Here is a 111,148-nt window from a genome sequence, read left to right on the forward strand (position 1 = left end):
TGAGGTGGATCACTGTGCGTTTCTCCCGGAGCGGGCCGTGGGTGGAGTACCCTCGGCGACCCCGGACTCACTAGTCAAATTTGAGGAATCCGACATCGCTGTGCACAGGCTCCCTGCGGCAACACCCGACGAGATCTCTGAACTGTCCCGCTGCTCCGCAGTCTTCCTCCCCGCGGATCCGGCCCGTACCGGCCTGATCGCGTTCTGGAATGCGGACGGTAGCACCCCTCCCGGCGATTCAGGCAGTCCGACGGACCTGACGGTCGTCGGAAGCGACGCCCGCCCTTACGTGGTTCCCGCCTCGCTGATGCCCGTGCGGGACGCGCTGCCGGTCCTGACACGGGCACGGGCGAACGCTCACGCCTCCCCCTCCGCGGCGTTCTGGGGCGCCGCCGGGGTCCTCGCGCTGCAACTCGTCGCGCGTGGACTGCTGCTGCCCGGACTGAGTCCCACGGACCACGATGCCTGGCGTGCCGGGCCACTGACCGCGGAGGACCTCGAGCGGATCCGGACACTGGCGGCTTCCATGCCCCCTGAGGCTCACGCCGTGCCGCTCGACGCGGCCGTTTCTCCTGTGATGCTGGCCGAGCCCGAGACGCTGCTGCGGGCGTTCCTCGACGCGGTGGCGGACGGATTGCCGCGTACGCCGGCGGCCGGATTCGTCACGGGCACACCTGCGTTCGCCGCCTCCGCGGCACAGCATCTGCCCGGTCTGCGGCCGTGGGCCGCCGACGTGGCGGCCGGTCACGACGCGGGTGTGCGGCTGTCCCTTCGCATCGAGGTCCCGGGGCTCCGCGATGCGCAGGGCCCGGAGGACGGCAGTCCCGGCCGCGCCCCCTCCTTCCGTGCGGTCCTGCAGATCCACAGCGTCCAGGATCCGGCCCTGGTCGCCGACGCGGCGGACGTATGGGCCGACCGCTCCCCCGCCGCATCGCTGTTCGGTCCACGCGCCCGTATGGACGCCCTCCTCGCCCTGCGGCGCGCCGCCCGCGCCTGGCCTCCGCTGACGCCCCTTCTGTCGGCCGCCGTTCCGGATGCGGTCGAGCCTGCCGACGAAGAGATCACGGAGCTGCTGGGCCCGGCGGCCACCGCGCTCGCCGCGACCGGTGTCCAGGTGCACTGGCCCAGGGAACTGGCGAGAAAGCTCACCGCACGGGCCGTGATCGGCCCGGGGGGCGGCGACGACACGCATACCCGGCTGCCTCCGTCGGACACTTCGTCCTTCCTGTCGGCCGACGCGCTGCTCGCATTCGACTGGTCCTTCGCCCTGGGCGGCACGGATCTGAGCCGGGCGGAGCTCGACCGACTGGCCGAGGCGGGCAGACCGCTGGTCAGGCTGCGTGATCAGTGGGTGCTCATCGATCCGGAGGACGCCCGGCGGGCCCGCAGCACCCGAGACCGCAAGGTCGCCCCCATCGACGCGCTGGGGGCTGTACTGACCGGAACCACCGAAGTCGACGGACGCCGGGTGGAAGTGGCCGCGGCGGGCTGGCTCGAGCGGCTCCGTGAAAGGATCGCCGACCCGGAACCGGACGGCCGTGGGGCGGTCGGGCAGCCGGACGCGCTCGACGCGAGTCTGCGCGACTACCAGCTGCGCGGTCTGGACTGGCTGCACACCATGACCTCGCTCGGTCTCGGCTGCTGTCTCGCCGACGACATGGGTCTCGGCAAGACGATCACGCTGATCGCTCTCCACCTGCACCGTCAGGAAATCGGGCCGGAAGCAGCGGGCCCCACGCTCGTCGTGTGCCCCACGTCGCTGATGGGCAACTGGCAGCGGGAGATCGAGAAGTTCGCCCCTGGCGCACCGGTACGCCGTTTCCACGGTGGGTCACGTTCGCTGGAGGGCCTGGCGGACGGGGAGTTCGTACTCACCACCTACGGCACGATGCGTCTCGACGCGACGCGGCTGGCGCAGGTGCCCTGGGGCATGGTCGTCGCCGACGAGGCGCAGCACGTCAAGAACCCGCACTCGGCGACCGCGAAACAGCTGCGCGCCATCGGCGGGCGGACCCGCGTCGCCCTCACCGGTACCCCGGTGGAGAACAACCTCTCCGAGCTGTGGGCGATCCTCGACTGGACGACTCCCGGGCTGCTCGGGCGGCTCGGTACGTTTCGTGCCCGCTACGCGAGCGCGGTGGAAGGAGGCAACGACCCGGCCGCTGCCGAACGGCTCGCCTCGCTGGTCCGCCCGTTCCTCCTGCGGCGCCGCAAGTCCGATCCCGGCATCGCACCGGAGCTTCCGCCGAAGACGGAGACCGACCGCGCCGTGTCGCTCACGACGGAACAGGCCGGCCTGTACGAGGCAGTGGTGCGCGAGACGCTCGACGAGATCTCCGGCGCGGACGGTTTCGCGCGGCGCGGGCTGGTGATGAAACTGCTGACCGCCCTCAAGCAGATCTGCAACCACCCGGCGCAGTACCTCAAGGAGGAGCGGCCGCGGATCGCGGGCCGTTCGGGGAAGGTGGAGCTGCTGGACGAGCTCCTCGACACGATCACCGCCGAGGGCGCGAGCGTGCTGGTGTTCACCCAGTACGTGCAGATGGCGCGGCTGCTCGAACAGCATCTGGCGGCGCGCGGCGTCCGCACCCAGTTCCTGCACGGTGGCACTCCGGTCGCCGAGCGGGAGGCCATGGTGAGTCGCTTCCAGGCGGGCGAGGCACCGGTTTTCCTGCTGTCGCTCAAGGCCGCGGGCACGGGCCTCAACCTCACCCGGGCCGGCCATGTCGTGCACTTCGACCGCTGGTGGAATCCGGCGGTGGAGGCGCAGGCCACCGACCGCGCGTACCGGATCGGGCAGACCCAGCCCGTACAGGTGCACCGGCTGATCGCCGAGGGCACCGTCGAGGACCGGATCGCTGCCATGCTGGCCCGGAAGCAAGGGCTCGCGGACGCGGTGCTGGGCAGCGGCGAGGCCGCCCTGACGGAACTGAGCGATGCGGAGCTGGCCGAGCTGGTCGAACTGCGAGGAGAAGCACGATGAACGGGAGTGACGAGCCGGAGCGTACGTTCGCAGCGCTTCCGCCCGCACAGGGCCGCGGATTCGCCTCCTCCTGGTGGGGACGGGCGTGGCTGAAGGCACTGGAGGACACGGCACTCGACGGTCAGCAGCTGAAGAAAGGGAGGGGGCTGGCCCGCGAGGGCAGGGTCGGCGCGGTGTCCGTCCGGCCCGGCCGGCTCACCGCGGTGGTACAGGACCGCGACTCGACGGCGTACCGCAGTGATGTGCTGCTCCAGGAGCTCAGCGAGGAGGAGTGGGACCGCTTCCTGGACATGGCATCCGAACGGTCCGGGCACATCGCCGCTCTGCTCGACCGTGAGATGCCACCGCATCTGGTGGCGGACGCCGCCGCCACCGGACTCGACCTGCTGCCGGGAATCGGTGACCTGGAGCCGGAGTGCAGCTGCGGGAACTGGGACCACTGCCCGCATTCGGGCGCGCTGTGCTACCAGGTGGCGCGGCTGCTCGACCAGGATCCGTTCGTCCTGCTGCTGTTGCGGGGGCGCGACGAGCGGCGGCTGCTCGACGAGCTGCAGGTGCGCAGCACCGCTCGTGCCGTCCGCCGGAGGCTTGGCGAGGCGCCGGCGGAGGATCCGGCCGGACCACCGTCGCGGGGGGTACGGGCCGACGAGGCGTACACGGCTCGGGACATTCTGCCGTCGCTGCCTGATGTACCGCCCCTGCCCGCGGAGCCGGGCGTGCCCCCGTCGCTGGACACCGTGACGGATCCGGCTGCGGGTATCGATCCTTCCGCCCTGGAGTTCCTGGTGGCGGACACGGCCGTACGGGCGTTCGCGATGCTGACGGAGGCGCTTGCCACGGATCATGACCAGCAGCCCCTGGCAGCGGGTTTGACGGCGGAACAGGACGCCGTCCGGATGGCCGCCGACGGCTGCCCCGGCGACCGGATCGCGGCCCGCTTGGGCGTGGCGTCCGGGCGCGGGCGGGCCGGGCTCGACATCGCGGTGCGGGCCTGGGAATACGGCGGGGCGGCCGGGCTCACGGTGTACGACGAAGAGTGGCTGCCGGACCGGGACGAGCTCGCCCGGGCCCGGGCACAGCTCGCCACGGCGTGGGAGGAGGGCGAGAGGCCGCAGCTGCGTGCCGTCGGCAACCGCTGGACCACGGCCGGTTCCGGCGCGCAGCTGCGGTACGGGCGCGACGGGCGATGGTGGCCGTATGCCAAGGAGCGGGGCCGGTGGGTACCGGCCGGACCGGGAGAGGACGATCCGGCGTCCGCCCTGGCCGGAGTTCTGTCCGGCTGCTGAAGCTCCGGGGCCCTCCTCACCTACGGTTTCCACTCACGCGGAACCGTACGGTGGGGCGGCGCGTGTTGAGCCGTGGACCGGTTCCACGTCCCACACACAGGAGTGCTGATGCAGCGCAGACGGATTCTTCAGGGCGCCGCGGTCACGGCCACCGCGGCGCTCCTTCCGTCGTCCGTCCGGGCCGTGGCCGTCCCCACGGGGGACACCGACCACCCCGAAGCTCAGTGGCATCCGGCGTCCACGTCCAACTACACGCCGTCGAGCCGCCCTTCGGCTCATCCGGTCGACTTCGTCATCGTCCACGTCGCCCAGCAGACGTTCACCCAGACGATCGGCATCTTCCAGAATCCGGCGAAGCAGGTGTCCGCCCACTACGTGGTGCGTTCGGGCGACGGTTTCGTGGCCCAGTGCGTGCGGGAGCGGGACATCGCCTGGCACGCGGGCAACTGGGACCACAACACCAGGAGCATCGGCATCGAGCACGAGGGCTGGGTGGACCAGCCTGCATACTTCACCCACGCGATGTACGAGCGGTCGGCGAGGCTCACGGCGGACATCTGCGACCGCTACAGCCTTCCCAAGGACCGCGCGCACATCATCGGCCATCACGAGGTGCCGGGCAGCGACCACACCGACCCCGGGTTCCACTGGGACTGGGTGCGCTACATCCGCCTCGTCAATCTGGCCTGACTCCGGCCGGGGGAAGGCCGTCGGTGGCACCCCGCCGATGATCCCGGTGCCGCCGGTGAGCGAGGCCGCCCCGGCCGCGCGGACGATTCCGCGAGGCCCGGCACATGTGCGGTCGCCGGCCGGGACCGCGGGCGAAAGATGCCCTATCCGGGTGGGGCGGAACCCTCACCTCCCTCTCGTTTCCGTGCCGGAACTCCGGTGTCCCGCGCACGGCCCGTGCGGACCGCCTTCGAGGTGCTTTCGGCTGTGTCCTCCTCCGTGGAGCCGTCCTCCGTAGCCGCCGACGGCCCCACGGCCCCTCCGCCCCGCAACCGTTCCAGGTCGGAGGACCGGACCTGGATGACGAGCAGCGCGATCAGCGCCGCGGCGACGGAGAAGATCGCGGCGACGACGAACGCGCTGGAGACGCCCGAGGCCAGCACCTGGTCACCCCACGGTGCGGGAAGTTCGCCCGTCCTGCGGAACTCCAGTTGCTGAGCGGGGGTCGCCTCGGCCAGGAAGCGGGGAACCTGATCCGTCGCCTCGTTGCGACTGGCGGTGCCGAACACCGTGACCAGAATGGACAGTCCGAGGGAACCGCCCACTTGCTGGGTGGCGTTGAGGACCCCGGAGGCCGCGCCCGCCTCTCTGGGTGCGACGTCCGACACAGCCATCAGCGTCAGCGACACGAATTGCATGCCCATGCCGAAACCGAAGACCAGGATGGGTCCGAGAATGCTGCCCGAGTAGGTGCTGTGGGCGTCTGTCAGCGTGAGCCACCCGAGCCCCGCCGCCGCGAAGAGCGCACCCATCACCATGAAGGGTTTGGGCCCCCACCTGGGCAACAGCTGCGAGGCAAGTCCCGCACCGATCGCGATGATCGCGCTCACCGGCAGGAATGCCAGTCCGGCCCGCAGCGGGCTGAAGTCCAGGATGTTCTGCACGAAGAGAGTCAGGAAGAAGAACATGCCGAACATCGCCGCGGCCAGACTCAGCATCATCCCGTAGGCGCCGGCACGGTTTCGGTCCCGGAACATGGGCAGTGGCGTGATGGGCTGCCTCGACCGGCGCTCGACGGCCAGGAAGACCACCAGGAAGACCACGGCACCCACGAAGGCCCCTATGGTCAGTGAGTCGGTCCAGCCGTCCTCCGAAGCCCGGATGAAACCGTAGACGAGCAACACCATTCCGAGCGTGGAGGTGAGCGCTCCGAAAAGGTCGAAGTGGCCGGGGTGGCGTTCGGATTCCTTGATGTACCGAGGCGTCGCGAGGGCGATCAGCAGGCCGATGGGCACGTTGACGAAGAGCACCCAGCGCCAGTCGAGCCACTCCACCAGCAGACCACCGGCGAGAAGTCCGATCGCGCTGCCGCCCGCGGACACCGCGGCGAACACGCCGAACGCCCGGTTTCGCTCGGGACCTTCACGGAAGGTCGTGGTGATGAGGGAGAGCGCGGTCGGCGAGGCGATCGCGCCACCGACACCCTGCAGCGCGCGCGCTGCGAGCAGTTGCCAGGATTCCTGCGAAAGGCCGCCCAGCAGAGAGGCCAGCACGAAGAGCAGCACCCCGAAGACGAAGACTCTGCGACGCCCGAGAATGTCACCCAGCCGTCCGCCCAGCAGAAGCAGTCCGCCGAAGGTCAAGGTGTAGGCGTTGATCACCCACGACAGGCCCTCCGTCGAGAAGCCGAGGGAGGACTGGATATGCGGCAGGGCGATGTTCACGATGGTGATGTCGAGAACCACCATGAGCTGGCACGAGGCGATGATGAGCAGGGCGATCCCCTTGCCGCGGCTCCGCTCCGGGGAGTCGGCAATCGGCGAGGACTTCGTTCGGGATCCAGTCATAGCGCTGCGTGCCACAGGAGTCGACAGTGAACAGAAACGCTCACTCATCGACGTTAGGACGAGCCTGACGGAGTCGCCAATCGATCACGCGACGCATGCACGAACGTTTATATGAATAAATGTTCGAAGGTCCCGCCGGACAGGGAAGACCGGCGGGGCCCAGGTCGGAGCAGACGGCAGACTCAGGCGAAGTTCACATCGCTGCACAGGAAGTACGTCTGGTCCATGTGTGACGCCTGCCAGATCGTGTAGACGACGTGGCGGCCACTGAAGCCCGAGGTGCTCACCGGGATCTCGTAGTTCTGGCTAGGGGCGTAGCTGCCGGTCTCGGCGACCAACTGGAGGTCACCCCAGCCCAGCGCCTTCGCGGCGGGGTCGACGCCCTGCCGGGAGACGTAGACCTTAAAGTAGTCGGCTCCATGACTGGCCTGGTCGTGCAGCTTCACCTTGAAGTCATCGGTGATGTCCGTGGTCTTCCAGGCCCCCACCGCGTCGAGGGAGTCGTACCGCCCGCCCTCCGCCCGGCCACCGCTGCACAGCTGACCGTCGGGCACGGCGGCGGGGAAGTTACCGCCCGAACCATTGCGGTACAGCCCGTTCCAGTTCCACATGGCATTCGGGTCGGCCTGCCAGGCCTGCCAGCACATGGGATCTTCCTGCGCCATGGCCGGGTTCTGGAAGTCGTCACCCCAGCGCAACCAGCAGCCGTAGTTACGGGAAGCCGGGTCGACGACGGAGCCATGGGCACTCGCGGTTCCTGTCCACGGAAGGAGGCACAGAACGGCGGCGACCAGTGCGCCGCCGAGGCGTAGGGCCCAGCCGCTTAAATTGACACGATCATGACAATTCATGGTGCGATCTCCATTTCGGAGGTGGGGGATCCACCGGCGTGGGAGCGCTCCCGCGCCACTTGGGCTTTGCCCCGCCACTCACCCCTCAAACATCCGCGCGACATCACCAGTAGTGACGCCGGCCTCCGACCGCATGCCCCACAGTCCCCAGGAGCCACAGGGCGAGCCCGATCACGAGCAGGATGATCCCGATGGTCCACAGGACGCCGACCCCTGTCACCAGGCCGAGTATCAGAAGGATGGCTCCGATGATGATCATGACTACCTCCGGTCGCAACGCACCCGCACGAAGAACGTACACATATATGAGAATATGCCTCAAAAGCCGTCATGCCCAGAGCAGTGACTGTGCTGCTGTGCACTCCGGCCGGGCGCAGGTCAATCGCGAGGCAGAAGACTCCCCAGTGGGCCGAGGTCCAGATTGAGGTCCTCAGGACGCACCCCATGTTGTTCGCAGAGCTCCGTCATCCGCTGGTCGAGCAGCATGAGCGTCGTCCCGATCTCCTCCACCTGGTGGTCGGTGAGATCCCCCTGATCGATGCGGCGAATGGCTTGCCGCTCCATCAACTGCCGCAGCAGTTCCACCACGGTCAGCACCAGAGCCACGAGGTCCCGCCCCAACCGGTCCGAGTCGACGTCGAGCCGTGAGGTGGTCACAGCGGACCTCCGTCCGCCCAGGGTGCCGGAACACGTTCGTTGACGGAGGAGAGCAGCGCATGGAGGGACAGCCGCACGAGCGGAACGTCCGCAATCGCGATCACCAGGTCACCGCTGATCACCACGCCCGTCGCCAGAACCCGGTCCAGCAGGTCGACCAGAGGCACCCCGATGGGGCCGCTCAACGGCTCGGGACCGTCCCAGGGCACCACCTCGCGTTCCATCACTGCACCTCTCCGACGAAGGAGTACGGCACCCAGGGTCCCGAGATGTCGATCCGGGCTCCGGTCGTGTCCCGCAGCGCCCTGGTGAGTGCCCTGAATTCTGCCGCGCGATGCTCCGCCACCAGGTAAGTCGCGTTGAGTACGTGGACGTGGCCCTTCCCCGCGGGTTCCGGAGAGTGCAACCGCAGCCTGCGGGCCGCGGCGGCGACGTTCCGGAATGCGGCGTCCACCGTTTCGGCGAGCCGTAGGACGTCTTCGTGCCGCCGTTCGCGTCGCTCCTGCGCTCCTCGCCTACGTTCCAGATAGGCGAGGCCTGCTCCGGGAGCCGGGCGTGAGCGTGCGGCCGGGGGCGGGACCGGGGCGGGGCCGGGTTCCGGCGCCGAGGGCTCGGCCGCGTACACCTTGACACCCCATTCGGAATGGTCCGCCGTGCGCTCCAGGGCTGCGCGGAAACGCTCGGCCTCGCCGAGGAGCGCCTGTCGGGCCCGTTTCTCGCCGTGATAGAGAGTGGCCAGCGGGAGAGGGACGGTAGGGCACGAGGCGGCAGCCGCCGACACCACCTCGTGATGGGCGCGTGCGTATCGTTCGAGCTCGTCCCGGTCGGACATACGGGCCTGCCATACCTCGTCCGTGAAGTCGGCCGCTCTGACGGTCTGAACGATCGCGGTCAGCTCGTCGAACCGCAGCCGGCGCAACCGTTCGTCCACCGCGACACCCGACAAGCCCGCGAGCACCGCCGGGTCAGGCGCCTTGCACACCGCGAACACGTAGAGGGCGTTTGCGTCCGAAATCTGTTCGGGTCCCCGCTCCGTCATGTGGCCTGGTCCTCCTCGCTCATCGCTGGTCCGGCTTCTTGTCCGTCTTCGACTCGAGCGCTTCCAGGCGCTCGCGCAGCTCTCGGTTCTCGTCCTGGAGGGAGTGACGGGCGGCGCGCGAACTCAGTGCGGGGTCCGTCTCCCACCAGTCGATGCCGGCCTTCTTCGCGGTATCCACCGAGGCCACGAACAGGCGGAGCCGGATGGTGAGCAGCTCGATGTCGAGGAGATCGATCTTGATGTCACCCGCGATGACGATGCCCTTGTCGAGGACACGTTCGAGGATGTCGGCGAGGTTGGTGTTCGGCGGCCCCGGGATGGGATACGCGTCCCGCCCGAGGTCGAGATCAGTCACCTTGACGCCCTCCGTCCACGTCGCTTTCGGGGGGCGGGCTCCTCGCCCTCAGGCTCTTCCTCCTCTTCGTCGTCTTCCGGTTCTTCGTCGTCCTCGTACTCCTCCTCGGGCTCCTCGTCCTCCTCTTCGTCCTCGTCCTCGCCCTCCTCCTCAGGCTCTTCTTCCTCCTCGTCCTCCGGCTCCTCTTCGCCCTCGTAGTCGGAGTCGTCCTCCTCGGAGTCCTCGCCTTCGGCTTCCTCTTTTTCCATAGCGTCTTCGTGGCTCACGACCACTTCCCCGTCGCGGATCTCACCGCGCCAGCCCTCGGGCTCCTCGTCGGTCAGCGTGACGAACCGCTGGAAGAGTTTGAAGTCGAGTCGCATGCGACGGCCCTGCACCCGCCACAGATTTCCCGTCTTCTCGAAGAACCCCGAGGGGAAGTATTCGATCACCAAGACGATCCGGGTGAGGCTCGGCGCCAGTTCGTGGAAGCTGACACAACCACGTGTGGAGCCCTTGGCACCCTCGGAGGTCCACACGATGCGATCGTCGGGCACCTGTTCCTGGACCGTCGCTTTGAAACCGCGCGAGGAGGGGCCGATCTTGACCTTCCAGTCGCTCGACATCTCCTCGTCCATCGAGACGCTCTGCACACCTTTGGCGAAACTGCCGAACTTGTCGTACCGCGTCCAGTGGTCGTACGCGTCACGCAGGGGCACGCCTACATCGAGGACCTCGATGATATTCATGGACTTGCCCCCACTGGACTTACTCTTCCCCTTCCCACCCCCGAACGCCTCCTTGGCCTTGTCCACAACTTTGTCCTTGACGTTCCCGGCCTTCTCCGAGACGAATGCTTTCACCGGGGAATCGCCCTGCATGACACGAGAAGCGATCGACGGCAGCGAACCACCGTTTTCGGAGATGTCGGCGAGCTGCCCCGTAAGGCCGGTCAGCTTTTCACCGGCCTTCTGCGCGAGCTTCTCGGTCTGCGCGCCGACGAAGTTCGAGAGCTCCTCGCGGATGCGGTCCATGCCTGAGGCCTCTGCCTCGGGTTCGTCCTTGTCCGTCCTGGCCATGAATGCCTACCTCTGCCGTTCGCCGCGCTTGGACGCGGTTCGCTTCGATGACGTCGCCTTCCTGGCTGAAGCGGTCTTCCGGGCCGTGGCTTTCTTGGCCGGGGCCGACTTCTTGGCAGGCGCCTTGCGGGCTGCGGACTTCTTCGTCGGGGCCGTCTTCTTGGCCGGGGGCGCTTTCTTTGCCGGGGCCGTTTCCTTGGCAGCCGCCTTCTTCTTGGCCGCGGCCTTCTTCTGCGGCGCCTTCCTGGCAGGAGCCTTCTTTGCAGCAGGCTGCTTCTTCGCCGCCGTCTTCTTGCCGGTTCTGCTCCTGCTCTCTTCACCGGAGGGTTCACCCCGGCGCGCACTCGGCTGCGCCTCTTCCGGCTCCTCTTCCTCTTCCTCGTCCCCCTCCGGCTCCTCTTCCTCTTCCTCGTCCCCCTCCGGCTCCTCCTCTTCCTCGTCCGGTTCCTCTTCCTCTTCCTCTTCCTCTTCCTCTTCCTCGTCCGGTTCCTCTTCCCCGTTCCCCTCCGGCTCTTCTTCCTCGCCCTCCTCCCCCTCTTCCTCGCCCTCGTACTCTTCGTCCTCTTCGCCTTCTTCGTCTTCCTCGTCAGACTTCCTCAGCCGTGCCGTCCGGTCGCTGATGGCGTCGGCCAGCGAATTCATGCTGCGGTCCGTGACAGCCGTCAGTGCCTTCTTGCCGGATTCGAGGACTTCGCCCTTGAGTTGGTCCTGCAGTTTTTCGAATTGCGGCATCTCGCTCAGTCTGCGCACGCCTTCAGCGGCGAGCTGGCGCGGTTCCAGGCCGAAGCGCCTGCCCGCCAGATAAGTGGCGACAGAGAGGGCCAGACGGCCCTTCTTCGTGCGACCGAGTACGTATCCGCCCACCAGCGCAGCTGCGAGCGTAGCCTTTGTCTGATCTTCCATGGGTCAGTCACCTTCGATGGTTCGGCGCGGGGCGGACTCGCACGGCGTAGAGGCGGTCTAGCAGCTTCTCCTCTTCCCGCTCGAATTCCTTGAGGCTGACGTTGCCGTCCTCGAGTTCCTGGTTCAGCGCGGCGAGCTGGGCCCTGATCACACCCGGGTCGTGCAGCTCACGATCAGCGGTCTCATTCACCTTCTCGGCGACCCAGATCACGCCGCGGACCGGCGCGAGGGGCAGCAGAAGCAGGCCGGTGAAAAGTCCCATGTCAGACCCCTGCGGCCGTTCGCCGCGGACCGCCGGAGGAGACGAAGCTGTAGCAGGGCAGCGGCCCCGCGACGCGGAGCTCGACACGTTCCCGGTGTGCGTCTGCGAACCGCCGCACCGCCGCCCGGAAGGCGTCGCTCTCGCTCCGGCCGACGAGGAACGAGACGTTGAGTGCGCACCCTGGCACCTCCGGCCCAGCAGCCACCGCACGAGCCGTAGGAGTGAGTTCGTGCAGGAGCTTCTTCCCTGCCTCGGAAGCCCTGCGCGACAAAGCTGTGGCCACGGCCTCACCGAGTCGGACATTGGCCTCGTAGTCGGGGCGTCTGCGGACCGCCTCGCGCAGACGTCGCACGCCCTTCTCCTCGGCGACGACGGCCGCGAGCGCGCCCTGGGCGGGAAGCGCCTTGACGTTGATCTCCACGCTTCGATCGAGGTGGCGGAGAGTCGCGAGGTGCTCGGCCTGCGATCCGGCCAGCTGAGCGCAGATCGACGCCTCGTCCGGCGCAACCACACCGAACCGCATGGGCAGCACGGGGCCACCGTCCGAAAGCCGCAGCAACAGTTCCTGATGCGCCATCAGATCGCGTCTCCTAGCCCGTAGTTGTGGTGGAGCATCACTCACAACGGCGGTGACTCTGCCGTCACCGACCAGCCGCAGGGCAGCCGGAGGACTGCCGACACCGACCGCGTCGGCCGGAAGCGCCTCTCCCGCCGGGATGAAGGCGTAGACGTACACACCGTTCTCGGTCATGGCTCACGCCTCCGCGTACCGGCGCCGGCTCGCCCCGTCGCGCGCGGATGCCCGGCGCTTCTTCGGCCGCTCGTCCTGGTCGTCGTCGTCCTCCTCGCCGCTGCCCACCGCCTTGCGCACCGAGTCGCCGACGGACTCCGCCGCCTTACGCACCTTGCGCTTGCCGACCGACTTGGCGGCGCGTCCGCCGAGCAACTCGGGAATGGTGGTGCTGCCCGAGTCACGCTCCAGGTCGAGCCGGTTGCACGCCTCGGCGAAGCGCAAGTAGGTGTCCACGCTCGCGATGACGATGCGCGCGTCTATCTTGAGGATCTCGATGCCGACGAGCGACACCCGGACGAACACGTCGATGACCATGCCCCGGTCGAGGATGAGTTCCAGAACGTCGTAGAGCGTGCCTGCCCTGGGCGGACACGGGGCGACTTCGTCGGCGTACATCGTCGTGGTCATGGAGCGTCCTTCCGGGTGAGGGGCGAAACGGGTCATTCGTCGGCGGAGCCGCGGCGGTAGCGGCGGACTCTGCTGTACTCCTTGAGTTCGCCCCGCTCATCGATCTGCACCTCGTAGGAGGCCAGCAGGCTCGTGGTGTCCGGGATGCGGGGCACTTCGAGTACGTCGACGACGACACACCATCCGTCGTCGATGCGTCGCACGGCCGACACCCCCTCCGCGGGGTGACGGATCAGGCTTTCCAGGCTCTCGCAGGCAGCGCGGGCAGCGTCCTCGGGGCCGCGTCGGGACGAGGAGCGGGGGGCTGCCGTTTTCGCTGCGGTGTGCCCGGTCCGGGCGCGACGATTCTCTGCCATGGAACCCAGTCTGATCAGGATCGGTTCCGGCGCATCTCGACGGACGACCGGGCGGGGAAAAGCACTCACCCTTTCGGCGTTCCGGCGGGACGCCGCGCCCCGGGCATGTGCACAGTCGTACGCATGAGTGAGAGCGATGGCCCTCGTAGGCCTGATGAAGAGCACGTACGGCCGTCCGGGGCCGGCGACACGACCATTGAGGCGCTCGGAGCGTTGACCGAGGCGCTGGAGAAAGTGGAACGTGCCCGAGGGCAGCTCTACGGGTTCCACCAGCTCACGGGCGGCGCGGATCTGACACTGGACCGGGCGGTCGAGCTGCTCCGGATGGGTGGCCATGCGGAGCAGGCCGATCTGGTCGAACGGGAGATCCTGGGCCGCAACGTGATCCCTGGTCACTGGACCTTCCAGCTCGTCGAGGCGTATGACGACACGTACTACCGGCCGTTCACCGCAGTGGAGGAGCGGGTGCGCCAGGAGCTCGTGGGAGGGCGGCGCCACCTCTACGAGGCGGAGATGAAGGAAACCCGCCGTACCCACGGTCATCCCCACCACACCGCACGGCCTTGACCGTGGATCCGGCAGAGGCCCTGCGTCGAAGCGGGACCGCTGTGGAGCTCGACTGCCGTCCGGAGCGGCCCGATCCGTCGCGCGGACTGCTCCGGCAGGCGGTCACGTCGAGCTCTTCTCCGGATCGACACCGGCACACACGGACCGGGGCGGCTGGACCGGCGGTCCTACGGGTGCGCGCGGGCCGAGGAGCGCGGTGTTCCCGTGGAGCGTGTCGTCACCACGTGGAGGGTCGAACGTGGACGGCCGAACAGCCCCTGAAGTGGACGGCCAGAAGGCTCGCAGGTGGGCGGCGCCTGGGGCCGCCGTCGAGGAGGGGCCGGTTGCGAGCGTCCGGCGTACAGTCGATCACGGTTGTCCATGTGACTCCGGGGCATGCCGGGGCAGGAGGAAACCCATGTCACGTCACCTCACAGACCCCTCTCTTCCGCGCGCACGCGGAATGCTCTCCGCAGGGGTGATCGATCACCTGCGAAACGGCGGCACCCTGCCGGACCCGGATGCCGCCCGGACTGCCGAGCCCTACGGCGACGATCTGCAGCTCGCCCTGTACATCTGTTACGAGCTGCACTACCGGGGGTTCGCCGGGGTACGCCCCGAACTGGAGTGGGATCCGCCCCTGCTCGCCGTCCGCGCCGCGCTGGAGGACCGCTTCCTGGCAGCTCTGCGGCGTGACGCCACGGGGACGGCGGGCCTGGACGAGATCCTGGACGGTCTGCTCCTGGAGCCGGTCCGCGGTACTGGCCTCTCCTGGTTCCTGCAGGATCAGGGCGAGCTCCGTCACCTGCGCGACTACGCCGTGCAGCGTTCGCTCTACCACCTCAAGGAGGCCGATCCTCACGCCTGGGTGCTGCCCCGGCTCAGGGGGCGCGCCAAGGCCGGCATGGCGGCGATCGAGTACGACGAATTCGGTGCGGGCCACCCGGACCGCGTCCACGCCCAGTTGTTCGCCGACCTCATGACCGATCTGGGCCTCGACACCACGTACGGCCGCTATCTGGACGAGGGCTGCGCGCAGATGCTGGCCCTGGTGAACCAGATGTCCCTGTTCGGCCTGCACCGTCGGCTGCGCGGAGCGCTGGTGGGCCACTTCGCCGCTGTCGAGATCACTTCCTCCCCCGCTTCGCGACGTCTCGCCCAGGCCATGAAGCGCACGGGAGCGGGCCCCGCGGCGGAGTTCTTCTACACCGAGCACGTCGAGGCGGACGCGGTGCACGAGCAGGTGGTGCGCCGCGACGTGATCGGCGGTCTGCTCGAGGACGAACCGGAGCTGGCGGCCGACATCGCGTTCGGTATCACAGCCACCTCGTTTCTCGAGGACCGGCTCGAAGACCGGTTGCTCGCGGGCTGGCGGGCTTGAGGCACCGTCCTGATCCACACCCCTCGGCGAAGCAACGAATGGAGTCGAAGATGTCCGCAGACATGGCCGAGAACACCCAGAACACCGAGAAGACCCCTGGTGCCCGTTTCCTGACCCTCCCCGGGGTGTACGCACCCCAGCACGACACCCGCCTGCTCATGTCCGCGCTGAACCGGGAAACCATCGGCCCGGGCACCGAGGTCCTCGATGTCGGCACGGGCAGCGGCGCCCTCGCTCTGCACGCGGCGCAACTGGGTGCACGGGTGACGGCCGTGGACGTCGCGTGGCGGGCCCTGATGACCGCCCGGCTCAACGCGCTGCTGCATCGCCGGCGCATCACCGTACAGCGAAGCGATCTCCTCACCGCCCTGCCCGGCCGGTCCTACGACCTGGTGATCTGCAACCCGCCCTACGTGCCGTCGCCCAAGGCCGGCCTCCCCGTGCGTGGTGCTGCGCGGGCCTGGGAGGCCGGGCGGGACGGCAGGGCGGTGCTCGACCGGATCTGTGAGACCGCTCCGGCCGCGCTGCGGCCCGGGGGCCGTCTCCTCCTGGTGCATTCCGGTCTCTGCGACAGCGAGGTGACCGTGCGGCGTCTGACGGACGCCGGCCTGCAGGCCCGTGTGGCCGACCGCGCCTTCGTGCCTCTCGGGCCCGTGCTGCGCTCCAGACTGTCCTGGCTGCGTGAGACGGGGCTGGTGAGCGAGGGGGACATGACGGAGGAGCTGGTGGTCATCCGTGCCGAACAAGCCTGAGCACCCTTGCCGGATCACCCTCGGCGACGAGGGGCCCCTTCTGGTCGAAGGCCCCGTGGAGGTCACCTGCGCGGACGGCAGCGTGGCCGTCTCCGACCGGTTCGTCGTGGCCGTCTGCATGTGCCGTCGCAGCCGGATGTACCCGTGGTGCGACACCAGTCACCGACGGCGTACGCGGCCCCGCGAGGAGCCCCGCGACCCGGCGGACTGACGTAGCTCAATCGCCGTCCCGCGGCCGCGCCGGCGTCACCCCGCGCAACCGGCGGGCCATCGCGCGCAGCCGCGGGCGGCGTTCGTGCGCCTCGGCCGAACTGCGGTCCAGTTCCTCGGCCAGGCGCTCCGTACGCTTGTCGATGTCGAGTTCGTCGAGGATGCGGTCGACCTCCGCGAGCAGTGCGCCGTGCAGCTGCCACTGCCTCGGGTGTTCCTGGACGTCCTCGAGCAGCAGATTCGCCACCCGGTCGCGTGTCGTACGACTCCGGGCGAGCGCGTCGGCCAGGCGCTCCTCGGCCTCCTCGCCGCTCTCGGCCATCGGCGTGGTGATCATCAACGCGAACCCCTCGACGGCGTCGGACATGTGCCCGAACAGTTCCCGGAGGCCCCTGGCCACGTCGTCGGGGAAGAGCGCTTCGCCGGTGCGCGCCTTGGCCAGGTCGGTCAGGGTCCGGGTCAGGACGCGCAGCACCACGGCGCAGATCTCCAGGGTGTCGAGCCCGGTCCGCAGGACGACGCGGTGGAGCAGTCCCTGCCTGACGCGCGGGTTGAGCATCAGACTCTCCTCGGCCTGCCGCAGGGACGCGTCGACCTCCACGATGTCGTGGTCCAGGCGCCGGGCTTCATGGAGGCGCGCGGCGGCCTCCCGTACGGAGTGGCTGCCGCCGATCTCCTCCCCCAGCGCCCGGAACATCTTGCCCATCCGGTCCCCCAGGCCACCGATGGAGACGCCCGCCGACTCCACCCAGACGGGAGGCGCCAGCAACAGGTTGAAGAGCAGGCCGACCCCTGCGCCGATCAGGGTTTCCAGCACGCGCTCCCAGGCGGTGTCGGCCACCTGCGAGACGCCGAGGACCAGCATCGCGCTGATGGCCACCTCGGGCACGAACTCGTTGACCCGCACCAGCCGCCCGATCAGCAGGGACGTGAAGATCGTCAGTCCTAGACTCCACCAGCTCAAGCCCACCAGCGAACTGAATCCGCTGGCGATCAGGACTCCGACGACGACGGCGTTCACACGCCGGATCCCGGTGGTGAGCGTGGCGTAGAGAGTGACCTGCACCACCAGGAGGGCGGTCAGGGGTGCGGTGAGCGGGGCGGGATGCGGGGCGGGCAGGACCGACTGGGCCACCGCGAAGGCGATGACGGCCGCTGCCGTCGACCGAAGGACCTGGGCCGCGGTCGGCTCGGTGGTGCGCTGGACGAGTTTGACGACGGGTTCGGGCGCGGAAACTGCAGGCATTCCTTGACGGTGCCCCGAACATCGGTCCCTCAGTGCTTCCGGGACCGGTCGGACTCCGTACGGACGTACACCTGCCCCTCCGGCATCGGCCTCGCGGTCCTGGCGTCTTGGAGGGAAGGTGGAGGTATGGCTATCTCACTCACGCCCCCGGGGGAGACGCCCCCCGCCGAGGGCTGCATAAGCGAAGCACACGTCGAGCGCCCCGACGGAGGGATCTGGGAGCACCCCGTCTTCTGGGCGGCCCTGGTGCTGCTGGGCTCACTGATCGTCGCGGGGTACTTCATCGCACGCATCTTCGGGTTCACGTGAGGGCGCGCGAGATTCTCGCCGAGTTGCTGGAGCGCCATGGGAGGACCTATGCGGCCGAGGCCGGCATCCGGTTGCGTGATACCCCTCAGCCCTTGTACCAGCTTCTCGTCCTGAGCCATCTGCTGAGTGCGCGCATCCGCGCCCAGGTCGCGGTGGCCGCGGCACGGGCCCTCTTCTCGCACCGGTTGCGCACGCCGCGCCGTATGGCCGGCGCATCGTGGCAGGAACGCGTCGACGCACTGGGCGAGGGAGGCTACCGCCGCTACGACGAACGGACGGCGACCCAGCTCGAGGACGGCGCCCTGCTCCTGCTCGACGCGTACGGCGGGGACCTGCGACGTCTGCGCGGGGAAGCCGGCGGTGACAGGGAGGTCCTGAGCACAGGGCTTCGCCGCTTTCCCGGCATCGGGCCGGCGGGTGCCGACATCTTCCTCCGCGAGGTGCAGACGGTGTGGCCGGAGACGGCGCCCTATCTCGACGCGAAGGCGCTCCAGGGCGCCGAACAGCTCGGCCTGCCCACCGCGCCGGACGAACTCCTCCGGCTGGCGGAGGGCAGGGACCCGGCTGTCCTCGCAGCGGCTCTGGTACGAGGCGCGCTGGACAAGGGCTGAGTCCTGCTCAGCCCGACGGCCGCCGCTTGCCCGGCTTGGTGGAGCGGCCTTCCACCAGCGCACGCCGGATCTGTGCCGCGGCCGCGCGGGCGTGGTCCGAGGTCGCCGTCCGGTCGGCCACCGACGTGACGAAGCGGTGGGTGGGCCGCAGACACCGGCCGCACGGCGTGTCGGTCGTGACGAGGTAACCGTCCTCGCACTGGGGGTTCGCACAGCGGCCGGGACTCACGAGCGCTTCGGCGATCTCCTGCGGCGCCCAGCGGCGCCGGCCGTCCTCGTCCTTCTCATGGAGGGCGTGGGACCAGCGGACGTTCCACCGGCGCTCGAGCCGCTCCAGGAGCTGGTCGGGGGTGCGCCGGGCGAGCTCCCGGTGGATCAGGTCGTGCACGGTGCGGGGATGTCGGTGGCCGAGGGCCTGGACCAGCGGTTGCGGAAGGGCCTGAAGGATGTAGGCGACCGGGTCGCCGCCCGCTCGCTCGCGCCACTTGCGGCAGGTGCAGGGGCCCTCGGCGGGCAGCACTTGCTGACATCGCCCGCACCGGCCCCGGCATTCCGCGCAGAGCCCGTCGTCGAGTCCGTCCAGATGGGGCGCGGGGGCCCGGCCGCAGTCACGGCAGCATGCGGCACACGGGCCGCAGAGGCGTTCGTCCCCGAGCTTCGTCGTCCACTGCCGCTGCTGGCAGCGGCAGCACAGGGCGTTGTTGCAGTACTCGTGGTGAGCTGCGCCCGAGTGTCGTCCGGGGGGCGGGAATGACATTGCTGCGGTCTCCAGGTGCGTGGCCAGGAACTGTCAGGTCCAAGCCAGGTCGACGAAGCGCGCGCAGGGGCCCTCGGGCGACGGTACCGCCCCGTGCGGGCTCCTAAGGCACTCTGCCACGATCTGGTCGCCATTCTCCCCCACCCGGACGGTTCGCGGGAGTCAGGGCCGCAGACCGCTGACGACGTTCGCGGTGGCCGTGATCCCCTCGTGGATGGTGGGAGCCATGCTCGTACCCGCGAGAAGGAATCCCAGCAGGCCGCAGACGATCGCATGTGAGACCTTGAGCCCGCCGTTCCGCAGGAAGACCACTGCGAGAAACAGCAGGAGCAGGATCACCGAGATCGAAATGGCCATGGCCAACCTCCTCCGCCGCGCCGGATTTGCGGCATTCGGCCGCCAGTGTGGCGCAACGGAGAGGCTGTTCGGCGCACTGGCGTGCCCGCCGAACGGGTGTTGACGCACGGTGACCGGACGCGGGGGCCGGTGCCGTTCAGCCGCTGCGGCGGCTGTCGGGCCCGCGTCGGCGGAGGAAGGTTTCGAGCCCGGCCAGATCATCGGTGTTGAGATGGTCGACGCCCGCGGCCACGAGTTCGGTCCACACGGCCTCGCGCTCCGGACCCGCAACGTCGGGGGTGCCCCAGAAGCGGACCCGTTGTCCTCGCGCGTGGGCGGCCAGGACGAGGGTGCGCAGCCTGTCCCGTTCGGCGGCGGGAAAGGGCCCGGCCCCCTTCCAGCTGAAGTTCGTCGCCCAGTTGCCGCTGATGAGCGGGATGAAGGAGGCGGGAGCCGCGGTGCCGAGGTCCTCCGGCCGGCCGTCGTAGAAGGCGTACCGGGTGGCCTGCGCCTCCATCGGCACACGGGCGGCCCGGTCCCCCGAGATGACCGGAGTGACCGCGCCGGTACGGACGCGGCCGTGGACCGAGCCGGTGAGGATGTGACGGTAGCGGCGGAGTGTCCGGTCGAGTACGAGGTAGGTGGCGGCGCCGTCGGTCTTGATGTCGATCAGCAGTTGCAGCGGAGCGTGGTGTCCGGCGTGGACACGACCGTGGTTGGCGCGGACCCTGGCCAGCAAGGGGTCGAGGTAGAGGGAGACGAGGGTGCGCGCGGGGTCAAGACTCCCGGCCTCGTGGGCGACGAGCAGTTCGCCCCCGACGAGAAAGATGTCCGCCTCGACGCTGGTGAAGCCGTGCGCGAGCGCGTCGTGGAGAGGTCGCGGGTGCAGGTAGTCGTTGTGCGCGTGGGCCCGGGGCAGCGGGCGGGGGCCACGGGGGCGCCCGGTCGCGGTGGGTGTCGCCTCGGCTGCCTGGGCGGGGATGAGGGCGCCTGCGGTGGCGGCGGCGAGGGCGGTGGTGACAACTCTGCGACGGGCCAGGTGTGCCATGGGGGTCTCCCTGAAACGGGGGCGGGCAGAGCGGGCGGAGGGACGCCACGAGTATGGAGGCCCGGATCCACCCGAAGGCAGGCACCTGCCAAGAGTTGGAATTTCCGTCGTCCGCGCGTCGGCTGCGCTGTGCCTGCTGTTCCCCCGCCCGCAGCCGTGGAGGCCCCCGGGCGTGACGGCGGGGCACGTGTGACCACGTGCCCCGCCGTCACCGCCTCACGGAGCGGGCAGCTCCACCAGGCCGGCCACGGTCCCGCGGTGCCGTCCCGCGGTGCCGTACGCGATCGAGTCCGCCTTGGCCCGCTTCAGATACAGGTGTGCGGGGTGCTCCCAGGTCATTCCGATCCCGCCGTGCAGCTGCACGCATTCCTCCGCCGCGTGCACCGCGACCTCGGAGCAGTACGCCTGCGCCACGGCCACCGCGAGCGGGGCCTCCGGGCTGCCGGTCGCCAGGGCGTCCGCGGCGTTGCGGGCGGCGGCACGCGCCGAGACGACCTCCAGCCAGAGCTGGGCCATCCGGTGTTTGAGTGACTGGAACGAGCCCACCGGCCGGTTGAACTGATGGCGTTCACGGGTGTGCCGGACGGTCTCGGTCAGGCACCATTCGGCCAGTCCGAGTTGCTCGGACGCCAGCAGTCCCGCACCGGCCAGCAGGCCTCTGCTCACGGCCGCGGCCGCGGGTGCGGCCTCGGCGAGCCGGGTGCCGGTGACCCCGGTCAGGGTGACCGTGGCGAGCGGACGGGTCAGGTCGAGCGGTACGAGCGGTTGGACGGCGACCCCGCCCCCGCCGGTCTCCACCGCGTGCAGGCCCTCCGCCGTGGGCACCAGCAGCACGTCCGCCGCCGCCGCCTCGGCGACGCCGGTCACGGTCCGCTCCAGGGTGCCGGTCATCGCTGCGGCTCCGTCTGCGGAGTGCTTCGCGAACGGCAGGGCGAGCACGGCGACCTTGCGGCCCGCCGCCAGCTCACCGAGGAGAGCGGCGGCCGGTCCGTCGTCGTCGCCCAGCGCGAGAAGGACCTCTGTCGCGACGACGGAACTCGTCAGGTAAGGCGCCGGAGCGACGCTGCGGCCGAGTTCCTCGAGGACCACGGCGGCCTCGCGGTGCGTGGCGCCCTGACCGCCGAACTTCTCCGGGACCAGCAGCCCGGCTGCCCCGATCCCGACAGCCAACGACTCCCACAGCCGCAGGTCGTACGATGTGCCGGACTCGGTTGCGGCAATCACCGCCGGTGCGTCCGCCCGGTCGGCCAGCAGCGAACGCACGGCGGACCGCAGGTCCTCCTCGGCCTCCGAATAGAGCAGGTCGGGTGCCTGTACGGCTTCGGTCTGTGCGGTCATCGGGCGAGATCCTTCCAGGCGACGTCCTTGTCGTTACGCGGCTCGACGGGCAGACCGAGGACACGCTCCGCGACGATGTTGAGCAGGACCTCGCTCGTACCGCCCTCGATGGAATTGCCCTTGGACCGCAGATAGCGATAGCCGGCGTCGCGTCCGGTGAAGTCGACGAGCTCCGGGCGGCGCATGGTCCAGTCGCTGTACAACAGCCCTTCATCGCCCAGGAGTTCGACCTCGAGCCCGCTGATCTCCTGATTGAGGCGGGCGAAGGCCAGCTTCATGCCGGAGCCTTCGGGGCCGGGCTGCCCGGCGACGAGCTGCTGACGCAGCCGTTCACCGGTGAGCCTGGCGACCTCGGCCTCGACCCACAGCGTGAGCAGCCGCTGGTGGAGGTCATGGGTGCGCAGGGCCGGCTGTTCGCGCCAGGTCTTCGCGACGGTGCCGATCATGCCGCCCTCGCGGGGGATCCGGGATCCGCCGATGGAGACGCGCTCGTTCATCAGGGTGGTCTGGGCGACCTTCCAGCCGTCACCGACCGGACCGAGGCGCCTGCTGTCCGGGATGCGTACGCCGGTGAGGAAGACCTCGTTGAACTCGGCCTCGCCGGTGATCTGGCGCAGCGGCCGCACCTCGACACCCGGGTCGGTCATGTCGCAGATGAAGTAGCTGATGCCGCGGTGCTTGGGGACGTCCGGGTCGGTACGGGCGATCAGGATCGCCCAGCGGGCCACATGGGCGCTGGACGTCCAGACTTTCTGCCCGTCGACCACCCAGTGCTCGCCGTCCCTGACCGCGCGTGTCCCCAGCGCGGCGAGGTCGGATCCGGCGCCGGGCTCGCTGAAGAGCTGGCACCACACCTCCTCGCCCACCCACAGCGGACGCAGGAAGCGCCGCTTCTGCTCCTCGGTGCCGTAACCGAGGATCGTGGGAGCTGCCATGCCGAGGCCGATGCCGATACGGCGCGGATCGTTGTCGGGCGCTCCGGCGGCGGCGAGTTCGGTGTCCACGACGGGCTGCAGGGAACGCGGCGCGTCCAGTCCGCCGAGTCCGACGGGGTAGTGCACCCACGCCAGGCCCGCGTCGAAGCGCGCCTCGAGGAAGTCGGTGCGGCCGGTGGTGGCCGGCGGGTGGGCTGCCAGCAGTTCCTGGGTGAGGCGGCGGATCCGTGCCGCGTCGATGACGGTGCTCATCGGGTGCCTCCAGACGGCAGGACGACGACGCGGCCGGTGCTGGTGCCGTCGGCGACCCGCTGGACGGCTCGGGCCGCTTCGGCCATGGGGACACGCTCACTGATCAACGGCTTGACGACGCCCCGGGCCGCGAGCTCGGTGAGCTCGTCATGGCAGGCCCGGACAGCAGCGGGGTCCTTGGTGTTGTACAGACCCCAGTGGAGTCCGACGATCGAGTAGTTCTTCACCAGGGCGTGGTTGAGGCCGGGTGCGGGGATCGAGCCGCTCGCGAAACCGACGACGACGACCCTGCCCTCGAAGGCGATGCACTTGACGGACTTGGCGTAGGCGTCTCCGCCGACCGGGTCGTAGACGACGTCCGCGCCACGCCCACCGGTGGCCTCCTTCACCACCGCGACGATGTCCTCGCTCCTGCGGTCGATGACCAGGTCGCAGCCCAGCTCGCGGGCGATCGAGGCCTTCTCGGGGCCACCGGCGACCCCGATGACGGTGGCACCGGCGGCTTTGCCGAGCTGCACGGCCGCGCTGCCGACACCGCCTGCTGCCGCGTGTACCAGCAGGGTCTCACCGGCCCGCAGACGCGCGCGCCGGTGCAGACCGAACCAGCCGGTCTGGTACCCGATGTGCAGAGCGGCGGCCTCCGCGTCGTCCAGGGCCTCGGGGGCCGGCAGCAGGGCCGCCTCGTCCACGGCCACGTACTCGGCGAACCCGCCCTCCGGCAGGGCGGGAGTGGCGAGCACCCTGCGCCCGTCCTCCGTCTCGCCACAGATCTCCACGCCGGGAGTGAAAGGCAGCGGGGGCCTCACCTGGTACTGGCCACGGCAGAGCAGGGCGTCGGGGAAGTTGATGTTCGCCGCGCGCACCTTGAGCAGCACCTGCCCGCTCCCGGGGGCCGGCCGTTCCGTCTCCTCGAGCTCCATCACCTCGCTCGGCTCGCCGTTACGGTGCACTCGCCATGCCTGCATGAAGGGCCTCCACAACACTGTCGGCATTACCACTGCTCCGGCGCATACTAAGCGGTCGCTTGCCCGTCTGGGAAGCCTCGCACCGGACGTCCCCGGCTCGCTCAGGAACGCTTCGGCCTGGCCCTGACGTGCATCCGTTCCCCCTGAGGCCCGAACAGACTGAGGAACTCGACCGGCTCGTCGCCTGCGGGGCCGAACCAGTGCGGGAGCCTGGTGTCGAATTCGGCGGCCTCTCCGGGGGCCAGGATCAGATCGTGCTCGGCGAGCTTGAGCCGCAGCCGGCCGTTGAGCACGTACAACCACTCGTATCCCTCGTGAGTGCGTTGCTCGGGCGCCTCGGTGCAGGACGCCTCCTGTATGACCTTGTAGGCCTGGAGTCCTCCCGGCCGGGCGGTGAGCGGCAGGGAGGTCTTCGCCCCGTGCACGATCGGCTTGGCCTTGACCCGCGGATCGCCGACCGGCGGTGCCCCGACGAGATCGTCGAGCGGCACCTCATGGGCCCGGGCGATGAGGAGCAGCAGCTCCAGGCTGGGGCGCCGCCCGCCGGATTCGAGGCGGGAGAGGGTGGAGACGGAGATCCCGGTGGCTCCGGAGAGCCCTGCGAGCGTCACACCCCGGTCCTTGCGCAGCCGCCGCAGACGTGGGCCGACACCGGTGAGCACAGCGTCGAGTCCGGCGTCGTCCTGGTTCTGTTCCTTCATGCCGACCATTGCAGAATCAGCAATCCGGTTTGTCAATCAGGCACCGAGCGGTACGTGACGGAACCGGTGCGGCGGCCGGCCTGGCAGCTGCTTCCGCTCTCAGCGGGTGAAGACCTCGAAGGTGACGGCGGGACGGCCACCGAAACGCTCGGCGGCCGCCTCGGTGGTGCCGGTGAGGAACGTACGGCAGTACACCTCCGGGTCCTCGTCCGTCAGCACTTCGATGTAGGTGCGGTGGGCCAGCAGCGACTGGACGGAACGCTCGAACCCCGGTGCGGCGTCGACCGCGTGGGTGGGCCGGTCGGTGCCCGCCACGGCGACCCAGCGCACCCCGTCCCACGGCTCGAGACCCTGTTCCCCGAGCTCGGGGAAGATCCAGCGGTTTCCCGCGTCGCCCGCGGCGTCCAGGGTGGCCCGGCCGACCGCGCGGTGGTCCGGGGTGTTCCACGCGACGCCGCCCCAGGTGTCGCGGTGGTTGAGGGTGATGAGCAGTTCGGGCCGGTGGCGGCGGATCGCCGCGGCGATGTCGCGGCGCAGAGCCGTACCGTACTCGATGACACCGTCCTGGTGCCCGAGGAACTCCACGGCCGCCACACCTACGGCCGCGGCGCTCGCCCGCTGTTCCCGCTCCCGCAGCGGAGCGCATTCGTCGGGGGCGAGCGTGTCGATCCCGGCCTCGCCGCGGCTCACCAGGAGGTAGGTGATCTCGCGCCCCTCGTCGGTCCAGCCGGCCACGGCGGCGGCGCAGCCGTACTCCAGGTCGTCGGGGTGGGCGACCACCGCCAGCGCACGGTGCCAGTCCGCAGGCATGGGTTCCAGCTGCTGTGTCATGCCCGGCAGGCTATCCGGCGGATCGAGGCGGATGTGCGCATTCCGGAAGCGGGCGGGGCGAGGAGCTGCGTCGTACGGCCGGCCGGGCTCCTGGAACCGCACAGAGGTGTCACCGGCCCGGGGCGCCGGGCCGAGCAGGGCCCCGTCCGCCGCGGCGCCCGGCGTCCGGGCCGGACGCCGCACCGGACGCCCGGCTCGGACACGCTGGACCAGGATCCGCCTGCCGTGCACAGCCAGGCGGGCACCACGGTGAGACACGAAGACCTCCGATGCGGTGCGGTCCTGGGCAGCTCCACCGCATCGGAGGTCTTCGTTCTGGTCAGACCCGGCAACGGTCGACAGCGCTCGTGATCAACACGGCTAGCGGTCGCTCTCGTCCCGCACGAGGGCGAGCAGCCGGTCCAGCACGCGGGGGCCGCCCGCGCGCACGCCGTCGTGCTCGTACTCACTGGTCACCCAGGTCCGCAGGCCACGGATCGAGGACGCGGTACGCAGCGCGTGGCCGGTGTCCACGTACATGTCGTCGTGATAGACGGCGGCAGCCACCGGAACCTCGTTGGCCGCGAGCCGCCCGGCGTCGTAGAGGACGGGCCAGTCGGTGCGGGCGGCGAGCAGCTCCGCCGTCTCGCGCAGGGGACGCAGCGCGGGATCGACGTCGAAGTGCCAAGGATGGATGCTCTCACCCGTGAAGAGCACGGGGCGGTCGTCCGCCAGCGCGGCGGAGGCGTCGAACTGCGGAAACTCGGCACGCACGCGTTCGGCCGCCCAGCCGGTGGGCCGCATGCCCTGGCCGTAGATCGCCTCGTGCATCAGGGCGTACAGCGGGTGCCCGGCGAACGAGGTGGCGGTGCGCATGGCCTCCTGGAAGGCGTCGGACAGTTCGGCCCCGCGCGGCCCTTCGACGAACGCGTTCTCCAGAAGGTAGTGCAGCTGGTGACTGCCGTTGCCCGTGCCCAGCATGATGCCGAGCGACTGGAAGCCCTCAGGCGTCAACGTGTGCCCGGCACTGTCCGGGCGGTGCTCGGCGAGGTACGCGGCGATCGCGCGGGCACGCGCGACGTCCTGCGGATAGCGGGCGTAGTGCGCGGCGACCTTCCGCTCGACCCGCGGGTACCCGGCCCGGTAGATGTCGTCGGCATGCGCATCCAGTGAGGGCAGGCCGCCGGTGATCAGGACGGCCTCGAGCCCTTCCGGTGCGGCCGACAGGTAACGGACCGCACAGAAGCCGCCGAACGACTGCCCCAGGACGGTCCAGGGCGCGCCACCGGTGAGCCGGGAACGGATGAGCTCGCAGTCGCGGACGATGCTGTCGGCGCGGAAGTGGGCCAGGTAGTCGGCCTGCTCGTACGGGCCGCCGCGCGTCGGCAGGGTCTGCCGGTTGGCCGGGGTGGAAAGACCGGTGCCGCGCTGGTCCAGGAGCAGCACACGGAACTCACGCACCGCGCGCCCCAGCCATGCCTCCGTACCGACGAAGCGGCGGGCCCCGAAGCCGGGCCCGCCTTCGAGGTAGAGCAGCCACGGCAGCCTCTCGGCGGCCCTCTCGCTCGCCACGGCTTCACGGCCGAAGATCTCGATCGTCCCGCCGTCCGGATCGTCGTGGTCGAGGGGGACCGTGAACCGTCGGTCGGTGAGGACGATGCCGGGCTGGCGATAGCTGTTCAAGAGCACTCCTGTATCCGGTGTTTCCCGGACAGTCCAGCACATCACCGTGACCCGCTCGGTCGCGGCCCGTGTGCGCCCCTCCCCGGCGGTTCCTACCGTGCACTCATGATCTGCTCGGCCTGGTGGGCCCGCTCGGAGGACGTGCGGCCCCCGTCCGGGGAGACCGGCGCCCCGGGCGGTCCGCTCCGGCGCACGGACCACGGCGAAGCCCTATGAGGCGCCACGTCGGCCGGTGGGCCCGGACACGTGGGAGGTGGGTGCGAGGAGACGCGGTCCGACTCGCTCACGGATCCTCGGAAAGCCCTGCCGACTTCTCCATCTCCTACAATTAGCCCGCGTATGCAATTATTGACTACGCCGCTAACCATCGCACGCCAGCTTGATCCCGCACCACGAGAGGTACCACCATGCCAACGGTCCCCACCGTCACCCTCCACAACGGCGTCACGATTCCGCAGCTCGGCTTCGGTGTCTTCCAGGTACCCGACGACGAGACCACCGCCGCGGTCACCACCGCACTGGAGGCGGGCTACCGCTCCATCGACACCGCCGCCGTGTACGGCAACGAAGCAGGCGTGGGGCGGGCGCTGGCCGAGTCGGGCCTCGCCCGCGAGGAGCTGTTCGTCACGACGAAGCTCTGGAACGCGGACCAGGGCTACGCCTCCACGCTCGCCGCCTTCGACGCGAGCCTGACCGAGCTCGGCCTCGACCACGTGGACCTCTACCTCATCCACTGGCCCGCCCCGGCGCGTGACCTCTACGTCGACACCTGGCGCGCACTGGAGAAGCTGCTGGCCGACGGCCGGATCCGGGCCGCCGGTGTCTCCAACTTCCAGCCCGGGCACCTGCGCCGCCTGCGGGAGGAGAGTTCCCTCGTCCCGGCGGTCAACCAGATCGAGCTCCACCCCGGACTCCAGCAGAGCGAGCTGCGCGCCGTGCACGCGCGGCACGGTATCGCCACCGAGGCCTGGAGCCCGCTGGCGCAGGGCGCGCTGCTGGACGACGAATCACTGCTCTCCCTCGCCGGACACCATGGGAAGACTCCGGCGCAGGTGGTTCTGCGCTGGCACCTCCAGCTCGGCAATGTCGTGATCCCGAAATCGGTCACGCCCGCACGCATCCGGCAGAATATCGACGTCTTCGACTTCGAGCTCTCGGCTTCCGACATGGACGTGATCGCGGGTCTGGACCGCGGCATGCGCACGGGACCCGACCCCGACACCCTCGGCTGAACCGCCCCGCCGGCCCGTTCGCGGGCCTTCACGCATCGGACCCGGACAGACGCGAAGAGCGCCTGTCCGGGTCCGATGCGTGAAGGCGGTTCGCCGCCCGGCGGCCGCGCCGGTAGCTGCTGCCGTCCAGGGGCCGCTCCAGCAGGCCGGCGACCACGGGAGGGCTGCGCAGGGCCGAGCAGTCCTCGTGCACGGTGAGCAGCGCGTCGTTGACCTCGCGCTCCGTGTGGATACGGTCGCGCTCGAAAAGCGTGTGCGCGAGGTGCAGCAGCAACTGCTCGCGGCGGGCGGGTTTCCGGGGGACCGCCGTCAGGCGTCCACCCGAGAGGAGTGCGGCCACCCCGCACGGATCTCGGGCCTCCGTATCGGACATGGCGGCAGCCTCGCAGCAGCCGGCCTGACGGGCAACGCGTTTTCCGCGATCCGAGAACTTGTTGACGTTCGGGCTGACCGCCGTACGGTATGACCATTCATTCACCCAGCGACATGAGGCGGCCCCGCATGACCCTGTTCGATCTTCCTCTCGATGAACTGCGCGCCTACCGCAGCCGATCGGTGGAGCCCGCGGACTTCGACGCGTTCTGGTCGGCCACGCTCGAGGAGGCCGGAACCCGCGAACTGGACGCCCGCTTCGAACTGCGTGACGACCTCGGCCTCGTCACGGTCGACGTGTACGACGTGACGTTCACCGGCTTCGGTGGCCATCCCGTCAAGGGCTGGTTCGTGATACCGGCCGGAACCACCGAACCCCTGCCGGTGGTCGTGGAGTTCATCGGCTACGGCGGGGGGCGGAGCCTGCCCCACGCGCATCTGCTCTGGGCGTCGGCCGGCATGGCCCACTTCGTGATGGACACCCGGGGCCAGGGCAGCGTCTGGGCGCCGGGCGACACCGCCGACCCTGTGGGTTCAGGCCCCTCGGTGCCCGGATTCATGACCCGGGGCATCGAGGACCCTGCCACGTACTACTACCGCAGGGTGATCACGGACGCGGTACGCGCGGTGGAGGCGGCCCGCTCGCACCCGCTGGCCGACGCTGCCCGTACCGCCGCGATCGGCGCGAGCCAGGGCGGCGGCCTCGCCCTCGCGGTCGCCGGGCTGGTCCCCGACCTGGCGGCCGTCGCACCGGACGTGCCGTTCCTCTGCGACTTCCCCCGGGCGACCCGGGTGACCGACCGCAATCCGTACCGCGAGATCAGCGACTACCTCAAGACGCACCGCGGCAGAGCCGAACAGGCCGGCAGGACACTCGCCTACTTCGACGGGGTCCACTTCGCCGCCCGGGGGCGGGTGCCGGCCCTGTTCTCCGTGGCCATGGAGGACCTCACCTGCCCGCCCTCCACGGTGTTCGCCGCGTTCAACGCGTACGCGCACACCGACAAGCAGATCGAGGTGTACGACTTCAACGACCACGAGGGCGGCGGCCCGTTCCAGCATGCGGTTCAGCTCACGTGGCTCCCACGGCTGCTGAAGGCCTGACACCCACGCCTCGGACCTCTTGACCCGCCTCGTGCGCGGAGCCTAGGTTTCCTGGGGAGAAAGCGCTTGCTGTCCGGCAGGCGCCCGCATCTCCGCCTGAAGGGGTGTTCGTCACGACCAGCCATCCTTCGCCTCACGAACCGGTGCGGGTCGCGATCGTCGGCACGGGTGCGATCGCGCACGGCAGCCATCTGCCCGCGCTGACCGCACTCGCCGCCGGGCAGCAGCTGGAGATCGTCGCCGCGGTCGACGTCGACGCGGCGGCGGTCGAGGCGTTCTGCGCCGGTGCGGGGATCGCCCATCCGTACACCGACCTCGACCGGATGCTCGCCGAACAGCGCCCTCACCTGGTGACCCTCGCCACCCCGCCCCGGTTCCACCGCGATCAGACCGTGGCCGCGCTGCGCGCCGGGGCATGGGTGTGGTGCGAGAAGCCCCCCTGCCCGTCACTGGAGGACTTCGACGCCATCGAGGCGGAGGAAGGGCCTCGGCAGAACGGCCCGTACGCGGCGATCGTGTTCCAGCACCGCTTCGGATCGGGCTCCCGGCACGTCAGGAGGCTGCTCGCCGACCGATCCATGGGCCGGCCACTGGTGGCTCACTGTCAGACCACCTGGTACCGGGACGAGGCGTACTATTCCGCCCCCTGGCGCGGCAGTTGGAGCAGTGAGGGCGGTGGGCCCGCGATGGGCCACGGCATCCACCAGATGGACCTGCTGCTCGATCTGCTGGGGCCGTGGGCGGAGATCCGCGCGATGGCAGGGCGCCTGGTGCACGACGTGGAGACGGAGGACATCTCCACCGCGCTCATCCGCTTCGAGAACGGCGCGATGGCCACCGTCGTGAACAGCGTGCTCAGTCCGGACGAGGTCAGCCGGATCCGGATCGACTGCGAACGCGCGACGGTCGAGCTCACCCACCTGTACGGGCATCGCAATGCGGACTGGCGGATCACACCGGCGCCCGGAGTCACCTCCGAAGAGGCAGCCGCCTGGCGGGACTTCGGACCGGACGTGCCGAGTTCGCACGAGGCGCAGCTCAAGGGCCTGCTGGAGGACCTGCGCGCCGGACGCAGGCCGCGGAGCAGTGGCGTGGACGGCCGCAAGAGTCTCGAGCTGGTGACCGCTCTGTACAAGGCGGCCTTCACCGGGGGCACCGTACGCGCGGGTGAGATCGGACCCGGTGATCCGTACTACGGCGCGCTGCACGGCAACGCTTCCGGCTGGGCGCCCGAGCGGCCCGCAGAGGTCCCGGCGTGACCGTGCCGGTGGAACTCGTCCACCGGCACGGGACCATCTCTCCGTGACCGCGAGGTGAAGCGGGGCGGAACCCCTGCACTACGCGTGGCGGGACCCCAGGAGGCGGCTCCGGGCCGCCGTCACCGGGTACCGGCCGCCGACAGGGCCCGGGCCCGCGACCGGATCGCCGCGGCCGGCGGCCACCACCGGTAGCGGCACAGCCCCTCGGGACCATCGCTCCGGGAGCCCGCGCCACCCGTCGGGCCCGGGCCGGCCACGGCCGGAACGGCACCGAGCGGAGCAGGCCTCACCCCGCGCTCCCGGGTCCGCCCGCTCCTGGCCGGCCTCAGCCCTTTCCGGCCGGGGAGAGGACGAAGACCGGGATCTCCCGGTCCGTCTTGGTCTGGTAATCCGCGTAGTCGGGGAACGCCTCGACCGCGCGGTCCCACCAGAGGGCTTTCTCCTCCCCCGTGACCTCGCGGGCGACCATGTCCTGGCGGACGGTCCCGTCCCGCAGCTCCACATGGGGGTCGGCCTGCACGTTGTAGTACCAGACGGGGTGCTTGGGGGCACCGCCGAGGGAGGCGACCACGGCGTACTCACCGTCGTGCTCGACCCGCATGAGCGGAGTCTTGCGGAGCTTGCCGCTCTTGGCTCCGCGCGTCGTCAGAAGGATGACGGGCATGCCGCGCAGGGTGGTTCCCTGTGTCCCACCGGAGCTCTCGATGAGCTCGACCTGCTCACGGACCCACGTCGTCGGGCTCGGCTCGTAATCGCCCTCGATCGGCATGACACCTGTCCTCTCGTCGGAGTGCTGCTGCCGTGTGCCCATCATGGCTCCGGCGTGACCCGGGAGCATGCAGAGGCACCGGCGTACAGCCTGCCCATGGCAGCTCGTCTCATTCCATGGACCTCCGTGAGACGACTGGGCGGGGCTCCTCTCACAGAAACCGGACCCCTTAAGGTGCAAATGTTCATTTATTTCCGAAATATCCACTCGCCCCGTGCCAGGGCTCCCCGGGCACAGGCCGTACCGTGGGGGAAGCGGAGTAAGCCAAGCCTTACCCCGCTGCACTCTGCCCGTGCTCGTCCGCCCTAAGGAACAACACTCCATGACACGCCCCGTCCGCGTCGCCATCGTCGGAGCCGGTCCCGCCGGAATCTACGCAGCGGACGCGCTTCTCAAATCCGAGGCCGCCCAGGAGCCGGGCGTATCGATCGACCTGTTCGAGCGCATGCCCGCCCCCTTCGGCCTGATCCGGTACGGAGTAGCTCCGGACCACCCGCGGATCAAGGGCATCGTCAAGGCGCTGCACCAGGTCCTGGACAAGCCGCAGCTGCGGCTGTTCGGCAACGTCGACTACCCCAACGACATCGGCCTGGACGACCTGCGGTCCTTCTACGACGCCGTGATCTTCTCCACCGGCGCCGACGCCGACCGCGCCCTCGACATACCCGGGATCGAGCTGGAGGGTTCGTACGGCGCCGCCGAGTTCGTCGCCTGGTACGACGGGCACCCGGAGGTCCCGCGCACCTGGCCGCTGGAGGCCGAGAAGGTCGCCGTGCTCGGAGTCGGCAACGTGGCCCTGGACGTCGCGCGCATCCTCGCCAAGACGGCGGACGAGCTGCTCCCGACCGAGATCCCCGCGAACGTCTACGACGGACTCAAGGCGAACAAGGCGCTGGAGGTGCACGTCTTCGGCCGGCGGGGGCCGGCGCAGGCGAAGTTCAGCCCGATGGAGCTTCGCGAGCTGGACCACTCGCCGAACATCGAGGTCATCGTGAACCCCGAGGACATCGATTACGACGAGGGCTCGATCGCCACCCGCCGGGAGAACAAGCAGGCCAACATGGTCGCCTCCACGCTGGAGAACTGGGCGATCCGGGACGTGGGCGACCGTCCCCACAAGCTGTTCCTGCACTTCTTCGAGTCCCCGGTGGAGGTCCTCGGGGAGGACGGCCGCGTCGTCGCTCTGCGCACCGAACGCACGGAGCTGGACGGCACGGGCAACGTCAAGGGCACGGGCCGCCACACGGACTGGGACGTGCAGAGCGTCTACCGCGCGGTCGGCTACTACTCGGAGGAGCTCCCGAAGCTGCCCTTCGACGTCGTCTCCGGCACCGTCCCGCACGCGGCCGGGCGTGTTCTGACCGGTGACGAGCCGATGCCTTCGGTGTACGTCACGGGCTGGATCAAGCGGGGTCCGATCGGCCTGATCGGGCACACCAAGGGCGACGCCAACGAGACCGTGGCCTGCCTGCTGGAGGACCACGCCGCCGGACGGCTGGCCGCCCCCGCGCAGCCCGGGACCGACGCGGTCGTCGACTTCCTGGAGCAGCGCGGCGTCCGGTACACCACCAAGGAAGGCTGGCACCGCCTGGACGCCCACGAGCAGGCGCTCGGCGCCGAACAGGGCCGTGAGCGCATCAAGGTGGTCGAGCGCGCGGCCATGCTGGAGGCGTCCGGCGCCTGACGGCCGGCAGGACACCCGCGCCCCTGGGGCCCTTCACCGAAGGAAGCTCCGGGGGCGCTCCGTGGTTGCCGGGAGCGGGGCCGGCGGTCCAGCCTCAGCGCTGCTCCAGGACTCGCGCCTCCCCTGCTCCCGCCGGTTCCTCGGCAGGCAACGGAAACCAGGAGGCGCCTGTGCCCTCCGTGAGCGGAACGCGGATCCTCCGAAGCCGTAGACTCGCCGAATGGCCAAGTACTTCGATGTGCACCCCGAGAACCCCCAGCGCCGCACCATCACCAGCGTGGCCGAGAGCATCCGGTCCGGCGCCCTCGTCGCATATCCGACCGATTCCTGTTACGCCCTGGGATGCCAGCTGGGCAGCCGCGACGGGATCGACCGCATCCGGTCGATCCGGAACCTCGACGACCGCCACCACTTCACTCTGGTGTGCCAGAACTTCGCGCAGCTCGGCCAGTTCGTCCAGGTCGACAACGACGTCTTCCGCACCGTCAAGGCGGCTACACCCGGGAGTTACACCTTCATCCTTCCCGCGACCAGAGAAGTCCCGCGGCAGCTGCTGCACCCCAAGAAGAAGACCGTCGGCGTCCGCATCCCGGATCACACCGTCACTCAGGCGCTCCTGGCCGAACTCGGGGAGCCGTTGCTGTCCAGCACGCTGCTCCTGCCGGACGAGGAGGAGCCCCTGACGCAGGGCTGGGAGATCAAGGAACGCCTCGACCACGTCGTGGACGTCGTACTCGACTCGGGTGACTGCGGCACCGAGCCCACCACGGTCATCGACTTCTCCGGTGGCGATCTGGAGGTCGTACGCCGGGGGGCCGGCGACCTGTCCCGTTTCGAGTAGCCACCGCCCGTACGGTCACTCCGCGTTTCCGGCGCCCCCGCTGAGATGCGCGCACCCCCGGGTTCCTGCTTCGGTGGAGGGGTCGGCTCCGCCCAGCGCCAGGAGTGATCATGAGCGAGTCAGAAGACGTCCGGTCCCGTCTCCAGCGGATGCGCCTCCGGGCCGAGGATCTCGAGAAGGCCGCCGAGCAGGCCACCGACCCCGCGGAACGCCGGCGCCTCCTGGACGAGGCGCACCGGCTCGAATCCAGGAGCGTGCAGGTCAGTGGTATGGCGAGCGGTGACATCTACCCCATGGAGTAGGCCGGCCGGCTCCGGAGCTGTGTGCCGAGGCCCTACTTGCCCTCGCCGGGCCGGCATGCTAATACCTGAATTGAGGTGACATGCGGTGGATACGCGGAGGGCGGGGCACGGGCTCCCCTCCCCCGCTCCGCTCTCCGCCCGCGCTCCGCGAAGGGGAACCGGTGACGCACATGAAATGGCAGGAGTTCCTGGAGGCCGTCCAGGAGCGTGGCGCCTACCCGTCGGCGCTGGAAGCGGAGCGCGCGTCACGCGTGGTACTGGCACTGCTGGGGGCGCATCTGGTCGGCGAGGAGCGGAACGAACTGGCCGCACGGCTGCCGGAGACCTTCGCGCTCATCCTTCTGAACCCTCTGCAGGCCGCAGAACCTCTCAGCTCCGAACGCTTCGTGCGCGCGGTCTCCGCCTGGATCGAAGGGGCGAACGAGCAGACGGCCGCGTGGGACACCAGTGCGGTGCTCAGCGTGGTCTCCGACGCCGCGGGCGAGGAGTTGCTCCAGCGCCTTCTCCTGCAGCTGCCTCCGGGGTACGACTTCCTGTTCGGCCACCCCGAGAGCGGCTGACACTCAGCCGATCCCCGCGATCCGTGCGAGCCGCCGCATGGAGTCCACCAGCGCGTCCCGGTCGTACGTGCTCGTGGTGACCAGCACCTCGTCGGCACCGGTCTCCTTGATCAGTATGTCGACTCCGGCCTCCACCTCGTCCTCGGTTCCGGCCAGGTGCCCGCTCAGTCCGCTCTCGAACAGCCTTCGTTCCCTGTCTGTCATGACCAGCGCCTCGATCCGCTCGGCAGGTACCAGCGGCGGAAAGGACCCGTGGGTGCGCGCGTACGCCATGGACCAGGCTTCGGGGACCAGCAGGCGCCGCGCTTCCTCCGCGGTGCCGGCGATCGCGACGGTGCCCGCCACGATCACGTAGGGCTCCCGGCCCCATGCGGAGGGACGAAATGTGCTGCGGTAGACCTCGACCGCCCGTATCAGTTTCTCGCGGCCCCGGAGATCTCCCACGACGAGCGGCAGACCGGCCGCCGCCGCGATACCGGCACCCTCGCCGGTCGCCAGGACGTACGGAGGGATGCGCAGCCCCTCGGCGGGGCGGGCGTGGACCTGGGGGTGGGCGTGCTGGGTGCCGTCCAGCCATCCGAGGAGTTCGGCGAGCTGCCCGGCGAAGGCGTCGGCGTCCTCCTTGCCCCGGCCCAGGGCTCTGCGGATGCCGTCGGTGAAGCCGACCGAGCGCCCCAGGCCCATGTCGATCCTGCTGGGGAAGAGCGAGGCGAGCACACCGAACTGCTCGGCCACGACGAAGGGCTGATGGTTCGGGAGCATCACCCCGCCGGTCCCCACCCTGATGGTGGAGGTCGCGGCTGCGACGGCGGCAGCCAGCACGGTCGGCGCCGAACCGGCCACACCGGGCACGCTGTGGTGCTCGGAGACCCAGAAACGGTGGTAGCCGAGGGCCTCGGCCGTGCCGGCCAGCGCGACGGTCTCACGCAGCGCCTGCGGGCCGTCGTGCCCCTCGCGGACGCGGGAGCGGTCGAGGAAGGAGAAGCGGGTCGATGCGATGGAAGAGCTCACGCATGGTTCAACGCGAGGACCGCGCCGGGATTCCCCGCGCGCCGCGCGCTCAGCGCCCGGGGGTGGCCACGGCGATCTCGGCGGGCGTGTCACGAAGGCCCAGGCGCAGGTGTTCGACGTGGTAGAGGGCCTGATCCAGGAGCTCGGCGACGTGATGGTCGTACAGGGCGTAGACGATGGAGCGCCCCTGCCGCTCACCTGCGACCAGACCGAGGTTACGCAGCAGACGCAGCTGGTGGGAGCAGGCGGAAGGCTCCATCTCCACCGCTTCGGCGAGATCACCGACCGCACATGGGCCCTCCTGGAGGCGTGCCAGGATTCGCAGCCGGGAGGGTGTGGCCAGCGCCTGGAGGGTCGCGGCGACACCTGCCGCCCCCACGGCGTCCAGGCGCTCGCGGGTGCTGACGGTGGTCTGCTCGTCGCGTCCGTGACCCATGGCGTCCATTCTACGGATGACACATGAAGACCTGTTCATATATTCCTGTACGGTAAGCACGTCGCCGTTCCATCACCCGTGAGGGGTTGTTCCGCCATGCCCTCTGATGTACTCCCGCGCCCCTCGCGCACCGTGTCCGCCGGTGGCATCCCCCGGCGCCGCACACGCGTTCTCGCGCTGTCCGAGGCCCGCTGGGCGGGCGCGGCCCTGGTGCTGTTCCTGCTCGCGCTCCCGCTGGAGCTCGCCGGTGCACCGGTCTGGACATGGGGTCCCCTGTACGCCCTCGTCTACGCCGCGGGAGGCTGGGAACCGGCCCTGTCGGGGGTGCGGGAGCTTCGGGGGAAGGTCCTGGACGTGGACCTGCTGATGATCGTGGCGGCGCTCGGTGCGGCCTCGATCAGGCAGGTGATGGACGGTGCCCTGCTGATCGTCATCTTCGCGACCTCCGGCGCGCTGGAGGCGCTGGCCACCGCGCGCACCCGGGACGCGGTCCGCGGCCTCCTCGACCTGGCCCCGGCCACCGCTTCCCGTATCACCGCCGACGGTGGCGAGGAGAACGTCGCCACCGAGGGCCTGGTGGTCGGTGACGTCATCCGGATCCGGCCCGGTGAGCGTGTCGGCGCCGACGGGCGGGTCCTCGACGGTGCGAGCGAGATCGATCAGGCCACCATCACCGGCGAACCGCTGCCCGCGGCAAAGGGACCCGGGGACGAGGTCTTCGCCGGGACGCTGAACGGTACGGGCACACTGAGGGTGGTCGTCGAGCGGGACGCCTCCGAGTCGGTCATCGCCCGGATCGTCGCGATGACCGAGGAGGCCTCGCGGACCAAGGCCCCCACCCAGCTGTTCGTCGAGAAGGTCGAACAGCGCTACTCACTCGGCATGGTGGCCGCCACCCTGGCCGTCTTCCTCGTCCCCCTCGCTCTCGGCGGCGACGTGACGGGGAGCTTGTTGCGCGCCATGACGTTCATGATCGTGGCCTCTCCGTGCGCAGTGGTTCTGGCGACCATGCCGCCCCTGCTCTCCGCCATGGCCAACGCGGGGCGCCACGGCGTCCTCGTCAAGTCCGCCGTCGTCATGGAGCGCCTCGGACAGGCGGACGCTGTGGCACTGGACAAGACCGGCACCCTCACTGAGGGCGCCCCGCGGGTCACCGGTGTCCATCCCCTGGCCGGAGCAGGACTGACCGACGACACGCTGCTGGCCCTGGCCGCCGCCGCCGAGCACCCCAGCGAGCACCCACTGGCCCGCGCCGTCGTGACCGCCGCACAGGAACGAGAGCTGCTCCTGCCCCCGGCCACGGATTTCGCCTCGGCGCCGGGCACGGGGGTCACCGCCGCCGTCGACGGCCACCGGATCGCGGTCGGCGCCCCCGCCCGGCTCCTGCGTGGTATCGCCACCTCCGAGGGGGCCCGGGCGGCCCGCGCGGCGGCCGCCGGTCCGGAGGAGACGGGGCGCACCGCGGTGCTCGTCATGCGCGACGGCCTGCCGGTCGGAGTCATCAGGATCGCCGACCGCATGCGCCACGACGCCGCGGCGACCGTCGCCTCGCTGACCCGCCTGACCGGCCGCGCCCCCATGCTGCTGACCGGCGACAACCCGCGTGCCGCCGCCCACCTCGCCGCCGAGGCGGGCATCACCGACGTCCGGGCGGGGCTCCTCCCCCAGGACAAGGTGGCCGCCGTTCGCGAACAGGAGAGGGCCGGACGCAAGGTCCTGGTCGTGGGTGACGGCGTCAACGACGCACCCGCGCTGGCCGCCGCTCACATCGGGATCGCGATGGGGCGGGCAGGGTCCGATCTCGCGCTGGAGACCGCGGACGCCGTCATCATCCGCGACGAACTGGCCGCCGTGCCCACGGTGGTGGCCCTGTCCCGGGCGGCCCGCCGACTGGTCGTGCAGAACCTGGTCATCGCCGGCGTGTTCATCTCCGGTCTGGTGATCTGGGATCTCGCCGGTCATCTGCCGCTGCCGCTGGGCGTCCTCGGGCACGAGGGCTCGACGGTCGTCGTGGGCCTCAACGGCCTCCGGCTGCTGCGCGAATCGGCCTGGCGCCGCGCGGCCGGGCAGGGTGGGGGCACACCGCGGCCCGCCACCCGGGCCTCTGTGGTCACCGGCTGACCGCCTGCCGTCAAAGGCAGCAACAGCCGGTTCCGCCGCAGCCCGTGACCCGCAGCCCGCACACCCTCTGTCGACCGTCACGTTCTGCTTGCCGCTGAAAGCCCTTCATACAGGTCGTCGTGTCCCTGTCCGTCCAGGGGACCGCCGGACACGTCGTGGTGGCCGCCGTGCCGAAGCTCAGGACGGCCATGCACCTGGACACCGTCTTCACCTTCGCCGGCCGCGACGTCGCCCCCATCCGAGGATCATGGAGGCGGCCTACTCCTTCTCCCTCCGCACCGGGTGACGTGTCACCCGGTGCGGAGGCCGCCGACGAGGGGCCGCGTACGTTCACCGACGTCGTGGCCCGGAGCCTGGGACCGCCCGTCCCGCGGGTGGTCGAGACGGGCGGCGACGTGTACGACTCCGGACACCGGCAATGGGGAAGCGGCGACAACGCCGTCGCCCTGGTACCCGGTGTCGTCTTCACCTACGACCGCGGCGCCCGGGCCAACGAGCCGCTGCGCGGGGCGGGAGCCGAGGTGATCACGATCGTCGGTGTGGAGCTGGGTCGCGGCCGGGCGGCGGGCGCTGCACGGCCGGTCCGCTCATCCGCGCGCCGGTGGACTTCCGAGCCGGTGAGGCCGTGGCCGGACTGTGCGTACGGACCGGGCCGCGGACACGCCCCCTTCACGCCGCCGCCCAGCTCCTGCCCTCCGCCGTCCCGTGCTCCTCCCCTGCGCTCAGCAGGTCCGGAACACGTGCCCCTTCTCACCCGCGGGGAGCACATCGAGGTCCCGCAACACGAGGGAGACCCTGTCACCCCAGGTGGAGCAGCTCTCGTCGAAGCCCACCTCACCCTCGCCCTCGTACTCGATCGCGAAGACGCGGCCGTCGTACGCGTCGGCGTACGCATCGCATTCGTCGAACTGCGCGCATTCCTCCGTCACCGCGAAGTCGAAGCCGATCGCGGCGTGCCGGCCGAGCAGATCGGTGGTGTTCTTCTGCCCGATGGCGAGGCCGTCACTGTGCGCCCGCGCGGCCAATGTCTTGGCGAAGTCAGCGTTGTGCTCTTTCGTCAGCTTGCCCTGCGAGCGCTCGAAGGAGTCGAGGTTGTCCGGCTCCACCGCCTGGAAGCCGTCCTCGGCGCAGCCGTCGATCCAAGGCCCGACGATCTCCGCAAGCCGGGTGCGGCCGGCCGCCGTGGAGGTGTCCAGAAGTACCTCGTCCCAGCCCTCGTCGATGATCAGTTCCCCGTCGCCGTCACGCAGCAGCAGGCCGGGGTGGGTGTCCTGCCACCACTCCAGTGTGCCGGGCTGCGTCTGGAAGGCGTTGACGTAGCAGACGTTGTACAGGCCGGGAGCCGGTTCGTCCTCGCGGTCCCGGGAGACAGCCCGTACCCCCTCGGGCGGCGCGTAGCTACCGCCGATCTGGTAGTCGAACTCCGCACCCGGCGTCGGCAGGAGCACTTCGGCGGTGTTCTCCCGCTGCCCGGCCCCGGTGTCCCCGGACGTGCCGCCCTCACCGGAACAGCCTGCGAGTACGCCTGCCACCAGGACGCAGGCAAGGCTCCTCGCCGCTGCGGCCCTCACGCGCCTGCGGCCGAAGAACAGGGGAAGGGCACGGGTGGCCACACGCACTCCAGGTGTCTGGGATCCGGAAGAAGACCTACGTATCCTCCGTCACCCCTTTTGGGGCCGGTCCGCCGGGGCACGGTGCACCTGGTTCCGCCGGACGCGAGGTGTACGGAGAGCGAACCGCCACCGTCGGCGCGGAACGAGTGGTACCAGCCGTCGTCGGTGCCCGTCCGGTTCGTGGTGACGACCGTGGGGGCGTGAGCGGTGCCGGGCAGCATCGGCCCGGATGTTGCCCGGCGCCACGGCACCCGCCCGGCCCATGAAGTCTTTGCGGCTCACCGGGCGGACGGACGGTTGTCCTTGTTCGTGCTTCCTCCTTGTGACGGCTTGCGGGGAGCCGGGGGTGCGTGGAGGGCACGAGGGCCCTGTGGGACGGATGGTGTGGTCCGACCGCGCACAGGGCGCCGTGCCGCGCAGTGGAGTGACCGGACACCGCGCGGCCGGCCCAGGAGACCGGACGCGCGTAGTCCGGGGTTGCCGGGGAGTGTGAACCGGTGATGCCGGCAGTGCTGAGCGGTACCCGTCAGGCAGTCGATAGTTTCCGCACTCGTCGTGAGACACCTGGCTCCGGCAAGGAAGTCATGGAGAGCAATAGCCGCGGTTCAAACTGATCGGCCTGCCCCGGAAGGGGCATCACCCTCGGAAACTCCTGCTTCCGAACCGGAACCGGTGATCAGGACGGCCGCAGAACGCCGTCCGCCACGCGTTCCTGCTCCGATTCGGCGACCCTGGCAAGGAGTTCTTCCCGGCCGATGGCATCGGTGCGCGTCGAAGGCACCGTGCATGCGTAAGCACCTGCCACCGTGCCGAACAGGGCGCAGCGACGGGTGTTCTCGCCGTTCAGCAGGCCGAGGAGGAAACCGGAGGCGAAGGCGTCGCCGGCGCCGTTGGAGTCCACCACCGCAGCGGGCGGGGCGGCCGCTGGGACGTGCGTCAACTCGCCCTCGTGCAGCAGGTACGCGCCGTCGGCGCCCGCGGTCGCGACGACGGTGCGCGCCCTTCCCCGTCCGGTGATGTCGCGCATGGTCCGCTCGATGTCGGTCAGGGCGGTGGTGGACAGGAACACCACGTCCGCCTGGAGAGCGAACGCCTCGTGGTAGGTGTCGACGCCGTCCCAGTCGTGCAGGTCGGTGGAGATGGTCACCCCCGCCTCACGCAGCACCGGCAGCGTGGAGGCACACGGCTGTGTGATGACGACGTGGGCATGGCGGGAGACGGCGACGAGTTCGCGGACCGCCGACTCGTCGAAGCGGTCCGAGTCGTGCGCGCGTGAGGCGTCGTACAGGGACAGCCGGCGCCCGTCCGGGCCGACGAGGTTCACCGCGCGCTTCGTGCCGCCCGGCAGGAGAACCCCGGTGAACGGGACGCCCCGGTCACGGTGGAGGGTGCGGACCAGATCTCCCTCGTGGTCGTCACCGATCATGTCGAGGTGGTGGGTGCGCAGACCGAGGGCGTGCAGTCCGAGCGCGACGAAGTCCCCGCTCTGTCCCGCGCGGGTCTCGATGCCCGGCCGGATCATGTAACTGTCCGCGAAGGGGAGCGGCAGTTCGGGGACATGGACGACGGTGTCCACGCCCGCACCGCCCAGTACGAGAACGTCGGTCTGAGTGCGCATGAGGGTGTCGGAGCCTCTCGCTCGAGGGAGGCAGGCCGTGGTGTCCGGCCGGGTCGCCCCGGTCCGCCTGCGGCGCCCGGGGCGGAGGACGCTCCGTCCCGGGTGCCGGCCTGCGGTGTGTTCCGGGCCGCCGGCACCGCCGTCAGGGATTTCTGCAAATTCTTACAGGACCTTGCGCAAGGCCGGAATACTTCCGGCCGAAGTGGTGCCACCCGCCTCTCAGGAGGACGAGGGCGGCGGCAGCAGTCCCGCGGCTCTCCGCAGTGCCACGGCGTACCTGGTGAGTTCGGGCTCCCCGCCCCGGTCCGCCGGCATGGACGCCATCAGGGCGAGACGGTCGCGCCAGCTGTTGCCGGCGAGGAGCACGGCGACGGCGTTCATCCCCTCCACCGACTCGCCGCGGCTCTCGGCGCGGCCGAGGGCGCGGACACCGGCCAGTTCGGAGAGCAGGGCGGTACGGGAGACCAGCGTACGGCTGGTGACCCCGGGCAGCCGCTCCTCCGGGTAGAGAGCGCGGACCTGTTCGGTGGTCAGCTGGGCGAGCAGCACCTTGCCCGCCGGTGTGGCGTGCGCGGGGTGGGCGCGGCCGCACTCGAGAACGGCACGCACGGGATGCGGCGACTCCCTCCCGTCGGTGATGATCACCTGGTCGCCGATCAGGGCGGCAGTACTGATCGTCTCCCCTGTGGCGGTGGCCGCCTCGTCCAGCACCACCCGCAGACGGGTTTTCATCTCGGGTCCGTAACCTGCGGGGCGGCCCAGCGTGACCAGTTCGGGCCCTGCCGAGTAGCCACGGCCCGAGGTGTCCCGGGTGGCGAAGCCGCGCGACTCGAGGGTACTGAGCACACGGTGCGCGGTGGAACGGGCCACTCCCAGTTCCCTGGCGGCGCCGGTGACCGACAGGGTGTCATGGGTGAGGAAGAGCCGCATCAGGCGCAGCCCGGTGTCCAACGACTCGATGATGTAACTCTTCGGATCGGCCACGGGGTCCTCTCGGTCGTGTCACGGGGCCGCGTTCCCGGTACGGCGCCCGGCACCATGATTCCGGTCCGGTAGGGCGGTGGAGCAACTGCCGTCGACGGCCCGTCCGGCGCCGGTGGCGGACTTCGATCCCCGGTCGGCGCGTGAGCGCGCCGCATGAGAAATGGCGGGGGCGGGAAGAACCGGTGCACCAGGGCCCCTCGGCAGGCCCCGAGACGGAGGTCGTGATGCTGTCCCACAGACTTGATCGTGGTGTTCTGGTCCTCACTGTGCAGGAGGATCCGGGGATCGGCGGACGAGCCGAACTGGTGGCCGGGATAACGGCGTTCGTGCGCGTCTACCGGCCGGCTCCGGTGCTCGTGATCATCGATGACCGGGCAGCCACGCCGGCCACGGTCAGCGCGGTCCTGCGCGCCCACCGTCAATGCGAGGAACTGGGCGTACCGATGTCGGCCGCCACCCGCGACGCCGCCGTCCGGCGCCTCCTGGAAGCCAATGCCGTCTCCGGGAGGTCCCGGCTCGTCGTCCATCCCCACCTCGACAGCGCCGTCAGCGCCGCGGACGAGGCGGCGGCCTGAACCGGCGGGGCGGCAAAGCCGTTTCGCCCGTCGGTGCCGTGTGCCAGGCTTCACGCTCCGGGCCCGGTGACTGGGCCGCTCTCCGGCAGGTGTCGGCCGCGGTGTCCTCACCGGAGGCGGACACCCGCCCAGCCGGGCATCCACCGGTCGCGTCACACCGGCAGGTGCCGGGCCCGGGGAGCGGTGACGCCGGGAGACCGAAGTGTTCGGCGATGATCCGCGGCGTGTGCGCCCCCCTCGGTGTCGGAACCGGGATCGGCGTCGTACGCCGGGGCGTTCCGGCCGGTGACCCCGGCGTCGAGCAGTTCGATCGCCAACAGGCCTCAGTTTCACCATGATCCACGACCTCCTCCCCTGGTGGAAGACGACTGTGCGCATCCGCCGCACCGGAACGGACGGCCGGCACGGTGGGGGCCATGCAGCTCTGCCCGTTGTTCGCGCGCACAGGGTGGTACGGAGGTGAGGAACGCTGTTTCCACCGGATCAGGCCTCCTCCTCGGTCCGTGTAGCGGAACCCGCGGCTGGGTCACACCGGCTTCCAGACCGCCCCCCGTGCGAAGCAGGACACGCACCATGGGGCACCCGTGCCCAGCCGGGTGATTCGCCGCCGGCAAGGGCGGGATGACCCGTTTCGGCGAAGAGGGCGCACAGCGTGGACGGACTCATGCCCTTGCAGAAGGTGGCATACGTGCTCGGGGCGGACCGGATCACTTCGCCACCACTCCCATGGACAGCGGGAACGAGGTTCACCTCGTGACCGGGAAGAGCGTGAGCCGCCCCGCTGAGCACGCCGAGGACCTCACGCGGGGTCACGTCCACCGGGCCCGGTGGACGTGACCCCGCCCGCCGGCCGCTCCACCGACCGCGAGCACGTCCGGGGCGCCGGACCGTCCGCACGACGAGTCCGCCCCTGCGGCACGGCGGACAGCCCGCGCTGCACCTCGGCGGGACCCAGCGGACCGGCATCGGCGGCCGGCGGCGCAGCCGGGCGACGGCTCCGAACATTCTTCACCGTTACGGGAGGGGGTGGTTCAACGCGACATAAGGGCAGGCTAACCTAAGGCACATGAGAGCTGGTGAGAGCACTTCCCGTGCCGAGGACTCCCCTGTGCCACGCGCACACGGCAACGGTTTGTCCGCCCACGGGGTGACTGTGGCGTACGGCCGGGTCGACGTCGTACACGAGGCGGCCATCGTTCTGCGGCCCGCCGAGGTGACTGCCCTCGTCGGCCCCAACGGCAGCGGGAAGTCGACTCTGCTGCGCACACTGGCCCGGCTTCAGACCGCGCGCACCGGCTCGCTCACGGTCGGCGCAGGAACGGAGGGGGGCACGGACGGCTTCGCGCTCGGTGCCCGCGAATTCGCGCGTCGCGTCGCGCTCCTGACGCAGTCCCGGTCGACGCCGGGCGGACTCACCGTCCGGGACGTGGTCGACTTCGGCCGCTACCCTCACCGGGGCCGCTGGGGCCGTCCCGATCCGCGCGGCGCCGCCGCGGTGGACCGTGCGCTCGGTCTCACGGGTGTGGAGGACCTTGCCGGGCGGGGTGTCGAGCAGCTCTCCGGCGGGCAGCTCCAGCGCGTGTGGCTCGCGAGCTGTCTCGCTCAGGAGACAGGCGTCCTGCTCCTGGACGAACCGACCACCTACCTCGATCTGCGCTATCAGGTCGAACTCCTCGACCTGATCCGCGATCTCGCCGACACCCATGGCATCGCCGTGGGCGTCGTCCTCCACGACCTCGACCAGGCCGCGGCCGTCGCCGACCGCGTGGCCCTGCTGCGCGCGGGGCGCATCGTCGCCGACGGCGTACCCGAGGACGTCTTCACGCCGGACCTCCTGTCGGACGTCTACGGCATCCGCATCGACGTGGACACCGATCCCTCGACCGGCCGGCTGCGCACCCGTGCGATCGGCCGCCACCACTCCAGATCCGAAAGGCTCAGCACCTCCTCATGAGACGCCACCTCCTGGCCACGGCCACCGTCGCAGTCGCCGCCCTCTCACTGACCGCCTGCGGAACCACGGAGCCGTCATCCGATGGCGCAGCGGTTTCCGGCAAGTCCGCCGAGAAGATCACCCTCACCGACGCCAAGGGCACGAAGGTGACGCTCGACGGCCCTGCCACCAAGGTCGTCGCCACCGAGTGGAACGTGGTCGAGGACCTGGTCGCCCTCGGCGTCGACCCCGTGGGTGTCGCGGACGTGAAGGGTTACTCCGCGTGGAACACCGCGGCCCCGCTCACCGGCAGCCCCAAGGACATCGGCACCCGCGGCGAGCCGAGCATCGACACCGTCGCGGCCCTCGCGCCCGACCTCGTGGTCGCCACCAGCGACCTCTCACCGGCAGTGGTGAAGCAGCTCCGCAAGGTCGCCCCCGTCCTGGAGGTCAACGCCGCCGACGCCGCCGACCAGATCGGCACGATGACCAAGGGCCTCGACCTCATCGCGAAGGCCACCGGCAAGGAGGCCCGGGCGGGCACCGTCAAGAAGGAGTTCGAGGCAAGCCTCGCCGAGGGCAGGAAGGCCCTCGCGGACGCCGGTCTCGGCGGCGCCGAGATCGCCTCCGCCGACGGCTACGTCGCGTCGAACCAGGTCTCCGTCCGCGCTTTCACCAGCGGCTCCCTCCTCGGCGCCGTCAACGAGCAGCTCGGTCTGAAGAACGCCTGGACCGTGGAAGGCGACAAGAGTTACGGTCTCGCCACCACCGACGTCGAAGGGCTCACCGGCCTCGGCGACGTCCAGTTCTCGTACATCGCGAACGACGTCGACGTCGACCCGTTCACCGGGCCCCTCGCGAAGAACGCCGTGTGGAAGTCGCTGCCCTTCGTGAAGGACGGCAACGTGCACCGGCTGCCCGACGGTGTCTGGATGTTCGGCGGCCCCCGCTCCATGGAGGCGTACGCCGACTCCCTCGTCGACGCGCTGACGAAGTAGCACGCGGTGGCCGTCATCGAGAAGACCGCGGTCGGCCGGGACGACTCCGCCGCGGCCATGACGGGCGCGGTCGCCGTGACGGCCACGCTCGTGCTGCTGGTCATGGTCCTGGCCGCAGTCGACATCACCCAGGGCACCGCCGACGTGGGCGCCTCCGAGGTCTGGAACGCGCTCACCGGCAACGCGGCGGCGGGGGACTCCTCCGTCGTCATCGCGTCCCGGCTGCCGAGGATGGCCGCCGCCGTCCTCGTCGGGCTGGCCCTCGGCATGGCCGGCGCCGCCCTCCAGGCGGTCAGCCGCAACGTGCTCGCCTCACCGGACACCCTCGCCGTGAACGCCGGCTCCTACCTGGCACTCGGGGTGCTCGCCGCGACGGGCACCACCCTCCCCCTTCTCGCCTCGTCCGGCGCCGCCTTCGTCGGCGGACTCTCCGCCGCGGCGGTCGTACTCGGGGTGTCCGGGCTCGGTAAGGGCAGCGTCCGCCTGGTCCTCGCGGGCAGCGCCCTCATGCTGGGGCTCAACGCGGTGACCGAGGCGCTGTTGCTGCTGTTCCCCCAGCAGACCGAGGGCCTCTACCGGTGGAACCAGGGAAGCGTCGGGCAGAACGGCTTCGACGGCGTCAGCCAGATGGCCCCGGTCATCGCTGCCGGGCTTCTCGGGCTGCTGCTCGTCGCCCGGCGCATCGACGCCCTGGCCCTGGGCGACGACGCCGCCCGCGGACTGGGCGTCCCCGTCCGCGGGACCCGGGTCACCACGGTCGTGCTCGCCACCCTGCTCTCGGCGGCGGCGGTCACGATCGCCGGGCCCATCGGTTTCGTCGGCCTCTGCGCGCCCGCGCTCGTCCGGCCGTTGACCCGCCGGTTCCGGGGGCTGTCGCGCTCCCGGGTGAGCCTGCCCGTGGCAGGGCTCGTGGGCGCGGCGCTCGTTCTCGTCTCGGACGTGGTGCTGCGTGCGGTCGTGCCCGCCGACACCGCCGTGGAGGTGCCGACCGGAGTGGTCACGACCGTGGTCGGTGGCGTCTTCGTCGTCGTGATGGCGCTGCGCACCCGTGACACCGCCGCGGCGGAAGCACCGGACCGGCTGCGCATCCCGGGCCGGAAGGCCTTCCTCGCCACCGTGGTCGCGCTCGCCGTCGTACTCGTCGGCTTGCTGGTCGCGGCGGTACTCCTGGGCGACTCCAAGCTGCTGCTCGGCGACGTCGTGAACTGGGCGCAGGGCAGGGCGGGCAGGATCGTCACCTTCGTCCTCGACACCCGGGTGCCCCGGGTGTCGGCCGCGCTCCTCGCGGGGGGCGCGTTGGCCCTGTCAGGCACCCTGGTCCAGGCCGTGACCCGTAACCCCCTCGCGGAACCCGGTGTCCTGGGGGTCTCCGGAGGCGCCGGTCTCGGCGCCGTCCTGCTCGTCACCACCGCTCACGCCCCCGGTTCGTGGGCGGTCGCGGGAGCGGCGTTCGGCGGGGCGGCCGTCACCGCTTCACTGGTCTTCGGCCTGGCCGCGCGGGGCGGTTTCCGGCAGAACAGGCTGGTCCTGCTCGGGATCGGGATTTCTTCCGCCGCGTCGGCGCTGATCAGCCTGGTCATCGTCCTGAGCGACCCCTTCGACACGACGAAGGCCCTCACCTGGCTGTCCGGGTCGACGTACGGGCGCACCATGCCCGATTCGATGCCGGTGGCCGTCGCTCTCGCCATCGGCATCGTCCTGGCGGTGGTACGCCGTCGGGAACTGGACCTGGTGGCGCTCGACGAGGACACCCCGAGGCTCCTCGGTCTCGGTCTCCCCCGGGCCCGTCTCGGTTTCCTCGTCGTGGCCGTCCTGCTCGCCGCCACCGCGGTGGCGGCGGCCGGCACGATCGCCTTCGTGGGCCTGGTCGCTCCGCACGCGGCGCGCGCCCTCGTGGGCCGACGGCACGTACGGGTGGTACCGGTAGCACTCATGCTCGGAGCCGTGCTGGTCTGCCTCGCGGATCTGGCAGGGCGCACGGTGATCGCCCCGGCGCAGCTGGGCGCCGGTTTGATGACGGCCGTCATCGGCGCGCCGTACTTCGTCTACCTGCTGGTCCGCACGCGGCGCTGATACCCCCGGGGGCTGCCACCGGTCGGGAAACCGGTGGCCGCCCCGCGGGACGGCCACCGCTCACCGTGTCGGGAACGCCCGTTCACCGGTGCTGCGACGGACCCGGCGGGCGGGCAAGCTGTTCGCGCACCCATCCGGGATCGGGGTTGACGTGCGGCCGGCCGGCCACCACGACGGTCGGCACGGTCTCGTTGCCGTCAGCGGCGGCCCTCACCGCCGCCGCCCCGGCCGGATCGCCCCAGATGTCCACCCAGTGCAGCTGCCGGGCGCTGCGGCCCAGCCGGATCCGCAGGCGCAGGCAGTACGTGCAGCCGGCCCGCCAGTAGACGATCGGCCGGCCGTCGGCCGCGCTGCGGCACCGTGCCTCCGCCGCCCCCGTCGGCCGCGGGAACACCAGCGGCGAGTGCAGCCCTGCGAGCAGGGCGAACACCACCAGGAGTGCGAACCCGGTACCGGGCGCCCCCCTCACGACCAGCGTGACCGCGAGGAGTGAGCCGGAGACCACGAGCACCATCGACAGGATCCACGTACGTGTCATGGTCACGCAGGGTACCCGGCAGCGCAGCTCCGGCAGGCCGCCCGGCTTCGCTCCTGTGTCCTGCCACGCACCCCGACGGGTGCGGCGCAGAGCCGTTCCGGAGAGAATCAGCGCCACGTGCACGCCCCCCGTGAGAGGAGCCGCCCATGTCCGTCCGCCGGGTCATGCCCGACATCCGGTCGGAAGCCCTGGAGGAGAGCCGGGACTTCTACGCGCTCCTCGGCTTCGAAGAGGTCATGAACCTTGGATGGGTCATGACGCTGGCCTCTCCTTCCCACCCCACGGCGCAAGTCACCTTCATGAGCCACGACAGCACCGCACCGGTCGTGCCCGACATGAGCGTGGAGGTGGACGATGTGGATGCGGCCTATGGGGTGATGCGCGCGAGCGGGGCCGAGATCGTGCGCCCCCTGCAGGAGGAGGAGTGGGGAGTACGCCGGTTCTTCGTCCGTGACCCCGACGGCCGGGTGGTCAACGTGCTGAGCCACCGATGACCCGCGAACGACGGAGAGGGCTGTGTCCGCTTCGGTGGATCGGCACGGGGGCGGCGGCCGGCCGGCGGCAGGTCTTCGTGGATGCCGCCGGCCACTGTCCCCGGCCTTCGGCCGCCGGTCGTCGTGCCCTGCTTCGTCGAGGGGGCAGCGGGCGCTTCCGGCCGACGCCGCCCCTCCTGCCGGCTGCCGCCACGTCGCCGGTGCATGCGACGGGACGGCCCGGGCACCTCGGGACGCCCTACGACGGAGAGACAGCACCACCCGGTGCCGCATGGTCCTCGGGCTTCTGCGGCGGCTCGCTGAGCTGCTCGCGCAGGTAGTTCCATACCACTGCGACCAGCGCGGCGACGGGTACGGCGAGCAGGCTGCCGACGATGCCGGCCAGGCTGCCGCCCAATGTCACCGCCAGCAGGATCACCGCGGCGTGCAGACCGAGCCCACGGCTCTGGATCATGGGCTGGAACACGTTGCCCTCGAGCTGCTGCACCACGATGATGATGGCCAGCACGATCAGCGCGTCGGTCAATCCGTTCGAGACCAGGGCGATGAGAACGGCGACGAAGCCGGCGAACAGGGCGCCCACGATGGGCACGAACGCCGAGACGAAGGTCAGCACCGCCAGAGGAAGCACCAGCGGCACTCCCACGATCCACAGGCCGAGGCCGATGAGGACCGCGTCGAGCAGGCCGACATATGCCTGGGAGCGCACGAACTCGCCCAGGGTCTCCCAACTGCGCGCCGCCACGGCCGGAACATCGGTGGCGAACCGCCCGGGCAGCTGACGTGCGAGCCACGGCAGGAAGCGAGGGCCGTCCTTGAGCATGAAGAACATCAGGAAGATCGCCAGGACGGCGGTGACCACACCGTTGACCACGGTGCTCACCCCGGTGACGACAGTGGTGACCATGCTGCCGACGCTGTCCTGGATGCGGGAGGTCGCCGAATCGAACGCGCCGGTGATCTGATCGTCACCGATGTTGAGGGGCGGTCCGGAGGCCCACTCGCGCAGCTTCTGGATTCCTTCCACCACACCGTCGGTCAGCTCCCCGGACTGAGAGGCCACCGGTACCGCGATCAGCGCTACGACGCCGACGGCGACCAGGAGGAACAGCACCGTCACGACGGAAGCCGCGAGGGCCGGCGGCCACCCGTGCCGGCGCAGGTAACGGGCTGTGGGCCACGTCAGGGTAGTGAGCAACAAGCCGACTATGAGCGGCCAGACGACCGACCACATGTGGCCCAGCAACCACACCGCCACCGCGGTCATGACGAGAACCAGAAGCAATTCGCCCGATACGCGCGCCGAAGCGCGGAGGGCGGCGCGGGACTTGGTGGAGCTCAGGATGACAGCCATGGGGCCACCCTATTGGCCACCGGTCCTGGCTCCGCACCGCTCTCCCCTGCCCGCACGGCCGCGTGACGGGCTCCGGTGTGATGACGGAGACCGGTATGCCGTCGTCCAGCCGCGCGGTGACCCGTCGGGCGGGAGCGGGCAGCACGAGAGGTTCCGGGCTGCCCGCTCCGCGTGGTCAGGGAGGGTCTCCGGAGCAGTCGTCCGACCGGCGGCATCGCTTGGACGCCGGCCTGCACGACGTGCGTTCGGCGAAGGTTCTCACTCCCGCCCGTCCGTCCGACGGTGCGGCGGTGACACTCCCGGGGTCCGGCCGTCGCTCCGCCACGCGCCCGGCGAACGACAACCCCACGGCGGCCACGCGCACCACGACCAGGGCGAGAGCAGCGCGAGGGCCGTGCCGGCCATGCAGCCCAGCTCGCCGGGCCTGCCTGCGGGTCCGTGAACCGCCTTCGGTCCGGCCGGCAGCGCCGGACCGGAGCGGGCACCGGAGCGGGGTACCGGATCAACAGGGCGAACGAGAGGCCGGGACACCACGGGCCGGCGTGCGAGCGGGCGGGGCCGTCAGGGTGTCCCAGTGGACCGTGCGGTCGCACCAGCGGCGCAGGAGTGTGTGGTCGTGCCCCACGGCCAGCAGTCCCGCGCCGGCTGTGGCGCGGTAGTGCTCGATGGCCTCGACGAGCGCGGCCGTGGTCGACGCGTCCAGCATGGCGGTCACCTCGTCGCAGATCAGCCACCGGGGACGAAGGACGAGGGCGCGGGCGAGACAGGCACGTTGCAGCTGGCCGTCACTGACCTCGTGGGGACGCCGGCGCAACAGGTCCGGGGTCAGGCCGAGGGGGGCGGCCAGTTCGGTGACCCGGCCCTCGGCCTCCTCACGCCGGCCGGTGGCACGGAGCGGTTCGGCGATCAGATCGGCGAGCCTCAGGCGGGGGTCGGAGGAGAGCCTGGGCTGCTGGAAGACGACGCCGAAGGCGGTGCGCAGGGCACGCGGCGCGCGGTGGCGCCAGCCAGGGACGGGCCGGCCGTCCAGCACGAGCGTTCCGGAGTCGGGACGGTGCAGCAGGGCCGCGACCCGGGCCAGGGTCGACTTCCCGCAGCCGCTGGGCCCGAGCAGACCGACTGCTTCGCCCGGCTCGACGGTCAGGGAGACATCGCGTACGACGGGGGCCCGGCGGTCGTACCCGGCGGTGACGGCTTGCAGTTCAAGCACGGATGTCCTCCGGCAGGTAGGGGTGGTGGCAGGCGACGGAGTCCGACGTCCTCGGTCGGCGTGTGCAGGCGTCGGTGACCCGCTCGCAGCGGAGGGCGAAGGCGCAGCCGGCGGGCAGGTCCCCGAGCTCGGGCGGCATTCCGGGAATGGGGACGAAGTCCCTGTCGGGGAGCGCCCGGAGCAGACCCCGGCTGTAGGGGTGACGGGGGCCCGGCGCGCCGAAGAAGGCCGCCGCGTCGGCCAGTTCCACGATTCGGCCGGCGTACATGACGGCCACCTTGTCGGCGACGCGTTCAGCCGCTGTCAGGTCGTGGGTGATCATCAGCAGAGCACGTCGTGTGCCGTCGCGGGAGACGGCTCCTGTGCCGGCGGGAGTCTCGACGTGACGGCGCAATTCGTCGACGGTGTGCTCGACCAGGTCGCGGTCCAGTCCTGTCGTCGGTTCGTCGGCCAGCAGCAGAGGGGCATCACCGACGAGCGCGAGGGCGGTGGCGGCACGCTGGGCGAGTCCGCCCGACAGTTCGTGCGGGTAGCGGTCCAGGTGCCCGGCGGGGAACGCGGCCCGCGCGGCGGCTGCTTCGGCGGCGGCACGCACGGTGGTGCGCCCCCGCACGCCGGTCAGCTGGGCGACGGTCTCCTCCACCTGCGAGCGGATGGTGCGTACGGGCGTGAGGTGCGCGGCCGGGCTCTGCGGGATCAGCCCGATCATCCTGCCCCGTACCCTCCGGGCCAGCGTGCGCTCGTCGGCCGCCAGCAGGTCGAGGTCGTCCAGGCGGGCGCGTCCGGCGGTCTGGGCGTTGGCCGGGAGAAGACCGAGGAGGGCGGAGGCCAGGACGGATTTTCCGCATCCGCTTTCGCCGATCAGGGCCAGGCATTCGCCCGCCCCGACGTCGAAGTCCGCGTCGGTGACGGCGGCGACCTGGCGTCCGCCCGGCATGAGGAAGCGTACGGACAGTCCGCGGACCGACAGGACGGGCGGCTGGGGGCGCTGGGTCACAGCATCAGTTCCGATCGGCGGCGAGGGTTGAGACGTTCTCGCCAGGCTCCGGCGATGCCGGCGATGGCGAGGGTGGGAACGATGATGAAGAGGCCGGGGAAGAGCGTCGGCCACCACTGCCCGGCGAGCAGGGAGCCGCGAGCGCTCTGGACGAGTGTGCCCAGGCTCGCGGTGTGGGTGGGCAGTCCGAGCCCGAGGAAGGACAGGGCGGACTCGTGCCACATCGCGTGCGGGATCATCAGCACGGCGGCGAGAGCGGCTTGCGGCAGCACCCCGGGGAGCAGGTGGCGCACCGTCACCCGCCACCGTGACGCCCCGCCGGACACGGCCGCGTCGATGTAGGGGCGGGACCGCAGGGAGAGGACCTCGGCGCGGACTATTCGGGCGGTGGAGAGCCAGTGGGTGAGCGCTACCGAGATGACCACGGGCCAGACCCCCGGACGGAACATGGCGATGATGAAGATGCCCAGCAGCAGGTGCGGTACGGACGAGAAGGTGTCGACGAGACGCATCACGCCTCGGTCGACCCACCCGCCCAGTGCTCCGGCGCACGCTCCGACCGCGGTGCCGATGACTGTCGCCGTGAGGGCGGCTGCCACTCCCACCAGCAGGGACACCCGCAGCCCGTACACACAGCGCAGCAACAGATCGCGGCCGACGTCGTCCGTACCGAACAGGTGCTCCCAGGACGGGGGCAGGAGCTTCGCGGACAGGTCGACGGCCTGCTGGTCGAGCTGGACCACCGGGGGGACGAGCAGGACCGCGAGGGCCGTGACGGCGAGCAGCGTGGCGGAGGTGTACAGGCGGACGGTACGGGTGGACCGGCGGCCGGTGCCGCGTGACCGCCAGACCGGCTCGGCCTCCGTTCCGGCCGTCGTCCCTGGGCCGGTGCCGGTCATGGAGGTCACAGTTCACTCAGCTTCACTCTCGGATCGCACAGGCCGTACAGCAGGTCCGCCAGGAGGTTTCCGGCGAGAACGGCGACGGTGGCGAGGGTGGTCAGGGCGGCGAGGAGGGGGAAGTCGACGGAGGTGGCCGCTTCGACAGTGGCAGCCGCGATTCCCGGCCAGCTGAAGACGCTCTCGACCAGCAGAGCCCCGGTGATGAGTTCAGGGACCCGGGATCCGATGAGGGTGAGCACCGGGAGCAGACCGGAGCGCAGGGCGTGGCCGAGCAGTACGGTGCGTTCGCTCAGCCCCCGGGCGCGGGCGCCGCGCACCGGGTCCTCTGCCAGCGCGTCGCCGACGCCTTGGCGTACGTACAGCGTGAACCAGGGGAGCTGGGCGACGGCGAGCACACCGGCCGGCAGGATCACATGGCTGAGGACCTGCCCGGCGGACACCTGTTCGTCGCCGGTGTCCGTGAGGCCTCCGGCCGGCAACAGGCCCCATTGCAGGGCGAACAGCCAGATGGCCAGCAAGGCGACCCAGAAGACCGGGGCGGCCTCCAGCGAGTACGCGAGCGAGGTGACCGTCCGGTCGAACCACGATCCGGGGCGGCGTGCCGCGAGCACCCCGGCGAGGGTGCCCACGAGCACCGCGACACCGAAGGCGACCGCGCACAGCAGGGCCGACCACACGAGTCGTTCGCCGATCACTTCGGCGACCGGCTGCCGCATGACGCTGGAGTCGCCGAGGTCGCCGCCGGCAGCCCGGGTCAGCCAGTCCCACCAGCGCACGGCGAACGGCTCGTCGACGCCCAGGTTGGCACGGAGCCGGTCCAGAGTCTCCTGGCCGGCGCCGAGGGCCGCGGTGCCGCCGTAGGCCTTGACGGGGTCGAACGGGGAGGCGGCGGCGACGGCGAACACGCCGAAGGTGACCACGAACAGGACGGGGACGGCGTACAGGGCCCGCCGCCCGGCCAGTCGCGCCATCGCGCCCCAGGGCAGCGGTGTCATCCCTTCGGCTTCCAGTCCTCGACGTTCCACCACGGACCGCTGGCGAAGCCGTGCTCATGCGGTTCGGTCTGCGTGGTCAGCCCGTCCCAGCGGTCGGCGAGCACGTACAGATGATCGATGTGGGTGAGGAAGGTGTAGCCGGGGTCCTTGAGGAGTTCTCGCTGCACGGTGTCGTAGGCGGCCTTACGGGCCTCCTGGCCCTGGGTGCGGCGGCCGGTGTCCAGCGCCTGGTCCACGGCTGGGTTGTCGTAACGGCCCATGTTGTTGAACCCATCACCGGCAAGGGTGGAGTGCAGCATGGTGTAGAGCCCGAAGTCGGGGTCGCCGGTGCTCCCGAAGCCCGCGAGAACGGCGTCGTCCTTCATGCGCGGCTCGATGACCTCCCAGGTGGCGCTCTCGACGGTGACGTCGATGCCGACCTTCTTGGCATCGGACGCGTAGGCGAGGGCATGGTCCTGGCGGACCTTGTCACCCGAGGGGTGGAGCAGGGTGAAACCGGCGCGGCGGCCGTCCCTGGTCCGGATGCCGTCCGCCCCCGCCGTCCAGCCCGCGTCGTCGAGGACGGCCTCGGCCCTTCCGGGATCGTGGGCGCGTTCGACTTCCGGCGCGAACCAGGGGTCGTCGACCGGTACGGGACCGTAGGCGGGGCGGCCCGCGCCGTCCAGGATCTTGTCGACCATGGTCCCACGGTCCACGGCCAGGTCCAGGGCCTGCCGGATCGCGCGGTCACCGGTGACCTCACCCGCCGTGGGCAGGGTGACGGTGCGGTTGTCGTAGGAGGTCGCCCTGTACGTCTTCCTGGAGTCGTCGTCCTTGAAGGTGGCGACGAGGTTGGGCGGGAGTATCGCCCCGTCGAGGTCCCCGGAGCGCAGCCGGGTGGCGCGCACGTCGTCGTCCTGGACGATCGCCATGGTGAGCGTCTTCACCTCGGGTGCTCCACCCCAGTACCCGGGGTTGGCCTTGAAGGTCAGCTTCTCGCCCTTGCGCCAGGAGGACAGGACGTACGGGCCGGTGCCGACCGGTTCAGTGTTGAAGGAGCCCGTGTTGGGGTCCTGCTCCGCAGCGATGTGTTCGGGGACGATCGGCAGCACCGTGCGCCCGGCGAAGGGCGCGTACGGGTAGCTGAGGTGGAAGACGACCTTGTCCTCGCCTTCCGCCCTCACGTCCTTGACCGCATCCAGTTCGCTCCGGGCCGTGCTGTTCGTCTTCTCGTCGAGGACTGTGCGGTAGGTGAAGACCACGTCGGCGGGGCTGAGCGGCTCGCCGTCACTGAACTCCACCCCCTCACGCAGCGTGTAGGTGTACACGAGTCCGTCGGCGCTGATCTCGGGCATCGACGAGGCGAGCGCCGGTATCAGTTCCATGTCGGCGTTCCGGGCGAGCAGGCCGTCGAAGAGCTTCGAGTTGCCGTCCTTGCCGTAGCCGAGCAGCGGGCTGAGCGTCTCCGGTTCCGAGGCCACTCCGATCACGACCGAGTCGCCGGAGTTCTCGTTCCCCGCACCCCTCCCCGGTGCCGAGCACGCGGCAACCGTCATGCCCAGCACCACCGCGACAGCCGCGGCACCTCGTATCTGTCGGCTCGTCATACCTCACGCCTCTCCTGCACCTTTCAAGTTGTTGCATATTAATTGCAAAAAACGTGAGGGGTAAGGGGTTCCCCGGGCGGTCCGGAAGACATCGCCCCGGCACCACCGCAACCCGGCGTCCCCCTGGCGTGCGACTTCACGCTCCCACCGCAGTCCTGACCGCCGACGCCGCCGGGGTGAAGACCGGTATCGCATCCTCACACCGCCCGCCTCGTCACCGGCGAGTTCACGAAGGACGAGCCGTCGGCCGGAACGGTCGACCGGATCCACGCGGGGACCACACCCCCGGCCCACGGCGGCCCGTCCTTCCCGCACCGCGCCCTTCGACGCGGTACACGCCGGTCCCGGCACCAGGAGGTGCGACCGCCCGGGAACGGCTCGCGGCATTTGAAGGAGTAAAGCGTCCGACCTGGAGCGATACTGACCAAATCGGGTCATGTGGCGGATTTCATATGGGTTGTCATGATGGAACATGGTGCGCCCGGTAAAAGGGGCAGAGGTGCACAACACCCCGCACAGGACGACCGAGGAGGAACGTTGAGTGACTTCAACGGTGCGAACCGTCCGGACAACGACACAGCAGCGGCTGTGAAGCAGACCGCACAGGACAAAGCCGGCGAGGGCATCGGGCTGGTGAGTGGGAAGGCGACCGATGCCGCCGGCACCGCGAAGGAACGTGCGGGCGACGTTGCAGGCGAAGCTTCCGCCCGGGCCCGGGACGTCGCGGGTGAGCTACGTGATCAACTGCAGGACCAGGCGCGGACACAGACCCAGCGCCTTGCACAGAACGTCCGTCGGCTGGCCGACGAGCTGGGCGACATGGGGGAAAGCGGCAAGGAGGGCTCACCGGCCACCAACGCGGTGAAACAGATGTCCGACCGCGGCCGCAGCGTGGCGGCCAGGCTGGAGGACCGGGGGCCGCAAGGACTCGTCAGCGACCTCCAGGACTTCGCACGCCGTCGTCCCGGTGTCTTCCTGGCGGGTGCCGCGCTGGCCGGTTTCGCGACGGCTCGTCTGGGAAAGGGCGTCAAGTCCGCGAGTACCGGCACGACTTCCTCCGCGTCCCGCGGAACGGGCCGGTCAGCGGCGGAAGCCGGCGAGCCCGGCCTGCCCGCAGCGATCACCGATGATCGGTTCTACGACGCGCCGGAGCCTCCGGACTCCTACGGACGGCAGCAGCCCACGCCGTCCTACGGAGGACCGGTTTCGCCGTCCGGTCCGCTCCCGGTCACGGATCCGTACCCCAACCCCGACCCGCGACAGCTGTAAGGGGGTCGACTCGTGGCCATCTCTTCTTCGCAGAACGCCACCGCCCGGCACGGCACCGTCCCGTCCGGCTCCACCCAGGCCCCGCCCGCGGACCCGTCCGTCGGAGAACTGGTCGGTGAGATCAGCGACGATCTCACCCGGCTCGTACGCAGCGAGATCGACCTGGCAAAAGCCGAGATCAAGCAGGAGGCGACAAGAGCGGGCAAAGCCGCGGGCATGCTCGCGGGTTCCGGATACGCCGGACATCTGGTGCTGTTGATGGGCAGCCTGGCCGCGATCTTCGGATTGGCGCACCTGGTCGGTCTCGCCTGGGCCGCGCTCATCATGACCGTGGTCTGGGCGCTGGTGGGCGCTGTCCTCTTCCTGGCCGGTCGCACACGCATGCGCGCGGTGCAGATGAAGCCCGAACGGACCGTGGAAACGCTCAAGGAGGATGCCCGATGGGCACGGAACCGGACGAACTGAAGGCTGAAGTGGAAGACACCCGGGCACGGTTGGCGCACGACGTCGACCGCCTCGCGGACAGGGTGACACCGGGGAGGGTGGCCCGGCGCAAGGCTGACGCCACGCACCACCGGCTGACCAGCTTCAAGGAGCGTGTCATGGGCACTGCCGACGAGACCGGCGCACAGGCAGGGCAGAAGGCCCGTGATCTCGCGGAGAGCGCGGGTGACGCCGCCGGGCAGGCCGGGGACACCGTCAAACGCACGGCCGGTCAGGTCGGCCAGTCCGTGCGCGAGACCCCCGGCCAGGTGACCAGACAGACGCAGGGAAGCCCTCTCGCCGCCGGAGTCATCGCCTTCGGCGCCGGAATGCTGGCTGCCGCGCTCCTCCCGGCTTCCGAGGCCGAGGAGCGGATCGGCGTCCAGCTCCGCGAGCACTCCGACGAACTGCTCCAGTCGGCCAAGCAGAAGGCGCAGGAAGCGGCACAGGACCTCAGGGAGGGAATGCGCGAACCGGCGACGGAAGCCGTGGAGTCGGTGAAGAGCACGGCGCAGGACGCGGCCGAAGCCACCAAGCAGCAGGCTCGGGACTCCGGGAAGGAGGCTGCCACCGGCCTGCGCGAGGTCGGCCGGGACGCCGCCCGGGAGGCGCGGGAACGGCGAACCTGACTCATCACCGCTCAGGTCGGGGTTCCGGTTGCCGAGCCGTCAGCCGAAGGCCCGGCCCGCCCCGCGCGCCACTTGTCCGCGACGGCGCCCGCTGCCGGTCCGTCCTGCTCTTCCCGCCCACCGGTGCGCGGCAGGTGCCGGCTCAGCGGTCACGCGAACCCGTCAGGGGGTGCAGGGCCGGGCTGCCGCCCGGGGGACCTGAGGCGTCAGGGCCGGCAGGCGCCAGGGCCGGCCCGGGGCCGGGCACCGAGGACACCGGGGCCGGTTCGGTGAAGTAGTCGGCGTCCCTGGGGCGGGCACGCGCCGGTCCCGACGGACGCGGGGCGGGTTCCAGGTGAGGGATGTGCTTGGAGCAGTGCACGTAGGCCTCGTGGAGGTCGATGAGCGTCCACAGCACGGGGTGCCGCCCGGGAGCGGTGTCGGTGGGTGTCCAGGGGTGGGCGGCGCGCATCTCCTGGTCGCTGACGAGCCGGGCGGAGCCGTTGACGTGCAGTCCTATGTGGTCGCGGGTGAAGTCCATGAAGAGCAGACCGATGTGCGGGTTCTCGGCGATGTTGCCGGCGCTCGCCAGAACGCCGTTCCCGCGGTACTCGGGGTAGGCCAGGGTGCGGTCGTCCAGCACCGTGATGAACCCGGGAGGGCCGGCACGGAAGGTGGCGTCGCAGTGGCCCCGGGCGTCGGCGGTGGAGAGGAAGACCATCGACTGGCGGCGGATGAAGTCACGCATGGCCGCGGTGAGGTGCGGGTGGACCTGCCGGTCGTAGAAGGCGTCGGCGCGTTCACCGGTGCCCAGGTGGGTCTGCAGCAGGCGCTCTCCCCGCGAGGGGGTGGCGTCGTGGCGGGTCACAGCTGGTCGATCTCCTGACCGGGTCGGTGCGGCGTGAGGGGGGCGGTGAGAACAGGTGTGTCGAGCGGGTCGTGGTGGATGTGGGCGAGGGGAGTGCCCTGGCGCAGGAGGGTGCGCACGGCTGTGGTGACCATGTCGGGCGGACCGCACAGGAAGGCTTCGTGCCGGTCCCAGGGACCGAACTCGTGCAGCACCTGTGGGAGCGTCCCCTGCTGACCGGGAATGTTCTCGTGGGAGACGGCCGCCCGGACGGACAACCAGTGATGGCGTTGTGCCAGACGCAGCATGTCGTCGAGGCCGTACAGTTCCTGGGCGGTGCGGGCTCCGACGAACAGGTCGGCACGGTGGCGCATTCCGGAGGCCGCCGCGTCCTCGATCAGCGCGCGGATCGGCGCGAGACCGGTCCCGCCGGCCACCAGCAGCAGGTCACGGTCGCCTGCCGCGGCAAGGGTCATCTCGCCCTGCGGTGGACCGAGCCGCACCCTGTGCCCCGGGGCGGCGTGGTGGACCAGCGCGTTGCTGACCCGGCCCTGGTGAACGGCCCGGACGTGGAACGTCAGTGTGTGGTCCGTGCGCGGCGGGTGGGAGGGGGAGTAATGCCGCCAGGCACGGGGGTACCAGGGGGTCTCCATGCTCACGTACTGCCCGGCGACGTAGCGGTAGGGCAGGTCGGGCTGCACGGTGATCTCGGCGATGCCGTGACTGCGGTATTCATGGCGGATGATCTGCGCGTCCCAGGAAGCCGGTCGCAGGCGGGTGTCATCGGCGGCGGCCGCGATCATCACCTGGGCGGCGATGGTGTAGGCGCGGGTCCAGGCGGCGGCGACCTCGTGGTTCCACGCGGCTCCCGCGTAACGGTCCAGGGAGGCCACCAGGCATTCGCCCACTGCCGGGTAGTGGGCTTCCAGAGCCCCGAACTTACGGTGGTCCCGGCCCAGCCGGGAGCAGAACTCCACGAGGTTGTCGACGTCGTCGACGAGATCGATGATGCGCAGCAGCCCGCGCAGCAACCGGTCACGCTGAACGTCCATGTTCTCCGGGAACAGCCCCCGCACCTCGGGATAGCGGGCGAAGAGGACGGCATAGAAGTAGACGGTCATCTCCGTGGCCTGCGGCGCCACCACCGCCAGGCTCGTACGGACCAGGGAGATCTCCCGGTCCGTCAGCGGGGCGGCCGTCATGGCCGCCCCCCGAGGAGCACGGAGCGGGGGCGCGCCCTCACCCGGCGAGCGGAGACGGCCAGGGGGATAACAGGTGTCGCACACGGTGGGGAGGTCACCAGGCGTACCGGATGTGCTGGCAAGTAAAAATTCGCAATCTCGGAAGGACGTTCCATGGAGCTCGGATACAGAACAGCGAAAGTGTGATCAGCGGACGAGTCATTGTGCACATAGGGCGACAGGACCGAAGCCACCCCCTGGGGGCAGCGTCCCGTTGCCGAATCAGTGCGACGCGCCGGAGAACGGCAGCTTGTGACCGGTCCGTCCTGGTACGAGTGCCCAGGTCAGGGCGGGTCACCCAGGCTTCCGGGGAGTCCGGGACCGCCTCTTCGCGCGCTGGACAGCCGGGACGTGAGCACGATGGGGAGATTCGGTAAGTGAATCCGCACGGTTGGGTGAACGCGCGACAAGAGCTGATCAGGGCTTCTCGTCCGGAGGCACACTCATCGCCAGGAGGGCGGTGTCATCGTCGAGCCCCTCACCGAAGGAGTCGAGGAGCGCGATGAGAGCTTCGACGGCACCGGGCGCCGAGGTGGGGGCGAGTCCACGAGCGAAGTCCAGGAGTGCTTCGTCGCCGTAGCGTCCACCCGCGTCCTGGGTACGGGCCTCGGTCAGGCCGTCGGTGTAGAGCAGCAGGGTGTCACCGGGCTCCAGCCTCAAGGTGACGGTGGCGAACTGCGCGTCCGCCACGACTCCGACCAGTTGGCCGCCTGGCGTGGGCAGATGGTCGGCGCTGCCGTCGGCACGCAGGAGTACGGCCGGGGGGTGGCCACCGCCGGCCAGGACGGCCCGGAATCCCGCGTCGTTCTCCTCGGGTGTGAGCAGGCCGAAGATCACAGTGCAGAAGCGCGGTTCGTCTTCCTCGAACTGCTGGGTGAGCGCGGTGTTGAGGTTGGCCAGAACCGTGGCCGGCACAGGGTCGGAGACCGCTGCGGCTCGCAGGGTGTACCGCGCCAACGAGGTCACCACGGCCGCGCCCGCGCCCTTGCCTCGCACGTCCCCCATGAAGAACCCCCAGCGTCCGGAGGCCAGCGGGAACAGGTCGTAGAAGTCCCCTCCCACCTCGTCGGAGGATGCGAAGTGGTAGTGCGCGGCGACCTCCAGGCCCGGGACCGGTTCGAGAGCCGGCGGGATCAGGGTGCGCTGCAGGGTCGTGGCGAGGCGCTGCAGACGTTCGCGGTCGCGCTCGGCCTCCTGCCGGGCTCGCAGGAGTTCGCGCTCGTAGGTACGCCTGTCGCTGGCGTCCAGGAGGCTGGTCCGGATCAGCAGTGGTTCACCGTCGGTGTCCTGCTTGACGGTGGAGGTCACCAGGACGGGCAGCCGGCTGCCGTCCGCGGCCTTGAGTTCCAGTGCGATGCCGCTGACCTCGCCCTGCATCCGCAACAGCGGTGAGAAGTGCGTCTCGTGGTAAAGCCTGCCGCCGACGGTCAGCAGGTCGGAGAAGCGCTTGTGGCCGACCAGTTCCTCGCGGTGGTAACCGAGCCATTTCAACAGGGTTCCGTTGACCTTGGCGATCCGTCCGTCCATCAGTGTGGAGAGGTAGCCGCACGGCGCGTTCTCGTACAGGTCCTCCACGCTGTCCTCCGGCAGGTCGGAGAACGGCAGCTGCTTCTGGTCACGGTCCCCCTCCGGCCGCGGCCCACTGGTCCCACCGCCACCCGGGTACACCGTCACGTCTCCTGCACGAAGACGATGACCGCCTCGGCCGCCTCCTCGATGACGCTCGGCCGGGGGCATCCGAAACCATGGGCGGACATGACGAACGGGCTGCTCTCCCGGCCGGTCTCCCGCACCCCGTGCCTCTTGCCCACATCCATAAGAACATCCTGACACCCCCTGCGCCTGACGTCCTGGTCTGTCCGCTGAACGCCACCCACCAGCGTGGATCATGACGGGTGACCATCGAGGTGCGGGTGTGCCGGAGGACCGTGCCCACCTCGCCCCGCATCCGTGGACAGCATCGGCTCAGGTCCGGCCCGGGGGTGTCCGGTTCGGGATTCCGGTCCAGGAGCCTCGCCTTCGCCACGGTCCGGACATGGCGCCGTATCGCCGTGGCCGCGGCTTCGCCGCACTGCTCCTCGATCGCGTCGAGGAACGGCGCGGTGCTGGGCCAGGGAGCGATGGTGCCGCCGCAGGGATGCGTGCCTGCTCCCGGCGACCCGGTCCGCGACGGACTCCAATGAATTCGGCGAGCCACACGCTGCGGGGGCACGGTGGCGTGGAAGCTTCGGCCGGCGTGGTGGACGCGCTGACCCCGTCGGCCGCGCCGTTCCTCGCACGGGGGCGACCGGAGCGGTCGGAAGGATCGCGGCACCGGCGGTGTCGGCGATCCTGGTGGACGTCAGCTCCTTCCCGGTCAGTGGCACGCTGTTCCCGCCGCGGCACCGGGACGGTGACCGGGAACGTTTCTCCAGCCAGTGGATGGTGCCGGCAGCGGCGTGGCTCGTCCTGGCGGTGCCAGGCGTGGGCTGCCTCCCGCCGCGCCCCTGGCCGATGTCCGAGCTTGCGCGGCCAAGTCTTTGAAGCCGGTACGGGAATCGTCCGGGACCGCTGCTCCGGCGCCGCCGGGCAGAAGTTCCGCCACCAGGGCCCGCCATCGGACCGAAGGGTGCAGGCACGACCGCCTCGATGCCATGGCGTTCCGCCCGCAGGCGGGTGCCCGCGCGCCGTGACGTCCTCGCCGAGGGACCGTGGGAGACCGAGGCCGAGAAGGACCGGTCTTTCGAGAGGGGATACCGGGCGCGGCCCGAGTGGCAGCGGGCCGAGGCCAGGTGGCGTACCGCTCCCGAAGCACGGCCGGCACCAGATTTTCCTTGCCGGAGTAATGGAATCAGATCACGCCACCGGCATTTCCCGAGCGATCACTTATGTCATTGACGCCCGTTCTCGCATATCCCCGTTCGACAAATAGATGTGCTGCTGATTCCAGTAGCACCCTGCAGCTCCCCGAGCCCTTTTCTGCACTTGAGTTCCTTCCTCATTCAAATGTACTAACGCCGGGGCCGGAGATCCCAGGGCCTTCCCGCAGAGGATGTGGTCGCATCGCGCGAAGATCTTATTATTCGCCGCCCATGTACGGACGGGAGGTCGCTCACGGGTCCTTCCGCCCGACCTGCAGAAATGTTTCACGGAACGAAAGGACGACACTCCGCACAGCGGTGCGACGACCAGGAAGCGCCGTTCACCTGGGACCACTGATCGACTCCACGGCTCCGCGCCTTCTCGCTCAGCACTACGCGCAAGCCCAGGCCGCCTGCGGCTCGGGAATTTCCATGCACTCGAATTGGTGATTGCGGAAATAGGAGTGGCCAAATTAACGTAACGGTCACGATGTTTTCGGCCCCTGCCGAAACGGCGATCCATGTCCGCCACGGCGCGCTCAGCGACGTGCCCACGGTCGCAGCAGTCATACGAAATCGTTCGTCCCTCGTATTTTCGCGAGTGAATCACGCGTTTCGCCACCCTCCTGCATCCGTGCACCGAACCGGTCTGCGCAGCCACCGAGAACAGAACGGCAGCCACATGACAGCCCGTAACATCCTCTCGTGGTCCCCCACCGCCATCGTCTTCGACTGCGACGGGACTCTGATGGACACAGAACGACACTGGCAGGAGGCCCGGAACATCACCTTCCGGACTTTCGGCCTCAAGCCGCCGGCCGGGTTCGCCGAGCGCGCCAAGGGTGTGCACTACACCGAGTGCGGTGCGCTCATGGCCCTGGAGACCGGGAAACCGGACCTCGCGCACGACCTGGCCGACACGCTCCTCACCACCTTCACCGCGCTGGTCGACCAGGACCCCGTGACGATGCCGGGGGCCGCCGCGCTGGTCCAGCTGGCCGCTCGCCACATCCCTCTCGCGGTGGCGAGCAACTGCCCGCGGGACATGGTGGAATCGTGCCTCGACCGGGCCGGGCTCCTCAGTTCGTTCAGCCATGTCGTGGTCGCCGGCGAGGGCGTACGGCCGAAACCTGAGCCCGACGTCTACCAGGAGGCTGTCCGCCTCTGCGGCGTTCCCCCCGAGAGGGCTCTGGCGGTGGAGGACTCTCTCACCGGCATGGAGTCGGCCCGCAGGGCGGGCCTCCGCGTCCTCGGTCTGGGACCGTGCCCGCCGGGTCTGCAGGCGCAGCAGGCCGATCTGTGGGTCACGAGCCTCGCGGACCAGGATCTGGTGTGGTGGGCGCGTAGCCGGATCGGCGCGTAGGGCGGTCCGGCAACGGCCGGCGTACGGACCACGCAGAGCCGTTCGATGTCACTCAGCAGTGGCCCCGTCGGCCGGCGGAGGCGCGGGGACGCCGGCCCCCACCACACGGGAACCGCATGGACAGGTCGTTCCGGCGGCCGGTCAGCCGGTGGCCAGATGAGGAGCCAGGGCGTGCACGGTGCCTGCGGCGGACGAGAAGAACAGGGCGACGCCCACCGCGCCCGGGTCCGGGATGCCCGTCGCACGCTCACCGAGATAGCTGGCCCGGCCCATGCGTGCCGACAGGGACGCGGTGTCCCGCACCCCCCGCCATGCACCGTCCGCCGCCGCGACCAGGGCGGTCGCGGGCGGCGTACCCACCGCCGCCCGCAACGCGGTGGCGGCCGGAGTCAAGGCGTCGACCAGCGTCTTGTCCCCGGGTGAGGCGCCACCCACACGGCGGATGGCCGCCAGGCCCTGAGCGGTGCCGTCGGCGAGCGCGGCTCCCGTAAGGTCCGGCCCGCACCCTGCGGCGGCCCTGCTCAGCGCCTGGAACAGCAGACCGAACAGGGGGCCGCTGGTCCCACCGATCTCGTCGAGGAAGGCGGTGGCCAGGATGCCCAGAGTCTCCCCCGGCCCGGCCGTTCCGTCCGTCCGGTCGAGCAGGAGCCCGGCGGCCCGGACACCAGCGGCGAGATTGATCCCGAAGTCACCGTCCCCCGCCTGCTGGTCGAGCGCGGTCAGTTCGGCCTCGGTGGCGTATACCGATTCGGTGAACCGACGCACCCAGTCCCGGGTCCGCATGCCGTCGAACGCGTCAGCCGTCATGAGGACATCCTCCTGTTCTTCCGTCACGAGCCGTCCGGCGCCCGCCCCCCGGCCGCTCACCATCGCAGCGCCGGAGTGCGGACCGGTGCGTCGTAGAAGTCCAGCGTGGCACGGTCGGCGACCATGAGGGTCAAGGAGAAGCCCCGCATGTCGAGTGCCGTGACGTAGTTGCCGACGAGGTGCCGGGCGAGCCGTGTCCGCCGGGCGTCGAGAACGCGGCCCAGCTCGCCGAAGATGCCGTACAACTCGAGCGAGGTGACCGAGCCGAGACCGTTGACCAGTGCGATGACCGGATCTTCCGGACCGGGGCGCAGGGCGTCCAACAGAGCACCCGTCATGTCCTCCACGAGCGCGCCCACCCGCCCCTGAGCCCTGGTGCGATCGGCGCGCTCGCCGTGGATACCGACTCCGTACTCCAGTTCCCCGGGCAGCAGCTCGAATGCCGGTTCACCGGTGCCTGGTGCGTGGTGGGCGGCGGAGGCGGCGGCGAGCGTCCGGCAACGGCCTGCCAGCACAGTGCCGAGCTCCACCAGCCCTTCGAGGCCCATTCCGGTGTCCGCCGCGCCACCCAGGACCTTCTCCACCAGCACGGTGGCACCCGTGCCGCGGCGCCCGGCAGCGATCGTCCCGGAATCGGAAGCGAGGTCGTCGTCGACGAGGACCCGTGCGCAGGGGACTCCCGCGTCGGTAAGCCGCTCGGCCGCGATACCGAAGTTGATGCGGTCCCCCGTGTAGTTCTTCACTATGTGCAGCACGCCTTCCGGACCTGCCACCGAGCGGGAGGCCCGGAAGATCTGCCGGTTGTGCGGTGAGGCGAAGACCCTTCCCGGACAGGCGGCGTCGAGCATGCCCGCGCCGACGTATCCGGCGTGCAGGGGTTCGTGCCCGGAGCCTCCACCGGAGAGGAGGGCCACCCTCCTCGCCGGCGACGGGTGCCTGGCAGTGAAGAACCCGTCGACGGGGTCGTGCGCCATGAGGTCTGCGTGGGCACGGGCGAAGCCGGCCAGTGCGTCGGGGACGAGTTCACCGGTTCCGTTCTCAAAATACGTGGCCATACGCCGCACCCTTTCCGTCCCGGCCGCGAGGCCGGGCGAGTCGGCCTCCGGACGAGACTTCCATGGTGGGGGTGACCGAGCGCAGGCGGCAACTCGCGCAACGTGTCGGCCAGGCGCTCCGGCGTCCGTCCGGACCGGCCCGCACGCCGGAACCTTCCTGGCCGGCCTGGCCGGCCGGCGCTGCGCCTTCGGCGTCACGACCGCGCCGACCTTGGCCGTGATCGTCCGGTTCGTGACGGTCGTACCCGACTTCCCGGGACGGACCGAACGGCGCAGACGCCGTTGCGGCGAGCCGTGGCGCTGCCCGGAGTGATCCCGGTCGGGGCCGCCGCCCCGTACTTCGTGCCCCTGTGCCTGCCCCTGAGCGCCGCCGTCCGCGTCGTAGACGCGGCTTTCGCGCAGGTCCTCGAAGCCTGGCACAGCCGTTACCGGTTCCCGCACCCGCTGGACACCTCGATCCGGACCACCTGCACACGGCCGGCCGGCCAAGTCCGTCGACCGGGCACCATGGGCACTGGTGAGCGGCCTGCGGGAACAACCGACGTGCTGTCGGGGCCCACGACGCCGCCCGGGCAGCCGTCCGGTCCACGACGCCGGTCCGCTCGGACAGCCGTACGCTCCCGGACTGATCCCCTTCCGTGGAGGACTCGATGCGGCGAGGGCGCCGGTCCGGCATGACGAGACCGCAAAGGGCGCAGTCCCCGCTGTCGCCCTCGCCCCGGCCGGGAAGTCCTCCGGGCCTGGGGGACCGCGCGGCCGGGCCCGGACTCCCGCGGGGAACGGCTGCCGCGTGCCGCCGTCTCCCTGCCCGTACGGCGACCCGGCTCCCGCGCGGCGGGAAGGGGACTCGCCGAGAATCCGAACAGCGGTGAGGCGGCGAACCCGGGCTCCGGGGAGGGGCGCGCACTTCTACATCGGAATGCGCTGCGCCCGGGCGTACTGGTGGATCAGTTCGCCGCCGATCTCCGAAGCCAGCGCGGCGGTGATGCCGGACAGGTCCTGGGGCGGAGACACCCCCATCACCTCGAACCCGACCGGGCACAGGTCTCCGACGCAGCGCAACAACCCGAGAACCTCCCGTGAGGTGAGCCCGCCCGGCACCCGGGTGCCGGCACCGGGAGCGAAGGCCGGATCGGCGACGTCGACGGCCACCGAGACGTAGACGGGCCGGCGGCCGATCCGGTGCCGGACGACTTCGGCGGCACCTCGGACGCCCAGCCGGCCGAACCGGCCGACATCCAGCATCACCCCTCCCTGGGCGCGGCCGGAGGCGCCGCGCAAGCCGATCCGGACCACCGCGGAGGGGTCGACGAGGCGCTCCTCGATCGCCCGGCACAGGAAATCTTCCTGAGGGTGCGGACCCACAGGGTCCGCGGCCAGGCGGAGAAAGGCGACAGGACCGTGCCTCTCGGCCACCGCGCGCAGTGCCGCCACGGTCAGCGACCGGCCACCGCCGAGCAGCAGCACGGCGGCATTGCCTGCGAGCAGGCGGGACAGACGCGTGTACAGAACCTCGGGCACGGTCCCCGAGCCGCAGGGCGTCAGGTCGATGTCCCCGCCGTCCACACAGTCGACGAGGTCGAAGGTGCCTGGACCGCAGTCCGCGCCGGGAACGTGTGCGAGAGCCGACGCCTCCCGGACGGCATCCGGCCCCAGACGCATGCCGGGACACCGGCCAGACTCGTCGTACGGCAGGCCGAGAACCACGAGGTCACGGGCCGTGGGGTCCCGCTCGAACGGCAGTCGCAGGAAGGTGGGGGGCCGCGCGCGGGAGCGCGCGGGCGAGGCGATGCGCTCCACGGCCGGAGTTTCCTCCCGGGTTCGACGAGCTGTCGGCCGTGGGCGGACGGACCACCCGGTAACGGCCTCCGGCCACTGTGCCCCGGACTGCTCTCACCCCTCTCTCCCCCGCGTGACGGCCAGGGACCGGACCGCTGCAGTCGTACGGGCGAGGAGGCTTCGCCCATTCCGTGCCCTCCGCCCCACGACACGCCCGCCGGCCGGCCGGCCGGGAACCATCCCCGTCGCGGACGGTAATGTCTCCGTGACTCGCGGTGTCCGACACGTATGGGGAGACGATGGCGCAGAGGTGTACGGGCCTGAGGGGCCCGCAGGCGGCACCGGAGGCCGCTGTCATCGGTGCGGGGCCCGCCGCACCACCACCTGCGGACCGTCGGCGCGGCCCTGCTCCCGTCCGTGTCCAGCTGCGCTGGCTCGGCGTCAGCGGGTGGGAGATCGTGATCGGCCGAGGGCACCGCAGGCGGAGCATCCTGTTCGACCCCTACCTGAGCAGAATGCCCTTCACGGATGCCCAGGGCGTCACGGAACACGGCATCCCGCTGCGCCTCGACCACGGGGCGGTCGAGGCGGTCGCGTCACGGCATCTCACCGGCGCCCCCGAACTGGTCCTGGTGAGCCACGGGCACTTCGACCACATGGCCGACGTCCCGCAGCTTCTCGCCCGGCCGGAGTGGCGGCAGTCACCCATCCGGGTGCTGTGCGACGCGACGGTGTGCAGCCTGCTCGCGGCCATGGGCACTCCACCGCGGCGGCTCGCGGACGCCGTCCTGGTCGAGGGCGGGGAACACCTCCAGTTCGACGGGTACACGGTCGAGGTCTTCCGCAGCCTGCACAGCCGACGCCCCGACTACGGCTACTTCGCCCCCGGCCACCGGCCGGCTCCGCCGTCGGCGCCCTCGGTCCTGGGTGACCTCGTCGAGGGGAACACTCTCGCCTACCAGGTGTCCGTCCAGGGCGGGCCGTCGATCCTGCTCATGGGGGCGAGCAACTTCGCCGCCCGGGAGATCGCCGGGATCCGCCCGGACGTGGCCGCGGTGCCGATGACCACGACCGCAACGGTCCACCGCTACCCCGAGCGGCTCCTCACAGTCACCGGAAACCCGCAGGTGCTGATTCCCTGTCACCATGACGACATGGTCACACCGCTGACCGGCCCGCCGGACCTCCTGGCGGCCGCCACCTCCGAATCGTCCGTACGGGAACTGGCGGCGGCGGCCGGCCCCGGCTCACGTGTCGTGGCCCCGCGACACCTGGAGGGCATGGACCTCACCGCTCTCCTCACCTGATCGGGGTGCCGTCCGCCGGCGTGCCGTACAGGTCCAGGTAGGAAGGGAAGAGGCCGCCGCGGGTGTCGGTGGTGCGGGCGGCCAGCGCCGCGTGCACCACGGCCCGGGAGACCACGTCGGCCCCCGTCGCGAGGATCTCGTTGACCGCCATCACCTCGGTGTGCGCCCGCCAGCCGGCACGGTCCGCGGTGCCGTCCCCCCCACCGGTGGTCAGAGGCAGCCGGCCGGTCGCCAGTGCGAACACGGTGTCCCCATCGGTCAGCAGGTGCACCGGCCGGATCGCGCGGGCCAGACCGTCGTGCGCGGTGCCCGCCAGCTTCTGTGCCTGTGCTCGGGTGAGGGCGGCGTCGGTCGCCACGACGGCCAGGGTCGTGTTCAGCTGCCGTACCTCGTCGGCCTGCCGCCGGCGGCTCTCCTCGCGCGCGGCGGCCAGACGTTCCTGTGCTCGGGCGTGTACCTCGGCGTCCGGGCACGGGGAACGCAGCCCGTGGGCCCGGAACTCGTCGCCCACCGCCGTCCAGGCTCCGTACAGCGCACCGGTGGCCGGGTCCAGGAGCGAACCGGAAGCGTTGACCGCGACCAGGGCCGCGACCGTCACCCCGGACGGCAGGACGACGCTCGCCGTGCCGACGCCCCCCTTCATGCCACCGGCCACCGCTCCCGTGCCGGCTCCCGCACAGCCCTGGAGGACGGGCCCGCCCTCGCCACCACGGGCCGCCTCCACGACGGCCTCCCGCCCCAGCGCCGCCCCAGGCCGGGCCTTCCAGAGACCGCCGCGCCCCAGGTCGAACAGGGCTGCGGCGGGCACGACCGGCACCACCTGAGCTGAACCGGCGCCCACCCGGAAACCGCGGCCCCGCTCCTCCAGCCAGGCCGCCGCACCGGCCGCAGCGTCGAGGCCGAAGGCACTGCCACCGGTCAGCACCACCGCGTCGATCCGTGCCACCAGGTTGCGCGGATCCAAGGCGTCGGTCTCCCTGGTCCCCGGCCCGCCGCCGCGTACGTCGACCGCCGCGACCACCCCGTCCTCGGGAGCGAGGACCGCGGTGACACCGGTCAGCCAGCCGTCACCGGTGCGCGCGGCGTGCCCGACCCGGATCCCGGCCACGTCCGTCAACGCGTTCCGTGGTCCGGTGCGCGGTGCCGGCGCGGGTGTCCGCATCCCGTTCATCGACTGCCCTCAGCTCTCTCGCCTGTCTCGGCGGCACCGGTTCGCACCGCCGTCCCGCCCGTATGATCCTCCTCGGCCGCCGGACAAGGACAGTGATACCCGCCCTCTTCCGGCGGAGTCCGGCGTTCCCTACTCTTGTCGCCCGTGGCTGACGACCAGACGTACAGACCCGGCGCCGCCGTGCCGCCCTGGCTGGCCGGCCTGAGCCGGAAGGCGCCGGGGAACCTGTCGCCGGAGCTGACGCGGTACGCGGGCCCGGTGCCCGCCCACGCACGGGGCTCCGCCGTCCTGGCGCTCTTCGGCACCGGCGACCAGGGCCCCGATCTGCTCCTCCTGCGGCGTTCCGGGACCCTGCGGGACCACCCCGGCCAGGTGTGCTTCCCGGGGGGCTCCGCCGCCCCTGGTGACGGCGGCCCCGTGCGCACCGCGCTGCGCGAGGCACGGGAGGAGACCGGGGTGAACCCTTCGGAGGTCCGGATCGCCGGCACGCTGGCCCCGCTGAACCTCGCGCACAGCGGCTTCTCGGTCGTTCCGGTGCTCGGCTGGTGGGGTGCCGGCGGCCGGATCGCCGCAGACGGCGAGGAGATCGTGTCCGCCCACCGGGTGCCCCTGGCGGACCTCGCCGACCCCGGGGCGCGGCTGCTCATCCGGGTGGCCGACAGCCATCTGAGCCCCGCGTTCCTGGCCCGGAACCTGTTCGTGTGGGGATTCACCGCCGCCCTGACCGCCTGGCTGCTGCGGGTCGGCGGCTGGGAGCGGCCCTGGGACGCCGGCCGGGTCGAAGACCTGTCCGACGCGCGGCACCGCTACGGAGGCGGCCCGCCCCCCTGAACCGTGCGCGCGGCGTCGGTCCTCGTGCCGGAGACCGGGACGGCCCGCCGCAGTGCCCGTTCCCGCTGCCCCGCGCGGAAACCGTCGACCGGCCCCGAGGACGAGCGCAACAGGGCCAGGTACTCGCGCGTCTCCACCGCGACGGCCTCTTCGACGGTCCGGCCGAGGCCGTCCATCACCGCCGCCTTCAGATGCCGCAGGCAGGCGCCCGGGACATCGGCCAGCGTGCGGGCGAACAGGGCGGTCTCCTCCCGGAGCCGGTCCCGCGGGACCGCGCGCAGCGCGAGCCCCTTGTCGACGGCCTCAGCCGCCGACAGCCACCGGCCGGTCATCAGCAGTTCCATCGCCGGCTGCAGGCCGATCTTCCGGACGGTGCGGTGGGTGGCGCCGGCACCCGGCATGTGACCGTACGGGGTGTGCACGTCGCCGATCCGGGCCTCCTCGGCGATCAGCACGAAGTCGCAGGCCACCACCATCTCGAAGCCGCCGGCCCGTGCCTTGGCCTGCACCATGGCGATCGTCGGCACCGGCATGCGTTCCAGGGCGAAGACCACCCGGTTCAGGCGTTCCAGGTAGGCGGCGAAGAGATCGGAGTCGGCCTCCTCGCCGTCCAGGACCTCGGTGAGGAAACCGAGGTCGCTGCCGATGCAGAAGGCCCGGTCACCGGCACCGGTGAGGACGAGCACCCGGCTGGAGCCGTCCTCGGCGACACGGGCGAAGGCGTCCAGCAGTTCGTGATGCATCTGTTCGGTGGCGGCGTTGAGCCGCTCGGGCCGGTTGAGCGTGACCCAGGCGATCCCGTCGGCCCGGTCCAGCAGGATCGTCTCGTACGCCGGGTCCCCCCGCTCCGCCTGGGTCACCGGGCGAGGTCCGCCGCGAGCGGGACCCCGGTCATCGCCTCGCCGCGCACGGACACGTCGGCCCGGACGAAGACCAGGGCGTAGGCGCGGCGGGGGCCGTCGGTGAGGTTCGGCCCTGAACCGTGCAGGACGTTGGCGTGGTGGACCAGTGCGCTGCCCGCGGGCACCGGGTATGCCACGGGTTCCTGCTCGCTGCGTGCCTCCACCAGGACGGCGCCTTCCTCCGGCCGGGTGTGTTCCACCCGGCCCCAGCGGTGGCTGCCGAGGACGTAGTGGACGCAGCCGTTCTCCGGCGTGGCGTCGTCCAGGGCCATCCACACGGTGACCGCCTCGGGCGGGGTGAGGTGCCAGTAACGGTTGTCCTGGTGCAGGACGAGACGGCTGCGGTCGCCCTTGCCGGCCTGCTTGTAGAAGGAGTGGTCACGGAACAGGCGCACCGGTCCGCCGAGCAGGCGTTCCACCCGCCGGTAGAGGTCGGAACGGCGGACCTGGGCTTCGCAGGCGGGGTCGGACTGCCACAGGTTCACCTTCTGCAGCAGGGCCAGGTCCAGCGGTCTGCCCCTCCGCTCCGACAGGTCCCGGACCCCCTCGGCAGGCCGGCCGCCGTCGAAGAAGGCCCGCTCCACGCTTCCCCGGAGGTCTGTCACCTGCTCGGGGGTCAGCACGTGGTCCCAGCGGACCACTCCGTCGCGCCGGAAGACCTCGATCTCACCGGCCGCCCGGTCCGTCGCGGTCGTCGGCTCCACCGCACCGGCGGGCAAGTGGGAAGCGGTCATGACACTCCTCGGGAAGGGAGGGGCCGGGCAGTCGTGTGCGGCAGGAGAGCCGGCCGGGCCGGCCCGGGGTCTTCCCGCCGGACTCCGCAGCGATGCTGCCACAGGGCCGGCCTCCGGCCCATAGGCCGAGACGGCATCGCTCCGATGCGCCCGCGGCATGGCGTACGCGGACCGGACCCACTCATGCCGCCGGCGGGTGGCGGTGACCCGCGAATGGCATTGGACGCCACTCCGACGTGCGGTGTTCTCTGGACCGCGGCTTGCAAGCCCCATATGACCCCGCTCGACGCGAGCCGTTCCGGAACCACTCCCGCCTACTCGCAGGCGGGCAGGCACGGCATCACCATGTTCGCCACGCCACGGAGCCGGGTGCACAGGCTGTGCGGGCAGACGGTCGGTGCCCCGGGACTGTCCACGCGCAGGAGGCCAGACACGTATGCAGGTTCTACTCGTGAACGCTCGCCGGTCGCTGTACTCCGGGGAGTCGATCTCCGCACCGCAGTTGGGGCTGCTCTCCCTGGCCGCGGTCCTGCGGGAAGGCACCTTCCACGACACCAAGGGAACCGACGTCCGCTTCATCGACGACCAGTTGTTCGTCCTGCAAAGACCACTGGCCACACCGAACGAGTTCCTGCGTGGCCATCAGCCGGACATCGTGGGTATCCAGGTCCTCACCTCCAGTCTGAAGAACGGCATCAAGCTCGGTGCCGAGAGCCGTAGGCACCACCCCGGCGCACTGGTCGTGTTCGGCGGCGTCGGCGCCACCCCGCTGGCACGGCAGCTCGTGGAGGACGGCTCGGCGGACGTGGTGGTGAAGGGCGAGGGAGAGGTCACCTTCTCCCACCTGGTCCACGAATACGGCACCAACGGCCGCAAGAACCTGCGCAAGATCCGCGGCATCGTCTTCCGTGACGAGGACGGCACCGTGGTCGAGACGCCGGCCGCGCCGCAGGTGATGCGTCTCGACAAGCTGCCCCGACCGGCCCGCGACCTCGCGGACATGCAGCTGTACAACCAGATCTCCCGCGGCCGGTCCGGCAACCTCGTCACCAGCCGCGGCTGCTCGTACGCCTGCGCCTACTGCTACTCCAAGCACCAGTGGGGAGTGGGGCAGCGCCGGCACAGCGCGGACCGGGTGATCGAGGAGATCCGGGAGCTGGTCGAGGTCCACGGGTTCGACCGGATCCGCATCGAGGACGACGACTTCGTCGAGGACGTCCCGCGCATGCAGGAACTGTGCCGGAGCATCGAGAAGTCGGGCCTGCAGGGCAAGTTCGAGTGGGAGGCGAAGGCACGCCCCGACCTCATCGACGACGACATGGCCCGCATGCTGCGCGACTCCGGCTGCTTCCGGCTGCTGGTCGGCGTCGAGACCCTCGACTGGTCACTGCTCAAACGACTCGGCCGGCCGGTCAAGGTCGATGTGACCGAGCGCGCGATCGCCTCGCTGAGCAAGGCCGGGATCGGCGTGCAGGCCACTTTGATCCTCGGTATTCCGGGCGAGACCGACGAGGCGATGCGCACGACCATCACCTGGCTGCAGTCGCGGCTCGGTGACAACCGGCACGACATCGTCTCGCCCTGCTTCTTCGTGCCCTTCCACCACGAGGTGGAGAAGGACATGGCGAAGCGGGTCAACTTCACCCTGGAGACCGACGACAGCGACTGCTTCACCGGCCACATCCCGGTGACGTCCAGTGAGGGTGCGTCCATCGACGAGCTGTGGAAGCTGTACGACGACATGACCCCCACGCGTCGCGACGGCAAGTACAAGCGCATCGCGTACCTGGCCGACCTGAGCACCGTCCAGACCCGGCTCGGCCTGCTCGACGGCGGCGCCCCGCAGACGAAGGAGCCGGCCGCCCTGGTTCCGGAGGTCCAGTGACTACGCCGACGACGGCCCTGGGCACGGAAGTCCTGGACGTCCCGGCCCACGACGGTGCGCGGCCGGTCATGTCCCACCGCCCGGACGTCCTCCACGACGGTGAGGGCAAGCCGTTGGCCCGGCTGGGATCCGCCGGCCGTCTCGCACAGTTCCGGATGGCTGAGGAGGCCGGCCGGGTGGCCCGCCGGCTGCGCAGCGTGGACGACACGGCCTGGTTCGGGCTGCTGCGCCGCGCTGCGGACGGTCTCACCGCCCGGCTGGACAGTGGTGACCTCGACCTGTGGCTGCGGGCACTGTCCTCGGTGAGCGGCCTGCCGCACCGGCGGGCCGCCCGCGGGCTGCGCACGGCCGCTCTGGACCTCGCCCGCATGGAGGAGATCCTGGCTGCGCAGTCCCCCGACGGCACGGTGGCGGCCTACCGGACCGGCGGCCATGACCCGCGCTGGAGCTGGCGGCCGGCAGGCCGGTCGGTGCTGGTGCGTCAGCCGGGCAACTTCCCGACCATCAACGTCGAGTGGCTCCAGGCCCTGGCCGCGCGTCGTCCGGTACTGCTGAGCACCGGAGCCGCCGACCCTTTCACACCGGTCCTGCTCACCGAGGAGCTGTACGCGGCCGGGCTGCCCGAGCACGGTGTGTCCGTGGTGCACGGCGACGCACCCGCCCTGCGCCGGCTGGCCGACCAGGTGCTGTGGCCGGGCGAGGACGTGCCCGCCGACCTGCCGCCCGGAAAGGTGAAGACGTACCACTTCGGCCGTAGCCGCGCGGTGATCGGTGACCGGTCTCCGGGGAACGCCTGGCAGCGGCTGGCCCGGGAGGCCTTCGCGGGCTGCGGCAGGCTCTGCACCAACATCAGTTCCCTTGTCGTGCTGGGCGATCCCAAGGAAGCGGCCGAGGCACTGGCGAACGAGTTCGCGCTCCGTCCGGTGCTGCCGCTGGACGATCCACGGGCGTCGGTGCCCGCGTTCCCGGACCGGGCGGTGCGGGACGCACTGGCGCTGCGGATCGAGAGGGAGGTCGCCGCCGGCGCGGTGGACGTCACCGCGGCCACGACCGGTGTGCCGCTGCGGGTCGACCTCGACGGCCATGCCTTCCTGCGTCCCACGGTGCTGCTGGTGGATCCCGGATCGCCGTTGTTCGGTACGGAACTCCCGTTCCCCTTCACGGCGGTGGCGCACGTTCCCCGGTCGAAGGCGGTCGCCGCGTGTGCCGGGTCCCTGATCGTTTCCGTCGTCGGTGAGGCCGACGGGCTGGTGCACGCGCTCGCGGAGGAACCGGGCGTCGACAAGGTCTTCGCCGGCGACCGGTTCGACCGCGGCTACCACCCGTGCGACCCGCACGAGGGCCATCTCGCCGACTTCCTGTTCAAGAAGAAGGCCGTACTCCCGGGCACCTCCGCGTGACCGGCCCGGACGGCAATCAAGGAGAGGGACCCGTCATGCGCAGTCCGAGCGAGTCGAGGCTCCGTCCGATCACCGACGAGGACGTACGCCGCCTCGTCCGCCTCCACTTCGATCCACGGCACGGCACGCCGTACTGGCTGGAGCGTGACCGGCGCCAGGGCACCCGTGTCCTGGAGAAGGTGCACGGGCTCGTGGACGCCGCCGCACTGATCGGGCTGCGTGACGGACCCGACCAGATGCACTTCGAGGAGGCCGCGCGCCGGACTCCGCTGGAGAACTTCGTGCCGCGCTCGGTGCTCGCCGAGGGCGGCACGCTCTGGGCGGCGCAGACCGGCGGTACCACGGGACCTGCGAAGCACGGCACCTGGGGCAGCCGCTACTGGCAGGACATCCTCGCCTTCTCCGACGAGTTCCTGGACCTGCACGGCGTCCCGCGCGGGAAGAACTGGCTGTTCGTCGGGCCGATGGGCCCGCACACGACGGGCCGGCTGGTGGTCGCCTTCGCGGAGCGCCGCGGCGGGATGTGCTTCTCCATCGACCTCGACCCGAGGATCGTGAAGATCTTCGGCGAGGAAGGCATGACCGCCGCGTACGACCGTTATGTGGACCACATCTGGGCGCAGATCGCGGAAGTGGCCAGGTCCCAGGACGTCGGCGTCCTGTTCTGCACCTCCAGACTGCTGGAGATGCTGCCCGAACGGCTCGGCACCGAGGCACTGGCCGGGGTGCGGGCCATCGTGCACGCGGGTACCACCCTGGAGCCCGAAACACACCGGCAGCTGCGCGAGCAGTTCTTCCCCGGCGTCCCGGTGGTCGGCATGTACGGCACGTCGACCACCGGCATCAGCTGGCAGAAACCCTTCGAGGCCGAGGACGAGCACCGGGTGGTGTACGTACCGTGCCAGCCGCACATCGCTCTCGACGTCGTCGACGAGCAGGGGGACGACGTGCCCTACGGCGAGGAGGGCCGGGTACGGGTCTGGCGGCTGACGGACGACGCCCTGCTGCCCGGTTTCTGGGAGCGGGACCGGGCCAGGCGGGTCCGGCCCTACGGAGTGGCGGCCGAACGCTATCCATGGCCGTGGGTGGGAGACCCGTACAGCCCCGAGTTCACCGAAGGACACCGCGTCGAGGGGGTCTACTGACATGGCCGGATTCCTGCTGTCCGTCCGACCTGACGGCAGTACCGAGGTCGGCCTGCTCGGCGAGGGCCGAGGCATGGACGTCATGGTGCGTCGCAACGGTACGGACGTCGTCGTGGTTCAGGGCGACCGGCTCACCGAGGAGGAACCGCCGGAACAGGCGCCGCTCGCCGGCCTGACGGCTTGGGCCGAGCGAAGTCACAGCCGTTACTGTGCCGTCCTGGTCCGCGAGGGCCGGGCCACCCTGTGGAGCGACGTCGGTGCGACCTGTCCGCTGCACTGGGCGCGCGCCGCCGGGGAGCTCCTCGTCGGAACATCGGCCGGCGCCATGCTTCCGCGTCTCGGCGGCCCCGTGGTGCTGGGCGACGCCGAACGGTCGCTGCTGCCCGGCGGCCGGTTCACCGGGGTCACGGCGGTTCCCGCGAACAGCGCGGTGACCCTGGTGGTGAACGCATACGGCGACGATCCCGTGGCGGTACACCGGCTCGCACCGCTGCCGGAGCGGCCCTCGGTGACGGACCCGGACCAGGCGGTGCGGACCGTCCTGACGGTGCTGGGCGAGTCCGTCGCACGACTGACCGCGGGCGCGGACGAGATCGGCGTGTCGCTCAGCGGCGGTGTGGACTCCTCCACGGTCGCGGCGCTCGCGGTGCGGGAGGTGGGCGCGTCGGCGGTACGCACGTACACGGTGGGCACACCGTTCGGCGACGAGTTCGCGCAGGCGGCGTGGCTGGCGGACCGGCTGGGCACCAAGCACGAGGAGGTGCTCTTCGGCCCTGAGCAGCTCGCCGGGATGCTGCCCCGCATGATCCACGCGCTGGAGACCTGGGACCCGCTCACCCTGCAGATCGCCGCGCCCGCTTGCTTCCTGCAGGACCACATCGCCACCGGCAGCCGCCAGGTGCTGCTGTCCGGGTACGGGGCGGACCTGCTGTTCGCGGGGCTCGGCGGCACCGGGGACGAGGAGGCCGTCGAGCGTTCCGTCGTCGCACAGACCCGCGCGACCGCGCGGAGCAACGAGTTCCACCCCGCCTTCGCCGACGCCCGCCACACCGCCGTACGCCACCCGTACTGGTCACGGGAGGTCATGGATACGGCCCTGGGCATCCGCGGGCGGCTCAAGGTCCGGGAGGGAACGGCGAAGTGGGTGCTGCGCAGCGCCGCCGCCGATGTCCTGCCGGAGGAGGTGGCCTGGCGTCCCAAGCGCGGCATCCACGAGGGCACCGCGATGAGCCGCATGTTCGCTGCCGCGCTGGACAGCGACGACCCCGCCGTCCAGGCAGGGCGGCTGTACGGGATCGCCACCGGCGTCTTCCGGGACGGCGGACCGGAGACCGGACACGACGAGGCGGACCGGGACCGACGTCTGGGAGGCATGGGATGAGGGTTCTGCTGGTGTGGCCTCGCAACGAGCGGGCCCTTCTCAGCGACCGGCTGAGCTGCTGCGAACCGCTGCCGCTGGAATATCTCGGGGGCGCTCTGCGCGGCCATCACGACGTGACGATCCACGACCTGCGCCTGGATCCGTCGCTGGCGCAGTACGCGGCGACGCACGAACCACCGGACCTGGTGGGCGTGGCCATCCCGTACACCACCAGCGTCCGGGTGTCCCGCGAGGTGAGCCGTGAGGCACGCCGCCTGTGGCCGGACGTACCGATCGTACTCGGCGGCCACCACCCGACGGTCTCGGCCGAGTGGCTCGACGGTTTCGCCGCCGACTGGGTGGTGGCGGGCGAGGGAGGTGCCCCGCTGAACCGGCTGGCCGCCGACCTGGAGGCGGGCCGCGCTCCGCAGACGGGGCCGGGATTGGCGCCGTACGACGCCCGTACCGGTCTGGAACGCAACCGGCGGCCCCGCCCGGCGGCGCTCAACGACCTGCCGATGCCGGACCGCTCGCTGCTCTCCCACCACCGGCAGGACTACTTCCACTCGATCTACCGGCCGGTGTCCCTGATCCGGTTCACCGCGGGCTGTCCGTACACCTGCAAGTTCTGTTCGCTGTGGCGGATGACGGACCGGCGTTACCTGGTCAAGGACATCGACCGGGTCCTCGCGGAGATAGCCGACATCGACGGTGACAACCTCTACGTCGTGGACGACGAGGCGTTCATCCAGCCCGGGCGCATGCTCGAGCTCGCCGACGCCATCGACAAGGCCGGCTTCCGCAAGCGGTTCCACATGTACGTACGCACCGACACCGCGCTGCGCCGGCCCGACGTGATCGCCCGCTGGGCGGAGATCGGCCTGGACTCGGTGCTGGTCGGGGCCGAGTCGATGACCGACGACGAACTCTCCGGCTACCGCAAGGGCACCGACGCCGACCAGACCCGGCAGGCCCTGGACCTCTTCCACACCAACCAGGTGAAGGTGCGGGCCAATTTCATCGTCCAGCCCAACTGGGTCGACAAGGACTTCGCACGGCTCGGCCGGACCATCGAGGAACTGCAGGTGGACATGCCGAGCTTCTCCGTGCTGACCCCGCTGCCCGGCACCGACCTGTACGACGAGAGCCGGGAGCAGCTCATCAGCGACGACCCGGAGCTCTTCGACTGCTACCACTCGCTCTTCCCGACGACCCTTCCGCTGGAGGACTTCTACCACCGGCTCGCCGAACTGCTGGCGGGAGCGAGTGCCCGGCCCGCCCCCGGCGTCGCCTCCGGCCAGGACCCGTCCGTCTTCTACTACTCCGACAACAGCGCCTTCGACGAGATGCTCAGCAGCATCCGCCTGGCCGCCGGGCCGGGCAGGGCCCGGGAGCCGGAGCGTGTCCCGAGCACCGGATGACCCCGCCGTCTCCCCGCCCCCGGCACGCCGGTGCCGTCCCGCCGTTGAGCAGACCCGACCACGAGGAGCCGTGACCGAGCATGTCCGCCGAATCCTCCCGCCGCCGCAAGGTGTACTTCATCGGCCTCAACGCGGTGCCCTTCCTCCCCCTAGTCGCCGGCCTGCTGCGCACGTACGCGGAGCAGGACGAACGCATCGCGGCCTCCTACGACTTCCAGGAGCCGCTGTTCCTCGTCGCCCCCGTGCAGGAGATGGCGGACAGCATCACCGAGCCGGACGTCCTCGCCCTGTCCTGCTACGTGTGGAACTTCCGCCGGCAGATGAAGGTGGCGAAGATCCTGAAGGAGCGCTACCCGGACATGCTCGTGGTGGCCGGGGGGCCGCACGTGCCGGACCGGGTGGGTGACTTCTTCACCCACCACCCCTACGTCGACGTCCTGGCACACGGTGAGGGCGAGGTGGCCTTCCGGGGGCTGTTGTCCGTGCGGCTCTCGGACCGTCCCGACTACGCCGGCGTGCCCGGCGTGACGGTGAGGAAGGGTGGCGTCCCGGTCGCCGGCCCGCCCGCCGAGCGACTGCCGCGGCGTATCGAGACCCCCAGCCCTTATCTGAACGGGGTGATGGACGGGGCTGTGGAAACCTGCCGGGAGCGAGGCCTGCGTTTCTACGCGTTGTGGGAGACCAATCGTGGCTGCCCGTACTCCTGCGCCTTCTGCGACTGGGGCTCGGCAACGATGAGCGCTCTGCGGATGTTCGAGGAGGACCGCCTCCAGCACGAGATCGAGTGGTTCGCCCGCAACGACGTGGAAGACCTCTTCATCTGCGACGCCAACTTCGGCATCATGCCCCGCGACCTGGAGATCGCGCACGCGCTGGCGGAGGCACGCACGGAGGCCGGCTCACCGAAGCAGATCCGGGTCAACTTCGCCAAGAACTCCAACGACCGGGTCTTCGAGATCAGCAAGGCCTGGCACGACGCGGACCTGCTGATGGGCACCACTCTGTCCATGCAGAGCACCGACATGGACGTCCTGGAGGCGATCGACCGCAAGAACATCGGCCTCGAGAACTACCGCAAACTGCAACAGCGTTACGCCGTCGAGAACATCCACACCTACACCGAGCTGATCCTGGGGCTGCCGCTGGAGACCGCGCGCACCTTCCGCGACGGCATCGGCTCACTGCTGGAGGCCGGCAACCACGAGGACATCCGCGTCTACGAGTTCGGGATCCTGCCCAACGCGCCGATCAACACCCCGGACAAGATCACCGGTTACGGTCTGCGCACGGTACCCAAGCGCCTCTACGTCGAGCGGCCCGGCACCCCCGACGACGAGGCGGAGACCATGGACATGGTCATGGAGACCAGCGCCATGCCCCGTGACGAATGGGTCGAGTCCTTCGCCTTCGTGCAGGCGGTGCAGTTCCTGCACAACGGCTGCTATACCCGCTACCTGTCCATCTACCTCCGGCAGGAGCACGAGATCGGATACACGGCCTTCTACGAGGGGCTGCAGAACTACTTCACCGCCCGGCCCACCAGCTTCATCGGATCCCTCTACCTGCGTATGCGCAGCCTGTACCAGGACTACATCGACATCCCGACGCTGCCGCTGGCCAACCTGGTGGCCAGCCAGCCCGACCTGGCCTCCCACCTCGCCCCGTACGGCAGACGACGGGGCTGGACGATCGACAACTGGGGATGGCTGCGGGTGGCCACGGAGTTCGACCGGTTCCACGCCGAACTGGAGGAGTACCTTCGCACCCTGGGGCTCGACCCCGACCAGGACACGGAACTGCGCGACGTGCTGCGCTTCCAGCGTGACGTCACGCTGCGCCCGGACTACGACCCGCAGCACGGCAAGACCGCCGAGTACGCCCACGACTGGCCGCGTTACTTCGGCGGCGCCCCGCTGCGCCCGCACCGCGTCCGGGTGGACTACAGCGATCAGCAGTTCGGGGCGAACGGCCGCTTCCGCCCCGTGCCGGGCGACCTGAAGGCGTTCGCACTGGCGGCGATCGGCCCGAGCTATCCGGTCTCGCGGATCGGCCACTACCGGCATCGCTTCGAGTCCGCCGAGGTGACGCCTCTGGCGGAGCCCGCGTTCAGCGAGCAGCGGTGACCGCGGGGCCCGGCGCTCCGGCCTCCGACCTGCCGCACCGTGCGGCACTGGCCGTGCTCGCCGGGGCCTGCGGTCTGTTCGCGTTGCTCCAGCTCGGCGTGGCGACCCTGCTGCCGCAGATTCAGCGTGGGTTCGGGGTGTCCGGCGCGGACGCCGCGTGGGTGGTTTCCGGACATCTGCTCGTCGGCTGTGTCGCCACCCCCGTCGTGAGCCGGCTGGGCGATCTGTACGGCCGGCGCGTGGTACTGCTCTGCGTCCTGGCCGTGGTGGCGGTGGCGTCCGTGGTGTCGGCGCTCACCGGGTCGTTCACCGTGCTGCTCGTCGCGCGCCTGGTGCAGGGTGTGGCCGCCGGCCTCTTCCCGCTGTGCGTCGGTCTGCTGCGGGAGGGTTTCCCCCTACGGCCGCTGTCCGGCCCGTCGGGCCTGCTGTCCGCCTCCTTCGGCGTCGGTGGGGGTGTCGGCATCGTGCTGGCGGGCTTGTTCGGCGGTGGCCTGCCGGCCGTGCGCTGGCTGTTCGCGGCCGCCGCGCTCCTCGCCGCGGTGCTGCTGGCGGCGGCCGCCCTGGTGCTGCCCGAGACGCCGCGCCGGCCCGCCACCCGCATCGACGTACCCGGGCTGCTGCTCCTCGGCACCGTCAGCACCTGCCTGCTGCTGGGGCTGACCCGGTACGGCCAGGAGGGCCTCGGCTCGTCCACCGGCGCGGTGCTGCTGGCGGCCGCAGCTGCGGGCTGCGTCATCCTGTTCCGGGTGGAGCGCCGGTCACCGGAACCGGTGCTGGACGTGCGGCTGATGTCGCGTCGGCCGCTCCTCTGCCTGAACCTGGTCAGCCTGCTGACCGGGCTGGTGATGTTCCAGATCGGTGTACTCGTACCCGCCCTGGTGGCCGCCCCTCACGGCACGGGGTACGGCCTCGGCGGGGGTGGTGCTGTCCTGGCCCTGGTCATGCTGCCCATGCAGCTCGGCGCGCTCTCCGGCGGGTTGCTGTCCGGCTGGCTCCGGGAGTCGGGGAGGCAGACCGCCCGCACGGTGATGGGCACGAGCACGGTCCTGTTCGCGGCCGGTCCCCTCGTGCTGGCCCTCCTGCCCTCCGGGGCCGCGGGGCTGGCCCTGGGCACCGCCCTGAACGGTCTGGCCACCGGTCTGCTGGGCGGGGCCATGGTGGAACTGCTGGTGCAGGTCTCGCCGAGCGGGTCGACCGCAGTGACGGTCGGCCTGAACGGCGTGCTGCGGAACCTCGGCGGAGCCTTCGGAGTGCAGGTCAGTTCCATGGTGCTGGCGGTCGTGGGCGGTGCGTCCGCCCACCCCCCGGCCGCCGCGTACCGCGCCTTGTTCGCGGGTTCGGCCGTCCTGGCCGTGGTCGCTGTGGGCGCGGCTCTCCTCTTCCCTCGTTCGCCTGTCCCCCGTCAGGACGCCCCGGTGCCGTCCGGCCGCGCCTCCCGCACGATCCGGCCAACCATCTGAACGCCGGGTTCCGTGGAGCCTCCGACGATCTACCGTGGTCCGGGTCGCACGTGGAACCGGTAGGCACGGCCCGTCACGGCTCACCTGCCCCGGGCCGGGCCGTGGCGGAGAGGAGTGCCAGATGTTCGATCTGCGCCGTTCGGACGTGGTGCTGCTGCAGGCCGTGGCGGACCACGGCAGTCTGCACGCGGTCGAGCGGGACGGCTGGATGACGCAGTCGTCCGCCAGCCGCCGGCTCGTCAAACTCGAACGCCGGCTGCGCACCCTGCTGGTGACCCGTGGGGCCACGGGTACCGAGCCCACCGAGGCCGGGCACGCACTCCTGCACGCCGGACGCCGGCTGCTGGCCGCGATCGACTTCGCGATCGCCACCACCCACCACGAGGCCGACACGGCGAGCCGGTTGTCCGTGGTGGAGTTCGCGGTGGGGACGGAGTGGGCGTACGGCCTCGATCAGCAGTTGGCCGGACGGTTCCCGGACGTGGTGTTCGACATAGTGCCGGACGACTGCCACCGGGTCTGGCAGCGATTCGAACGGTACGCCGCCGACGCGGCACTCGGCTGGGAGACGGCGAGGCGGCCGGTGACACGGCGCGGCGGCGTACTGATCCGGACCGTCGCCGAGGAGCCTCAGCAGATCGCCCTGCCTTTCGGACATCCGCTCGCCGCACAGGAAATACTTGACCTGCGCGACCTCTCCGGCACGGACTGGGTGGCCGTGGTCGGCGGCGACTCCGGCGACGACCAGGGCTGGGCTCTCTCCCGGCTCACGCCGGTTCCGCCGGTCAGCTGCACGGTGCGCTCCCAGGGGGCGGCCCTCGACCTCGTGCGCCGTGGGTACGGCATCGCGCTGGTCTCTCCCTCGGGCCGCGGCAGGAACGCCGGACCGGGCGTGGTGCTGCGCCCGCTGCGGCAGAAGTTCGTGCGCAGGCTACGGCTGGCCGTCGACCCGCTGGCGATCCCGGAGCCGCTCGCCGAGGACCTGTGCGCCTGGCTGCGCCGACGGTACGCGCTGCGGACGGCGGGGCACGGCACCATCCCGGTGGGCACCTACCGGGACCAGACTCCGAGCAGTGGGGACCTCTCGGCCCCTGCCACCGGCGAGGGGGTGGTGCCCCCGGTCCTGCTGTCCGAGTTGCGCTGGTCCGCGACGGCCCGCTGCGACGGCTTCGAGCCCGAGCACCTGCACCTGCTCCGGGTGATCGGCCGGACCGGCAGTCTCAACCAGGCGGCTTCGGCCCTCCTGGTCACGCAGCCCGCGCTGACCCGCCGTATCCACCGGCTCGAAGCGAGCTGCGGTCTGCCGCTGGTGCACAGCACGGCCCGCGGCACCTCGCTCTCGGCCACAGCGTGTCGGCTGCTGGCCTGTACGGGCCCGGCCGAGCACCGGCTCGACGCCCTGGCGAACCACCTGCGCACAGGCGATCCCACTCCCGTCCCTCCGGCCGGCCGGGCACCTGCCGAGGCCGGCGCCGGACCGGCCTGATCCCCGGTCAGTGTCCGGACGCCACCCCGCCGAGGTGCTTCAGGACGGCCCGACGGGCGGCACGGGGCAGCAGGGGTGCCAGGGCGAGGGCCGTCTCCTGCGACGTCCGGTGGTGGACACCGGCCATTCCCAGGGCCTGGGCGGCCCGGACGTTGCGTCCGAGGTCGTCCACCAGGACGCACTCCTCGAGCCGGCGGTCCAGCAGCCGGGCGGTGTGCCGGAAGATCTCCGGCTCCGGCTTGCGCAGCCCCACCTCGCAGGAGATCACCACGGCGTCGAACAACCCGTCCCAGCCCCGCCGGTCGTACGTGTGGCCCCAGGAGTTGGACAGAAGGGCGACCTTCAGGCCGGCGTCACGTAGTGCCCGCAGGAGGGCCACCATGGCCGGCTCCTCGGTGAACGGCGCGAACATCCGTTCCACCAGGCCCTCCGCGACGGGGTGCGAACCGTCGGACCGGCGGACGAGCGCGGCCAGCGTCGCCTCGAATTCGGCCACCGGCAACTCGCCCCGCTCCACCAGGTGGAACTGCCGCGCCACCGCACCGGGCACCGCCCGCGGGCCCAGAAGCCGGCCCAGAGCGGCGTGGAACTCCTCGGCGTCCACCCCCTCGGCGGCCGCCCATACGGCGATGCCGTCGGCGAAGGAACGCGTGAGGACCCCGCCCCAGTCGACGACGATCCCCGACACCTCTGCCACAGGTTCCCCCTCGCCTTCGGGCAACGGGGCCGACGGGCCCCTGCCGGTCCTGTTCCAGGGTGCCCGCCGCGCCGGCCGGCCGCAGCACTCCCTTCCCCATTCGCCCTATGCCTTTTGAGGCGTGCGCCGACCCGTCTCCGCGGATGCGTTGCCGCCGTCCGCAGGAGCGGCACATAGTCGGTACGGCATCGTGCGGCAGCAGGCTCACACGTACCGGAGGGTGACACGGATGCAGCTCGGTCGGCCGGTGGAAGAACTCGCCCGTGAACTGGACGAGCGTGGGTTCGTCCTACTTGACGATCTCGTCCCCGAACCGGTCCTGGAGATCATGCGCCGCGGCTGCGACGACCTGATCGGACGGACCCGGCACATGCGCCACAGCACCCAGAGCTGGCAGCTGGAGGCCGAGGGGGAGGGCGGCGGCTGGGCGGCCCGCGCCTCGGGGAGGGAGGGTATTCCCGGCAAGGTGCGGGTGCTGGGCCGTGCCCACGAGCACTCCCCGGAGCTCGCCAAGGTTCCCGAACTCCTGTGTCTCAACGAGAACGTGGTGGAGCCGCTGCACGGTCTGCGCGGCGACTTCTACAACAGCTACCTCTGGGCCAAGCCCTCGGAGGTCGGCTCGGAGAAGCCCTGGCACCAGGACGCGCTCTTCCTCGCGGACGAGTTCTACGAAACCTACGAGGACGTCTTCACCATCTGGATCGCCGTGGACGACGCCCGTGAGGACAACGGCTGCCTCCGCTTCCTGCCCGGGTCCCACCGCGGCCGCGTGCTGCAGGAGCCGGACGGCATCGACCGTGAGGACCTGTTCGCCTCCCCGCGTGAGCCCTCACTGGACATCGGCCGGCTGTGGCCCGACCTGACGCCGGTCACCCTGCCCCGGCGCGCCGGTTCGGCTGTTCTCTTCGGGGCTTTCACCGCGCACACCTCCTCCGCCAACGACACCGCGGACCAGCGACGCGCCGTCAGCTACGTCTACTCGCTGCCGCGGCGTCCCGGCACCGCGGGAGGCGGGCGGTGACGGCTGCGGTCCCGGAAGACTCGCTCGGTACGGTCTCGCGGACAAGGCGGACGCCGGACCTGCAGGAGCTCGACCCCGCGGTCCACACCGACACCGTCTGGCAACTCGCCCGCGCCCGGGATCTGGCGGCCCTGGGCCGGGCGGAGACGACGCGGGGGTGGATCGCGGGCAGGCTCACGGCCCCCGGCTCGGATCCCGCGCGCGATGCCCGGCTGTGCCTGGGGCCCGGCGGCGACGTGGTCGGCGCCGCGTGGGTGAGCCGCACCTCGGGTGTGGCCGGCTGGGTCGTGGAGCTGGTCCTGGGACCCCAGGCCACCCGGGCCGACGGGACCGGGCTGCTCGACTTCGCCGTCACGCGCTGCCGCGAGACGGCGGGCGGACCGGACGGTGTGGAGCAGGCGACGCTGTCCTGCTTCGTCTCCGAGGGGGAGCACACCACACGTGCGGCCCTGCGGAACCACGGATTCGGCTCACCCCGGGCCTACCATCGCATGTCGGTCGCACTGGACGGCCCCCTCCCGCCCGTTCCCGTCGTTCCCGGCGCGGTGGTGCGCCCACTGTGCGAGGAGGCGGACCTGCGTGCCTTCCACCGTGCGAAGAACCAGGCGTACGCCGCCGAGGAGGCCGGCAAGGAGGAGGACTCCTTCGACGCCTGGGCACGGTGGTACCGGTCCGACCCGGGAGTCGACCCGGAGCAGTGCGCGCTGCTCGAACTCGACGGCCGCGTCGTGGGGTTCGTGAACATCACCGACCGGATGCTGGACAGCCGTGGCGTGGCCTACGTGCGGCAGCTCGGCATCGACCCGTCGGTGCGCGGCAGAGGGCTGGGGGCCGTGCTGCTGAGGTGGGCGCTGGGCGAAGCACGGCGCCGGGGCCGGACCGGGATGGTCCTCACCGTGGACCAGGAGAACGTCCGGGCACGTGCTCTGTACCGGCGGCTCGGCTGGCGGGTGGAGTCCCGCTGGGACGACGTCCGGCGCACCGTCACCCTGCCGCCCGGCGGCCATGGCTGAGGAGGCCGCCGGGCCGGTGCCGCCCTGTTCAGTCCTTTCCGATGATGCGCCGCATCCGGGCCTGGGCCTCGCCCGCCCTGAACGCCCTGCGGTGCGACTCCTTGGCCTCGGTCCGTACGCGCTCCAGTCCCTCCACGAACGGCGCGTTCACCCGTGGCCGCGTCCCCTGCACCGCGGCCGGGGTGTAACCGGCGATGGTACGGGCCAGCTCCACAGCGCGCTCCAGCACCTCCGCGGAGGGGCGTACCTCATGGAGCAGACCGTCCTCGAGCGCCCGGCCGGCCGGCCACTCCTCACAGGTGTAGAGCATCCGCTGCATGACCGTGGTACCGACGGTGTACCGCAGCATGAACCCGCCGAAGTTGCAGGCGATGCCGACCCGCAGCTCCGGCATCACCAGTCGGGCGGTGTCCGCGGCCACGCGGTAGTCGCAGCAGAGGGCGATCTGCAGACCGATGCCGATGGCGTAGCCGTCGATGGCGGCCACCACCGGTTTGGAGATGCCCGCGATCGCCGTGTAGAGGTCGGTGATGTCGTCGATCCAGCCGTTCACCTCGTCCCCGCCGGTGAAAGCGGAGACCTCGTTGAAGTCACCGCCCACGCCGAAGGAGCGGCCGGGCCCGCCGTGGAGCACGACGGAACGGACGGAGTCGTCCTGGTCGATGTCCTGCATCAGCGCGGTCAGTTCCTGCATCCGGGCACGGCTGAACGGGTTCTGCTCGTGCGCTCCGGAAAACTCGACAAGAATGACCCCGTCGCCTATGTACGAGCATCCGAGGGATTTGCGACTGTTTCGGTAGGACTGGAGCGGGACCGACATCGGCGACCTCTCTTCTCGCACTTTCGGATTACCTTAAGAACCCGATCGCCGATGCACACTAGGCGCGTCACACAGGCCGGGTCAATCACTGTTCCAGCCAGCGATCACGCCACTCGGACATTCCTGACGGTATCGCCTTCGGAGCCCTGTTCCCGGGGAGTCGAGAGAGCTGAAGAAGAGCTAAGGAAGAGGATTCGGCATAATGCGAGAAAAAGATCCACAGGTACCGCTGACCATTGTTCTGGGTACAGGACGCTGTGGATCGACCATGCTGTCCGACCTGGTGAACGAGCATCCCGGAGCGCTGAGTCTGAGCGAGTTCTTCGCCTGCCTCGACCCCGGTGTCTTCCCTGGAGGCACTTTGGACGGACCAGCCTTCTGGAGACTCCTCGGCACCCCGCGCCTGAAGCCGAGCGTACTCATGCGTCATGGCGTCACGGTGCCGGAATACCGGTATCCGATCGGCTCGGGCCGTTATGCGGCCGGTGAAGTACCCGCTATCAGCCTGATGACCCTTCCCCCGCTCACCGAGGACCCGGACGGGCTGCACGACCGGATACGGGCCGAAGTGACCGGCTGGGGCCCCGCACCGGTTTCCCGCCATTACCTGCGGCTCTTCTTCTGGTGGGCGTCCTCGTGCGGCCGGGATGTCGTCGTCGAACGCTCCGGGGCATCACTGCGTTTCCTCCCGGACCTGCTCGCCCATTTTCCCGCGGCGCGGTTCGTCCACGTGTACAGGGACGGCCCCGACGCCGCGGTTTCGATGAGCCGCCACCCTTTGTTCCGGCTGGGGGTGCTGATCGGGGACATGCGCACGGAACTGGGCGTGGACCCCTACCGGAGCCCGGACCCCCGGCACACGGAGCTGCTTCCCGAACGGCTGCGCCCGTTCGCCCCCGGCAGCCTGGACGCTGCGGCACTCGCGGACACCGACATCCCTCTGGCCCGGTTCGGTGACATGTGGTCGCGGGCCACGGGGGCGCTCCGGTACCTCGACGGGCTGCCGCCGGAGCGGCTGCTGCACCTTTCCTACGACGCCGTGCTGGCCTGTCCGGTGCCCCGACTGACCACGTTCGGGCGCTTCGTGGGCCTCGCCGAGCCGGAGAGGTGGGCCGCGCGGGTCGCAGGGCAGGTCGACCGGAAGCGGGCCGGCGCCGCGGCCCGGCTCTCCGCCCAGCAGGCGGAGGAACTCCGTCTGGCCTGCGCCCCCGGCAGCCGCCGTATCGCCGAACTCGTCGGTGGGACGGCGGCTGCCGTTCGCTGACGGCACTCCTCGGAACATCCCGCGGCCGACCCCTGGCCCATGAGCTCCGACAGGCTCCATGGGGTCAGCCGGAACTCATGCGCTCGTCGTCTCCCAGCTGTTCGAGGGCGAGTACGGCGGCGTACTGTTCCGGATCGAGCCCCAGGGAGTCGCCCAGCGCGTGTTCGATGTCGCGCCGGTCGAGACGGCGCCGCGCGTCTGCCCATGTGCGTAACGCGTGCCGGGCGTCGGCGGAAGTCACGCCCAGCGCGGTGGCCACCTCGTTCCAGGTGGCGCCCAGTTCGATCGCCTCGCGTATCCGGCCGCCACGCTCCCGCTCGACGTGTCGGCGCATGGACTCGCGAAGGGCGATGGCCGCGAGCGCGTCGACAACACCACTGCGGCCTGCGCCACATGGGGAGCCGGCGGGCAGTGCGTTGTTCGTCAAGCGGCTGTCGTGTTCGGCGAACTTCTCGATGTGCCAGGCGAGCGAGGTGGTCGCGGGGATGTCGTCGGGGCGACGGACCGCCAGGGACTTCCACCGCTCGTACAAGGATGTGCTCATGGTTCCCCTCGCATCGGCCGGGCCCGTGGTGGTACCGGCGGTCACGTAGTGGGTCAGGGCTGGTACGACAACGGACCGGGCTTCGCGCGGCCGGCACTGGACAACCTTCGTTCCGGGACGCGCAGCACGGGGTGCCCCCGTCCATTATTCCCACATCACCTCGGCCCGACAACGCCACTTGGGCGAACAGGATCCGGGACCGCCGCACCATGAGGTGGCATCTGGTCCGGCGTGGCCGGGGTGGGCCGCCTGGAAGGACGCCGCTGTGCCTGCTCCGTGCCCCGAGGGCTTCCGCGACGATGTCGTGCGTGCGGCGCCGCAACCGCGAGAAGGGAGTCCCGCTTGCGCGGGTCGCGAAGGATTGCGGCGTCAGCTCACCGGGCCGGGCGGTCGCACGCGGAGGCGGGCCTGCCGGCCGCGTCGTCCGCCCCGGTCGTGGATCGCGGTTCAGGTGACGGAAGTCCGTCCACGCCCCGAACCGTCACCGCCCGACCGGATCGCTGGGCGGAGTGGATGGCGCCGGTGACGACGCGGCCACGGAACCCTTCTTCGCGCTCCTGCGGAGGAAAGTCCTGGACCGCCGTGACCGGACCACTCGGGAAGCGCTCCGCACCGCGACCACCATCCGGGCCGGGCCGGTCCGCCACCGGCAGCTACGACCGGGCCGGTTGTCCCTCATCGAGTGGGAGAGCACCATGAAACCCGCCGTCCTGGCCGCATGGACCTCCGCTGCCACCTGTTCACGCAGCAGTCCCACGCGACAACGGGCGGCCGCCCCCCTCCGGGGGCAGGCGGCAAGGTGACGGGCACCGGTGGCCGGGCCTTCTCCCACCTCGGACTGAGCCGTGGTGGAGGGCGACGACGACCTTCACGATGCCGGTGATCCGGTTGGTGCCGCAGCGGAACTCCCGCTTCACGGACGCACCGGTGCAAGGCCGCGGTCCCGATGCCGGCTCGCGGCAGACACCACCCCGTTCCCCTGCCCGGCCGCCGAGGGGCGTGGTGAAGGCACTCGGCGAGGGCTCCTGGAGGACACATCGCCCCCAGGTCAACGCACCCGGCCCCGCGGTTTCAGGGCCACCGGCGGCAGTGCGGGAGCGGGCAGCCGGCCGCCGTCGTAGCCGTGGACCTCACCGAAGCGGGAGCCCTCCGCCCACGCCTGCCGGGCGTCCTCGATCTCCTCGTGCGACCGTCCGATGAAGTTCCACCACATGACGATCTCCTCCGCGAACGGCTCGCCCCCGAGAAGCATCAGCCCGGCATCGGAGACGGAACGAAGCGGCAGTTCGCTGCGACCGCACCCGAGGTAGAGCATCGACCCGGGCAGAAGGGGCACACCGTCGGCCTCGGCCTCGCCGGACATCGACAGCACGGCGTACTCGAAGTCGGGATCCAGCGGCAGCCGGACTTCGGTACCGGCGGCAAGGGCCAGATCGGCTCCTACGATCGGGGTGTAGGACCTGCCGGGCGAGACAGCACCGTCGAGTTCACCCAGGATCACGGTGGCGGTGAGACCCGGTGCCGTGACGGCGGGCAGGCCGGTGTGATGCTGGAAGTGCGGCTCGGCATCCCGGTCGGAGCCGGGCAGGGCGACCCAGAGCTGAGCACCGTGCAGGGATCCGGCGTGGGACGCCGGGCTCTCCTCGGAGTGGCTGATGGCCTTTCCGGAGGTCATCAGCCCCAGTTCGCGCGGCCGGATCCGCTGAAGGCTTCCCAGGCTGTCACGGTGCAGGACCTCCCCCTCGTGCAGCCAGCTGACCGTCTGCAGGCCCATGTGGGGGTGCGGCGGCACCTGCATCCCGGGTTCGCCGGTGATGTCGTCGGGACCGTAGTGATCCACGAATGCCCAGGCACCGACCATGCGGCGTCCCAGATTGGGCAGCAGCCTGCGGACCTCCGTGGACTCGCCGAGCGGGACGCGGCGCGGAGTGAGGAGTTCGCGTACCGGTTCGGCGACGACGAAACCACGTCCTCCGCAGACGGACGGAGCGGCCTGGTGATCGAGATTGCTCATGGCGCACAACCTATTCCCTGCGGCCATGGAGCTCCGGTCCCCACACCGAGCATTTAGTGGAATGTTTAACTGATTTGGTGTGTTGGCAGGTCTGTGACCGTTCCGGCCCAGGAGGAGAAGTGAACGATACCTACTACGAGTTCGGTACGCCCGCCGAGCGCTGGGACCGGGCGCAGCTGTTCTTCGGGGCGAAGGAATACCTGACCGCGGCACGGATCCTCGGCGGCCTGGTCCAGGAGGTACCGGAGCAGGTCGCGCCACGGCTGCTGCTGGCGCGCGCCTACTACCACTCGGCCCGGCTCGCCAAGGCGGAGACGGAGCTGCGTGAGGTGCTGGAGCGCAACCCCGTCGAGGACTACGCACGGCTGATGCTCGGGCGCACCCTCGAACGGCAGGGCCGGCACGCGGAGGCCGCCACGCATCTGCGGATGGCTCACGCGATGACCGAAGGCCTCGGTCCCGGACTCCCCGCGCAGGAGCAGCAGAACCAGGAGTGACACGCGCAGCGGCAGGCGAGGGGAGCAGGCGCAGCGCGCCGCTCCCCTCAGCCGTCCCACTCGTTCGCGTTCGGCACCCGGCCCAGCCATCAGGCCGGTCGCCGGTGCCGACTCGGCCGTGGCGAGACCGGATCCGTGCGACGGTGTCCTTCCGGAGCCGCCCCGGTGTCAGGCGGAAGGGCGTGCGGGGAGCACGATCGCGGTCACCGCGAAGCCGTTGTCGATCAGCCACCGGCCCTCGTACGACGTCGGCATCCCGGGCGCGCTCAGCGAGAGCTCCGCGGTGAAGGTGCCCTCGGTCCCGGAACCCGGATTCGTGCGGAAGCTGACGTCCGCCTCCTGGAAGTCGAGTTCGATCCGGGTGAGCGGAAACCATGTCTTGAAGACGCTCTCCTTGGCGCTGAACAGCAGACGGTCCCAGTGGATCGCCGAGCCGTTCTCACCCCTGGGTGTCCTCGTGCGTTCCGACGGCACCGATATCACCTCCCACACACCCTGGGGCAGCGGTTCGTTCGGTTCCGCGTCGATACCGACCGCGCGCACCTCGGACGCCCTGGCCAGTACCGCGGCCCGATAACCGTCACAGTGCGTCATGCTGCCGACGGTCCCCTCGGGCCACAGCGGCATGCCGCGATGACCGCGCATCACCGGAGCCGGGGGCACCCCGAGGGTCGCCATGGCCCGTCTCGCGCAGGCACGTACAGCCGCGAATTCGTGCCTGCGCCGGGCCACGCTCCTGGCCACCAGCTGCGCCTCCTCCGGGTACAGACTGCCGGCGGGAGCATCCGCGTCGTAGGTGTCCGCGCAGGCTACCCACGCGGGAAGAAGCCGTTCGATCACGAGACGTCGCCCTTCGCGTCCGCGGGCTGCCGGCCCTCGAACGGGAGGATCTGCCGCAGGAGCCCTCGCGGGTGGCCCCGTTTGCGCCACTCCCGGGGGTAGCCGATCGAGACCTCCTCGAACCGTACGCCGTCGTGCCAGGTCGTACGGGGGATGTGGAGGTGGCCGTAGACGACGGCGGCGACGTTGAAGCGGCGGTGCCAGTCGGCGGTGAGTTCCGTGCCGCACCACTGGGCGAACTCCGGATACCACATCACGGAGGTGGGTTCCCGCAGCAGGGGCCAGTGCCCGGCGATCACGAGGGGGACCTCCGGGTCGTGCGCCGCCAGCCGCTGTTCGGTGAGTGCCACCCGTGCCCGGCACCAGTCGTCCCGGGTCGGATAGGGGTCGGGGTGCAGCAGGTACTCGTCGGTGCAGACGACGCCCGCCTCGTGGGCGCGCGCCAGCGACTCCTCCTTGGTCGTGGTTCCCGGGACCCTGAAGGAGTAGTCGTACAGGACGAAAACGGGGGCCACGGCCACTTCGCCGTCCGCACCCTGCCACCGGGGGTACGGATCCTCCGGCGTGGTGACACCGAGCTCACGGCACACCTGGACGAGGTGCTCGTAGCGTGCGTGGCCACGCAGGCGCAGGGAGTCCTTCTCCACCGTCCACAGCTCGTGGTTCCCGGGGGTCCACACCACTCGGGCGAATCGCCCTGCCAGCAGTGCCAGCGTGCGTTCGACGTCTTCCGCCTGCTCCGCCACGTCCCCCGCGACGATGAGCCAGTCCTCGTCGGAGGACGGGTACAGCCGGTCGGCGATGGGACGGTTCTCGGCGATACCGACATGGAGATCGCTGATTGCGAGGAGCCGGCCACCGCCTTTCGGCGGGTGGAGTACAGGCTCGGTCATGGAACTCATTGTTCGAATTTATCGTCTCCGCGGATCTGCCGGTGCCGCTTCGACCGACATGCCCGCTGGTCATCCGCCCGGGATGATTGACGAACCGCCTCCGGGGAAAGCGGCGACACATGCCCAGCATGCCCACAGCAGATGACGAGGAGAGGGAGGCTTCGATGGCCGACGCCGAGCAGCCGGACCCGACACGGCGCTATCCGCAGCCGGAATTCCCCCAGCAGGAACAGAAGCATCCGGGCTGGACCGGCCCGATGGATCCGCCCCCGGACCACGGGGAGGACTCCTACGAGGGCAGCGGGCTCCTGGTGGACCGCAAGACGGTCGTCACCGGGGGTGATTCGGGCATCGGCCGGGCGGTGGCCCTGGCCTTCGCGCGGGAAGGGGCGGACGTGCTGCTGACACATCTGCCCGAAGAGAAGGACGAAGCGCAGGAGACATGCCGCCTCGTCGAACAGGCCGGCCGCAGGGCGATTGCCGTGGCCTGCGACATCCGGGACGAGGAGCAGTGCCAGGCCCTCGTCGAGAGGGCGGTGTCCGAATTCGGGCGGATCGACGTCCTGGTGAACAACGCCGCTTACCAGATGTCCCAGCCCGACGGCATCGCCGCCATCTCGACGTCCCAGTTCGACCGTGTGGTGCGTACCAATCTGTACGGTATGTTCTGGCTGTGCAAGGCCGCCCTGCCCCACATCCCGGCAGGCGGTTCGATCATCAACACCACCTCGGTACAGGCCTACAAGCCCAGCCCCCATCTGCTGGACTACGCCATGACCAAGGGCGCCATCGTGACGTTCACCCAGGGACTCGCCCAGATGCTGGCGTCCGACGGAATCCGGGTCAACGCGGTCGCTCCCGGGCCCGTGTGGACGCCTCTCATCCCCGCGACCATGCCCGACACCGCGGAGTTCGGCAAGCAGAGCCCCCTGGGCCGGCCCGCCCAGCCGGCCGAGATGGCGCCCGCCTACGTCTTCCTCGCCTCGTCGAACGCGACGTTCATCACCGGCGAGATCATGAATGCGACCGGCGGTACGCCGCTGCCCTGACCGCGATCGGCTCGCCGAACGCACGCGCCCCCGGGGACACCCCGCGACAACTCGAAGACACACGGCACATGACGGAGGACCGGCCATGCCCATCGCCACGTACAGCCTCGTCGCTCTCGACTGCCCCGACCCCGGTTCCCTGGCCGGCTTCTACCAGGCGGTGCTGGGCGGCGAGATCAAGAAGTACGACGAGGACTGGTACGACCTCCACGTCCCCGGTGGCGCGCGCATCGCCTTCCAGCGGGCGGCGGACCACCGGCCGCCGGAGTGGCCCCGGGGGGACCGCAATTCGCAGCAGGCGCACCTGGACTTCGACGTGACGGACATCGAGCGCGCGCAGGAGGAAGTGCTGGCACTCGGCGCGACACCGCTGGATCTCGACGACCGGGGCGGCGAACGGGAGTTCCGCGTGTACGCCGATCCGGCGGGGCATCCGTTCTGCCTCTGCCGCCAGTGACCTCCCGGCCCGCGGTGCGTGCGGGAGGCCGCCCGGCGAGGGCGGCCTCCCGCACGCCGTGGGTCCGGCGAGCCGTGTCGCCTTCATACCGCATCTCACGACACTAATATGGAACTATGAGCCGAAATGCCCTGATTGTCATCGACATGCTCAACACGTACGACCACCCGGATGCCGAGATCCTCATTCCCTCCGTACGCGAGGCACTCCCCCGGATCGTAGGTCTCATCGAACGGGCCCGGGACGAAGGCGTTCCGGTGATCTACGCGAACGACAATTTCGGAGAATGGCGGTCCCACCACGGCGAGATCATCCAGACGACGCTGTCGGGGCCCCACAGAGACCTGGTGGAGCCCGTACTGCCGGACGATGATTCGCTGTTCGTCATCAAGGCCAGGCACTCCATCTTCTACGAGACACCGCTCACCTATCTCCTGTCCCAGCTCGACGTGGACCGTGTGGTTCTCTGTGGACAGGTCACCGAGCAATGCGTTCTCTATTCAGCTCTCGACGCACATATCCGTCACCTGGACGTGACGATTCCCGACGACGCCGTGGCCCATATCCACAAGGACTTGGCGCAGGCGTCCCTCCAGATGATGGAACGCAACATGAACGCGTCGATCCGGAAGGCCGCGACCGTCGAATTCGAGTGATCCGGCGCGCAGGGCTGCGCCTCCAGGCCGAAGGCCCCCGCCGGGCGGCCTGTGCGGCCGGGGTGGACCACCGGGCTCCGGGGCCGCCGGTGCAGTTGCCCGGCAGCTCTCGGGCCCGCCCTCGACGTGATCCGTCCGGCGCTTCCGCGCCACGGCAGCCCGCCCCCGGCCGCTCGGCACGCCGTCGCCGGTCCTCCTCCGGCGTGGACCTGGGCTGGGCATTCCGGCAGGCGCGCAACAGCCAGGTACCCCTGTCCTGCCTGGTCATGACGTAGAGCGGGGCACCCTCTGATTCGCCCTCCGCCGAGCGGTACACCTGACGGACCTCGACGGCCGCCACGTCGTGCCGCGGGGATTGGGGGTGAGCCACTTCCTGTGTGACCTCGCCCTCCCACTCGGCGGCCGGCAGCACGGTACGGGTGAACCCGGCGATCGCGTCGAGGCCGATCAGCGCCTTCCCGTGACCGGTGGTCCGGAGTGCATCGGGGTGGAAGAGCCCGAGGCACCCTTCGGCATCCCTGGTCCGCTGGGTGCGCTCCGCGCGGGCGACCGCCTGTTCGATGGCCTTGATGTCTGCGGCCCCGGTTTCATGCACCACAGCCTCGCGATCCGCTCTCAGGCACGGAGCGCGGTATCGAGATCGCGCACGAACTCCCCCACGCGTCCGCCTCCGGCAGGTGCGGCCGGCAGGCGGCCGAGTACCGCGGCGACCGCTGCCGGTGCGTGATGGCACGCCCAGCCGAGGGTGGTCGCGGCATCGCTCCGGCCCTCTCCGCATGCCTGCTCGGCTGCTCGTGCCGCATGTGCTGCCGCGCCGAGAATGTGTTTCACCTGATGAGCACTTGCCCTGGGATGCAGGAAGGCGGCGGCGGCCGCATGGCTCGCTGCTCGGGCCGCGTCGGCCGCAGCCGGTGAAGCCGCGTCCCCTGCCGCTCTGTAGGCCGCCCACGCAAGCTGTCGCAGAGCATTCGTGCGCCGGCCCCCTGCTGCGAAGGCGTACGCCGCGTCGATGGCATCGCGTGGGCGTGTGTCGGAAGGGCGGCCGTCCTCGAAGACCGGCAGCGTCCTGCGCGCGCAATCGGCCGCGTAGCCCGCGATCTCCCGGAGTTCGTCCTCGTGCAGTTCGATGGTGTCCGGGTCCGTGGGCATGGGCCCCATCCTGCCGCAGGTCACCTTCCTCAGGGCGTCGCGGTCGTAGGCGCCCATGAGGAGGGCCCGCTGCCGGAGGCGGCGCCACACCTGCGCGCGGAAGAGCGCCGCCGGCGCGTGGTCAGCCCGTCACCGCCGTGCGGTAGGGGCGGAAGAAGTCCCGGATCTCCTCCGCGTAGAGCTCGGGCTCCTCGAACGGTGCGAAGTGCCCGCCTCGTGGAGGCTCGGTCACTCGCACCATGTTCGTCGTGCGCTCCAGCCATGCCCGGGGCGGGCGGACGACGTCGCCGGCGAAGAGTGAGAAGCCGGACGGGACCTCGACCCGCCGGGCGAGCTGCGCGGACGGGATGGCTGCGTTCGCGTGGTACATGCGCATCGACGAGCCGATCGTCCCCGTCAGCCAGTAGAGCGTGATGTTCGTCAGGATCTCGTCCTTCGTGAAGCTCCGCTCGATGTCACCGTCGCAGTCGCTCCAGGCCCGGAGCTTTTCCACGATCCACGCCGCGAGCCCGGCCGGTGAGTCCTGGAGTCCGAAAGCGGCGGTCTGGGGCTTCGTTCGGTGGATCGCGGCGTAGGCGCCTTCGACCGCGCCCCAGGCCGCGACGCCGTCGATCCAGTTCCGCTCCTCCGGCGCCAGGTCGTCCGGATCGCCGGCGAACAGGGGCAGGCCGGCGTCGGTGCGGTGGACGGCCACGACCCGGCCGGGGTGGTCCAGGGCGAGATAGCGGCTCACATGACTGCCGAGGTCCCCTCCCGCCGCACCGAACCGCTCGTAGCCGAGGACGGTCATGAGCTCCGCCCACAGACCGGCCACGGCGATGGAGTCGAGGGGCGGGCCCACGGGCCGGTCGGAATATCCGTAACCGGGTATGTCGGGCACGACCACGTCGAACGCGTCGGCCGGGTCGGCGCCGTGTGCGCCCGGGTCGGTGAGCAGCGGGACGACCTTGGAATAGCGCCAGAAGGAGTCGGGCCATCCATGACTGAGGACCAACGGCAGGGCGGGCCCGGCAGGAGCGACGGCACGGGCATGCACGAAGTGGATGCTGAGGCCGCCCAGCGGGACCCTGAAGCGGGGCAGCGTGGCGAGCGCGGCCTCCTGGGCCGGCCAGTCGAAGCTCTCCGCCCAGTACGTGACGAGCTCACGGAGGAACGCCAGGTCGGTTCCGAGTGACCATCCGGCGTCCTCGGGCGTGTCCGGCCAGCGGGTCGCGCGCAGCCGCGCGCGCAAGTCTTCGAGCGCCGCGGGAGCGGTCTGCTGGATGAACGGCTCAGGGCGTGGCTGGGCGTCCGGCATGGGCGCATCCTAAGGGCCGCGCCCCGCCGTGGATCAATTCCTCCGGCCGTATTCCGCCAGGTCCCGGGCCCCGGAAGCACGGGGCGGCCGGCAGGTGGCCGATACACCGCTCCGGAGCGCGTGGCGCCACGGGAGTACAGTCGCCCTGCCCAGTCCCCCGTTCACCAGGTGAGAGATGTCCAGCCACATAGATCAGAGACCCACCCACGCCGAGCCCGACGACGCCGTCTACGCGGAGCGCGCGCAGCGGCTGCGACGGCGGCTGGAACGACTGATCGGAATTGCCGCGACCGAGGGCAACAAGCTCGTCCCGCTCCGCAACGGGGACGAGATCTTCGCCTCCATGCTGGACTCCATCCGTGGTGCGGAGCACACGGTGGACATGATGACGTTCGTGTACTGGCGCGGGGACATCGCCCGTGAGTTCGCCGAGGCGCTGGCGGAGCGGGCTCGCTCCGGTGTCCGGGTGCGGCTGCTGCTGGACGGGTTCGGTTCCCGGCTCATCGAGAAGAACCAGCTGGCCCTGATGGACGAGGCCGGGGTGGAGGTGGCGTGGTTCCGCAAGCCGCTGTACCTCTCACCGCTCAAACAGAACCACCGCTGCCACCGCAAGGTCCTCATCACGGACGAGGAGACGGCGTTCACCGGCGGGGTCGGGATAGCCGAGGAGTGGTGCGGTGACGCCCGCAACGAGAACGAGTGGCGGGACACCCACGTGCGGGTGCAGGGCCCCGCGGTCGACGGCCTGGCCGCCGCGTTCGCCCAGAACTGGGCCGAATGCCACGACGAGCTGTTCACCGACCGCGACAGGTTCGTCGACGCCACGCAGCACGGTGACTCGGTCGTCCAGGTGGTGCGCGGTTCGGCCGGCTTCGGCTGGCAGGACATGCAGACCCTGCTTCGCGTGGTACTGGAGTCCGCCGAGGAGCGGGTCCGTCTCACCACGGCGTACTTCGCGCCCGACGCGTATTTCATCGAGGTGCTGTGCGACGCCGCCCGCCGGGGCGTTTCCGTGGAGGTCCTGCTCCCCGGACCGCACACGGACAAGCGGGTGTGCCAGCTGGCCGGTCAGCACCACTACGAGGAGCTGACCGCCTGCGGCGTGAAGATCTACCAGTACCAGCCGACCATGCTCCACAGCAAGGTGCTGACGGTGGACGGGGTCGCCTCGCTGATCGGTTCGACCAACTTCAACCGCCGCTCGCTCGAGCACGACGAGGAGGTGATGCTCACGGTCCTGGACCGGGAGTTCACCGCCGCACTGGACGGTCACTTCGAGGAGGACGTGGAGCGGAGCACGCTGATCGACGGCGAACGGTGGAAGCGCCGCTCGGCCGTGCAGCGGATGCGGGAGGCGGCGGTCCTGCCGATCCGCCGATGGCTGTGACGCACGGAGCCGGGCGCGCCGGCACGGGGAGCGGTGGTACACCCTCGCTTTCCGGAGGTCCGGTCAGCCGCCCGGGCACCGGCTGAAGCCGCCCGGCCAAGCGGTCACGGGCATCAGGACGACGAAGAGGATCACACCGGTGACCGAGGACGGGTCCGGCTCCCTCTTCCGGTACCCCGATGCCCGGGGGTGTGGCAGCTCCCACCTGGGGCATACGGGCTGTCACCTGCCGCTTGTCAGGTGAAAGGAGTGATCCATGAGCGAGTCTGTCGGGACACGGCCGGATACGACCGCGGTGATGACGGAGCCGGTGCCCGATCTGCAGCTTCAGCTGCTGATCCAACTGCTGGACAGAGAACTGCGCTCCAGCCTGCCGATCACCCTTGCTCTGGCCGGTGGCGTACTCCATGGAGACGTGATCGGCCACGAGGCGTGGAAGGCTGACTGGGCACGGAGCCTCCGCCAGGTGGAGGGCGAAGGCGCGAACCTGATCGCGGAGTTCCCGGAGACGGTGGACCAGGGGATCAGAGAGCTGGGTGGCCAGGACGGCACGACGCAGTTGCCGCGCTGGATTCACCTCAGGGACGCGACGCTGGTTCTCGGCGGAACGGGTTCCCTGCGGCTTCCCCTGTGGCGCGGGCGTCTGGCCGACGTGTCGGGCTGGGCCCTGGGAAGACCTCAGTGACACGAAGTGAGCAGACGGCCGGCGGGGTGCGAAGGACGCACCCCGCCGGCTCTCTGCGGGTAGGGAGTACGGGCGCGCCCGCGTGTGTGGGACGCCTCCGGTGCCCCGATCACCGGTATGAAGATACTTGTGATCAGGGCGACCGGGGACCGTCGGCCGTGCTGCCGCCGACGCGTCGGCGGCTTCTCATCAGGTCGTCAGGGCCTCACGCAGCGGCCCGGTCAGGGTGGACCCGGACGTTTCCTCCTCCCTGGACGCCCTTTTCGACGAGGTGCCGGGTCTTGACGCGATGGTGTGCCGCGCAGCCGGTGGTCCGCTGGTGGCCCGGGGGCCGGTGACGGGCGCGGAGACCGCCGCAGGGGTGCGGGGCAAGCTCCTGGACCAGGTCGCACTCGTGCAGCGAGCCGTGCGTCATCTGCGGGACGGGGGTCCATCACGTTGACCGGAGGCGCCTTCCCCGCCCCGCTGGCCGGCGGCTCGCTGGGGGCCCTCGTCCATACCGGCCCCGAGGGCTTCGCTCGCAACGCGGCTGCCGGGCTGCCGCGGGACCTGCGTTCCGATCCCGTCAGCCCCGGATGGATCAAGGAGACCTCGGAGAGCACGGGTGCGGACGGGGCAGGCGGTACACCGGTTCTCCGAGGGTGCCCGCGCTTGGGTGAGAGCGGTGGAAGGCACCGCGCAGGGGCAGACCGTACATCCATGACCCCCGCCGGGGCCCGCTCCCCTGCCCACGAGGCGGCTGGAGCGTCCCCGGTCGCCCTCGCCGCCCTACGCGGGCTGCGCCGCCCCCGACTGTGCTTCCAGCGCGGCGACGAGCCAGTCGTGAGCCGACCCGGGCGTCGGCTCCGGCCGTCCGGCCCGCGGGCCGACCAGTTCGGCTGTCAGCTCCCAGTACCGGTCGATGCGCGGGTCGGCACCGAGCCGCCGGGCGAGCGCACGGCGGAAGTCCGGGGTGTCCGCGGTGTTCCGGGCACCCGCGTAAGCGTCCACGAACCCGTCCAGCGCGTCCCCGGGGTGCGGATCCCTGCCTTGGCGCATCTCGTCGCCCGCCAGGTCGTACGCCTTCGCCAGACCCGCGTACAGGACGGCCGACTCACGCGCTCCCGCGGCTCGGTGCGCATACGGCTGGGTCTGCCCGCCCCCGCCGCAGGGGCGGGAGACCAAGGCGTTCAGCCGGGCGAAAGCGAGTACCTGGCCGGGTTCGGGGTTCTCGGGAGGCTGAGGGATCGCGACCTCCAGGAACGCGGTGACGGACCGGGCCGGCATCCGCGGAGGCAGCCAGCCGCGCCAGAACCGGGCCAGGGGTGCGGTGCTCGGTGGTGCCTTCACCGCACCGATCAGACGGAGCCGGTCGGCGCGCTCGGCCGCCGGACACTCCTGCACCGAGCGGAGCGCTGCCTCTCTCCAGCGCAGTGCTCTCAGCTGGGAGCCCAGTGAGCGCAACTGCCCGGCGACGGCATCCTCCAGAGCGCCGCCGGCACGCCCCGCGGTGTCCTCCTCCTCCAGGATGCGGCGCACCACGGAAACCGGCAGGTCCATGGTGCGCAGGGAGCGGATCACCTGCAGCCGCTCGAGGGAGCCGGGGCCGTACCTGCGGTGTCCGCCGGCGCTGCGGGCGGTCTCGGGCAGGAGGCCGCTGTCGGAGTAGAAACGGACCGTCTTGACGCTGACTCCCGCGCGCTCGGCGAGTTCACCGATGCCGCACAGGCCGTCGTACGACGAGAACACTTGAACCTCCCTCAGGGGGAGTTCCTACGGTACCCGCGAAAGGACCGGGCCCTCGGGCCGGTCTACGGACGACGGCGTATCGAGGAGAGACCATGACCGTGTTCATCCTGGTGTCCGGTATGTTCACCGGCCCGCACGTGTGGGCCGACGCAACGGCGCGGCTGACCGCGGCGGGGGCCGAGGTCCATGCGGTGTCCCTGGCCGGACTCGGTGGAACCCGTCCCCCCGCCGGTACGGGCATCGATCTGGAGACGCACATCGCGGACGTCCTCGCGGTGATCGACTCGGTCGGGCAGGTGGCCGGCCGGGAGATCGTGCTGGTCGGTCACGACTACGGCATCCATCCGGTGGTGGGAGCGGCCGACCGGCGGGCGGGGTCGGTCGCCCGGATCGTGTATCTGGACTCCGGGCTGCCCCGGGACGGTGTTCCCGCACTGGCCGCGGTGGCCGACCAGGGCCTGCGCGAAGAAGCGCTGCGCGCCGCCGGGGAACGAGCACAGGGGGCAGACGCGGAGCTGCCGCCTCCGGCGCGCGATGCCTGGCAGCTCTGGGGCAGCACCGCGGACGTCTCCGACGCGGCACTCGACCGTCTCACCGCCCTCGCCTCCCCGCAGCCGCTGGACACGCTCCTGCAGCCTCTGAGACTGACCGGCGCGGCTGCCACGGTGCCCATGGCCGGAATTCTGTGCAGCGGCAACGGAGGGAGCATCGCGATGGTCCAGGCCCGTGTGGACCTCGGTGAACCCACCCTGCAGGCGCTGACCGATCCCCGGGTGACCTTCTTCGAACTCCCCACAGGGCACTGGCCGATGCTGTCGAGCCCCACGGCGCTGGCCGTGACGCTCCTGCAGGCCGCGGCCGGAGAGGGCCGACGGCTGACTCCGGTGGCCGCCACACGGGTGCAGCCGTTCCTGCTGGAGGTACCCGAGCTCCCCCGTGAGCGGACCGGCAACATCGACCTGTACCTGCCGCCCGCCGCGCACGGTCCCCGCCCGGCGCTGGTCTTCGTCCACGGCGGCCCGGTGCCCCGCGAAGCCCGCCCGACCCCACGGGACTGGCCGGTCCTGAAGGGATACGCCCGCTTCGCCGCCGGCCACGGGGTGGCGGGGGTGACCCTCGACCACCGGCTGCACGCCGTGACCGACTACGAACAGGCCGCCGCTGACCTGGCGGACGCGGTGGAGCGGGTCCGGGCCGATCCGCGGGTGGACGCGGACCGGGTCGCCCTGTGGTTCTTCTCGGGCAGCGGTCCGCTCACCGCGGACTGGATGGGGAGGACCCCGCCGTGGCTGCGTTGCCTGGCGGCCAGCTACCCCATCATGGCGCCTCTGCCGAACTGGGGGCGGCTCGGCAGCCGCTTCCACCCGGCGGACGCGGTCGCCCACGCGGGCTCCCTGCCGCTCGTGCTGGTCCGGGCCGGGCTGGAGGCGGCCTCTGTCGCAGCCACCGTGGAGGAGTTCCTGTCCGCCGCGCACGAGTACGGGGCGGACATCGAGGTGGTCGACGTACCGAACGGCCACCACAATTTCGAGACGGTCGACCGCACCGGCGAATCGGGCGAGGCCGTGCGCCGTGCGATGCGTACGGTTCTGCGCCACCTGACGGCCTGAGCCGGCCGCCCTGCCGCGCTCCCGCCGAGGCCCCGTCTGCCGGGGCGGCCGGCCGTTCCTCGATCCACGGTCAGGACGTGACGGGCAGGACGGCCGAGAAGCACACGGACCGTACCGGTGCCGCGGGGCGGACCGTCGACGCCTCGGAGGAAGACCTCCGGTACGAGGCGGGGAGCGAGGGGCCCGGCAGCCACACGGGTCACTCGAAGAGGCGATCCAGGTGGCGGCTGCTGGCTTCGGGGCCCGGAACGTGATCGGGTTGACAACCCGTCAGTGGTGCGGGGACACCGAGCCGAGGGACACGGATGACGAACCGACAGCACCCCCCGCGGCCGGATGCCCTCGTCGTCGGCGCCGGCCTGGCGGGACTGGCCTGCGCCCTGGACCTCAGCGGCGCCGGTCTCCGCGTCGAACTGCTGGAGGCGGCCGACGCGGTGGGCGGCCGGATGCGCACGGACCGCAGGGACGGCTTCCTTCTGGACCGCGGCTTCCAGGTCTTCAACACCTCCTACCCGCAGGTGAAGAAGCGCCTCGACCTGCGCGCACTGCGTCTACGGCCGTTCACTCCCGGGATCGTCGCCCGGACGCCCTCGGGGCGGGTACGCGTCACCGACCCCACCCGGCGCCCGGAGGACGCGGCACAGCTGCTGCCGGGGCGGGCCCTCCCGGCCCGGGACCTCGCCGCGCTCGCCGTGCTCACCACACGCGACGTCCTGCTTCCCGCGAGGCGCCTGGGACGTATGCCCGACCGCACCGCGGCGGAGGCCCTCGTCCGCGCCGGGCTGTCGCCACGTGCCATCGAGGACTTCATGCGGCCCTTCCTGTCCGGGGTGTTCCTGGAGGAGGGGCTCGAGACCTCCGCGCGCTTCCTGCACCTGGTCTGGCGGAGCATGGCGCGCGGAACGCTCTGCCTGCCCGCCCACGGCATCGGCGCCGTGCCGGCCCAGCTCGCCGCCCGCCTTCCGGAGGGCTCCCTCCGGCTCGGTTCCCCCGTCGCCGGGGTCACGGACTCCGGGGTGCTCCTGGCCGACGGCGGCGAGCGGGCGGCCGCCTCCGTGGTCGTGGCCACGGACTCCGCCACGGCCACCCGTCTGCTGCCCGGGCTGCCGGTCCCGGACAGCCGTACGGTGACGACGTACTACCACGCGGCCGGCCGGTCACCGCTGACCGAGCCGACACTGGTCGTGGACAGCGGCCTCGCCGTCCTCAACAGCTGTGTCCTGACCGAGGCCGCCCCCACCTACGCGCCCCCGGGCACGGCGCTCGTGTCGAGCTCCTTCCTCGGCGCGGGTCCGCCCGAGAAGACGGTCCGCGCGCGGCTGGCCGAGCTGTACGACACGGATACGAGCACCTGGGAGACGGTCGCCGCCTACACCGTGGAGGGTGCCCTGCCCGCCATGCGGCCTCCCTGGCCCCTGAGCCGTACGACGCGTTTCGCACGAGGCCGGTACGTCTGCGGGGACCACCGGGCCACCGGATCGGTGCAGGGCGCTCTCGCCTCCGGCAGCAGGGCGGCACGTGAGGTGCTGGCCGACCGGGCGGCGGCGCGGACTCCCACGAGGTGACCGGGCGCATCCGGGGGCGCGTGGACGACGCCGTGGTCGTAGGCGGTGGGGCCGCCGGACTCTGCCTCGCCCACTGGCTCACCAGGACGGGCACGGAAGTGACGCTGGTCGAGGCCCCCGAGGGCCCGTTGCGTCCGGCGGAACGCACCTGGTGCTACTGGGAGGCGGGCGCCGGCGAGTTCGAGGAGGCCGTCGTCGCCTCGTGGCGGCGGCTGAGGGTGCGAGGGCCTGAGGGAGAGGTCGTCGAGTCGGCCCCCGTGCCCCTGCGCTATCGCATGGTGCGCTCGGGTTCCTTCGAACGGCTCGTCCACTCCCGCCTCGCGGCGTCCCCGACGGCCCGCGTCCTGCGGGCCACCGCACACGAGGTACGCGATGCCCCCTACGGTGCCGAAGTGCGCTGCACGACGGCCGGCGGACGGCCGCTCGTCCTGCGCGGCAGGCGCGTCTTCGACTCACGGCCCGTGCGGGACACACCGCCGCACCGCACGCTGCTGAAGCAGCACTTCCGGGGCTGGTTCGTCCACACCGCGGCCCCCTGCTTCGATCCCGCGGTGGCTGACCTCATGGACTTCCGGGTACCGCAGCCCGGCCATGGGCTCGCCTTCGGCTACGTGCTGCCGCTCGCACCGGACCGGGCGCTGGTGGAGTACACCGAGTTCTCCCGTGCCCCGCTCACGACGACCGCGTACGAAGCCGCTCTGCGGCAGTACACCGGGGGCGTCCTGCGACTCGGCCGGTTCACCGTGGAGTCGGCCGAGCAGGGCGTCATCCCCATGACCGATGCGCGCTTCCCCCGCCGGACCGCCCGATCCGTCTTCCGTATCGGGGCAGCCGGGGGCGCCACCCGGCCGGCGACCGGTTACACCTTCGCCGCGGTGCAGCGTCAGAGCCGGGCCATCGCCACCTCACTGCACCGCGGGCGCCCGGACGTGCCCCGGCCGCACGGCCGCAGGGCTCTCGCCATGGACGCCGTACTGCTCCGGGCCCTGGACACCGGGCGTGTGGACGGGCCGCGCTTCTTCACCGACCTCTTCCGCCGCGTCCCCATGGAGCGGCTTCTGCGTTTCCTCGACGGCGGGAGCACGCCGTGGGAGGAGTTCGGCATCGGCCTGCGCACGCCCGTCGGCCCGATGCTCCGCACCGCGGCCGAGCTCCCCTTCCTCACCCGCCGGACCACCGGCCGATCCGAAGAGAGCCCCCGATGACCCTGCTGCGGGACCATGACCTGACACGCGCTTTCGATCACGCCTCCCACACCTACGACCGGCTCACCGCGCTGAGCCCGGGCTACCGCTCCGACCTCCTCCGCTCGGCGCACCGCCTCCGGCTGCCCCGCGGCGGGCGGGGTCTGCGGGTGCTCGATCTCGGCTGCGGTACGGGCGCGTCCACGCGAGCGCTGCTCCGGGCGGCCCCCTGCGCCCGGATCACCGCGGTGGACGCCTCCGCCGGCATGCTGGAGCGGGCGCGCGCGAAACGCTGGCCCTCCAACGTCCGCTTCCTGCACCGGTCCGCGGAGGAACTCCCCACCACCGACGACGACGGCTCGTACGACGCCGTCTTCGCCGCCTACCTCTTCCGCAATGTCGCAGAACCCGGCGAGGTCCTGCGAACCGTACGCGCCCTCCTGCGTCCCGGCGGCCGTCTGCTGGCCCACGAGTACAGCCTCAGCGGCTCGCCGGTGCACCGGGCTGTGTGGAACACGGTCTGCCGGAGTCTCATCGTCCCGGTGGGCACGCTGACCGGTGACCGCGAGTTGTACCGCCATCTGTGGCGGAGCGTCCTGGCGTTCGACACGGCGCCCGCCTTCGCGCAGCGGATCGTCCGGGCGGGATTCCCCTTCGTGCGGACCGTGCCCGTCGGCGGCTGGCAGACCGGTATCGTTCACGCCTTCCTCGCCCGGAGTGCCGTGGAACCCGCCACGCCCGAGGCGTCATGAGGGCCCGCAGGTCCCGGCCCGACGCCGGCCGGCACGGTCGGGACCGCCGGGCGGAGGTGCTCCTGCCGGAACCCGGCCGTGAACGCTTCACCGGTGACGCGCCTTCGGCGGCGGTGATCGGCGGTGGCATCGCCGGCCTCGCGGCGGCGACCGCGCTCGCCGAACGCGGTGTCCGTGTGACGCTGTACGAACAGGGCGAGACGCTCGGGGGGCGCCTCGCCGGATGGCCCGTGCGCCTCGCCGACGGGTCCGGGGTGACGATGAGCCGCGGCTTCCACGCCTTCTTCCGCCAGTACTACAACCTGCGTGGGCTGTTGCGCCGTACGGACCCCCGGCTCACGGCGTTCACCCCACTGCCGGACTATCCGCTCCTGCACCGCAGCGGTATGTCGGACGGATTCGCCCGCGTGCCCAGGACCCCGCCGTGGAACGCCCTCGGATTCGTGGCCCTCAGCCCGTCGTTCGGCTGGCGCGACCTCGCCGTGATGAACCCCCGCGAGGCCCTGCCCCTCCTCGACGTCCGGGTCCCCGAGGTGTACGAGCGGTTCGACGGGATCAGCGCCGAGGATTTCCTGCACCGGATCGACTTCCCCGAGGCTGCCCGTCACCTGGCCTTCGAGGTGTTCTCCCGCAGCTTCTTCGCCGACCCGCGCGAACTGTCCGCCGCCGAACTGCTGCTGATGTTCCACATCTACTTCCTCGGGTCCTCCGAGGGACTCCTCTTCGACGTGCCGCGCGAGCCGTTTCCCCAGGCCCTCTGGGAACCTCTGCGCGGCTATCTGCGAGGACTCGGCACCCAGGTGCGCACCGGCACCCCCGTCCACCGCGTCCGCCCGGTGGCCGGCGGAGACCTGTGTGTGGAGACCGACGGGCCGGCCGGCCGCCATCAGGCCGTGGTCCTCGCCCTGGACACCCGCGGCCTGCGCCATGTCGTGGGCGCTTCCGGGCAACTGGGGGAAGCGTCCTGGCGCGCGGACATCGCGGCCCTGCGCACCGCGCCGCCGTTCCTGGTGTCCCGGCTCTGGCTCGACCGCCCCGTGCGCAAGGACCGCGCGGGCTTCCTCGGCACCAGCGGCTTCGACGGGCTCGACAACATCAGCGTCCTCGACCGCTGGGAAGGTGAATCAGCCCGCTGGGCCGCGCGGACGGGCGGCTCCGTGGTCGAACTCCACGCCTACGCCGTGGACGGGGGGGCCGAGCCGGAGGAGGTCCGGCGCCGGATGCTCGGCCGGCTGCACGAGGTCTATCCCGAGACCGTGGACGCAGGGGTCGTCGACGCCCGACACGAATGGCGCGCCGACTGCCCCGTCTTCCCCGTCGGCGGTTACCGCCGCCGGCCGGCCGTGCGCACACCTCATCCTCGCGTCATGCTCGCGGGCGACCTGGTCCGCACCGGCCTCCCCGTCGCCCTGATGGAGCGCGCGGCGACCTCGGGGTTCCTGGCCGCCAACGCGCTTCTCGCCGACTGGGGCATCAGGGGGCAGGTGCTCTGGACCGTCCCGCGCTCCGGGCGTTCCCGGGTGCTGCGCGCCCTCGCGGGCCGGGCCGCGCGGCGGTGACGTTCAGCCGGGGAAGCGTCCGGAGCTCCGCAGCGACCAGCG

General features: G+C 70.9%; 108 protein-coding genes and 3 pseudogenes (1 of these 111 running past the window's edge). 52 read left to right on the forward strand and 59 right to left on the reverse strand.

Features of this window, described 5'->3' with window-relative positions:
* Positions 1-100: 100 nt before the first annotated feature.
* From ACF1FZ_RS10995 to ACF1FZ_RS11005, 3 genes are all read left to right on the forward strand, one after another.
* The gene (locus ACF1FZ_RS10995; RefSeq protein WP_391773059.1) at positions 101-2,983 is read left to right on the forward strand and encodes an SNF2-related protein; all 2,883 of its coding nucleotides are present in this window, start codon (positions 101-103) and stop codon (positions 2,981-2,983) included.
* Positions 2,980-4,269 carry an SWF or SNF family helicase gene (locus ACF1FZ_RS11000; protein ID WP_391773060.1) on the forward strand — a complete coding sequence of 430 codons (1,290 nt, stop codon included), beginning with the start codon at positions 2,980-2,982 and terminating at the stop codon, positions 4,267-4,269. The genes ACF1FZ_RS10995 and ACF1FZ_RS11000 overlap by 4 nt, the downstream gene beginning before the upstream one ends.
* Positions 4,270-4,377: 108 nt before the next feature.
* Positions 4,378-4,959 carry an N-acetylmuramoyl-L-alanine amidase gene (locus ACF1FZ_RS11005; protein ID WP_391773061.1) on the forward strand — a complete coding sequence of 194 codons (582 nt, stop codon included), beginning with the start codon at positions 4,378-4,380 and terminating at the stop codon, positions 4,957-4,959.
* A gap of 143 nt (positions 4,960-5,102) precedes the next feature.
* Here the strand turns inward: ACF1FZ_RS11005 and ACF1FZ_RS11010 are convergent, their stop codons facing one another.
* The 13 genes from ACF1FZ_RS11010 to ACF1FZ_RS11070 all read right to left on the reverse strand — a co-directional run bounded on the left by ACF1FZ_RS11010 (position 5,103) and on the right by ACF1FZ_RS11070 (position 13,467).
* Complete coding sequence (locus ACF1FZ_RS11010) at positions 5,103-6,785, reverse strand: MFS transporter (RefSeq protein ID WP_391773062.1); 1,683 nt, start codon at positions 6,783-6,785, stop codon at positions 5,103-5,105.
* Between the two features lie 182 nt (positions 6,786-6,967).
* Positions 6,968-7,636, reverse strand: a complete 669-nt coding sequence (locus ACF1FZ_RS11015) for a lytic polysaccharide monooxygenase (RefSeq protein ID WP_391773063.1) — start codon at positions 7,634-7,636, stop codon at positions 6,968-6,970.
* A gap of 103 nt (positions 7,637-7,739) precedes the next feature.
* A complete protein-coding gene (locus ACF1FZ_RS11020) occupies positions 7,740-7,895 on the reverse strand; it encodes a DUF6131 family protein (RefSeq protein ID WP_391773064.1) in 156 nt (51 codons plus the stop codon).
* Positions 7,896-8,014: 119 nt separating this feature from the next.
* Positions 8,015-8,293, reverse strand: a complete 279-nt coding sequence (locus tag ACF1FZ_RS11025; protein WP_391773065.1) for a gas vesicle protein K — start codon at positions 8,291-8,293, stop codon at positions 8,015-8,017.
* A complete protein-coding gene (locus tag ACF1FZ_RS11030) occupies positions 8,290-8,517 on the reverse strand; it encodes a gas vesicle protein (protein WP_391773066.1) in 228 nt (75 codons plus the stop codon). Before ACF1FZ_RS11030 ends, ACF1FZ_RS11025 begins: the two co-directional genes overlap by 4 nt.
* A complete protein-coding gene (locus ACF1FZ_RS11035; protein ID WP_391773067.1) occupies positions 8,517-9,332 on the reverse strand; it encodes a GvpL/GvpF family gas vesicle protein in 816 nt (271 codons plus the stop codon). Before ACF1FZ_RS11035 ends, ACF1FZ_RS11030 begins: the two co-directional genes overlap by 1 nt.
* A gap of 19 nt (positions 9,333-9,351) precedes the next feature.
* Entirely contained in the window at positions 9,352-9,687 is a 336-nt protein-coding gene (locus ACF1FZ_RS11040) for a gas vesicle protein (RefSeq protein ID WP_391773068.1), read from the reverse strand.
* Positions 9,684-10,745, reverse strand: coding sequence for an SRPBCC family protein (locus tag ACF1FZ_RS11045; RefSeq protein WP_391773069.1), 1,062 nt, complete (start codon positions 10,743-10,745; stop codon positions 9,684-9,686). Before ACF1FZ_RS11045 ends, ACF1FZ_RS11040 begins: the two co-directional genes overlap by 4 nt.
* A gap of 6 nt (positions 10,746-10,751) precedes the next feature.
* The gene (locus tag ACF1FZ_RS11050) at positions 10,752-11,648 is read right to left on the reverse strand and encodes a histone protein (RefSeq protein WP_391773070.1); all 897 of its coding nucleotides are present in this window, start codon (positions 11,646-11,648) and stop codon (positions 10,752-10,754) included.
* Between the two features lie 7 nt (positions 11,649-11,655).
* On the reverse strand, positions 11,656-11,910 hold the full coding sequence (locus tag ACF1FZ_RS11055; RefSeq protein WP_391773071.1) for a gas vesicle protein GvpG: 255 nt from the start codon (positions 11,908-11,910) through the stop codon (positions 11,656-11,658).
* Between the two features lies 1 nt (position 11,911).
* Positions 11,912-12,661: a GvpL/GvpF family gas vesicle protein gene (locus ACF1FZ_RS11060; protein WP_391773072.1), complete on the reverse strand. Its 750-nt coding sequence runs from the start codon at positions 12,659-12,661 to the stop codon at positions 11,912-11,914.
* Positions 12,662-12,664: 3 nt separating this feature from the next.
* A complete protein-coding gene (gene gvpJ / locus ACF1FZ_RS11065; RefSeq protein ID WP_391773073.1) occupies positions 12,665-13,111 on the reverse strand; it encodes a gas vesicle protein GvpJ in 447 nt (148 codons plus the stop codon).
* 32 nt (positions 13,112-13,143) lie between these two features.
* Positions 13,144-13,467: a gas vesicle protein gene (locus ACF1FZ_RS11070; RefSeq protein WP_391773074.1), complete on the reverse strand. Its 324-nt coding sequence runs from the start codon at positions 13,465-13,467 to the stop codon at positions 13,144-13,146.
* A 123-nt stretch (positions 13,468-13,590) separates the two neighbouring features.
* Between ACF1FZ_RS11070 and ACF1FZ_RS11075 the strand changes: the two genes are divergently transcribed.
* The 4 genes from ACF1FZ_RS11075 to ACF1FZ_RS11090 all read left to right on the forward strand — a co-directional run bounded on the left by ACF1FZ_RS11075 (position 13,591) and on the right by ACF1FZ_RS11090 (position 16,357).
* Positions 13,591-14,034, forward strand: coding sequence for a hypothetical protein (locus tag ACF1FZ_RS11075; protein WP_391773075.1), 444 nt, complete (start codon positions 13,591-13,593; stop codon positions 14,032-14,034).
* A gap of 397 nt (positions 14,035-14,431) precedes the next feature.
* The gene (locus ACF1FZ_RS11080) at positions 14,432-15,394 is read left to right on the forward strand and encodes an iron-containing redox enzyme family protein (RefSeq protein ID WP_391773076.1); all 963 of its coding nucleotides are present in this window, start codon (positions 14,432-14,434) and stop codon (positions 15,392-15,394) included.
* A gap of 50 nt (positions 15,395-15,444) precedes the next feature.
* Positions 15,445-16,146, forward strand: coding sequence for a HemK2/MTQ2 family protein methyltransferase (locus ACF1FZ_RS11085; protein ID WP_391773077.1), 702 nt, complete (start codon positions 15,445-15,447; stop codon positions 16,144-16,146).
* The gene (locus ACF1FZ_RS11090) at positions 16,130-16,357 is read left to right on the forward strand and encodes a CDGSH iron-sulfur domain-containing protein (RefSeq protein WP_391773078.1); all 228 of its coding nucleotides are present in this window, start codon (positions 16,130-16,132) and stop codon (positions 16,355-16,357) included. Before ACF1FZ_RS11085 ends, ACF1FZ_RS11090 begins: the two co-directional genes overlap by 17 nt.
* 6 nt (positions 16,358-16,363) lie before the next feature.
* Here ACF1FZ_RS11090 and ACF1FZ_RS11095 read toward each other — a convergent pair whose 3' ends face one another.
* Complete coding sequence (locus ACF1FZ_RS11095; protein WP_391773079.1) at positions 16,364-17,602, reverse strand: aromatic acid exporter family protein; 1,239 nt, start codon at positions 17,600-17,602, stop codon at positions 16,364-16,366.
* 126 nt (positions 17,603-17,728) lie between these two features.
* Here ACF1FZ_RS11095 and ACF1FZ_RS11100 point away from each other — a divergent pair, with 126 nt between their 5' ends.
* Both ACF1FZ_RS11100 and ACF1FZ_RS11105 read left to right on the forward strand, forming a co-directional pair.
* Positions 17,729-17,911 (forward strand): DUF6480 family protein, encoded by a 183-nt coding sequence (locus ACF1FZ_RS11100; protein WP_391773080.1) that lies wholly within the window; start codon positions 17,729-17,731, stop codon positions 17,909-17,911.
* Entirely contained in the window at positions 17,908-18,522 is a 615-nt protein-coding gene (locus ACF1FZ_RS11105; RefSeq protein ID WP_391773081.1) for an endonuclease, read from the forward strand. Before ACF1FZ_RS11100 ends, ACF1FZ_RS11105 begins: the two co-directional genes overlap by 4 nt.
* Positions 18,523-18,529: 7 nt before the next feature.
* Here ACF1FZ_RS11105 and ACF1FZ_RS11110 read toward each other — a convergent pair whose 3' ends face one another.
* From ACF1FZ_RS11110 to ACF1FZ_RS11150, 9 genes are all read right to left on the reverse strand, one after another.
* Positions 18,530-19,279: a hypothetical protein gene (locus tag ACF1FZ_RS11110; RefSeq protein ID WP_391773082.1), complete on the reverse strand. Its 750-nt coding sequence runs from the start codon at positions 19,277-19,279 to the stop codon at positions 18,530-18,532.
* A gap of 162 nt (positions 19,280-19,441) precedes the next feature.
* Entirely contained in the window at positions 19,442-19,636 is a 195-nt protein-coding gene (locus tag ACF1FZ_RS11115; protein WP_391773083.1) for a hypothetical protein, read from the reverse strand.
* A 136-nt stretch (positions 19,637-19,772) separates the two neighbouring features.
* The gene (locus tag ACF1FZ_RS11120) at positions 19,773-20,663 is read right to left on the reverse strand and encodes a phosphatidylinositol-specific phospholipase C/glycerophosphodiester phosphodiesterase family protein (protein ID WP_391773084.1); all 891 of its coding nucleotides are present in this window, start codon (positions 20,661-20,663) and stop codon (positions 19,773-19,775) included.
* A 216-nt stretch (positions 20,664-20,879) separates the two neighbouring features.
* Positions 20,880-22,001 (reverse strand): acyl-CoA dehydrogenase family protein, encoded by a 1,122-nt coding sequence (locus tag ACF1FZ_RS11125; protein ID WP_391773085.1) that lies wholly within the window; start codon positions 21,999-22,001, stop codon positions 20,880-20,882.
* The gene (locus ACF1FZ_RS11130) at positions 21,998-23,188 is read right to left on the reverse strand and encodes an acyl-CoA dehydrogenase family protein (protein WP_391773086.1); all 1,191 of its coding nucleotides are present in this window, start codon (positions 23,186-23,188) and stop codon (positions 21,998-22,000) included. Before ACF1FZ_RS11130 ends, ACF1FZ_RS11125 begins: the two co-directional genes overlap by 4 nt.
* The gene (locus tag ACF1FZ_RS11135) at positions 23,185-24,153 is read right to left on the reverse strand and encodes an NADPH:quinone oxidoreductase family protein (RefSeq protein ID WP_391773087.1); all 969 of its coding nucleotides are present in this window, start codon (positions 24,151-24,153) and stop codon (positions 23,185-23,187) included. Before ACF1FZ_RS11135 ends, ACF1FZ_RS11130 begins: the two co-directional genes overlap by 4 nt.
* Positions 24,154-24,254: 101 nt before the next feature.
* On the reverse strand, positions 24,255-24,854 hold the full coding sequence (locus ACF1FZ_RS11140; protein ID WP_391773088.1) for a helix-turn-helix domain-containing protein: 600 nt from the start codon (positions 24,852-24,854) through the stop codon (positions 24,255-24,257).
* 99 nt (positions 24,855-24,953) lie between these two features.
* Complete coding sequence (locus ACF1FZ_RS11145) at positions 24,954-25,685, reverse strand: PIG-L deacetylase family protein (RefSeq protein WP_391773089.1); 732 nt, start codon at positions 25,683-25,685, stop codon at positions 24,954-24,956.
* Positions 25,686-26,045: 360 nt separating this feature from the next.
* Complete coding sequence (locus ACF1FZ_RS11150; protein ID WP_391773090.1) at positions 26,046-27,347, reverse strand: alpha/beta fold hydrolase; 1,302 nt, start codon at positions 27,345-27,347, stop codon at positions 26,046-26,048.
* A gap of 407 nt (positions 27,348-27,754) precedes the next feature.
* On the opposite strand from ACF1FZ_RS11150, the gene ACF1FZ_RS11155 reads away from it, so the two are divergent.
* Entirely contained in the window at positions 27,755-28,579 is an 825-nt protein-coding gene (locus ACF1FZ_RS11155) for an aldo/keto reductase (protein ID WP_391773091.1), read from the forward strand.
* Between the two features lie 100 nt (positions 28,580-28,679).
* Here the strand turns inward: ACF1FZ_RS11155 and ACF1FZ_RS11160 are convergent.
* Positions 28,680-28,952 (reverse strand): annotated as a pseudogene (locus ACF1FZ_RS11160) (DUF2087 domain-containing protein); the annotation flags it as partial.
* A gap of 128 nt (positions 28,953-29,080) precedes the next feature.
* Between ACF1FZ_RS11160 and ACF1FZ_RS11165 the strand changes: the two are divergent.
* Positions 29,081-30,055, forward strand: coding sequence for an acetylxylan esterase (locus ACF1FZ_RS11165; RefSeq protein ID WP_391773092.1), 975 nt, complete (start codon positions 29,081-29,083; stop codon positions 30,053-30,055).
* Between the two features lie 104 nt (positions 30,056-30,159).
* Positions 30,160-31,314 carry a Gfo/Idh/MocA family protein gene (locus ACF1FZ_RS11170; RefSeq protein WP_391773093.1) on the forward strand — a complete coding sequence of 385 codons (1,155 nt, stop codon included), beginning with the start codon at positions 30,160-30,162 and terminating at the stop codon, positions 31,312-31,314.
* A 325-nt stretch (positions 31,315-31,639) separates the two neighbouring features.
* Here the strand turns inward: ACF1FZ_RS11170 and ACF1FZ_RS11175 are convergent, their stop codons facing one another.
* On the reverse strand, positions 31,640-32,083 hold the full coding sequence (locus tag ACF1FZ_RS11175) for a nitroreductase family deazaflavin-dependent oxidoreductase (RefSeq protein WP_391773258.1): 444 nt from the start codon (positions 32,081-32,083) through the stop codon (positions 31,640-31,642).
* Between the two features lie 322 nt (positions 32,084-32,405).
* Between ACF1FZ_RS11175 and ACF1FZ_RS11180 the strand changes: the two genes are divergently transcribed.
* The 4 genes from ACF1FZ_RS11180 (at position 32,406) to ACF1FZ_RS11195 (ending at position 35,470) form a co-directional block, all read left to right on the forward strand.
* A complete protein-coding gene (locus ACF1FZ_RS11180; RefSeq protein WP_391773094.1) occupies positions 32,406-33,767 on the forward strand; it encodes an FAD-dependent oxidoreductase in 1,362 nt (453 codons plus the stop codon).
* Positions 33,768-33,987: 220 nt separating this feature from the next.
* Entirely contained in the window at positions 33,988-34,608 is a 621-nt protein-coding gene (locus ACF1FZ_RS11185; protein ID WP_391773095.1) for an L-threonylcarbamoyladenylate synthase, read from the forward strand.
* A gap of 110 nt (positions 34,609-34,718) precedes the next feature.
* Positions 34,719-34,910 (forward strand): DUF6381 family protein, encoded by a 192-nt coding sequence (locus ACF1FZ_RS11190; protein WP_391773096.1) that lies wholly within the window; start codon positions 34,719-34,721, stop codon positions 34,908-34,910.
* A 170-nt stretch (positions 34,911-35,080) separates the two neighbouring features.
* A complete protein-coding gene (locus ACF1FZ_RS11195) occupies positions 35,081-35,470 on the forward strand; it encodes a DUF2267 domain-containing protein (protein WP_391773259.1) in 390 nt (129 codons plus the stop codon).
* Between the two features lie 3 nt (positions 35,471-35,473).
* Here the strand turns inward: ACF1FZ_RS11195 and ACF1FZ_RS11200 are convergent, their stop codons facing one another.
* On the reverse strand, positions 35,474-36,481 hold the full coding sequence (locus ACF1FZ_RS11200; protein WP_391773097.1) for an MsnO8 family LLM class oxidoreductase: 1,008 nt from the start codon (positions 36,479-36,481) through the stop codon (positions 35,474-35,476).
* Positions 36,482-36,530: 49 nt separating this feature from the next.
* Positions 36,531-36,917 (reverse strand): ArsR/SmtB family transcription factor, encoded by a 387-nt coding sequence (locus ACF1FZ_RS11205; protein ID WP_391773098.1) that lies wholly within the window; start codon positions 36,915-36,917, stop codon positions 36,531-36,533.
* A gap of 96 nt (positions 36,918-37,013) precedes the next feature.
* Here ACF1FZ_RS11205 and ACF1FZ_RS11210 point away from each other — a divergent pair, with 96 nt between their 5' ends.
* Together ACF1FZ_RS11210 and ACF1FZ_RS11215 are read left to right on the forward strand one after the other, a co-directional pair.
* Positions 37,014-39,038: a heavy metal translocating P-type ATPase gene (locus ACF1FZ_RS11210; protein ID WP_391773099.1), complete on the forward strand. Its 2,025-nt coding sequence runs from the start codon at positions 37,014-37,016 to the stop codon at positions 39,036-39,038.
* 167 nt (positions 39,039-39,205) lie between these two features.
* Positions 39,206-39,541: pseudogene (locus tag ACF1FZ_RS11215) on the forward strand (arginine deiminase family protein); the annotation flags it as partial.
* A 219-nt stretch (positions 39,542-39,760) separates the two neighbouring features.
* Here the strand turns inward: ACF1FZ_RS11215 and ACF1FZ_RS11220 are convergent.
* The 3 genes from ACF1FZ_RS11220 to ACF1FZ_RS11230 all read right to left on the reverse strand — a co-directional run bounded on the left by ACF1FZ_RS11220 (position 39,761) and on the right by ACF1FZ_RS11230 (position 43,253).
* Positions 39,761-40,651 (reverse strand): endo alpha-1,4 polygalactosaminidase, encoded by an 891-nt coding sequence (locus ACF1FZ_RS11220; RefSeq protein WP_391773100.1) that lies wholly within the window; start codon positions 40,649-40,651, stop codon positions 39,761-39,763.
* Positions 40,652-41,327: 676 nt separating this feature from the next.
* Positions 41,328-42,269, reverse strand: coding sequence for an adenosine kinase (locus tag ACF1FZ_RS11225; protein WP_391773101.1), 942 nt, complete (start codon positions 42,267-42,269; stop codon positions 41,328-41,330).
* Between the two features lie 219 nt (positions 42,270-42,488).
* A complete protein-coding gene (locus ACF1FZ_RS11230) occupies positions 42,489-43,253 on the reverse strand; it encodes an IclR family transcriptional regulator (protein WP_391773102.1) in 765 nt (254 codons plus the stop codon).
* 140 nt (positions 43,254-43,393) lie between these two features.
* Here ACF1FZ_RS11230 and ACF1FZ_RS11235 point away from each other — a divergent pair, with 140 nt between their 5' ends.
* The 4 genes from ACF1FZ_RS11235 (at position 43,394) to ACF1FZ_RS11250 (ending at position 48,832) form a co-directional block, all read left to right on the forward strand.
* Positions 43,394-43,828 carry a hypothetical protein gene (locus ACF1FZ_RS11235; protein ID WP_391773103.1) on the forward strand — a complete coding sequence of 145 codons (435 nt, stop codon included), beginning with the start codon at positions 43,394-43,396 and terminating at the stop codon, positions 43,826-43,828.
* A gap of 1,066 nt (positions 43,829-44,894) precedes the next feature.
* Positions 44,895-45,782 carry an ABC transporter ATP-binding protein gene (locus ACF1FZ_RS11240; RefSeq protein ID WP_391773104.1) on the forward strand — a complete coding sequence of 296 codons (888 nt, stop codon included), beginning with the start codon at positions 44,895-44,897 and terminating at the stop codon, positions 45,780-45,782.
* Positions 45,779-46,759, forward strand: a complete 981-nt coding sequence (locus ACF1FZ_RS11245; RefSeq protein WP_391773105.1) for an ABC transporter substrate-binding protein — start codon at positions 45,779-45,781, stop codon at positions 46,757-46,759. Before ACF1FZ_RS11240 ends, ACF1FZ_RS11245 begins: the two co-directional genes overlap by 4 nt.
* A 6-nt stretch (positions 46,760-46,765) precedes the next feature.
* Positions 46,766-48,832, forward strand: coding sequence for an iron ABC transporter permease (locus ACF1FZ_RS11250; RefSeq protein WP_391773106.1), 2,067 nt, complete (start codon positions 46,766-46,768; stop codon positions 48,830-48,832).
* Positions 48,833-48,914: 82 nt separating this feature from the next.
* Here the strand turns inward: ACF1FZ_RS11250 and ACF1FZ_RS11255 are convergent, their stop codons facing one another.
* Positions 48,915-49,370 carry a glutaredoxin domain-containing protein gene (locus ACF1FZ_RS11255; RefSeq protein ID WP_391773107.1) on the reverse strand — a complete coding sequence of 152 codons (456 nt, stop codon included), beginning with the start codon at positions 49,368-49,370 and terminating at the stop codon, positions 48,915-48,917.
* Positions 49,371-49,516: 146 nt separating this feature from the next.
* Here ACF1FZ_RS11255 and ACF1FZ_RS11260 point away from each other — a divergent pair, with 146 nt between their 5' ends.
* Positions 49,517-49,864, forward strand: a complete 348-nt coding sequence (locus tag ACF1FZ_RS11260; RefSeq protein WP_391773108.1) for a VOC family protein — start codon at positions 49,517-49,519, stop codon at positions 49,862-49,864.
* Between the two features lie 238 nt (positions 49,865-50,102).
* Here ACF1FZ_RS11260 and ACF1FZ_RS11265 read toward each other — a convergent pair whose 3' ends face one another.
* From ACF1FZ_RS11265 to ACF1FZ_RS11290, 6 genes are all read right to left on the reverse strand, one after another.
* On the reverse strand, positions 50,103-51,218 hold the full coding sequence (locus ACF1FZ_RS11265; protein ID WP_391773109.1) for an AI-2E family transporter: 1,116 nt from the start codon (positions 51,216-51,218) through the stop codon (positions 50,103-50,105).
* 502 nt (positions 51,219-51,720) lie between these two features.
* Complete coding sequence (locus ACF1FZ_RS11270; protein ID WP_391773110.1) at positions 51,721-52,428, reverse strand: ABC transporter ATP-binding protein; 708 nt, start codon at positions 52,426-52,428, stop codon at positions 51,721-51,723.
* On the reverse strand, positions 52,421-53,365 hold the full coding sequence (locus ACF1FZ_RS11275; protein ID WP_391773260.1) for an ABC transporter ATP-binding protein: 945 nt from the start codon (positions 53,363-53,365) through the stop codon (positions 52,421-52,423). Before ACF1FZ_RS11275 ends, ACF1FZ_RS11270 begins: the two co-directional genes overlap by 8 nt.
* A 56-nt stretch (positions 53,366-53,421) precedes the next feature.
* Positions 53,422-54,324, reverse strand: coding sequence for an ABC transporter permease (locus ACF1FZ_RS11280; protein WP_391773111.1), 903 nt, complete (start codon positions 54,322-54,324; stop codon positions 53,422-53,424).
* A 5-nt stretch (positions 54,325-54,329) separates the two neighbouring features.
* Positions 54,330-55,298 (reverse strand): ABC transporter permease, encoded by a 969-nt coding sequence (locus ACF1FZ_RS11285; RefSeq protein WP_391773261.1) that lies wholly within the window; start codon positions 55,296-55,298, stop codon positions 54,330-54,332.
* A 20-nt stretch (positions 55,299-55,318) separates the two neighbouring features.
* On the reverse strand, positions 55,319-56,908 hold the full coding sequence (locus tag ACF1FZ_RS11290) for an ABC transporter substrate-binding protein (RefSeq protein ID WP_391773112.1): 1,590 nt from the start codon (positions 56,906-56,908) through the stop codon (positions 55,319-55,321).
* Positions 56,909-57,445: 537 nt separating this feature from the next.
* Between ACF1FZ_RS11290 and ACF1FZ_RS11295 the strand changes: the two genes are divergently transcribed.
* Genes ACF1FZ_RS11295 through ACF1FZ_RS11305 form a run of 3 tightly spaced genes read left to right on the forward strand, consistent with a single transcriptional unit; the run spans position 57,446 to position 59,289 of the window.
* A complete protein-coding gene (locus ACF1FZ_RS11295; protein ID WP_391773113.1) occupies positions 57,446-58,177 on the forward strand; it encodes a hypothetical protein in 732 nt (243 codons plus the stop codon).
* Between the two features lie 12 nt (positions 58,178-58,189).
* Positions 58,190-58,642, forward strand: a complete 453-nt coding sequence (locus ACF1FZ_RS11300; RefSeq protein WP_391773114.1) for a phage holin family protein — start codon at positions 58,190-58,192, stop codon at positions 58,640-58,642.
* Positions 58,618-59,289, forward strand: coding sequence for a DUF3618 domain-containing protein (locus ACF1FZ_RS11305; RefSeq protein WP_391773115.1), 672 nt, complete (start codon positions 58,618-58,620; stop codon positions 59,287-59,289). Before ACF1FZ_RS11300 ends, ACF1FZ_RS11305 begins: the two co-directional genes overlap by 25 nt.
* Before the next feature lie 142 nt (positions 59,290-59,431).
* Here the strand turns inward: ACF1FZ_RS11305 and ACF1FZ_RS11310 are convergent, their stop codons facing one another.
* From ACF1FZ_RS11310 to ACF1FZ_RS11330, 5 genes are all read right to left on the reverse strand, one after another.
* The gene (locus ACF1FZ_RS11310) at positions 59,432-60,136 is read right to left on the reverse strand and encodes a pyridoxamine 5'-phosphate oxidase family protein (protein WP_391773116.1); all 705 of its coding nucleotides are present in this window, start codon (positions 60,134-60,136) and stop codon (positions 59,432-59,434) included.
* A complete protein-coding gene (locus tag ACF1FZ_RS11315) occupies positions 60,133-61,317 on the reverse strand; it encodes a globin domain-containing protein (protein WP_391773117.1) in 1,185 nt (394 codons plus the stop codon). The genes ACF1FZ_RS11310 and ACF1FZ_RS11315 overlap by 4 nt, the downstream gene beginning before the upstream one ends.
* A gap of 456 nt (positions 61,318-61,773) precedes the next feature.
* A complete protein-coding gene (locus tag ACF1FZ_RS11320; protein WP_391773118.1) occupies positions 61,774-63,030 on the reverse strand; it encodes a PP2C family protein-serine/threonine phosphatase in 1,257 nt (418 codons plus the stop codon).
* A complete protein-coding gene (locus tag ACF1FZ_RS11325; protein WP_391773119.1) occupies positions 63,027-63,173 on the reverse strand; it encodes a hypothetical protein in 147 nt (48 codons plus the stop codon). Before ACF1FZ_RS11325 ends, ACF1FZ_RS11320 begins: the two co-directional genes overlap by 4 nt.
* Positions 63,174-64,186: 1,013 nt before the next feature.
* Entirely contained in the window at positions 64,187-64,291 is a 105-nt protein-coding gene (locus ACF1FZ_RS11330; RefSeq protein ID WP_391773120.1) for a TetR family transcriptional regulator, read from the reverse strand.
* 587 nt (positions 64,292-64,878) lie between these two features.
* Between ACF1FZ_RS11330 and ACF1FZ_RS11335 the strand changes: the two genes are divergently transcribed.
* A complete protein-coding gene (locus tag ACF1FZ_RS11335) occupies positions 64,879-65,559 on the forward strand; it encodes an HAD family hydrolase (RefSeq protein WP_391773121.1) in 681 nt (226 codons plus the stop codon).
* Positions 65,560-65,700: 141 nt separating this feature from the next.
* On the opposite strand, the gene dhaL is transcribed toward ACF1FZ_RS11335, so the two are convergent.
* From dhaL to ACF1FZ_RS11350, 3 genes are all read right to left on the reverse strand, one after another.
* Complete coding sequence (dhaL, locus tag ACF1FZ_RS11340) at positions 65,701-66,366, reverse strand: dihydroxyacetone kinase subunit DhaL (RefSeq protein ID WP_391773122.1); 666 nt, start codon at positions 66,364-66,366, stop codon at positions 65,701-65,703.
* Positions 66,367-66,422: 56 nt separating this feature from the next.
* A complete protein-coding gene (locus ACF1FZ_RS11345) occupies positions 66,423-67,421 on the reverse strand; it encodes a dihydroxyacetone kinase subunit DhaK (protein ID WP_391773123.1) in 999 nt (332 codons plus the stop codon).
* Between the two features lie 909 nt (positions 67,422-68,330).
* Positions 68,331-69,221 (reverse strand): arginase family protein, encoded by an 891-nt coding sequence (locus tag ACF1FZ_RS11350; RefSeq protein ID WP_391773124.1) that lies wholly within the window; start codon positions 69,219-69,221, stop codon positions 68,331-68,333.
* A 254-nt stretch (positions 69,222-69,475) separates the two neighbouring features.
* On the opposite strand from ACF1FZ_RS11350, the gene ACF1FZ_RS11355 reads away from it, so the two are divergent.
* On the forward strand, positions 69,476-70,507 hold the full coding sequence (locus tag ACF1FZ_RS11355) for an MBL fold metallo-hydrolase (protein ID WP_391773125.1): 1,032 nt from the start codon (positions 69,476-69,478) through the stop codon (positions 70,505-70,507).
* On the opposite strand, the gene ACF1FZ_RS11360 is transcribed toward ACF1FZ_RS11355, so the two are convergent.
* Positions 70,500-71,678 carry a P1 family peptidase gene (locus ACF1FZ_RS11360; protein WP_391773126.1) on the reverse strand — a complete coding sequence of 393 codons (1,179 nt, stop codon included), beginning with the start codon at positions 71,676-71,678 and terminating at the stop codon, positions 70,500-70,502. The two genes, ACF1FZ_RS11355 and ACF1FZ_RS11360, sit on opposite strands and share 8 nt — an antisense overlap.
* Before the next feature lie 144 nt (positions 71,679-71,822).
* On the opposite strand from ACF1FZ_RS11360, the gene ACF1FZ_RS11365 reads away from it, so the two are divergent.
* Positions 71,823-72,509 carry an NUDIX hydrolase gene (locus ACF1FZ_RS11365; RefSeq protein WP_391773127.1) on the forward strand — a complete coding sequence of 229 codons (687 nt, stop codon included), beginning with the start codon at positions 71,823-71,825 and terminating at the stop codon, positions 72,507-72,509.
* Here ACF1FZ_RS11365 and ACF1FZ_RS11370 read toward each other — a convergent pair.
* Together ACF1FZ_RS11370 and ACF1FZ_RS11375 are read right to left on the reverse strand one after the other, a co-directional pair.
* Positions 72,485-73,369 (reverse strand): enoyl-CoA hydratase/isomerase family protein, encoded by an 885-nt coding sequence (locus ACF1FZ_RS11370; protein WP_391773128.1) that lies wholly within the window; start codon positions 73,367-73,369, stop codon positions 72,485-72,487. The two genes, ACF1FZ_RS11365 and ACF1FZ_RS11370, sit on opposite strands and share 25 nt — an antisense overlap.
* Positions 73,366-74,145: a phytanoyl-CoA dioxygenase family protein gene (locus ACF1FZ_RS11375; protein WP_391773129.1), complete on the reverse strand. Its 780-nt coding sequence runs from the start codon at positions 74,143-74,145 to the stop codon at positions 73,366-73,368. Before ACF1FZ_RS11375 ends, ACF1FZ_RS11370 begins: the two co-directional genes overlap by 4 nt.
* 436 nt (positions 74,146-74,581) lie before the next feature.
* Here ACF1FZ_RS11375 and ACF1FZ_RS11380 point away from each other — a divergent pair, with 436 nt between their 5' ends.
* From ACF1FZ_RS11380 to ACF1FZ_RS11415, 8 genes are all read left to right on the forward strand, one after another.
* On the forward strand, positions 74,582-76,030 hold the full coding sequence (locus ACF1FZ_RS11380) for a B12-binding domain-containing radical SAM protein (RefSeq protein WP_391773130.1): 1,449 nt from the start codon (positions 74,582-74,584) through the stop codon (positions 76,028-76,030).
* The gene (locus ACF1FZ_RS11385; protein ID WP_391773131.1) at positions 76,027-77,430 is read left to right on the forward strand and encodes an oxidoreductase; all 1,404 of its coding nucleotides are present in this window, start codon (positions 76,027-76,029) and stop codon (positions 77,428-77,430) included. Before ACF1FZ_RS11380 ends, ACF1FZ_RS11385 begins: the two co-directional genes overlap by 4 nt.
* A gap of 35 nt (positions 77,431-77,465) precedes the next feature.
* Complete coding sequence (locus ACF1FZ_RS11390) at positions 77,466-78,575, forward strand: AMP-binding protein (RefSeq protein ID WP_391773132.1); 1,110 nt, start codon at positions 77,466-77,468, stop codon at positions 78,573-78,575.
* Position 78,576: 1 nt separating this feature from the next.
* The gene (locus ACF1FZ_RS11395; protein WP_391773133.1) at positions 78,577-79,956 is read left to right on the forward strand and encodes an asparagine synthase-related protein; all 1,380 of its coding nucleotides are present in this window, start codon (positions 78,577-78,579) and stop codon (positions 79,954-79,956) included.
* Positions 79,953-81,356 (forward strand): B12-binding domain-containing radical SAM protein, encoded by a 1,404-nt coding sequence (locus tag ACF1FZ_RS11400; protein WP_391773134.1) that lies wholly within the window; start codon positions 79,953-79,955, stop codon positions 81,354-81,356. The genes ACF1FZ_RS11395 and ACF1FZ_RS11400 overlap by 4 nt, the downstream gene beginning before the upstream one ends.
* Positions 81,357-81,436: 80 nt before the next feature.
* Positions 81,437-83,479 (forward strand): B12-binding domain-containing radical SAM protein, encoded by a 2,043-nt coding sequence (locus tag ACF1FZ_RS11405; RefSeq protein WP_391773135.1) that lies wholly within the window; start codon positions 81,437-81,439, stop codon positions 83,477-83,479.
* The gene (locus ACF1FZ_RS11410; protein ID WP_391773136.1) at positions 83,476-84,939 is read left to right on the forward strand and encodes an MFS transporter; all 1,464 of its coding nucleotides are present in this window, start codon (positions 83,476-83,478) and stop codon (positions 84,937-84,939) included. The genes ACF1FZ_RS11405 and ACF1FZ_RS11410 overlap by 4 nt, the downstream gene beginning before the upstream one ends.
* Before the next feature lie 121 nt (positions 84,940-85,060).
* Positions 85,061-86,425 (forward strand): LysR family transcriptional regulator, encoded by a 1,365-nt coding sequence (locus ACF1FZ_RS11415; RefSeq protein WP_391773137.1) that lies wholly within the window; start codon positions 85,061-85,063, stop codon positions 86,423-86,425.
* Between the two features lie 7 nt (positions 86,426-86,432).
* Here the strand turns inward: ACF1FZ_RS11415 and ACF1FZ_RS11420 are convergent, their stop codons facing one another.
* A complete protein-coding gene (locus ACF1FZ_RS11420; RefSeq protein ID WP_391773138.1) occupies positions 86,433-87,122 on the reverse strand; it encodes an HAD family hydrolase in 690 nt (229 codons plus the stop codon).
* 229 nt (positions 87,123-87,351) lie between these two features.
* Here ACF1FZ_RS11420 and ACF1FZ_RS11425 point away from each other — a divergent pair, with 229 nt between their 5' ends.
* Positions 87,352-88,143, forward strand: a complete 792-nt coding sequence (locus tag ACF1FZ_RS11425; protein ID WP_391773139.1) for a phytanoyl-CoA dioxygenase family protein — start codon at positions 87,352-87,354, stop codon at positions 88,141-88,143.
* Positions 88,140-89,156, forward strand: coding sequence for a GNAT family N-acetyltransferase (locus ACF1FZ_RS11430; protein ID WP_391773140.1), 1,017 nt, complete (start codon positions 88,140-88,142; stop codon positions 89,154-89,156). The genes ACF1FZ_RS11425 and ACF1FZ_RS11430 overlap by 4 nt, the downstream gene beginning before the upstream one ends.
* 28 nt (positions 89,157-89,184) lie before the next feature.
* On the opposite strand, the gene ACF1FZ_RS11435 is transcribed toward ACF1FZ_RS11430, so the two are convergent.
* Positions 89,185-89,976: an enoyl-CoA hydratase/isomerase family protein gene (locus ACF1FZ_RS11435; protein ID WP_391773141.1), complete on the reverse strand. Its 792-nt coding sequence runs from the start codon at positions 89,974-89,976 to the stop codon at positions 89,185-89,187.
* Positions 89,977-90,244: 268 nt separating this feature from the next.
* On the opposite strand from ACF1FZ_RS11435, the gene ACF1FZ_RS11440 reads away from it, so the two are divergent.
* A complete protein-coding gene (locus tag ACF1FZ_RS11440; RefSeq protein ID WP_391773142.1) occupies positions 90,245-91,240 on the forward strand; it encodes a hypothetical protein in 996 nt (331 codons plus the stop codon).
* Positions 91,241-91,304: 64 nt separating this feature from the next.
* Here ACF1FZ_RS11440 and ACF1FZ_RS11445 read toward each other — a convergent pair whose 3' ends face one another.
* Both ACF1FZ_RS11445 and ACF1FZ_RS11450 read right to left on the reverse strand, forming a co-directional pair.
* The gene (locus ACF1FZ_RS11445) at positions 91,305-91,784 is read right to left on the reverse strand and encodes a hypothetical protein (protein WP_391773143.1); all 480 of its coding nucleotides are present in this window, start codon (positions 91,782-91,784) and stop codon (positions 91,305-91,307) included.
* Positions 91,785-92,832: 1,048 nt separating this feature from the next.
* Positions 92,833-93,798 carry a pirin family protein gene (locus tag ACF1FZ_RS11450; RefSeq protein ID WP_391773144.1) on the reverse strand — a complete coding sequence of 322 codons (966 nt, stop codon included), beginning with the start codon at positions 93,796-93,798 and terminating at the stop codon, positions 92,833-92,835.
* 119 nt (positions 93,799-93,917) lie between these two features.
* Between ACF1FZ_RS11450 and ACF1FZ_RS11455 the strand changes: the two genes are divergently transcribed.
* On the forward strand, positions 93,918-94,295 hold the full coding sequence (locus ACF1FZ_RS11455; RefSeq protein WP_391773145.1) for a tetratricopeptide repeat protein: 378 nt from the start codon (positions 93,918-93,920) through the stop codon (positions 94,293-94,295).
* A 168-nt stretch (positions 94,296-94,463) separates the two neighbouring features.
* On the opposite strand, the gene ACF1FZ_RS11460 is transcribed toward ACF1FZ_RS11455, so the two are convergent.
* A complete protein-coding gene (locus ACF1FZ_RS11460; RefSeq protein ID WP_391773146.1) occupies positions 94,464-95,135 on the reverse strand; it encodes a 4'-phosphopantetheinyl transferase in 672 nt (223 codons plus the stop codon).
* On the reverse strand, positions 95,132-96,028 hold the full coding sequence (locus tag ACF1FZ_RS11465; protein ID WP_391773147.1) for a metallophosphoesterase family protein: 897 nt from the start codon (positions 96,026-96,028) through the stop codon (positions 95,132-95,134). The genes ACF1FZ_RS11460 and ACF1FZ_RS11465 overlap by 4 nt, the downstream gene beginning before the upstream one ends.
* Positions 96,029-96,192: 164 nt before the next feature.
* Here ACF1FZ_RS11465 and ACF1FZ_RS11470 point away from each other — a divergent pair, with 164 nt between their 5' ends.
* The 3 genes from ACF1FZ_RS11470 (at position 96,193) to ACF1FZ_RS11480 (ending at position 98,190) form a co-directional block, all read left to right on the forward strand.
* Positions 96,193-97,077 carry a glucose 1-dehydrogenase gene (locus ACF1FZ_RS11470; protein ID WP_391773262.1) on the forward strand — a complete coding sequence of 295 codons (885 nt, stop codon included), beginning with the start codon at positions 96,193-96,195 and terminating at the stop codon, positions 97,075-97,077.
* A gap of 85 nt (positions 97,078-97,162) precedes the next feature.
* Positions 97,163-97,534, forward strand: a complete 372-nt coding sequence (locus ACF1FZ_RS11475) for a VOC family protein (protein WP_391773148.1) — start codon at positions 97,163-97,165, stop codon at positions 97,532-97,534.
* 116 nt (positions 97,535-97,650) lie between these two features.
* On the forward strand, positions 97,651-98,190 hold the full coding sequence (locus ACF1FZ_RS11480; RefSeq protein WP_391773149.1) for an isochorismatase family cysteine hydrolase: 540 nt from the start codon (positions 97,651-97,653) through the stop codon (positions 98,188-98,190).
* Positions 98,191-98,395: 205 nt separating this feature from the next.
* On the opposite strand, the pseudogene ACF1FZ_RS11485 reads toward ACF1FZ_RS11480, so the two are convergent.
* From ACF1FZ_RS11485 to ACF1FZ_RS11495, 3 genes and pseudogenes are all read right to left on the reverse strand, one after another.
* Positions 98,396-98,809 (reverse strand): annotated as a pseudogene (locus tag ACF1FZ_RS11485) (SgcJ/EcaC family oxidoreductase); the annotation flags it as partial.
* Entirely contained in the window at positions 98,806-99,339 is a 534-nt protein-coding gene (locus ACF1FZ_RS11490) for a putative immunity protein (protein WP_391773150.1), read from the reverse strand. The pseudogene ACF1FZ_RS11485 and the gene ACF1FZ_RS11490, both read right to left, overlap by 4 nt.
* A gap of 121 nt (positions 99,340-99,460) precedes the next feature.
* Positions 99,461-100,636, reverse strand: coding sequence for an epoxide hydrolase family protein (locus tag ACF1FZ_RS11495; protein ID WP_391773151.1), 1,176 nt, complete (start codon positions 100,634-100,636; stop codon positions 99,461-99,463).
* A gap of 175 nt (positions 100,637-100,811) precedes the next feature.
* On the opposite strand from ACF1FZ_RS11495, the gene ACF1FZ_RS11500 reads away from it, so the two are divergent.
* The 3 genes from ACF1FZ_RS11500 (at position 100,812) to ACF1FZ_RS11510 (ending at position 103,150) form a co-directional block, all read left to right on the forward strand.
* Positions 100,812-102,023 carry a phosphatidylserine/phosphatidylglycerophosphate/cardiolipin synthase family protein gene (locus tag ACF1FZ_RS11500; RefSeq protein ID WP_391773152.1) on the forward strand — a complete coding sequence of 404 codons (1,212 nt, stop codon included), beginning with the start codon at positions 100,812-100,814 and terminating at the stop codon, positions 102,021-102,023.
* A 256-nt stretch (positions 102,024-102,279) separates the two neighbouring features.
* Positions 102,280-102,708, forward strand: coding sequence for a hypothetical protein (locus ACF1FZ_RS11505; RefSeq protein WP_391773153.1), 429 nt, complete (start codon positions 102,280-102,282; stop codon positions 102,706-102,708).
* 226 nt (positions 102,709-102,934) lie between these two features.
* Complete coding sequence (locus ACF1FZ_RS11510; RefSeq protein WP_391773154.1) at positions 102,935-103,150, forward strand: hypothetical protein; 216 nt, start codon at positions 102,935-102,937, stop codon at positions 103,148-103,150.
* A 326-nt stretch (positions 103,151-103,476) separates the two neighbouring features.
* On the opposite strand, the gene ACF1FZ_RS11515 is transcribed toward ACF1FZ_RS11510, so the two are convergent.
* Entirely contained in the window at positions 103,477-104,436 is a 960-nt protein-coding gene (locus tag ACF1FZ_RS11515; protein WP_391773155.1) for a MerR family transcriptional regulator, read from the reverse strand.
* Between the two features lie 92 nt (positions 104,437-104,528).
* Here ACF1FZ_RS11515 and ACF1FZ_RS11520 point away from each other — a divergent pair, with 92 nt between their 5' ends.
* From ACF1FZ_RS11520 to ACF1FZ_RS11540, 5 genes are all read left to right on the forward strand, one after another.
* The gene (locus ACF1FZ_RS11520) at positions 104,529-106,046 is read left to right on the forward strand and encodes an alpha/beta fold hydrolase (RefSeq protein WP_391773156.1); all 1,518 of its coding nucleotides are present in this window, start codon (positions 104,529-104,531) and stop codon (positions 106,044-106,046) included.
* Positions 106,047-106,351: 305 nt separating this feature from the next.
* Complete coding sequence (locus tag ACF1FZ_RS11525) at positions 106,352-107,611, forward strand: NAD(P)/FAD-dependent oxidoreductase (protein ID WP_391773157.1); 1,260 nt, start codon at positions 106,352-106,354, stop codon at positions 107,609-107,611.
* Entirely contained in the window at positions 107,608-108,816 is a 1,209-nt protein-coding gene (locus tag ACF1FZ_RS11530) for a lycopene cyclase family protein (RefSeq protein WP_391773158.1), read from the forward strand. Before ACF1FZ_RS11525 ends, ACF1FZ_RS11530 begins: the two co-directional genes overlap by 4 nt.
* Positions 108,813-109,547, forward strand: coding sequence for a class I SAM-dependent methyltransferase (locus ACF1FZ_RS11535; protein ID WP_391773159.1), 735 nt, complete (start codon positions 108,813-108,815; stop codon positions 109,545-109,547). The genes ACF1FZ_RS11530 and ACF1FZ_RS11535 overlap by 4 nt, the downstream gene beginning before the upstream one ends.
* Positions 109,544-111,106 (forward strand): FAD-dependent oxidoreductase, encoded by a 1,563-nt coding sequence (locus ACF1FZ_RS11540; RefSeq protein WP_391773160.1) that lies wholly within the window; start codon positions 109,544-109,546, stop codon positions 111,104-111,106. Before ACF1FZ_RS11535 ends, ACF1FZ_RS11540 begins: the two co-directional genes overlap by 4 nt.
* Positions 111,107-111,109: 3 nt before the next feature.
* On the opposite strand, the gene ACF1FZ_RS11545 is transcribed toward ACF1FZ_RS11540, so the two are convergent.
* On the reverse strand, positions 111,110-111,148 hold the 3' end of the coding sequence (locus tag ACF1FZ_RS11545) for a DUF5914 domain-containing protein (protein ID WP_391773161.1). It continues 969 nt past the right edge of the window; the window shows 39 of its 1,008 coding nt (coding positions 970-1,008); the start codon falls outside the window, past its right edge; it ends in the stop codon at positions 111,110-111,112.

This window comes from Streptomyces sp. NPDC014623 (assembly GCF_043088245.1).
Taxonomy (GTDB): domain Bacteria; phylum Actinomycetota; class Actinomycetes; order Streptomycetales; family Streptomycetaceae; genus Streptomyces.

Bases quoted from the DNA above. Each gene is read 5' to 3' on its own strand.
- ACF1FZ_RS11000 (WP_391773060.1), top strand. From the start codon at position 2,980: ATGAACGGGAGTGACGAGCCGGAGCGTACGTTCGCAGCGCTTCCGCCC.
- ACF1FZ_RS11505 (WP_391773153.1), top strand. From the start codon at position 102,280: ATGAGCGAGTCTGTCGGGACACGGCCGGATACGACCGCGGTGATGACG.
- ACF1FZ_RS11440 (WP_391773142.1), top strand. From the start codon at position 90,245: ATGCTGTCCGACCTGGTGAACGAGCATCCCGGAGCGCTGAGTCTGAGC.
- ACF1FZ_RS11115 (WP_391773083.1), bottom strand. From the start codon at position 19,636: ATGGCCATTTCGATCTCGGTGATCCTGCTCCTGCTGTTTCTCGCAGTG.
- ACF1FZ_RS11245 (WP_391773105.1), top strand. From the start codon at position 45,779: ATGAGACGCCACCTCCTGGCCACGGCCACCGTCGCAGTCGCCGCCCTC.
- ACF1FZ_RS11425 (WP_391773139.1), top strand. From the start codon at position 87,352: ATGCAGCTCGGTCGGCCGGTGGAAGAACTCGCCCGTGAACTGGACGAG.
- ACF1FZ_RS11010 (WP_391773062.1), bottom strand. From the start codon at position 6,785: ATGACTGGATCCCGAACGAAGTCCTCGCCGATTGCCGACTCCCCGGAG.
- ACF1FZ_RS11445 (WP_391773143.1), bottom strand. From the start codon at position 91,784: ATGAGCACATCCTTGTACGAGCGGTGGAAGTCCCTGGCGGTCCGTCGC.
- ACF1FZ_RS11345 (WP_391773123.1), bottom strand. From the start codon at position 67,421: ATGGCCACGTATTTTGAGAACGGAACCGGTGAACTCGTCCCCGACGCA.
- ACF1FZ_RS11400 (WP_391773134.1), top strand. From the start codon at position 79,953: ATGAGGGTTCTGCTGGTGTGGCCTCGCAACGAGCGGGCCCTTCTCAGC.
- ACF1FZ_RS11500 (WP_391773152.1), top strand. From the start codon at position 100,812: ATGTCCAGCCACATAGATCAGAGACCCACCCACGCCGAGCCCGACGAC.
- ACF1FZ_RS11450 (WP_391773144.1), bottom strand. From the start codon at position 93,798: ATGAGCAATCTCGATCACCAGGCCGCTCCGTCCGTCTGCGGAGGACGT.
- ACF1FZ_RS11265 (WP_391773109.1), bottom strand. From the start codon at position 51,218: ATGGCTGTCATCCTGAGCTCCACCAAGTCCCGCGCCGCCCTCCGCGCT.
- ACF1FZ_RS11030 (WP_391773066.1), bottom strand. From the start codon at position 8,517: ATGGAACGCGAGGTGGTGCCCTGGGACGGTCCCGAGCCGTTGAGCGGC.
- ACF1FZ_RS11465 (WP_391773147.1), bottom strand. From the start codon at position 96,028: ATGACCGAGCCTGTACTCCACCCGCCGAAAGGCGGTGGCCGGCTCCTC.
- ACF1FZ_RS11240 (WP_391773104.1), top strand. From the start codon at position 44,895: ATGAGAGCTGGTGAGAGCACTTCCCGTGCCGAGGACTCCCCTGTGCCA.
- ACF1FZ_RS11180 (WP_391773094.1), top strand. From the start codon at position 32,406: ATGACACGCCCCGTCCGCGTCGCCATCGTCGGAGCCGGTCCCGCCGGA.
- ACF1FZ_RS11280 (WP_391773111.1), bottom strand. From the start codon at position 54,324: ATGACCGGCACCGGCCCAGGGACGACGGCCGGAACGGAGGCCGAGCCG.
- ACF1FZ_RS11120 (WP_391773084.1), bottom strand. From the start codon at position 20,663: ATGGCACACCTGGCCCGTCGCAGAGTTGTCACCACCGCCCTCGCCGCC.
- ACF1FZ_RS11495 (WP_391773151.1), bottom strand. From the start codon at position 100,636: ATGCCGGACGCCCAGCCACGCCCTGAGCCGTTCATCCAGCAGACCGCT.
- ACF1FZ_RS11085 (WP_391773077.1), top strand. From the start codon at position 15,445: ATGTCCGCAGACATGGCCGAGAACACCCAGAACACCGAGAAGACCCCT.
- ACF1FZ_RS11390 (WP_391773132.1), top strand. From the start codon at position 77,466: ATGCGCAGTCCGAGCGAGTCGAGGCTCCGTCCGATCACCGACGAGGAC.
- ACF1FZ_RS11490 (WP_391773150.1), bottom strand. From the start codon at position 99,339: ATGCCCACGGACCCGGACACCATCGAACTGCACGAGGACGAACTCCGG.
- ACF1FZ_RS11015 (WP_391773063.1), bottom strand. From the start codon at position 7,636: ATGAATTGTCATGATCGTGTCAATTTAAGCGGCTGGGCCCTACGCCTC.
- ACF1FZ_RS11535 (WP_391773159.1), top strand. From the start codon at position 108,813: ATGACCCTGCTGCGGGACCATGACCTGACACGCGCTTTCGATCACGCC.
- ACF1FZ_RS11315 (WP_391773117.1), bottom strand. From the start codon at position 61,317: ATGACGGCCGCCCCGCTGACGGACCGGGAGATCTCCCTGGTCCGTACG.
- ACF1FZ_RS11080 (WP_391773076.1), top strand. From the start codon at position 14,432: ATGTCACGTCACCTCACAGACCCCTCTCTTCCGCGCGCACGCGGAATG.
- ACF1FZ_RS11325 (WP_391773119.1), bottom strand. From the start codon at position 63,173: ATGGATGTGGGCAAGAGGCACGGGGTGCGGGAGACCGGCCGGGAGAGC.
- ACF1FZ_RS11540 (WP_391773160.1), top strand. From the start codon at position 109,544: ATGAGGGCCCGCAGGTCCCGGCCCGACGCCGGCCGGCACGGTCGGGAC.
- dhaL (WP_391773122.1), bottom strand. From the start codon at position 66,366: ATGACGGCTGACGCGTTCGACGGCATGCGGACCCGGGACTGGGTGCGT.
- ACF1FZ_RS11125 (WP_391773085.1), bottom strand. From the start codon at position 22,001: ATGACCGCACAGACCGAAGCCGTACAGGCACCCGACCTGCTCTATTCG.
- ACF1FZ_RS11155 (WP_391773091.1), top strand. From the start codon at position 27,755: ATGCCAACGGTCCCCACCGTCACCCTCCACAACGGCGTCACGATTCCG.
- ACF1FZ_RS11405 (WP_391773135.1), top strand. From the start codon at position 81,437: ATGTCCGCCGAATCCTCCCGCCGCCGCAAGGTGTACTTCATCGGCCTC.
- ACF1FZ_RS11415 (WP_391773137.1), top strand. From the start codon at position 85,061: ATGTTCGATCTGCGCCGTTCGGACGTGGTGCTGCTGCAGGCCGTGGCG.
- gvpJ (WP_391773073.1), bottom strand. From the start codon at position 13,111: ATGACCACGACGATGTACGCCGACGAAGTCGCCCCGTGTCCGCCCAGG.
- ACF1FZ_RS11100 (WP_391773080.1), top strand. From the start codon at position 17,729: ATGGCTATCTCACTCACGCCCCCGGGGGAGACGCCCCCCGCCGAGGGC.
- ACF1FZ_RS11525 (WP_391773157.1), top strand. From the start codon at position 106,352: ATGACGAACCGACAGCACCCCCCGCGGCCGGATGCCCTCGTCGTCGGC.
- ACF1FZ_RS11145 (WP_391773089.1), bottom strand. From the start codon at position 25,685: ATGACACAGCAGCTGGAACCCATGCCTGCGGACTGGCACCGTGCGCTG.
- ACF1FZ_RS11210 (WP_391773099.1), top strand. From the start codon at position 37,014: ATGCCCTCTGATGTACTCCCGCGCCCCTCGCGCACCGTGTCCGCCGGT.
- ACF1FZ_RS11055 (WP_391773071.1), bottom strand. From the start codon at position 11,910: ATGGGACTTTTCACCGGCCTGCTTCTGCTGCCCCTCGCGCCGGTCCGC.
- ACF1FZ_RS11275 (WP_391773260.1), bottom strand. From the start codon at position 53,365: ATGCCGGGCGGACGCCAGGTCGCCGCCGTCACCGACGCGGACTTCGAC.
- ACF1FZ_RS11205 (WP_391773098.1), bottom strand. From the start codon at position 36,917: ATGGGTCACGGACGCGACGAGCAGACCACCGTCAGCACCCGCGAGCGC.
- ACF1FZ_RS11380 (WP_391773130.1), top strand. From the start codon at position 74,582: ATGCAGGTTCTACTCGTGAACGCTCGCCGGTCGCTGTACTCCGGGGAG.
- ACF1FZ_RS11070 (WP_391773074.1), bottom strand. From the start codon at position 13,467: ATGGCAGAGAATCGTCGCGCCCGGACCGGGCACACCGCAGCGAAAACG.
- ACF1FZ_RS11175 (WP_391773258.1), bottom strand. From the start codon at position 32,083: ATGCCGATCGAGGGCGATTACGAGCCGAGCCCGACGACGTGGGTCCGT.
- ACF1FZ_RS11190 (WP_391773096.1), top strand. From the start codon at position 34,719: ATGAGCGAGTCAGAAGACGTCCGGTCCCGTCTCCAGCGGATGCGCCTC.
- ACF1FZ_RS11140 (WP_391773088.1), bottom strand. From the start codon at position 24,854: ATGAAGGAACAGAACCAGGACGACGCCGGACTCGACGCTGTGCTCACC.
- ACF1FZ_RS11260 (WP_391773108.1), top strand. From the start codon at position 49,517: ATGTCCGTCCGCCGGGTCATGCCCGACATCCGGTCGGAAGCCCTGGAG.
- ACF1FZ_RS11130 (WP_391773086.1), bottom strand. From the start codon at position 23,188: ATGAGCACCGTCATCGACGCGGCACGGATCCGCCGCCTCACCCAGGAA.
- ACF1FZ_RS11110 (WP_391773082.1), bottom strand. From the start codon at position 19,279: ATGTCATTCCCGCCCCCCGGACGACACTCGGGCGCAGCTCACCACGAG.
- ACF1FZ_RS11185 (WP_391773095.1), top strand. From the start codon at position 33,988: ATGGCCAAGTACTTCGATGTGCACCCCGAGAACCCCCAGCGCCGCACC.
- ACF1FZ_RS11475 (WP_391773148.1), top strand. From the start codon at position 97,163: ATGCCCATCGCCACGTACAGCCTCGTCGCTCTCGACTGCCCCGACCCC.
- ACF1FZ_RS11225 (WP_391773101.1), bottom strand. From the start codon at position 42,269: ATGCGCACTCAGACCGACGTTCTCGTACTGGGCGGTGCGGGCGTGGAC.
- ACF1FZ_RS11305 (WP_391773115.1), top strand. From the start codon at position 58,618: ATGGGCACGGAACCGGACGAACTGAAGGCTGAAGTGGAAGACACCCGG.
- ACF1FZ_RS11035 (WP_391773067.1), bottom strand. From the start codon at position 9,332: ATGACGGAGCGGGGACCCGAACAGATTTCGGACGCAAACGCCCTCTAC.
- ACF1FZ_RS11285 (WP_391773261.1), bottom strand. From the start codon at position 55,298: ATGGCGCGACTGGCCGGGCGGCGGGCCCTGTACGCCGTCCCCGTCCTG.
- ACF1FZ_RS11005 (WP_391773061.1), top strand. From the start codon at position 4,378: ATGCAGCGCAGACGGATTCTTCAGGGCGCCGCGGTCACGGCCACCGCG.
- ACF1FZ_RS11375 (WP_391773129.1), bottom strand. From the start codon at position 74,145: ATGACCGCTTCCCACTTGCCCGCCGGTGCGGTGGAGCCGACGACCGCG.
- ACF1FZ_RS11395 (WP_391773133.1), top strand. From the start codon at position 78,577: ATGGCCGGATTCCTGCTGTCCGTCCGACCTGACGGCAGTACCGAGGTC.
- ACF1FZ_RS11050 (WP_391773070.1), bottom strand. From the start codon at position 11,648: ATGGAAGATCAGACAAAGGCTACGCTCGCAGCTGCGCTGGTGGGCGGA.
- ACF1FZ_RS11095 (WP_391773079.1), bottom strand. From the start codon at position 17,602: ATGCCTGCAGTTTCCGCGCCCGAACCCGTCGTCAAACTCGTCCAGCGC.
- ACF1FZ_RS11075 (WP_391773075.1), top strand. From the start codon at position 13,591: ATGAGTGAGAGCGATGGCCCTCGTAGGCCTGATGAAGAGCACGTACGG.
- ACF1FZ_RS11360 (WP_391773126.1), bottom strand. From the start codon at position 71,678: ATGAACGGGATGCGGACACCCGCGCCGGCACCGCGCACCGGACCACGG.
- ACF1FZ_RS11060 (WP_391773072.1), bottom strand. From the start codon at position 12,661: ATGACCGAGAACGGTGTGTACGTCTACGCCTTCATCCCGGCGGGAGAG.
- ACF1FZ_RS11290 (WP_391773112.1), bottom strand. From the start codon at position 56,908: ATGACGAGCCGACAGATACGAGGTGCCGCGGCTGTCGCGGTGGTGCTG.
- ACF1FZ_RS11045 (WP_391773069.1), bottom strand. From the start codon at position 10,745: ATGGCCAGGACGGACAAGGACGAACCCGAGGCAGAGGCCTCAGGCATG.
- ACF1FZ_RS11195 (WP_391773259.1), top strand. From the start codon at position 35,081: ATGAAATGGCAGGAGTTCCTGGAGGCCGTCCAGGAGCGTGGCGCCTAC.
- ACF1FZ_RS11335 (WP_391773121.1), top strand. From the start codon at position 64,879: ATGACAGCCCGTAACATCCTCTCGTGGTCCCCCACCGCCATCGTCTTC.
- ACF1FZ_RS11435 (WP_391773141.1), bottom strand. From the start codon at position 89,976: ATGTCGGTCCCGCTCCAGTCCTACCGAAACAGTCGCAAATCCCTCGGA.
- ACF1FZ_RS11020 (WP_391773064.1), bottom strand. From the start codon at position 7,895: ATGATCATCATCGGAGCCATCCTTCTGATACTCGGCCTGGTGACAGGG.
- ACF1FZ_RS11520 (WP_391773156.1), top strand. From the start codon at position 104,529: ATGACCGTGTTCATCCTGGTGTCCGGTATGTTCACCGGCCCGCACGTG.
- ACF1FZ_RS11165 (WP_391773092.1), top strand. From the start codon at position 29,081: ATGACCCTGTTCGATCTTCCTCTCGATGAACTGCGCGCCTACCGCAGC.
- ACF1FZ_RS11135 (WP_391773087.1), bottom strand. From the start codon at position 24,153: ATGCAGGCATGGCGAGTGCACCGTAACGGCGAGCCGAGCGAGGTGATG.
- ACF1FZ_RS11255 (WP_391773107.1), bottom strand. From the start codon at position 49,370: ATGACACGTACGTGGATCCTGTCGATGGTGCTCGTGGTCTCCGGCTCA.
- ACF1FZ_RS11470 (WP_391773262.1), top strand. From the start codon at position 96,193: ATGGCCGACGCCGAGCAGCCGGACCCGACACGGCGCTATCCGCAGCCG.
- ACF1FZ_RS11480 (WP_391773149.1), top strand. From the start codon at position 97,651: ATGAGCCGAAATGCCCTGATTGTCATCGACATGCTCAACACGTACGAC.